Genomic DNA, 91,708 nt, shown 5'->3' with positions numbered 1-91,708 from the left:
TCGTCAGTAGCAAGCTAGGTCGGCTATATTACTCTCTATCTCTAGAAAGTCAACAAGTAATTCAAATTATTTTAAACTTTCTTTCTAAAACCTAATCTCAACACTTCGTGCTAAGTTGCTGTTTTATCAGAAGTTTTAATCTTCATCACCGCCGATGGATGTGCATTCTACAGCATTCCCATTCCAATACAACCCCCTTTTTCACTTTTTTTATTTTTCTTCTATCAAACGGGTATTATTCGATCAAAAATTACTTTTTTTTATCATATTTGCCTAATTAGAAAGCATTGCGAGCATCAAAAATACTGTTATTATTGATTTACTATTTTTCTTCATTTGCTTTTTGTATAAAAAGTACTGGGATTACTTATGCAAGATAAAAAAATTATTTGGTTGGCACTATGCTCAATTGGCTTATTCTCTAGCCTCAGCCATGCAGCGGATAGCAATACAAATGCAACCAATGAAGACCTTTCTATAAAGACAGATGAAACATTTTCAAATTCTAGTTCTATTAAAGATCTAAAAAACATTAAAGTTAAAAATTTTAAAGTGAATGCAAACGCAGCACAGCCAGATGATGTTAAAGATCCTTTACAACCATTAAACCGAAAAATATTTGCATTTAACGATGCCTTAGATAGAACAATTGTTCGACCTGTCGCAGTTCAGTATCAAACTAAAATTCCAGTTGATGTTCGTGAGTCTCATCACCAGTTTCGCACAAACTTAGGGGAGCCATGGAACGCGGTAAACCAAACTATTCAAGGACGCCCTTTACGTGCACTTAAAACATTAGGTCGTTTTACATTTAACACCCTAACTACATTAGGTCTTGCTGATCCTGCTCGTAGAGTTGGTTTAGATAGTGAAAAAGAAACCTTTGGTACAACGCTTGGTTATTATGGTGTGCCATCTGGTCCTTATTTAGTCTTACCTGTTTTTGGACCAAGTACTGTGCGTGATGGTTTTGGTTTAGCTGTTGATACTTTTGGCCGCCCACAAAACTATTTAAATCACAACAGCATATATTGGACTGATCAAGCACTGCGCGGTATCAGTGCTCGAGCACAACTACTTGACCTTGAAGGTGTTTTACAAGGTGATAAATACGCAGCAATACGTGATATCTATTTACAGCGTCAAAGCTTTATTATTGCTGAGAAGAAGGGTTTAGATGCAGATGGTATCAACTTTATTGATGACGTTTCTGATGATGATCAAGATGATTCATTAAACAGTCAATAACGGATTTAACAATGATGGAGAGTATTAACTTTTTCTAGTATTTCTCCATCTTATTGTTATAGTACTTTTATATTCTTTTACTGGCTCATACACACTTTAATATGTATTTCATTCAACCCACACGTGACATCCCTCAATTAGATTATGTACTTGAGACGCTTCCTAGTGTGCAAATGATTCGTATAGAAGATATCTCTTTGTATGATCCAACTATTATTGCAATTGCTGATATTCAAGATTATTTAACCTATCAATGGTCTTTACCTACAATTGTTCTAGCATTTGATTCTGAAGGAATTGCTTTAGCACAAGCTTGGGAAATGGGTGCTTTAGCAGGTTGGCTATGGAATAATTTACCTAGCAATCCTCAAAATGCACTTTCAAAAATTGATGCGCAATATAAACGAAATCAAGATAGTCGCGACCTACCTTCAGCTGCAGAATTACAAAAACGCTTACTTCCCAACCCTATTGAACTCACGAATTATAAAGTTGAAACCTTATTTCAACCTTCAGCTTATTTATCTGGCGATTGGTTCGATTATTGGAAAATTAGTGATAAAGAATTAATGTTCTATTTAGCTGATGTTTCAGGACATGGTGTCACAAGTAGCCTACTCACTTCATGGATGGCAGCTTTTCATGGTCGCTCAAAATCACCTAGAGAGTTAATCAAAAAATTAAACGGCATGCTTGTTCAAGAGAACATTGAAAAGCATATTACGATGATCAGCGGTATTTTAAACCTAGAAACACATCAACTTCGTTGGTCTAGTGCAGGTCACTATCCTCCCGCCATTATTTTTGAACCCAATCAAACACCAATTGTTTTAAATACAAGTAGCTTTCCATTGGGACTTACTGAAGACCTTGAAGTTGAAGAGTTTGAATGCACACTAAATAAACAAGCACGCTTTATTATTTGTTCTGATGGCGCACTTGAACCTTTCGATGGTGGTTTAAGCGAACAATTTGAACAATTAGTCTTCCATTTAAAAAATCAGTCATTTCAAGCACCTGAACATGTGGCAGATGATATTGCCATCCTCAGCTTAAAGCGAATAAATTAACTTTATTTTCAATAACTTAAAAACATAGCATAGCAGATAAGACCGTTTAATACTTGAGTCTATAGATTGGCTATGGGATAATTTTCTATCCTTCTCTGCAAATGGCATTTATATGTCAACAGGTCATGTTGAATACGTAAGCTTGGATGGAACGCATATATTTAAGCTTATTGGCGAAGTGCGTGCCCAATCTTGCATCAGTTTAGACAAACTTCTTAGTAAAATTGAACAGCAACAAAATGTAGTCGGCGCTATCGTAGATATGACGCAAACAACATTTATTGATAGTACAGTTTTAGGAATTTTAGCGAAATTAGGCTTAAAGCTTAAACAAGCTCATAATATTCAAGCTGTAATGCTCTCTACAAATCCAGATATTACAACCTTAGCCAACAGTATGGGCTTGGGTCAGGTTTTTGTGATTTTAAATTACTGTGGTGATCCTTCTGTATGCACTCTTGCATTAATGGAAGAACATATTACGCATAGCGCAATGCTCACTACAGTTTTAGATGCTCACAAAACATTAATGAAGTTAAATCAAAGTAACGAAAATATGTTCGAACCTTTGGTTAAACAGCTTCAAAAAGAACAAGACAATCTAGAGCAAACGTCTAACCAAAACGTTTAATCTAATTTTTGGTATCTCCCCCATGACTTTACTTTCCGTTGCACAAATGAACTCCCAAAATGACATTGAAGCAAACTTCACTGTTATTGAATCATTAATTCAACAAAGTAAAGCAGATGGTGCTGAACTCATTGTATTTCCTGAAAACTTCATTTGTTTTGCTGCAGGTAAACAACGTGATACGGCTGAACGATTCTTAAGTATTCAAGCACGTCTTGAGAACTTAGCGCATCAATATCAAATTTGGATTATTGCAGGCACTCTCCCATGCCCATTTCGTCCAAATGGTAGCGTTATTTCAGATGGTCGTGTAAGAACGTCGAGCTTATGTATAAGCCCTGAAAGAACTGAAGCTCGCTATGACAAAATTCATTTATTTGATGTACAAGTAAGTGATGCTGTTGGTGGATATCAAGAATCTAAAAACTTTGAACCAGGAACAGAAGTTGTTGTTGCAAAAACACCGTTTGGCAACATCGGCTTAATGGTTTGCTATGACTTACGCTTTCCTGAGCTAGCGCTCATGCTTCGGAACCAAGGTGCAAATATTTTAACTGCACCAGCTGCTTTTACCTACACAACAGGTGAAATGCACTGGCAACTGTTATTACAAGCACGTGCAATGGATAGTCAATGTCAAGTTTTAGGTGCCGCTCAACAAGGTTGGCACGGTGAGAAACGTCAAACTTGGGGGCATACAGCTGCAACCAATTCTCGCGGGAAAATTCTAGCGAGTGTTGAAAATGAAGGAGCTCAGCTTATTACCGTTCCCTTCGACTTAGCTGAACAACAAGTGATTCGTGACTCTATGCCACTCATGAATCATCGCGTTTTAATCAATTACTAATATATCGTCTTTCAGAACAATATCATTTTAAATACAAGCAAGCTTATATTATAATAATGATTCTTATTTACATCCATCTCCTATTATTATGCTAAAAAACGCCATCGTTAGTACATTCCTTATTTGTATGTCATCAACAGTATTTGCAGAACTCACTATTTCAAAAAATGTTCGCCCACAAATACAGTCTTTAGTGAATCCAAATATTCCACGTTTAGAAATACCACCTACACCAAATAACATGAGTCTTCCTTCATTCGGACAAGGGGTTATTGGTTGGGGAACAGGACCTGATGGTGCTGAAAAGAGATTAAACAACATCACCAAAGAAGACGTTCAAAAACTTAAAAGCCAAGATGTTTCATTAGAAATGATACAAACATGGCAGAAATTTTATGAAAATGAAACTCGTCGTAACGCAGGCAACCCGACAGCACCATTTCGTGCACAATTAATGAGTAAAATTATCGAACTTTGGTAAAGTAAAGCTAGTGCATTCAAAATCAGTAGCACGTACTACTGATTTTTTATTTGCGTGCTTTAAATAAGCACTCTTTTCAAATTGTGTTATAAATTTATATTTACTAATTTGTAACTATTTAAACATCTTATGCTTGTTTCCATAATAATATTGAAATAATTCAATTTACATATACGTTAAGATATATAGTAACAATACGTCTGTTTAGTACCTAGGAAGAAGAAGGATATTGAATTGTCAGAAAATAATACTTTTTTAAAATCTAATCCTCATGACATTCAGTGGTGGGGAGAAAAAGAATTCGAACTCAATATTCCTCAAGCATGGCAATTTGGCTCTCTACTTTTTCGTATTACTCGTGGCATGCAAGAGTGGCGCTTGGAATACCATCGCCCTCAAGTTCAATATGACTATGAACAAGTGTGGCATAAAATTGAAGATCCAAATTTTGGATTTCCTCAACCGCTTGAAATTGAACGCTACATGTTCAGGAAAACTGAAAGTAAATTACAATTACTACCACGCCTTGCAAATCGATCAGTCGTAATTAAACCTATTGACCCGATTTACATTCCTGCTGGTCAACGTGGAACCTTATATATTAGTACACCTTTATGGCTATCAGGCTTTATTGAAGGTCACAAAGAGCCAATATTCGACTTACCTATTATTTTACCTAAAGATACTTGGTTTGGCCCTAACCCTCGTACTGGGGAAATTTGTTATGCCACAGCCGTCGATGGTAGAACAGAGTTAAAACAACTTACACGTCGTGCATTTCGTGCCGTTACACCTATTGAATTTCATAACACAAGTAATCAGCAACTTCGTTTTGATCGAATGAGCGTCCCTGTTCCTGCTTTACCTTTATTTTATAGTGAAACAACAGATCGCTTATGGACTTCTCAAATTAAAGTCATTCATGAAGGTTTAGATAGACCTCCCCGAATTCGCTTAGAAAATAGAACACCACCACTTGCTGGCGAAGTTACCTATCTTCATCCACCACGTGAGCCTGCTGGTATGTTGTTTAATATGTTTGAATCATTTTTCTAAGGGGGTAACATGGCAGATAATCAAATTACAAAAGATGTTACCCAAACGATCACAGGTATATTTACCAATATTAATACAGATCGTTTAACTGAAATTTTAGTCGCAATTATTTTATGTTTTATTGGCTTTCTAATTGCACGTTTTATTTCAAACACCTTTATTCGTACTATCGGATCTCGTTTTAACGCACATCAACGTCTTATTTGGCGTCGAGGGATTTTCTACTTCATTTTCTTGTTATTCTTTATGACAAGTCTAAAGGAAGCTGGATTTAAACTTAGTGTGTTCTTGGGTGCAGCAGGTATTTTAACGGTTGCACTGGGTTTTGCGTCACAAACATCTGCATCTAACTTAATTAGTGGTATTTTCTTGATTGGCGAAGGCTCCTTTGAAATTGGAGATACCATTCAAATTACACTTATCCGTGGACATACCATTGAAGGTGAAGTGATTTCGATTGATTTACTATCAGTGAAACTTCTTACACAAGATAATATTTATGTCCGTTTGCCAAACGAGCAACTTATTCGAGCCCCCGTACAAAACTTATCTAAGTTTCCCATACGGCGAATCCCGATTACGCTTGCTATTAATTTCCACGAAGACATCATTAAAGTACGTGAAGTTTTATTGGATGTTGCAAATAGATATCACTTGGTACTTACCGATCCAAAGCCTGCGGTTACCGTAACGGCTTTCCGTGAATCATCAATTGAGTTACTTTTTGCCGTTTGGTGCCAGCAAGAAAACTTCTTAAAAGTTCGTGATGAAATGCAAGAACGTATTCGAAATGGTTTCCTTTCAAATCAAATTGAAATTCCTGTACCCAAAATGGGCTTTGTCGATCATCCTCTTCGACCATTAACACAGGAAGATATCGATCAATATGCAAATGAGAAAGAAGTTAAACGTGAACCTGACTTAAAATAATTTTTTCAAAAATAAAATCCCTCCAATTTGAGGGATTTTTTATCTATTTATATTATTAACTCCACACACTCACATATTTTATCTTGTATAGATCTTCGATAATCTAGCGTTAAAATCATGTTTCTGCGATAACTTCAAAAATCACGTACAATAACACCGTTATTTGGATAAGGACTTTATCAATGCCACCATTTGTCTTGGTCGATGGCTCATACTTTTTATTTCGTGCATTTCACGCTGTGCCCCCATTAACCACGTCAACAGGATTGCAAACAAATGCCGTCCGTGGTGCAATTGCCGCTATTCAAAAGTTAATGCGTCGAATTCAGCCTACACATATGGCTGTTATTTTCGATACTCCCGAACCAACTTTCAGACATGAGCTTTCACCTATTTATAAGGGTGATCGTCCGAGTATGCCTGATGAGCTTTCACAACAAATTCCATATCTACATGCGCTTATTCGTGCTTTAGGTATTCCGCTACATACCCTTCCTGGTGCTGAAGCTGATGATGTCATTGGTACTTTAGCAAAACGTGCCGAAGCTTTAGGTCATCAAGTTCTTATCTCTACAGGAGATAAAGACATGGCGCAGCTTGTGACTGATAAAGTGACCCTAGAAGACAGTTTTAAAGAACGTCCACTTGATGTAAATGGTGTATTTGAAAAATTTGGCGTTTGGCCAAATCAAATTATCGACTACTTGACTCTTATGGGTGATGCTTCTGACGGCATTATGGGTGTTCCTGGTGTTGGTGCGAAAACTGCTGCCAAACTACTTACAGAATACGGTTCTATCGGCGGTATTTTAGAAAATGTCGATAAAATTAAAGGCAAAGTTGGTCAAAACATTAAAGACAGCGCAGAAGGCATTGCCTTAGACCATCAACTTGCAAGTATTGTGATCGATCTAGATTTAAACTTTGGCTATGATGACTTAAAACTACAAGATCCAAATGTCGATGCACTTCGTAACTTATATACTGAGCTAGAATTCCGTACTCAATTACAGTCATTGGATCATCCAAACAACCCCAATAATGCAACCTACAAGCAAGCAACTAAAGCGATTGTAAAAGATACAACTGTAGCAGCATCAACAGAAAATGAAGATCATGCATCTGTAACAAGTGTAGATGATCAACTCGGTGAAGCAACTTATCATACCGTTTTAACTCAAGCAGATTGGGACAAATTATTCCAACGCTTAAACACAGAAAAGCGTTTTGCTTTTGATACAGAAACAACAAGCTTGGATTATCGTATTGCACAAATTGTCGGTTTTTCTGTTGCCTTCGATGCGAAAGATGCGTATTACGTTCCGCTCGCACACGATTATGAAGGTGCTCCAGAACAATTAAATCGTGAAACCGTTTTAGCTCAAATTAAACCAATATTAGAAAACCCTGAAATTCAAAAAATTGGACATCATTTAAAATATGATGCACACGTTTTAGAAAATCACGGCATTGCGTTACAAGGTTGGTATTTCGATACCATGCTTGCATCTTATGTATTAAATTCTGTTGCAACACGCCATGGTATGGATGATGTTTCACGTTTATATTTGAGTCACTTCACCACAACTTACGAACAAGTTGCAGGCAAAGGTGTTAAACAAAAAACCTTTAATCAAATTGAAATTGAAACAGCAGCACATTATGCCGCTGAAGATGCACATGTGACTTATCGTCTTTATGAAGTTTTAGATGAAAAATTACGTAAGCACCCTGAACTTTTAAATCTTCTTCATAATATTGAAATGCCTGTTGCTCACGTTTTAACAATGATGGAAGAAAACGGTATTGAGCTAGATTTAAACTTCTTAGATGAGTTAGGCGTAGATTTTGCTAATACCATTCAAAATTTAGAAAATCAAATTATTGAAATTGCAGGCGAAAGCTTCAATGTCAGCTCACCAAAGCAAGTTGGTGAGGTTTTGTTTGATAAGTTAGGTCTGAAAGGTGGAAAGAAAACGTCTACAGGTCAATACAGTACAAGTGAAAGTGTTTTAGAAAAAATTGATCACCCGATTACAGATTTAATTTTAGAATATCGTGGTTTATCGAAGCTCAAAAGCACCTATACAGATGGCTTATTAAAACAAGCCAATGATGAATCACATCGTGTACATACAAGCTATCATCAAGCTTTAACGGCAACAGGTCGTTTATCATCTACTGACCCAAATTTACAAAATATTCCTGTACGTGAAAAAATTGGGCGTCAAATTCGTAAAGCATTTATTGCACCGAAAGGTCGTATTTTACTTGCTGCCGATTACTCACAAATTGAACTTCGCTTAATGGCACATTTTTCACAAGATGCTGCTTTAGTTGATGCATTTAATAATGGGCAAGACGTTCACCGTCGTACAGCTTCAGAAGTTTTAGGCATTGCACTTGAAGATGTGACCAATGATCAACGCCGCCAAGCCAAAGCTGTAAACTTCGGTCTACTTTACGGCATGTCTGAATTTGGTCTTATTCGTCAACTTGGTTTTACTCGCCAAGAGTCGCAAGATTATATTAAGCAATACTTCCATCGCTACCCTGGCATTTATGAGTATATGCAACGCACTCGCCAAGTTGCTTTAGAACAAGGCTTTGTTGAAACAATCTTAGGTCGTCGTTTATATACACCAGATATCGATGCCCGAAATATGATGGTACGTAAAGCCGCTGAACGTGCAGCGATTAATGCGCCACTTCAAGGTTCAGCAGCAGATATCATTAAAATGGCAATGATTGAGGTTGAAAAAATGCTTCCAAAAGATCAAGCCAAAATGCTTTTACAAGTACACGATGAATTGGTATTTGAAGTTGATGAAAACATTGCAGATGAGCTTGCACCAAAACTTGCTGAAGTCATGCAATCTGTTTTACAAATTTCAGTACCACTTATTGTAGAAGTAGGTAAAGGTAAAAACTGGGATGAAGCGCATTAATGTAAAGCTTCTTTCTCCTTGTAGGAGGAAGGTTGGGAATACCTCTCCCTACCCCTCTCCTAAAAAGAGAGGAAATTTCGCTTTAACATAAAAAAGGACGCATTAGCGTCCTTTTTATTGCTGAAATTTTATAGCCCGATCAATAATGCTTTTGCGACTTCATTCATAATAATTTCTGCAACAAACAATGCTAAGAAAGCAACAATTGGAGAAAGATCAATCATTCCCATATTCGGTAAAATACGACGAAATGGCGCAAGTAAAGGCTCAGCTAACTCTTGAATGACTTCAATATAAGGTGAGCGCGATTGTGTAAACATCACAACCCAGCTCAAAATAATAGTGGCAAAAATTAAGTAACGACAAAAGCGAATTAAATCTTGAATCATCGTCACAAAAGTTAAAATAACCAAGTGAATAGGACTATTTGGCATTGCACCTGCTAAGTACATCATGCCAAAAATTTTCAACAAATACAGCACAACAACTAAAGCTAATGCTGCTAAATTTACTCGTCCATTTGCAACAGTTGGAAAAATTCGGCTAAAAACATCCACAATTTTGGTTGCTTTTACCGTAGAAAGTACAACTGGGTTATAAGGGCTTACTGCTGCCAATTGCATTAAAAAGCGGAAGAATACGAGCAAAATCGCTACGTTAATGATGATGCCAAAAATTAGCGCAGAATTTGCACCCATATCGAAACTTTCCTAATTAATTCAAATTTATTTAACGCTATCACTCAAGTCTTGTGCAAGCACCTGACTACGCTTTTGCGCAGCAGCTAATGCAGCTTGAATGGTTTGTGAAACTTGACCATGATCAAAAACTTCAATCGCAGCTTGTGTTGTACCATTGGGTGACGTTACATTCTTACGCAATTCTGCTGGTGTATTTGAACTGGTAATTGCCATTTGTGCAGCACCCAAGGCTGTTTGCAAAGTCAATTCTGTTGCAACTTTTTCATCTAAACCTAGGTTTTTACCTGCACGAATCATACTCTCCATTAAATAGAAGAAATATGCAGGACCAGAACCAGAAACTGCGGTTACAGCATCAATCTGAGCTTCTGTATTTACCCAAATAGCCAACCCTGTTGCTGCTAAAACTTGACTTGCCAAATTACGGTCTTTTTCAGAGACAGCTTCTGTTGCATATAAACCATGCGCGCCTGTTTGAACAAGTGCAGGTGTATTTGGCATAACACGGACAACTTGGTTAGTTCCAAGCAACTCTGAAATTGTTGAAATTTCAGCACCCGCAACAATTGAAATCACCAATTTATTCGTAAATAGCCCATTTAACGGCTTTAAAACTTGTGCCAAAACTTGTGGTTTTACTGCAAAAACAACTACATCTGCTGTTTGAATTGCTGCCACATTATCTTCAGTAACTTGCACATCCTTTTCTTGCAACAACTGACGTACTTGTTCTACTGGATCTGAAACTGTAATACGTGTTGCAGGTAAACCACGTGCAATCAAGCCACCTATTAAGGCTTGGGCCATGTTACCGCCACCAATAAAACTAATATTACAATCTAAAACTGCCGTCATTTTTTCACGCTCATCTATGAGTTTGATCTTTGTTCATTAACTTTGGTTGCCAACCACCTGTTTCACAATACACAGATTGTGCCAACCAAAAACCTTTCGGTGTAAACGCACCTAGCATAACATTATCTATGCTTAATATTTGTATTGTATGACGTTGCCATGGAAAAATTTGTGCTTCTTGTATGGCTTTTTTTAACGGCCAAGCCCCTATTCGACCATACAAATGAATTTTTTCACCACCTTGTCTAATCGTTAAACACAATGGTTTTTCAAGCAACTCAAAAGACAAGCCTATATCTTGAGTGGAAATTTGAAATTGCCCCGAAGGTAAATAAATACATTCATTTAACTTAAACTGTTGAGCTATGGGTGTTAAATCAATTGATTTTTCCGCCAGAAATACATCTTTTGAAATTCGATATAACACTTGCTGATAGCGAGCATAATAAAATCCACTCCAATGTACCGCAGCTTGTGAATCTAATTTTGAATCAATTACTTCATTTTGAATACGTTCAACCATATCAAATGATGGTCGATACTGATTCTGACCTTTCATCCAATACGATAAAAGCTGACGTTTTCTTGCACAAGTAAGTTTATTGAATTCATTTAAATTTAATTTTATATCATCACCACAACACTCTAAATCTTGTAATAGCACCTCATGCAAAATTTCTTCAGCATCTTGCATTAAATAACTGGTTCGAACTAAAGCTTGCTGCATTTTTGGAAAGCGTGACTGCAAAATAGGCCACAACTCTTCACGACACCATGCTCGATCATAATGCGTATCACTATTTGTCGGATCTTGAATATTTTGCACATTCAATTGATCCGCCCATTGGCAAATTTGATCATGTGACGTATTAAGTAGTGGTCGCCAAATAGTTAAACTTTCACGGCAATCTATTTCACGCATAGCAGATAAACCATGAATACCTGCACCCGAAAGTAAGCGAAGTATTAAGGTTTCAGCTTGATCTTGTTGGTGATGTGCGAGGACTAAAATTTCATTAGACTGGATATGTTGTTCGTATGCTTGATATCGAGCTGATCTTGCTTGGCTTTCTAAATTGCCATCAGCAACATTTACAGCCTGCACAATACATGGAACATTCAGTTGTTGGCATTGCGCCAAAACAAACTCGCCCCATTGTTCGCTTGAAGACTGCAATTGATGATCAACATAAATTGCACGAACTTTTTCTGGGTATAACAGTGACATCAGATGCAGAAGCAACATGGAATCCATGCCACCGCTACACCCTATTAAAAACGAAGAATTTTCTGGAAAATTCTGAAGTTGTTTTAAGCAGTTAGACCTAAATTGTCGCTGCCAAACTTCATTAAACGCTGGTAACGCGCTTCGCATCGTTCATTCGCATCCATTGGTTGCAATTCTTCAAGCGCTTGTTTTAACACAGTCTTCAAGTTTTGCATAACTTGTTCTGGATGTAAGTGAGCACCCTCACCTTCATCTACAACATATTCCACAATGCCCATTTTTTTCAATTTTTCAGCTGTAAGCGCCAATGCATCACTTGCTTGTTCAGCCTTTTCAGCTGTTTTCCACAAAATTGAAGCACAGCCTTCAGGTGAAATCACTGAATAAATACTGTGAGAAAGCATAATCACACGGTCTGCAACACCAATACCTAAAGCACCACCAGAACCACCTTCACCAAGTACAGTAGCAATTACAGGTACTTTTAAGTTAGACAATTGTGCAAGACTTGTTGCAATAGCTTCAGCTTGACCACGCTCTTCAGCACCAACACCTGGGTATGCGCCCATTGTGTCAATAAAAGTCAATACAGGAAGATTAAAACGCTCAGCCATATCTAAAAGACGCTGAGATTTACGATAACCTTCTGGGTTACTCATACCAAAATTGTGCTGTAATTTTTCACGTGTGCTACGACCGCGATGTTGACCAACAATCATCACTGGTTGACCATCAAAACGAGCTAAACCACCTACCATTGCACCATCATCACCAAATAAGCGATCACCATGCAAAGCATCAAATTCTGTAAAAATTTCACCAACGTAATCTAGGAACTGCGGACGTTCAGGATGACGTGCAATTTGAACTGTTGCCCATGCTTTAGATTGGACTGTTTTATTTTTCATAGGTCGACCTTATCCTTAAATTAACCGTACGTTAATGAATGAATTGTTCCGCCTGAATATTCAATTCAATGTCACAATGCTTAAATTGCGCTTGCTCATCATGCAAGTCTGCAACAAGTAAAGGCCATTGTTTTGCATCGCCAGAAACACTTAGTTGCCATTGTTGCTCATTATGTACCACCAATTCAATGGCAGGAAGCATCTCATCGCTACGACTGTGATTTAATAAAACAGATAATCGAAGCAATAGACATAAGTGCAGTAATTTGCTACCACCTACTTTCATAATGTCAAATTTAGCATCACTTCGTAACTTTCTACGGTGATGAGCAACTAAATGAGAAAGATGATTTTGGTCAATTTGTGAGAAACCAGCAATATCAGAATGTTGCAATAAGTATGCACCATGACGATGATAACCAGCGTGACTAATCGCTAAGCCAATTTCATGTAAATAAGCGGCACGACGCAGTAAATCACTATCATCACTAGTTAAATGTAGTTTTTCAGCAACACAATCAAACAAATGCTGCGCTGTTTTAACGACACGTTCTGCTTGTTTAGGATCTGAGTTGTAACGCCCCATAAGTGCTTGAACACTTCGATCACGAATATCTTCATGCTGGAAACGACCTAAAAGGTCATACATTACACCTTCACGTAATGCCCCATCAGAATATAAAAGTGAATCTATCTCTAAAACATCAAAAACGGCATATAAAATGGCAATGCCTGCTGGCAAAACTGCTCGACGATCTTCTTTGAGACCATCAAATTCCATATCTGAAATATGTTTATATTTAAATAGCTTATCTTTTAACTTATCTAGACCTTCACGAGTGAGACTTTCTTTTTCATCACTCCAGCCCATATTTACAATAATTTGACGACACGCCTTAATAGTTCCGCTCGAACCAACAACAGTATCCCAACCTTCTTTTTTATATGTATTGGCAATACCTGATAATTCTTTTCGTGCTGCAACAAATGCTTTATCAAACGCTTTTACTGTAATTTCTCCATCTTGGAAAAACTTTTTAGTGAAAGCGACGCAGCCCATTTGCAATGATTCTGTATGAATTGGCTCAAACTCTTCACCAATAATCAACTCTGTTGAACCACCACCAATATCAACAACTAAACGACGCCCACTATTTTCCATGGTGTGAGATACACCTAAATAAATAAGACGAGCTTCTTCACGACCAGCAATAATTTCAATTGGTTTTGGTAAAATTTCAGCCGCTTTTTGAATAAATTCATGTCCATTTTTCGCTTGGCGTAAAGCATTTGTGGCTACAATACGCAAACGGTTTGGCTGAACTGATCCTAAACGCCCTACAAAACGAGCCAAGCAAGCTAAACCTCGTTGTTGAGCTGCTTCTGTTAAGTTCTTATTTTCATCTAAGCCTGCTGCCAATTGCACTTTTTCTGACATTGACGCAACTTTTTTTACTTCTCCGTGATCTACACGAGCAATAGCTAAATGAAAGCTATTTGATCCCATATCAATAGCAGCAAGTAACTCTTCATCAATTAAAAAATCAGACATTCTATAAATAAACCTATTCAGAACTGTGACTAGAGTAATTCACCTACATGCAATTTAAAAGCCATTTATAATGTGTTTTTTGGGCATCCATCACTTTTTCTTATTTATGACAATAGTGTTACACGATTATCATCATCGTGAGCATCAATTAGACAAAAAATACAGAAAGGTTGAAAATTTAACTATACCCCTACATTGTTAAAGATGGCTATGTAATACTAAGAACATTAATACCATCTTTAAAAAGATTATATCGGAGCAAAACCCATGTCTGGCAACATCGTAAACACAACAGATGCTAACTTCTCTGCAGACGTATTAGAATCTGACACACCTGTACTTGTTGACTTTTGGGCGGGCTGGTGCGCGCCATGTAAAGCAATTGCACCTGTACTAGAAGTATTAGCTACAGAATACGAAGGTAAAGTTAAAATTGTTAAAGTTGATGTAACTTCATGCGAACAAACAGCTGTGAACTACAACATCCGCAACATTCCTGCTTTGTTAATGTTCAAAAATGGTGAGGTTGTAGCACAACAAGTTGGCGCTGCTCCAAAATCTAAATTAACTGCTTTCATTGATGAAAATATCTAAGAATTTAGACAGAATCATCAAGATTAAAAAATACGCTATGAAATATAGCGTATTTTTTTCGGCTAGAAATTGACAAATCCCTTATTCTCTCTTATATTGCATATTCAAGAAATATTGGGTTTCTAGTCCCTTAGTTCTTACAAGACACAACACATAAGATGCCGCTCGGCAACAGAAATTGTTTTTCACACTTCTTTTTTAATAAAATTTCAGTTCTCTGAATTGTTATTGTGCGAATCAATTACTTTCGTTTTTTGCATGTCTGCGGCCTATTTGTGCTTTCTATCCAACCGTACCTTAGAATTTCACTTTCTATCTGACCACATATGAATTTAACAGAACTCAAGAAAAAACCGATTGGCGAACTCATCAAAATTGCAGAGTTTATGGGTCTCGAAGGAATGGCTCGTAACCGTAAGCAAGACATCATTTTTGCCATCTTAAAGCGTCATGCTATGAATGGTGAAGAGATCTTTGGTGATGGCGTTCTCGAAATTCTAGCAGATGGCTTTGGTTTCTTACGCACAGCAGCAGGTTCGTATTTAGCTGGTCCTGATGATATCTATATCAGCCCATCTCAAATTCGTCGTTTTAACCTTCGCACTGGCGATACCATTAACGGTACTATTCGTCCTCCTAAAGAAGGTGAACGTTATTTTGCTTTATTAAAAGTAAATCAAATTAACTACGACACACCAGAAAATGCGCGTAACAAAATCTTATTTGAAAACTTAACACCTTTATTCCCAACTGAACAATTGGTAATGGAACTAGGTAACGGTACAACTGAAGATTTAACAGCACGTGTTGTCGATTTAGTTGCCCCTATCGGTAAAGGTCAGCGTTCTATTATTGTTGCTCCGCCAAAAGCGGGTAAAACAATGTTACTTCAAAACATTGCGCAATCAATCGTACGTAATAACCCAGAAGTTTTCTTAATCGTTCTTCTTATTGATGAACGTCCTGAAGAAGTAACTGAAATGGAACGTACAGTTCGTGGTGAAGTGATTGCATCTACATTTGATGAATCACCTGCTCGTCACGTACAAGTTGCTGAAATGGTTATTGAGAAAGCAAAACGTCTTGTTGAGCATAAGAAAGACGTTGTTATCTTACTTGACTCTATTACGCGTTTAGCGCGTGCTTATAACACTGTAATCCCTTCTTCAGGCAAGGTATTAACAGGCGGTGTTGATGCACACGCATTAGAACGTCCAAAACGCTTCTTCGGTGCTGCACGTAATATTGAAGAAGGTGGTTCTCTTACAATCATCTCTACTGCCTTAATTGAAACAGGTAGTAAAATGGATGAAGTTATTTACGAAGAGTTCAAAGGTACTGGTAACCAAGAGATTACACTTGATCGTCGTATTGCAGAAAAACGTGTATTCCCTGCAATGAATATCAAAAAATCTGGTACTCGTCGTGAAGAGCGTTTAATGAGTGAAGATAATCTACGTAAAGTCTGGATTTTACGTAAGTTACTTCATACTCAAGATGAGTTAGCCGCAATGGAATTCCTACTTGATCGCATGAAAGAAACGAAAACTAATGATGATTTCTTTGATCAAATGAAACGTAAAGCTTCAAACTAATATTCACTTATATTTCAATAAAAGGGCTATCTAAACGATAGCCCTTTTTATTTGGTTGACATCAATTACATAAATAAACATTTGCTCTTTTTTTATGTAACTTTATTTTTAAGTTTATGATTATTATAATTTATTTAACAAAAACCATAGTAAATTTAAGGGTTTATATTGCACTTATCCTATTTATATTTAATTTTTTATAGTTATTTCCTGTTAATAAACCTAAAAATTAGTCATTTTTTAAACATTTTTCTTTAATCTTTAGTAGCAATTCCCCATGCTCAGTGATAGGATAGCCGCAGACCAGTTAGACTGCTCATGCATTGTTACTGCCTAACAAATTTAGGATAATAAAAGCAAACTACAGGCTAACGTAGGTTATTTTTAATCTAATTCTTTTAGAGAGTGATGCCATGTTATTCAAAAAAATCGCTATTGCTGCTGCAGTTGCTACTACTTTAGCTTTCGTTGGTTGTGCTAAAAAAACTGAAGAAGCTCCTGCTGCTGCATCTGAAGCTGTTGCTTCTGAAGTTGTTGCTGCATCTGACGCTGCTGTTCAAGCTGAAGCTGCTGCTTCTGAAGCTACTGTTGCTGCTTCTGAAGCTATCGATGCTGCTTCTGAAGTTGCTGCTTCTGAAGCTAAATAATCTAACGATTATTTACTCAAAAAAAAGAGAACCTTTCGGTTCTCTTTTTTTATGCCTAAAATTTATAAAAAATCTATTCACTATGCTTTAAGTCACATGTATAACAAAGCCCTTAATAACAATACCGATATTTCATTCAATTAAAGGCATAAAAAAGCAGATCAATCGATCTGCTCATTTCCAACGCGTTGACGGAATTTTTGTCCCGCACGGAAGGTTACAACACGGCGAGCGGAAATCGGAATTTCCTCACCTGTTTTAGGGTTTCGACCTGGACGTTGACGTTTGTCACGTAGTTCGAAATTCCCAAAACCTGAAAGTTTAACTTGTTCCCCAGAGATTAGCGCTTGGCTAATCTCATCGAAGAATAACTCGACCATTTGTTTTGCTTCACGTCGATTTAAACTCGTGAGCTCACTTAAATGATCAGCCATTTCTGCTTTTGTTAGTGCTGTCATGAGGCCCTCAATGTAGCTTGGTAAGTTTGTTCTAAAACTTGAAGTATGTTATCCATACCAGATTTAATTTCAGCATCTTCAAGTGTACGTGATGGATGTTGCCATAACAAAGCAAATGCGAGTGAACGCTTGCCTTCTTCAACACCTTGACCAGTATACACATCGAATAACCAAGTAGAGTCTAATAACTCTCCGCCTGTTTTTTCGATAAGTTGCTGAATTTCGCTAACATTAATCTTATCATTAATTAAAAGCGCAATATCACGTCTAACCGATGGAAATCGTGATAATTCTGTAAAATTAGATACATAAGTTTGCAAAACAGCCTGCTGATCAAGTTCAGCAACCCAAGTTGTGCCCAAATCTAGTGCATTTTCTAAAGATGGGTGTAAACGACCTAAATAACCAATCGATTTTCCATCTACTAAAATTTCAGCAGATTGGCCAGGATGTAACCACGATTTTTCTGAACGTACATATTCAACATTTAAGCGTGCCGCTGCTAAAACTTCCTCTACCTCACCTTTGAAGTCAAAGAAATCCATTGCTTGTACTTTACCATGCCAAGATTCAACACTCTTTGAACCAACAGCAATTAACGCTAAAGTTGGAATCTGCTTAAGATCATGAATACTTGCTGCATCTTGATAATCAAAGCGTAAACCTAATTCAAAGAAGCGAACACGACTTTGCTGGCGATTAATGTTGTATTGTACACATGGAATCAAACTTGATAACAATGTAGAACGCATTACTGCTAAGTCGCTTGAAATTGGGTTTGCCAATGCCAATGGATTCACAGCAGGGTTTAATTGCTTTTCAAGTTTCAAATCCGCAAAACTAAAACTAATTGCTTCTTGATAACCTAGCGCAACAACTGTTTGACGCAATTGTGCAAGTTCAAATTGATCTTTGTATTTTGCAAGTTTTACATCAATAACAGGTAGACTGATTTGAATGTTGTCATAACCATGGATACGTGCAACTTCTTCAATCAAGTCTTGGTAAATAACCATATCGAAACGATGTGATGGTGGTACTACAGTCCACTCACCTTCAGCGTTAACAGTAACAGTGCAACCTAAACGAGTTAAAGCATCTGTAATAAAATCAGATTCAACTTTATAACCAAGTAATTGATCAACTTGAGCTTGCTTCAATTCAATCGCATCGCGTTTTGGCAATAATTCTGTTTTTTCTGCAACAGTAATAGGGCCGAATTCACCACCAGCAAGTTCGCTAATTAATTGTGATGCACGATGCATTGCAATCATTGGCAATTCAAAATCTACACCACGTTCATAACGCTGAGATGCATCGGTATGTAGACCAAAGCTACGCGCACGACCTGCAATATGAAGTTGATCAAAGAATGCAGATTCTAAGAAAATTTCAGTTGTTGTATCTGACACAGCAGATGACAAACCACCCATGATCCCTGCAATTGCAAGTGCTTTATTATCATCTGCAATGACCATTACATTTTCAGAAAGCTCAACCTCTTGCTCATTAAGCAAAGTTAACTTTTCAGCTGCCGTTGCTTGACGAACATGTACCGCACCTTCAACTTTACCGCCATCAAAAGCATGTAAAGGTTGACCTAACTCCATTAATACATAGTTAGTAATATCAACAAGAATACTATGTTGACGGATCCCCGAACGAGCAAGTGCACGCTCCATCCATTCAGGAGTTGGAGCTTTAGTATTTACATTTTTAATCACACGACCTAAATAACGTGGACAACCATCAGTTTCAACAACAACTTTCTTTTCGTCAGTAATTGTTGCAGTAACTTCTTTAATTTCAGGTGCCGTTACAGGAAGTTGGTTAATCACACCAATTTCACGTGCAATACCACGGATACTAAAACAATCACCGCGGTTAGGTGTGATACTAATATCAATCACATTGTCATCAAGGTTTAAATATTCACGAACATTTACACCTACAGGTGCATCAGCAGGAAGTTCTAAAAGACCATCAATTTTGTCTTCTAAATCAATTTCAGATGCACCACAAAGCATACCTTGCGATTCAACACCACGAAGTTTGCCTTTTTTAATTTTGAAATCGCCTGGTAAAACAGCACCAACAGTTGCAACAGGAGCTTTCATACCTACACGTACGTTTGGCGCACCACATACAATTTGAAGTGGCTCACCTGAACCAATATTTACTGTTGTTACACGTAAACGATCAGCATCAGGGTGTTGTACTACTGTTAAAACTTCACCAACCACAACACCTGTAAATGGTTTTGCTGCTGGAGATAAATCATCCACTTCTAAACCAAGCATAGTCAGTTGGTCTGATAGTGTATCGCTATCAATTGCAGGGTTTACCCATGTGCGCAACCAATTTTCGCTAATTTTCATTTATAAAAACCTATATATCTAAATTCTTAATCCCTCCCTAACTCCCTTCAACTAAGAGGAAGAACCTCTCTACTTTTAATTTATTTCGAGAAGTTTCTCTCCTTTTATAAAGGAGAGGTTAGGAGAGAATTTACAAAAAATCTGTTTAAGCAAATTGGCGTAAGAAACGCACATCATTTTGGTAGAACATACGTAAATCGTTAATGCCATAACGAAGCATTGCAAAACGCTCTACACCAAGACCAAATGCAAAGCCTTTATATTTATCTGGATCAATACCTGCAGAACGTAAAACATTCGGATGCACCATACCGCAACCCAATACTTCCAGCCATTTACCGCGCTCATCCATAATATCTACTTCTGCACTTGGTTCAGTGAACGGAAAATAAGATGGACGGAAGCGTACTTTAAGGTCTTTTTCAAAAAATTCGTTCAGCAAGTTCACCAACAAACCTTTTAACTCAGCAAAGCTTGTGTTCTCTGCTACGTATAAACCTTCAATTTGATGAAACATTGGCGAATGTGTTTGGTCTGAGTCGCAACGATATACACGACCTGGACACACAATACGAATTGGCGGTTGCTGAGTTTCCATCGTACGGATTTGCACACCCGATGTATGCGTACGTAAAAGATGGTTTACATCGAAATAGAAAGTATCATGCATTGCACGTGCAGGGTGATGACCCGGAATATTCAATGCTTCAAAGTTGTGATAATCATCCTCAACTTCAGGACCAGTCGCAACAGTAAAACCTGCTTTAGTAAAGAACTGACAAATACGCTCTTGTACTTGCGTAACAGGATGAATACTACCAACAGTTTGACCGCGACCCGGCAATGTAATATCTACAGTTTCGCTTGCAAGCTTTTGTTCTAGTACTGCTTTTTGCAATTCTGCTTGACGCTCCGTTAACGCACCCGTAATTGCTTCACGCACAGCATGAATTTGGGCACCAAAAACTTTACGTTCTTCAGGATCCATTTTACCAAGCGACTTCGATTGTTCAGCAAGCTGGCTTTTTTTCCCTGTAAATTGCACTCGTACTTGATCGAGTGTAGCAAGGTCCTCTGCTGCTGCAATCGCAGCAAGCGCTTCAGTGGTCAGGGCTTCCAGTGACATAGTAACTCTCAAAGCAACAATTTAAAAAATATAATAAAACCACATATTCTAACAGTTTTTAGTCGCTTTTATGAAGTTATGCTGTAAGTAAAATTTGATTAGCATATAGATTTATAAAAAGTATAAGATATTCATAATAACGACGAGATCATTCACGATGGCACTAGATCAAATTTGGAAACAACAATTAACCTTAGTTACTTACGGAAATGAGTTTTTAAATCAAGATTTAAACTTCAATCGTTGGATTAACCACGCTATATTCGATCAACATAGTTTTTTATTCCGTGACTTAATGTCACAACATTTACTTGCACAGCATTTTCATATTTGGCTTGAAGGTCTAAAAAAACAAGGCGTTCAGCGCTTAAGCCTACACAATTCAAACTTACTAAGTGATGAAAAAAATCCAAATACCAATGTAGAACTTCTAGCCTTTCCTCATTTCATTGTGAGCCATGTGGCAAACAAAAAAACAGCATGGATTTTTGGTAAAGAATTACCTGAGTGGTATTTATCTGAAGATGAATACCAAGCACCTCAAAAACAATCAAGCCATTTTCGTCAGGAAGTACTATGGCGCTATGAGCTCAACTCAAAACTTGCAAAGCAACTTGATGTAGATTTTAAACAACCCAATTGGGATGATATTCAAGCTTATATGGCAAATGAATTATTTAATCATCCATATACTCTTGGTTTTCAACGTCCACTCAATGCCAATATGCCTTATACAGGACTTATATTACCAAATAGTGCTGTAGAGGAAATTAAACTTCCTACTGAAAATCACTTATCTTTACTACCAACCGACTATCAAGCTGATTACGCTCACAACACTCTTCACACCATTGAAGCACTTTCAACTTTTATTCAGCAAAAAATACAACATCCATACCAAGATGATGGCAGCGTTATTAGCCCCGATGAACAGCTAAACATACGTAATTTTTCACAGCATATTGACGATTTACATGCAAAATTCATTACGAAAGTTGCCAACCACTATAAAACAGCACAACTTACACCAGTTTTAATCAAAGAGAGCCCATTAGAAGAACCCACTCCATCTAATATCTTAAACCTCAAAAAAGAAAATAAACCTAACCCAAAAACAACCGCCGAAAAATCAGGTGTTTTCACACTTATTTGTATTACCGTTATTATTTGCTTAATTGGTTATTATTTTGGTTTGTAAATATTTTTCAGAATGTTCTTTTAACGCTTTAAGACGCATTTCAAGATTCAAATTAAACAGCAAAGTCACAACTTAATCTGCAATGAAAATTTTAATATTTCAATTGCAATGACAATATTCATATAAAGCTCTATCTACAATAAATTCTAGGCAATAAAAAAGACCGCTAAAAGCGGTCTTTTTTAAATCATCTAAGATGATTAAGCAGCTAATGCGCTTTTCGCTTTTTCAGCGATAGCAGCAAATGCAACTGAATCATGCATAGCGATGTCAGCAAGTACGCGACGGTCGATGATAACTTGAGCTTTTTTCAAGCCAGAAATCATACGGCTGTACGACAAACCATTTTGACGAGCACCAGCATTGATACGCGCAATCCATAAAGCACGGAATTGACGTTTCTTTTGACGGCGGTCACGGTAAGCGTATTGACCTGCTTTGATTACTGCTTGGAACGCTACACGATAAACACGTGAACGCGCGCCATAGTAACCTTTAGCACGAGCAAGAATTTTTTTGTGACGACGATGCGCCTGAACACCACGTTTTACACGAGCCATTTATAATCTCCTTAGATGTATGGGCACATACGACGAACTGAAGCAACGTCACTTACGTGAACCATTACACAGCCGCGCAATTGACGGATACGTTTAGCAGATTTTTTGGTCAAAATGTGGCGTTTGAACGCTTGTTTACGCTTGAAACCGTTTGCAGTCGCTTTGAAACGTTTAGCTGCACCACGGCGAGTTTTTAACTTAGCCATAACAACCTCTTTAAACACCTGTTCGGAACGTTCTGCACCATTGCAACAACGACCTGCAGGTAAGGGAGCACATATTCTAATGCATCCCTGCTCAAAACAAAAGCAATTCTTTTATTTCAGTCAAATAACAGCATATTTATTTTTAGCAAGAATTAACTTAGTGCATATAAATCTATCTTTCATCTAAACAAATTAGCGCATAGTTATAACAATAGTATTTAGTAGATGCTAACAGTAGTCGTTGCTATAAATCACCTAAAAGACAAAGATCTATTTTCTATTAATATAAATAAGGGCAATGAAACTTAAGAAATACGACTTAAATTCATTTAATACTTGCGAGTATTTTTAATTCAGGAAATACTTGCAAAGTTTAATTTATATTTTCGACATATAACTCGATTAAGACCCTCAAATTATGAAAAATGTCCTGTGCGCTACTTTATTGCTTGTATTACCTTTTTCTACAGCATATAGCAAAGAAAATGATGCAACTAAAAAACTAAATGTTCAAAAAAGTGCAGCATTACCAGCGCACTTAACCACTCGTATTCAATGGGAGAAATTTCCTCAACCACAATATAAAAATGAAGATTTAAAAGAAAAAAATCGTGCTGCTATTTTACGCGTTTATGCCGATGAAACAGGTTCGGTAACAAATGCAACAATTCAAGAAAGCACCGGTTTAAAAAATTTAGATGATATTTTAGTTCAAGCTGTTCGTTCATCTAAAGTAAAACCACATCTTGAAGAAGATAATGCTGTTGCTACTATTGGTTTTCAAACATTCAATTTAAGATTTATTGAAGAAGATGAAGTTCAATGCTCATACGCATTCAACTCTAAAAACTGGCTTGCACAAAAATCGGGAGATAAAACATCTTTCCACTATCGCACTCAGCCACAAATTTCACTTGATACAGCAGACTTAAAAGGTCATAACCGTAGCGTAACCTTTAGCTTTAAAGTCAATAAACATGGTGATGTGAAAAAAGTAAAAATTAAAAAAGGTTCGGGTATTTACGACTTAGACCAAAAAGTAATTCAAGCAATTTCCACAGTTCAAGTTGATGTACCACGTAAATTTTGGATTTATAAAAAATCACACTTAAAAGATGAAATTCAGTTTAAACAAGATGGTTGTGTTTAAAGTATTAAAAATGGGTGGCTAAAAAATTAGTCACCCATCACTACCATTAAAATAAACCCTTATAAATCCAATAAATACATAAATATCGACCAACTTTAGCAATTGTGACCACCACTAAGAATCGAACAAAATTTTCTTTTAAAAGTCCTGCTATTAAGGTAATTGGATCGCCAATAATAGGTACCCAACTCAGCAATAAAGACCAAAAACCATATTTTTGATAAATCTTTTGTGCATGAAGCATTTTAGCCTCAGAAACAGGAAACCACTTTTTATTTTTATATTGTTCTATCTTTAAACCTAAATACCAATTCACACACGAACCTAAAACATTCCCTAAACTCGCAACAGTAATCAATAAAGCAATAGACTTACTTCCTTCTGCAAACAATGCCAAAAGTACGGCTTCAGACTGCAAAGGTAATAATGTTGCAGCCCCAAAAGCAGATATAAAAAGTAAAAAATAAGCCCACATTTGGCTTTATTTCAAACCAAGCATTTTCTTAGTTTTCATATACTCTACATTCGACCAAACAATCATTACTACAAGAACAGTGATTCGAGCCCAAAAATACAGATTAGCGACAGGATCAATTGTTGTTTTCATTAAAGCTTGATCTTTTGTATTGAGTTCAACCAAGATATTTTGAACATGAATAGCCTCTACCACAAACAAAGCTAAGCACCCAACAATACCAATAATAATGCTCCAATATATCTTTGGGTTACTTTCTAAAATTCGAGTAAAATTTAAAACAAAGTCTTTCATGCAATACATCCAATAAAAAACCACCGCATTGGGTGGTCTTATATCTTATCATAAATCAAAATTTAAACTTGTATCGCTAGTGCTTTCTGTACAGCAGGACGAGCTTCTATTCGTTCCATATATGCTTTTACATTTGGATAATCATCCAAATTAATTTTTTGCCACTCACAACGACGAATCCAAGGAAAAATAGCAATATCAGCAATTGAATATTCCCCTGCTACAAATTGCTGTCCTAAAAGTTGCTTTTCTAAAACTGAATATAAACGCTTGGTTTCTTTCATAAAACGCTCAATCGCATAAGGAACGTCTTCTGCAGCAAACTTATTAAAATGATGATTCTGCCCTAACATTGGACCAAATCCACCTATTTGCCACATCAACCATTGTTCTACCTCAACACGAGATTGCTCATCTTGAGGATAAAACAACCCCGTTTTACGTCCTAAGTACTGTAAAATTGCACCCGATTCAAACACAGAAATAGCTTGATGATTTGGACCATCCTGATCAACAATTGCTGGAATTTTATTATTTGGAGAAATTCTCAAGAAGTCAGGTTGAAATTGATCATCCTCTAGAATATTGATTGGGGTAATATCATAATCCAAACCCATTTCTTCCAAAGCAATCGCTATTTTCAGACCATTAGGCGTTCCCCAATAATATAGATCTATCATTTTTATCCCTTCTATTCTTTCTATTTCTGTAATATTAAGATCGTTATAGCACAATTTCTAAACTTTATTTGTTACTAAAATTTTATATTTCACACAAAGATTAGAAATAAATTTTTATTCTATTTAATCTAAAAATATCTTAGAAGAATCATATATTTTTACTGATAAGTAATTTTTGATTTATAGGCATATATAAAGTTTAAAACCTAAAAATTTAATATTTTATTCAAAAAAAAAGCACTGCAATTGCAGTGCTTTTTTTATTGAGATGCTTACTTTTTCTTTTTAGGACCAAGAAGCATACCCATTTGACGACCTTCCATTTTCGGTGTTTGTTCTACAACACCTACTTCAACAACATCTGCTTCAATTTTTTGCAATTGAGCAAGACCAAGCTGTTGGTGAGCCATCTCACGACCACGGAAACGTAACGTGATTTTTACCTTGTTACCTTCTTCAAGGAACTTGATAATTGAACGTAATTTTACGTTGTAATCACCAACATCAGTACCAGGGCGTAGCTTGATTTCTTTCACCTGTACTTGATGTTGTTTTTTCTTCGCTTCTTTCTGCTTTTGCTTAAGATCAAACAAATGCTTGTTAAAGTCCATGATTTTGCATACAGGTGGCTCTGCATTCGCCACAATCTCAACTAGGTCAAGATCAACTGCTTCTGCAGCACGAACTGCTTCTGCAAGGCTTACAATACCTTTTTGCTCACCATTTTCGTCTACAAGACGGACTTCTTTTGCACGAATTTCATCATTCAAAGCAGGACGGTTTGATTTTCCGCCCTGTTGATTACGGTCAGGCTGTTTAATCGCTGTTACTCCACAATGTACCGGCCGCGTTCGGCTACGGCTGCTTTTACTAAGTCAACGAAAGCATCGATAGACATAGTACCCAAATTTGTTCCTGAGCGAGTACGGACATTTACAGTACCTTCCTCTACTTCACGGTCACCTAAAACCAATAAGTAAGGAATACGCTCTAATGTACGTTCACGAATCTTAAAGCCGATCTTCTCATTTCTCAAGTCTGAAATAGCTCGAATACCATTTTCTTTAAGTTTTGCGACGACTGACTCACTCGCTTCTGCTTGTGAATCTGTAATGTTCATTACGCATGCTTGAACTGGCGACAACCATGGTGGCATAAAACCAGCATAGTGTTCAATAAGTATACCAATAAATCGTTCAAAACTACCAAGAATTGCACGATGTAACATTACAGGTTGATCACGATCGTTATCTTCTGTAACAAAAGAGGCATCTAGACGCTCAGGCAAGTTAAAGTCACATTGAATTGTACCGCACTGCCATACACGACCTAAACAGTCTTTCAATGAAAATTCAATTTTCGGACCGTAGAATGCGCCTTCACCTGGTTGAAGTTCCCATTCAAGACCTGCTGCATCTAAAGCATCTGCTAAAGATTTTTCAGCTACATCCCAAAGTGCTTCATCACCCACACGTTTTTCAGGACGTGTAGACAGTTTCATTTGAACTTCTTCGAAACCAAAGTCTTTATATACATCTAAAGTTAATTTGATAAAGTCTGCAACTTCTTGACCAATTTGTTCTTTAGTACAGAAAATATGTGCATCATCTTGTGTAAAACCACGAACACGCATAATACCGTGTAATGAACCAGATGGCTCGTTACGGTGACATGAACCAAATTCAGCTAAACGAATTGGAAGATCACGGTAAGATTTCAAACCTTGGTTAAACACCTGTACGTGGCATGGGCAGTTCATTGGTTTTACTGCATAGTTACGGCTTTCTGAATGAGTCGTAAACATGTTGTCTGCATAGTTTGCAGCATGACCTGATTTTTCCCAAAGTGAAAAGTCCACAATTTGCGGAGTTTTAATCTCTAGGTAGCCATTCGCTTGTTGAACTTTACGCATGTATTGTTCAAGAACTTGATAAATTGTCCAACCATTCGGATGCCAGAACACCATACCAGGTGCTTCTTCTTGCATGTGGAATAAGTCTAAAGCTTTACCAATTTTACGGTGATCACGTTTTTCCGCTTCTTCAATACGCTTGATATATGCAGCAAGTTGTTTCTTATCTGCCCAAGCTGTACCGTAAATACGTTGTAGCTGTTCATTTTTCGCATCACCACGCCAGTAAGCGCCCGACATTTTTGTCAGTTTAAATGCTTTTAAGAATTTTGTGTTTGGTACGTGCGGACCACGGCACATATCCAAATAATCTTGATGGTAGTACAAGCCCATTTCTGTTTCTTCAGGCATGTCATCAATTAAACGTAATTTATAATCTTCACCACGCTTCGTAAATTCTGCAATCACTTCATCACGTGGTGTCATTTTTTTGATGACATCATAATCTTGATCGATGAGCTTTTTCATGCGCTCTTCGATTGCTGCCATATCTTCTGGTGTAAATGGTTTTTCGCTAAAAATATCGTAATAGAAACCATCTTCAATGACAGGACCAATTACCATTTTTGCTTCTGGGAATAACTGCTTAACTGCATGACCCACAAGGTGTGCACAAGAGTGACGAATGATGTGAACACCATCTTCATCTTTAGGCGTAATAATTTGTAAGGTTGCGTCTTCTGTAATTAAGTCAGATGCATCAACCAAACGGTCGTTTACACGACCCGCAACTGTATTTTTTGCAAGACCAGGACCGATGCTTTGAGCAACTTCCATCACAGATACGGCATGATCAAATTCTTTTTGATCGCCATTTGGCAAAGTGATAATTGGCATAAAAAATCCTTAAGGAGTGATGCCCCGTACAATAGAGCATGTCACCGCGAGATTATGATCGAGGGAAACCCTCAAAAGATAAAAACGGTGGATAAATAAAAATCAGCTAGAATTTTACACGTCTTAGCCATTTTAATAAACCGTTAATGCCTTTTAAAGCATACGAATTCCTCTTTGAGGACTTAATCATTGCTGTATTTATTGAAGTTTCACCTTAAAACTTTATTCACTAAAAGATTTCCATGACTGTGCTTGGCAGTGATATCTATTCCAAAGGACTAAAAATTCATCACTCATTAGCCATTCATATTCTACACAGCGCGCAGCATATATTTCATCTGTCCAATTTGGATCTTTTTGTGCTGGATGACACATAATCACACTATCATTCGGTGCATTTTTAATCCAATTTTCCCAAAGTAGCTTTAATCCGAACAAATCCGTATTAAAACCATAAATTCCAGAAAATTCAGGATTATGAGGCCACTGTTGCTGAATAAGATTTCGTCTTAATGTATAACCGCCTAAAAAATAGATAATTTTTGCCTTTAAATCTGTTTGATAGGTTTTCGTATTTCGAATAGGAATTTTTTGCTTATAACGCTGTTCTATGCAAGCAAGTAAAGTTTCTCTTACTTGAGGAAATTGATGCACATGTTGATGACCATCAATAAAGTCGGGTCGTTGTCCTATTTTTTGCTCAAAGCTATCTAATTGTTGATGAATAATGCTTTGTAATTCATTTATCTTAAACTTTCTCAAATAAGCTTTTAACAAGACATCTTTTAAAGTACCAACACCAGCAAGCCCTGTTAAGTCAAAATGCAAACCGATGTCTATACAATGACCTTGCAACGCCTTAACTTCATCTTGATGAATTTTACCTAAACTCATAAAACTTGTTGCTTGGATTCTTTTCTTTTCTGCAAGATCAATAACTGCTTGATTTACCGCATGTGAAAAACCCAAGTCATCCACATTGATAATAAGATTTTTCATGAATGAATTTTTCCCTTAAATGCCCAAAATTTAGCAAGAAGAAATGTACAAACAGTAACTAAGAACGTCGCAATAATCCAAATTAAAATGTAGTAAGGTGCACCAAAAATATAAATTCCTGTAGCAAATATAGTTTGATTTAATGCAAAACCAAAAACCGAGCTAACAAACCATTTCGCACACTTAGATTTCCACTCATTTTTTTGCCCATTTGAGTTAAAGGTAAAATTAAAATGACCTGTAAAACCAAAAACAAATGCAATAAGAAAAGCAAAAAAATTTGCCAAATTAGGATGAATAGCAAGAACTTGAACAAAAAATATGAGCGATAAAAAATGTACTAAAGCCGTCAAGCTACCCACAATCAAAAAGAATAATCCTTGCTTTTGAAGACTTACTGATTCTGTTTTTTGCTGTTCCATTTTTTATCCACAATATATAACGGTCTTTGTTTTACTTCATCATAAATACGACCGATATATTCACCAATCACACCTAAACAAATCAGTTGTAACCCTGCCGAGAACATTATACCTACAGCAAGCGTTGGCCATCCTTTTAAATCACGACCAAAAAACAACGTATCACCAATAATGAACAGACCATATAAAATTGCAATAACCGAAACTAAAAAGCCCATCCGTGAAATCCAACGCAATGGCTTTAATGAAAAGGATGTTACGCCTATTAAGGCAAGTTCGAATAAGCTACTAAAGTTAAATGAACTTTTCCCTTCAATTCGTTCTTGTGCTTGGAAAGGTACATAAAGTGTTTTAAACCCAACCCAAGAGTACAAACCCTTCATAAACCTCTGACGCTCAGGTAAAGCCAATACAGCCTCTACCACCTTCCGTTTCATAACACGGAAATCCCCTGCATGTGGCTCTAACTTATAACGTTGAGAATCTTGCATAAAACGATAAAAAATATGCTTATACAACTTTAAAGCAATATGTTCATGGTCTCGTGTTTCTTGTACCGCAGCCACCATATCGATATTTGAGCTTTGAATTGCTTCTAGCATTTCATCCAGCACAGATAATGGATGTTGACCATCTGAATCCATCATAGCAACAAGTTGACCTTGTGCTTCTTTTAACCCTGCACTTAATGCAGCTTCTTTTCCAAAATTTCGAGAAAACTGTATCAACTGAAGATCTACATTCAGCGGCGTAACATCAAGTTTCCTTTGATAGACCTCATGTAAATTATCACGACCACCGTCATCCACAAGGATAACTTCATACTGTCCTGATTTTTGAACAAGCATGTTAAAAAGATCATCCAAAAGAATATCTACATTTTTTGCATCATTGTATGCAGGTAAAATGATCGAAAGTTCAATTGACCGATCCTCTAAAACTTCATGATTTGTTATCAGCATAATATCTATCTATTTTGAACACATGATTTAGGTATAAAAGCTTGCCATTCAACAACTAGCGGCTTTTTATTCGGTACTTTATTCCAGTTAATTTGCCATTCCCCACGATAAAGTACAAGCTGACTATTTTTTTCCAAATCATCAACATAAGGAAGGATTGGTTTTTTGTCTTGCTCCCAAAGCATAAAGCTACCTTTTTGCTCCAAACGTGACAAATTCATCCATGGTGAATATGCGGCTGATGTATCCATCATTACTGAAGGCATTTTATCCATGTCTGTTGCAGCAAGAATTGCAAGCCAATTATCGCCACCAATATTATCTAGCTCACAACGGCTTATTTGCTTCCACTCTTGTTGTGTTCTAAGACTCAACTCTTGTTGAGGCCAATCCATTCGAGATGGTTTTTTGCGAATTTCACCACCAAACTGAACATAACACGCCATTAAAGTTGTAATGATAATGAGCCAAATTATTAAGCCTTTTGCTAAGCCCGATTTGTGCTTTTGAAAAGTCTGATCTGGAATCATTGAAACTAAAATTAAACCTACTAGGCTCCACATGGGCGATGCCCACATATCTCGGATATTTGCACCTGTAACTAAACCAAGTAAAAATAAAAATAAACCAGGAAAAAGCCCCATAAAAAATAAGAAACTTCGATGACTCGTTGGAATATTTTTAATTTTTAATACTAAACTTTTATTACAAAGCAAAATGATTAATAGCGGTAAAAAATTAACAATTTGAGAAGCTAAATATTTAAATGCGGCTAAATGATTTGCACCACCACCATCTTCATGCGAACGAGACTGAATATAAGTAAAAGTTAACCAATCATGTTGATATAACCACCAAATATGTGGACTAAAAATAATGAGTGCTAGAACCACTGCAACCCAAGGTTTTAGGCTTAACCATAAACGACGATAAGACGTTAACAATGAAAATAAAACAATTGAAAACACTAAAATTGCAACAGAGTATTTGGTTAACATACCAATGCCCGTCACAACCCCGAATAACAACCATGTCGTCCATGTATTTTTATTGAGTGCCAAATAGAATAGATAAATCAATCCGGCCCAAATCGGCATTTGGGCAATATTATGATTGAATTCAATTGATGGCCAAGTGTAATAAAAAATAGCGAGAATAAAAATTCCTGAATAAAAAGCTTTCTCTTCAGAAACGATATTTTTACCCAATAAAAATACAAATAATGCTGTGAGCGCTATACAAATTTGACTTAAAATATAAGGCCCAAATGAACCAAAAACACTATAAAAACCGTATAACACCCATGAAGAAAATGGCGGATGCTTATAATAACCAAGCTGTAACTCTTTCCCCCAATAAATACCTTCTGGAACATCCAAAGGAAAACTTGATGAAAGTATCGGTGGCGTTACAGTCCAAAATATAAAATAACCCAATAAAATCAAGATGAACTTTTTTTCAAAACTCATTGCTTTTAACATATAGTATTGCTGCTAATTTTTACCACACATTATACAAACTCACTCACATATAAAACAGCAAAACGCTAAATAATTTTTTACACCCCCTTCAAAACATCAATAATCACTTAAATTATTAATTTTTTACTAAATACTCGACCAAAGCATGAATGCAAATTGATTAAAAAATGCATATCTTCAAGAAAAGGAAAAACATATAAATTACATGAAGGAATAATAATGATTAGCGCATACGATCAACTACCTCGAACACCTGCAAACTTTGTAGCACTCTCACCTTTACGCTATTTAGAACGTGCTGCCTATATTTACCCTCACCAAGATGCCATCATTCATGGTGACAGACATATCTCATGGCGTGAAACATATACGCGTTGTCGTCAGTTTGCACACCAATTGCAAAAATTAGGTGTTGGAAAAAATGATACTGTTTCTGTATTACTTCCCAATATTCCAGCCATGATAGAAGCGCATTTTGCTGTTCCTATGGCTGGTGCTGTTTTAAATACACTGAATACACGTTTAGATGCAAAAACCTTAGCCTTTATGCTTGAGCATGCAGAGTCTAAAGTATTGTTAGTTGACCCCGAATTTGTGAATATTGCCAAAGAGGCTTTAGCACTTGTATCACAAGAAATTTATATTATTGATGTTGCCGATGTTGAATATGAGGGGGACAGCCAAAGAATTGGACAAGTTGAATATGAAAGTTGGCTTGCAGAAGGTGATGCCAATTTTGAGTGGCATTTACCACAAGATGAATGGGATGCCATCAGCCTAAATTACACATCAGGCACAACAGGCAATCCTAAAGGTGTGGTTTATCACCATCGTGGTGCTTATATTAATGCGGCCAGTAATATTATTGCCTGTGGTATGACACCACGTGCAACTTACCTTTGGACTCTCCCTCTATTTCATTGTAATGGTTGGTGTTTTGCTTGGACTATTGCAGCCAATGGTGGAACAAATATTTGTCTACGTAAAATAGACCCTGAACTCATCTACAAGTTAATTCACTCACATAAAGTTGACTATTTCTGTGGGGCACCAATTGTCTTATCTATGCTAATTAATGCGCCAGAAGAACATAAAATTAAAGTAGAGCACCGAGTAGAAGTTATGGTTGCTGGAGCAGCACCTCCTGCGGCAATTATTGAAGGTATGCGAAATATTGGCATAAATGTTACTCACGTTTATGGCTTAACTGAAACCTATGGTCCATCTGCACTTTGTGCATCACAAGCAGGTTGGTCTGAGCTTTCTATCCAAGAACAAGCTCAATTACACTCGCGCCAAGGTGTTCCTTATCCATTACAAGACGGTATGAAAGTACTTGATCCTGAAACAATGCAACCTGTACCAAACGATGGACAAACCATGGGCGAAATTATGTTCCGTGGCAATATTGTCATGAAAGGCTATTTAAAAAATGCCGAAGCAACAGCAGAAGCCTTTGCTGGTGGATGGTTCCATACAGGTGATTTAGCTGTTTGCCAACCCGATGGCTATGCCAAAATTACAGATCGCTCTAAAGATGTGATTATTTCAGGTGGTGAAAATATTTCATCTTTAGAGGTCGAAGAAGTATTGTATCAACATCCTGCTATTTTAACGGCAGCAGTTGTAGCAAAACCCGATCCTGTTTGGCAGGAAGTTCCTTGTGCTTTTATCGAATTAAAAGTTGGAAAAACAGCAACACCAGAAGAAATCATTGCCTATTGTAAAGAACATCTTGCCCGTTTTAAGGTGCCAAAAGATGTCGTAATTACTGAAATTCCAAAAACATCGACAGGTAAACTACAAAAATTTGTATTACGCGAATGGGCAAAAGAGCGTTCAGTTGGCGAATTTAGTTAATTTGAAATTTCCATCCGTAATGAGCAAAAAAAAAGAGCGACCCGATAAGGTCGCTCTTTTTTACACAATAATTCACTAAAACTTAGTTATCTGAAATTAATGCCACTTGTTGAATATAGTTAAACAATTTCAACTTAGACGCTGCAATTTCCTCTTCAGATACTTTTTTTGTCATATCACGATGAATACGCAAAAGATGCTGACGAATTGGATGATGCTCTGCTGCATTATGCGCTTTCATGAATTCTTTAATCACAGGTTCACCCTGAGCAATCATACGATCTACCCAGCGATTTAATTGTGCAGTTTTCTTAGCACCTTGTTTCGGTGTTAAGTAAGAAAGAATCATCGTTTCATCTTCATTACGCAATAATTTACCAATGCGTTGAAATTGACGACGACGTGCTTCATGTGATGTGATTGACTGAACATCTAATAATGCATCAACTAAGCGTTCTTCCACTGGAAGATTCTTAATTTGTTTAGTGCTCAATTCTGCCAATTGCTCACCCAAAGCAGCCATACGCTGAACTGCTTTCTTTTGTTCGGTTTTACTTGCACGCCCTTCTAAAGATTCATAATCATCTTCAGTAAAACGTTGCGGTCGACGTGCCACGATTAATCTGCCTCGTAAAATTTTGCTGCGAATAATGCTTGAATATCAGATAAAGCTTTTTCTTCATCTGCACCTTCAATCACCAAGCGTAGAGTTGTGCCCTTACCAGCACCAAGCATAAGCAAGGACATAATATTTTTTGCGTCTACTAGTTTATCACCTTTCCCTATTTGGATAGATGAACGGAATTTTGTAGTAACTTCGATGAGTTTTCCAGACGCACGCGCATGTAACCCTAGTTTATTAATTACGTCAACAGTTGTGTCAATCATGACCAGTGCTTCATTTCTCTATGTAAAACCTGAATAGCCCATTTTGCCTCAAGGGCTTTTTTGAGTCTATCCACAATATAAACTGAACGATGCTGCCCACCCGTACAACCTATTGAAATCGTTATATAATGACGATGACCTTCAGCAAATGCAGGCAACCATTTTTCTAAAAAATTATAAACATCTTGAAACATTTCAGTCGTTTGACTGTTCGATTCTAAGAATTTTTGTACTGGCTCATCTAAACCAGAAAATTGACGCAACCCCAAATCCCAATGTGGATTTGGTAAATGACGTACATCAAAAACATAATCGGCATCTAAAGGAATGCCATGTTTATAACCAAAAGATTGTAAAATTACAATTAAGTTATCAGTTTGTCCCAATCTAGACAACAGCATATGTTTTAAATCGTGTACGCTTTTGTCAGTTGTGTCAATTTTAATAGTTGCTTGGAACTGAATTGGAATAAGTAATGTTTTTTCTTCTTCAATACATTGCGTTAAACTTTTAAAACGATTCGCCAGTGGATGTGGGCGACGTGATGCACTAAATCTAGTAATAAGTTCTTGATCTTGTGTAGATAAAAATATAATTTCAACTGAACCATGTTTTTTTAATTGTTCAAATACAAAATCGAATTCTTGTAAATCTGCACGTGTGCTTCGAACATCCACTCCTAAAGCAAGCTGTTCTAAATTATTTTCTTTATCGAGTTTACCAACAATTTCTGGAAGTAATGCCAGAGGTAAATTATCGATACAGTAATAACCCAAATCTTCAAGCACCTGCAAAGCAGATGATTTTCCCGATCCCGATTGTCCAGTAACGATCAATATACGCTTCATGGCATTATCCTCTTCACAAGTTTAAGCGCGATGCTTTACCTGCCAATTATCAATTAAACGAGTTGAACCAATTTTAGCTGCAACAAAAAGTACAACATCTTGACTAAAATCTTCAATTTTTTGAAGTTCAGTTGTACGTGCTTCTACATAATCCACAACAAAACCAACTTCTGTCAATGCTGTTTTAATTTGATCTAAAACATCATTTAAACTTTGACCTTGCTGTAAATTGTGCTCTGCTTTTACTAAACTTTGATGAATTACTGGTGCAATTGCACGGTGTTCTTCAGATAAATAACCATTACGTGAACTTAGTGCCAAACCATCTTCAGCTCGAGCAATAGGCACACCTACAACACGAATTGGCATATTCAAATCACGTACAAACTGACGAATAACCGCAAGCTGTTGGTAATCTTTTTCACCAAAGAATGCAATTTCAGGGCGTACAATATTGAATAATTTAGTTACAACTACAGCCACGCCATCAAAATGACCTGGACGTTGTAAACCACACAAATCTGCCGTGATACCACTAACAGAAATATTCGTTAAACGTGGTTGATTACCATACATTTGCTCAACAGTTGGTGCAAAAATATAATCACAACCCACCTCTTCCAAAAGCTTACTATCTTGTTCTAATGTACGTGGATAGCTGTCGTAATCTTCATTTGGACCAAACTGAATTGGATTGACAAAAATACTCACAACAACAATATCACAATGCTTACGCGCTTCACGAACAAGATTTAAGTGACCTTGATGTAAATTCCCCATTGTAGGAACTAAACCAATCACCTTCTGATTCGTTCGAGCTGTTTTAAGCGATTCAGATAAACCTTGGATGGTAGATTCAATTTTCATATTTTACAGCTCTACTTGGAAAGTTTGCTCAGGTGCTGGAAATGAGCCATCTTGAACAGCGGCATGATATGCTTTGAATGCATCCAAAATTGCAGTTTCACCTGATTGTTCTTTCATAAAATTACGAACAAATTTAGCAACGCGACCAAATGTTAGACCTAACATGTCTTGTACAACTAAAACTTGTCCATCGGTTTCATGACCTGCCCCAATACCAATAACAGGCGTTTCTGGGAACAGTTCAGTAATTTCTTTACCTAATTGTGCAGGAACACATTCAAGCAACAATAAGGCAGCACCAGCTTCTACAACCGCACGACAATCGGCAATAAGTTTATCTGCTGCTTCTCGTGTACGTGCTTGAAGCTTATAACCACCAAACACATGCACAGATTGTGGTGTTAAGCCTAAATGTACACATACAGGAATACCATTTCGCGTAAGCACTTCAACCGTTTCGCTTAGCCACTCACCACCTTCAACCTTAACCATTTGAGCGCCAGCTTGCATCACTGTTTTAGCATTAACCAAAGCATCATTTAAAGTCGCATACGACATAAAAGGCAAATCAGTCATAATGAATGAGTGATTATTCCCACGGCGCACAGCAGCAGTGTGATATGCCATATCTTCAACAGTAACAGGCAAAGTTGAATCACGGCCTTGAACCGTCATCCCAAGAGAATCACCAATTAAAATACTATCAATTTCAGCAATTTCCATGGCTTTTGCCATGCTTGCATCGTAGCAAGTTAAACAAGAAAATTTACGGCCTTCGGCTTTAATTTTTTTTAAGTCGCTGAGACTAATCATGAAGATATTCCTCTAAAAAATGCATAGAACATAGGTTAAATAATCAACTTGCCCAATTTTCATCATCCAAAACCGTAACCGTTGGATGTTCTAAAATAGGTAGTTTTTTTAACACAAGTCCCTTTAGTTGCATTTCTGCATCTAAATCTAACAATGGTATTACTACAAAGTCACGCTCAAGTATGCCAACATGTGGCACAGTCAATCGCTCATTTTGAATATTTTCTTGACCATAAATCAGTAAATCTAAATCGAGTGTACGCTCGCCCCAACGACGTAATCGTACACGCCCCGATTCATTTTCAATACGTTGTAGCTCATCCAATAAAACTAAAGGCTCTAAAGCCGTCTCTAAACGTACAACCGCATTTAAATAATTTGGCTGATCTTGTGGTCCCATTGGTGGGCTTTCATATAACTTGGATGTTGTTATCTGACCTAACACTACAAGATTTTGTACGGCTTCTACTAAAATTTGACGAGAATCACCCAAATTACTTCCCAAACCAATATACGTCACAACACTCATTGAGTTGGTCCAAATACAACTTGTGTTAAATCACGCTTCACACGACGGCGCTTTAAGATTGGATGATCCGCACCAATTTCACCTTTAACTGTAGATGCAACAGATGTTCTATTTTCCTGATGCTGTTTCGGCTTACGTGTTCTACGGCTACGTGATTCTGGTTCATCGACTAAAGGTTCTATTTCAACTTGAGCTTGAACACGTGTATCTACAGTATCTTCTTGGATGCTCGCTTTGTTACGACGGCTTTTCACACGTTGACGATTATATTGACCAATAGCACGTTCTTTTTCATCAGACGTCATGTTTTGGTAGCTATCCCACCACATGCCCATACCTTGAGTATTAGCATCACCTGATTTTTCACGTAACAGTAAAAAGTCAAAACCTGCACGAAAACGCGCATGATTCGATAATGCTGCAATTTGCTGTGGTTTTGGACTTAATAACCGTGTTTGCATTTCCCAAACTTCACGAATAAAAGTTTCCGCAAAACGAGGGATAATAGTCCGTGTAGCTTGGCGCTTTAATACATCTAAACCAGCTTGTGCTCGTGCTTCTGCAGGCATTATGCCTTTAGCCAAATATACGTCACTACGTTTTAAGAATAGCTCCCACAACAATACGGCATAAAAAAATGCAGGATTGATGGTTTTACCAATCTGAATACGTTGATCTGTATTTTTAGCGGCTCTTTCCACAAAATTCGTAACTTTGGGATCAATTTCCGCAAATAACTGTTTCCAAATGCCAAAATCAATCAACATTGGCAGCACACGATTTAAGTGCCCCATGGTGAATAGTTTTTGAGATTCATCATACAAACGATGTGGAGAAACATCACGTAACAAGTTTGTTAACTCAGGTGTGAATACTTCTAAAATTTCATCGGCAATGCTGAAATTCAATTTGGCTGCAAAACGCAACGTACGTAACATACGTACTGGATCTTCTTCAAATCGAGTTTTTGGATCACCCAATAAACGCAGTGTTTTATTTTTAATATCATCAACTGCATTACAAAAATCGAGAACAATGCCTTTACGTGGTTGATAGTACATGGCGTTAATTGAAAAATCTCGACGAGCAAAATCCTCTTCGATGGTTCCCCAGTTATTATCACGTAAAATCATACCTGCCGCAGAAGTTACTTCTTTTTTAGGTGGAGCACGGAAAGTCGCAACTTCCACAAGCTCACGCCCCGAATACACATGGGCAAGCTCAAAGCGTCGACCAATAATACGGCAACGACGACCAAAAACTTCTTTAACTTGTGCTGGTGTAGCGTTGGTAACGGCATCAAAATCTTTTGGATTTAGCCCTAACATTAAGTCACGTACACCACCACCTACGATATAGGCTTCATAACCTGCTTTTGTTAAAGCATCAATAACATCTAAAATGTAAGCAGGTAATTGAGCGGTTGATAAACCACATTTTGACGCGCGCAAAGTTTGCAAAAGACGCTGTCTCCTACGTCTGAACGTAAAATATATAAGATGTCGCTAATGATATCTCTTACACCATCAAAGGGCAATTTGATTATCAATTTCTTGATATACCATTCAGACATTATTTCGTATCTTTTCACTCACCTACAAAGCTAATTTATCTTTGTTTTTATTGAATAATGCAGGACCAATCCCTTTAATTTTCATAAAATCATCTACAGAATTGAATTTTCCATTTGTATTTCGATACTCAATAATTGCCTCTGCTTTCTTTTTACCTACGCCATTTAACTGCATAAGTTCCTCAATATTTGCCGAATTTAATCTAACTTTTGAACGAGTACCCACCATATTTGATGTTGATGAGTTTGCTTGTGACAAACTAGGTCTCGATAAGTAATGGTCAGAATTCACTTCAGCTCTGTTCTTTAAACGCTGATCTTGTTGCTGTTGTTGTACTTTCCATTGTGCATATTTTTGTTCATAGGCACTTTGTGCAAGTGCCAAATTTGAAACTGAACCGAAAAATAAAGCCATAAATAAAGTTTTAAAAATTTTACTCTTTTTTCTTATTGTCATTTTGAACCTGTTGTTTTAAATAAATTTTTGCTTGCTCCCAAAGCTCATCCATTTCTTCTAAAGACATATTTTCTACGTTCTTATTTTGAGTAACAGCTTGATCTTCAATAAAAGCAAAGCGAGATCTAAATTTATGAATGGTACTCAATAGCGCCATTTCACTCGAAACACCAAGTTTACGTCCAACATTAATCAATGAAAATAAACAATCACCAAATTCATCGAGTATTTCATCGGAACTATTATTCTGCATGGCTTGTTTAAATTCCTCAAGTTCTTCATCTAACTTCCCATAGGCATCTTGAACATTTGGGAAATCAAACCCAATTTGAGCAACATTTTTTTGAATTTCATGCGCTTGATGTAATGCTGGACCATGCTTTATATCATCTAACCGATGTTTAGGCTGATCTTGTTTTTCTTCTTGTTTAATCTGCTTCCATAATTCAGCAACATCTTCTGTACTTAGATTTTCAAATTGTTCTTTTTGAAATATATGCGGATGTCTACGAATAAGCTTTTGACTAATGGCTTCTACAACATCATAAAAATCAAACAATCCCTGCTCACTATACATTTGAGACTGAAACACGACTTGAAGTAATAAATCGCCTAACTCTTCTTTTATATGATTCACATCTTTAGAACGTACTGCAGCCTCCACTTCATACGCTTCTTCAATGGCATATTTTGTAAGTGTTTCAGGTGTTTGTGCTTGATCCCAAGGACATTCTGCACGTAACTGCTGCATAATTTTTAATAATTGTTCCATTTCACACTCATCTAACTAATTTGATTTTTTAAAGTAAATTTAAATTTTCACTCAATCATTTTTTCATAAAAAAGCCTGCTTTCGCAGGCTTTTTTTACTATGAAGAATTAAAACAAATTAACGCTTAAACTTCTTCTCAGCTTTCTTAAACTTCTGAACATAACGACGTTTACGTGCCGCAATTCGCTCATCCATAACAGTCTTACGACCTTCAAATGGGTTTTCTGAAGTTTTGAATTCAATACGAACAGGCGTACCTTCAAGCTTATAAACTTTACGGAATACATTCTCTAAGTAACGACGATAATCTGCAGGTGTTTTATCAACCTTGTTACCGTGTACAACAATTGTAGGTGGATTTTGTCCACCCATATGCGCATAACGCATTTTAATTCGACGCCCTTGAACCATTGGTGGCGCATGAGCTTCTGTTGCATCACTCAAAATTTGCGTGATTTTTGCAGGAGATACTTTCAAATGTGAAGAATCGAATGCACGGTGAATTGATGGATATAAATCACCAACACCTGTGCCATGCAAAGCAGAAATTAAATGAATTTTTGCCCATGGAATGAAGTCAAAACGACGATCAACATCCAATTTACATTGTTTACGATCATAATCAGACATGTTGTCCCATTTATTAATCGCAATAACCATTGCACGACCAGCTTCTAAAGCATAACCAATCAAATGTAAATCTTGCTCAACAATACCATCACGAGCATCTACAACAACAACAACAACATGTGCATCTTTCATCGCTTGAAGTGTTTTTACAATTGAGAACTTCTCAATCATCTCATCCACTTTACCTTTACGACGTACGCCTGCTGTGTCAATTAATGTGTATTTACGACCATCACGCTCAAAAGGAATATAGATTGAATCACGTGTTGTACCAGGTTGGTCAAATGCAACTACACGTTCTTCACCTAGCAAGCGGTTAACCAATGTAGATTTACCTACGTTAGGACGTCCAATAATTGCTAAACGTAAACCTGTATTTTTATCATGCTCTTCTACAGATTCATCTTCAGGAACGCTTTCAAGAACTTCTTCAAGCATTTGCTGAACACCACGCCCGTGACTCGCTGCCACTTGCATTGGTTCGCCCATACCCAATTTAAAAAATTCTACGAGTGCTGCTTCGGCATGTACACCGTCTACTTTGTTCGCAACTAAGTAAACTTTTTTACCTAATGTACGTAGCTCACGTGCAATTTGTTCATCAGATGCAAGTAAGCCTGCGCGTGCATCTACAACAAAAACAATGATATCAGCTTCATTGATTGCAGTTTTAGACTGCTCTGCCATATATGAATCAATACCACCTTCACTCTCGCCAATACCCCCTGTATCAACAACAATGAAAGATTTATTTTGGAATACAGCATCGCCATATTTACGGTCGCGCGTAAGACCAGCAAAGTCAGCAACTAAAGCATCACGGCTTTTTGTAATCTGATTAAATAACGTTGATTTTCCGACGTTCGGACGACCAATGAGCGCAATTACGGGTTTCATAGATTACCTTTATACAAGATCAGCCAACGGATTGGCCTGAACATCAGAAACTTGGAAGAAAAAATAGATGAATAATCTAAATAAAAACACGGGGCATTGAATTTTCAATCACCCCGCGTTAAAAAATACGGATATTCGCTTAGTTTAACATAAGCGAAGAAAAAATTAACGAGTCTGCCAAACAGTCAACGCACCCTTTTGTGTTGATGCATAAAGTTGATTATCGATAACTCGCAATGAACGTACTTCACCGCTTGTTTTTGAGCGACCAATTAACTGTCCAGATTGTGGATCGACAATATGTAAATAACCATCTAAGTCACCCACAATCAATTGCGAACCCAACATTACAGGATTGCTTAATTTACGGTTAAGTAAACTATCATTTTCCCATAATTTATGACCTGTCGTAATTTCGTATGCAGTCAACTTGCCATCTGTAGATGCAACAAATACACCATTACCTACAACTTCAGGACGTTTCGTACTACTTGAATCTTCGCTCCAAACTACTTGTTGTGATGCTAAATCCAATACTGTTACTTGACCTTGATAGCTTGTTGTAACAACAAACTGACCCGCTACAACAGGATCACCATCAATATCATTCAGCTTTTGAATATCTGAACGACCATCACTTACAGCAACACGGCGTTGTAAACGTGGTGTACCTGTTAAAACATCAAGTGCATAGACATAAGCATTTGAAGATGCGATTAAAACTGTACGTGGATCAATTGCAACGGGAGATGCTGTACCACGTAAACTTAACTGTACGCTTGGTAAATCATATGTCCAAAGTTGTTGACCATTTTCTACGTTATGTGCATAAACAGTACCATCATTCGCTACTGTAATCACATGATTAGAAATAACCAAAGATGGCGCTAAAATAGCACTAGAAATATTTACAGCCCACTTTTGCTCACCAGTAGCCTGATCTAAAGCAAAAAGTTCACCTTTTTCATTCCCAACAACAACAATACCTTCCGCAGCTTCAACACCCGCAGTTAAGCCTTGTTTTGTCACCTGCTTTTGCCAAACTTTTTGTTTCCCATTATAAGCAGTGACACTGCCTTTAGGGTCAACGGCAAAAATCACACTATCAGATACATCTAACTGCAAACGTAAAGGATCTTTTACAGAGGTCGCAGAAACATTTTGCGAAAACACTGGAACAAGACTGGTTGTTTGTGTAATTTTTGGTAGCGGATTAGGCTTTACTTTTTCAACTTTAACTTTATTACTAGAACATCCAGCCAATGCAAGTGCTAAAACTGTCAGTACTAAAGGTATTTTATTATTTCTGCTCATTAAGTCTCATCCACTTGAGTATCTAATATTGGGCGTTCTACATCTGCATCTTCTACTAAAACGCCAACGCTTTCGAGTTTAATTTGTAAAATTTGACGATCTTGTTTCTGTTCTAACAATTCGTTCCATGCACTTTGATATGATTTTTTCGCATTTTCAATATCTTTTTTAGCAACGTACACATCGCCACGAGCTTCATCTACAACAGCTTTAAAGGTTGGCTCTGTTACCAAATTAAATGTTTTTAGTGCTTCATCATATTTGTTTTGTGCAAGTTGAGCATAACCCAAACGTAATTTTAAAATTGAAACTAAGCCTGCATCTTTAACTTTTGAATTTTCAACTTTTTTTAATGCTTTTTCTGCACCTGCATAGTCAGACTTATCGTATGCAAGTTTAGCCATAAGCAACTGCACTTGAATTGCTTGTGCTGAATCTGGTGCATCTTTCACAATTTTGTCAGCCGTAGCGACTAAATCATTATATGCATTTGGATTAGATTCAGCATTTGCAGCATCATCCATCAATTGCTGAACTTTGGCTGTATTCATCTGATTTTCAGCCAAAGTCTTTTTTTGCCACCATTGCCAACCGAAAAAGGCAATCAACGCAATTAAAACCCCACTAATCATGGCAGAGCCATATTTCTTAGTGAAAGACTTTAAACTATCAAGTTGTTCTGCTTCACTTAATGCGCTCATGTGATTACCTTATCCTCGTATTTTTTTGTTGGCTTATTTTGAAGAAAGTTTTTCAATAATGAAAGGGACAATCTTTGAAATAGCAACAGACGTTTGTTCAGCAGTTGCTAACTCTTTTACATTCACTTCTTGAGCTTCCCATTCACGCTCACCCAAGATTAATGCAAAAATTGCACCCGATTGATCGGCTTTCTTCATTTGGCTCTTCATTGAACCTTGTGAACCCACCTTGAAACGGATAGAACTTGAAGCATCTTCTAGTTGGTTACGAATTTGTTCTGCAAGAACAAGTGCTTTGCCCTGAGATGCAGGATCTGCCAACAAGAATACTTCACAATCACGCACAGGTGTATTGTCTTCTACTTGCTCTAGAAGTAACAACAAGCGTTCCATACCCATTGCAAAACCAACTGCAGGAACAGTTTGATCCGCTTTACCTTTCAATTGACCAACTAGACCATCATAACGACCACCTGCACATACTGTTCCCTGAGAACCTAAGTGCGTTGTAGTCCATTCAAATACAGTTTTGTTGTAGTAGTCTAAGCCACGTACCAATTTTTGATTGATCACAAAGCTTACGCCTGCATCTGTCAAATATTGTTGTAATTGATTGAAATGCGCTAATGTTTCTTCACCCATAAAATCGTGAAGTTTTGGCGCATTTTCTAAAATTTCTTGAGTTTTTGCATCTTTAGAATCAAGAATACGTAATGGATTAGTCAGCAAACGACGCTGTGAGTCGTCATCTAAATCTGTTTTATGAGATTCCAAGAATGCAACCAATGCAGCACGATATGCCGAGCGTTCGTCAGATTCACCCAAAGTATTCAGCTCAAGTTGAACTTTATCGGCAACGCCCATGCGTTTCCACAAACGCGCAGTCATTAAAATAAGTTCAGCATCTTGATCTGGCGTTGCAACACCAAAAGTTTCTACACCAAATTGGTGGAACTGACGGTAACGACCTTTTTGCGGCTTTTCATAACGGAACATAGGTCCAACATACCAAATACGCGGTGTAGCACCACGAAGTAAGTTATGTTCAAGCATTGCACGTACACAACCTGCCGTACCTTCAGGACGTAATGTCAAAGATTCAGGCGGATTACCTTTATCAAAAAAGGTGTACATTTCTTTTTCTACGATATCTGTCGCATCACCAATTGAACGCTTAAACAAATTTGTTTGCTCAACAATAGGCAAACGGATTTGTTGATAACCGTAAGCATCCATCAATGCTGATAGATGTTGCTCTAGACGTCTCCAAGCAGGTGTTTGCGTAGGGAGAATGTCATTAAAACCTTTAATTGCTACAATTGAACTCATGATCTACTCAGAAAAACTTGTGCGAATAATCTCTTTCGATTTAGCTTCTTCAAGCTCGCTAACACGTTGACGAACCATATCTTCAATTTCGTCAACCAATTGATTGGTATCGATTAAATGGCTTTTTTCACCATTACGATAAACTAATGAACGTGGTGCAGCACCAACTACACCAATATCAGCTTCTTTTGCTTCACCCGGACCATTCACTTTACAGCCAATGACTGAAACATCCATTGGTGTACGTATATCTTCCAAACGCTCTTCAAGCGCTTGCATTACTTTAATAACATTAAACTCTTGGCGTGAACAACTTGGACAAGCAATAAAGTTAATCCCGTTTGAGCGCAGCCCTAATGATTTTAAAATATCAAAGCCAATTTTAATTTCTTCTTCAGGTTCAGCAGCTAAAGAAATACGCATCGTATCGCCAATACCATCCATCAACAAACCACCTAAGGCTATTGCTGATTTCACCGAACCTGTACGATAAACCCCTGCCTCAGTTACACCTAAGTGCATAGGATTATCAATTTGTGCTGACAATAAACGATAAGCATCCATTGTTAAGAATACATTCGATGCTTTTACCGATACTTTAAACTCTTGAAAATCTAAACGGTCTAAAATATCAATATGGCGCATTGCCGACTCAAGTAATGCTTGACCTGTTGGCTCACCATATTTCTTTTGAATATCTTTTTCGAGTGAACCTGCATTTACACCAATTCGCATTGAAATATCGTTATGGCGTGCAGCCGCAACAACTTCACGAATCTTCGCTTCAGACCCAATATTGCCTGGGTTAATACGCAAGCAATCTGCACCAAAATCTGCAACAGCAAGTGCAATTTTATAATCGAAGTGAATATCTGCAACCAAAGGTACATTTACACGCTTACGAATTTCACCAAATGCTTCGGCTGCTTCCATAGATGGTACAGAAACACGCATGATGTCTGCACCTACATCTACACAACGTTGAATTTGTGCAACTGTTGCATCTACATCACATGTTTCTGTATTGGTCATACTTTGGATGCTAATTGGCGCATCACCACCAACATAAACAGAACCAACTCGAATTTTGCGAGTGGGACGGCGTTTAATTGGATTTACAATCATTATTTCGCTCTACTCTCAACCCATTAACGCGATAAACGGAATTCAGCTTTTCCGTTCACTGTATATGGCGACAATGAAATATCTTCATTATTCAAACTTAATGATACGGCTGCTGCATCATCCAAACGAATTTGAAATGGTGTTTCGCCCTGAAGTGCAAGTTCAGATGATTGACGACCTGTTGCAAGAACTTTATTTGTAGAGTCAACAATATGTACTGATGTCGGGCGACTAAATTTCAAAACTAATTGATCACCAGACATAACAGCTGAATCATTCATTGTTAATACTTGAACATCAGATTGTTCTACTGTGTTAAGTTCCTGCTGATTTGTCGTGTCCGATTTCGAGAAGTTTTGAACAACTGCAACCAAGCCCCAAATAACAACAATAACCAGCACAAGCAATGCAAAGCGTTTTAACCATTTACGATTACGTTCGCTATTTGAGCCAGGCAATTTACCCATAAATTTAATAGGTGAATTATTTAATGCGTGATTTGGAAGTAAGCCCGTATCATTGGTATAAATTTCATCAAAACGTTGAATGACTGCTGTTGCATCAACATTTAAATATTTTGCATAAGTACGATAATAACCTTTAATAAACGTTGCTTCAGGTAAAGATGTATATTCATCTTTTTCTAAAGCGGTAAGGGTTTTTACTGAGATCTTAAGTTCAGCCGCAACATCTGAAAGCTCTTTTTTTTGATTCAGACGAATTTGACGAAGGTACTCACCCGGACGCTGTACATTTCCTAATGCATTTGGTGTGGCAATTGAACCTGTTGGTTGCTGTGAATTAGGATTTACTTCCATACGACCTCAGTACTGTACTGTAATTGCAAATAGCGTTGGTATTCAGGACTATCCGGATACAAAGCGCGTAATTGATTCACAAGAATCTGCGTTTGCATAGGATTACCATTTGCGCGCGCAAGTCGAATACCCACCCACAATGCACGTGCATTTTGATTATTTTGCCCAACTAAGTTTACAGAATCATCATAAAATTTAGTTGCGGCAGGAATATCTTGCCTTAAATAGTAGATCTCTGCGAGCTCAACCATTGAAACATATGACTTACGATTAATCTTTAAAGCCTGATTAAAGCTTTTTTCAGCATTTTCGATATCATTGAGCTTTAAATAAATACGCCCAGCACTTTCTAATGCAGTATAACGCTGATCGTAACCAAGTGTTGCACCTGCAATATGAAATTGCGTTAAAGCCTCATTATAACGCCCAATTTGGTACAAATAAGTACCATAGTTGTTACGCGCTTGTGCATTTTTAGAATCAGCAGAAATCGCTGCTTTAAAATAGCGGTCTGCCTTTTCTACATTCTGGGGACTGCCTTCACGCTGCAACAACACTCCCATCATCATATTTGCGAGAGGGTCACGCGAATCAAGTTCCATTGCTTGGTCTAATTCACGTTTAGCTGCATCATAATCACTAGTTCGAATATATTCAGCAGCCAACTGTGTTCTTGCTTGTACCGCTTTTTTAGGGTCAACTTTGCGATCAGATACTGTCTGACAACCGACAACCAAAAAAGTCGAACCCATAAGTAAAGATGAGATAAAGATTTTCAGACTCGGTTTACGCAATTGTTTTCCCCTATGTATTTATCCTTGCGAGCGTATAATTTCGTTTTGCGCTGCAACTTTCTTTTTCCACTGCTCTGCACGGCGTGTTCTGTCTGCAACTTGCCCCACCAACTGACCACAAGCAGCATCAATATCATCACCACGCGTCTGACGAATCGTACACACAAATCCTGCATCAGACAAAGCTTTTTGGAAAGAAATAATTTTATTTCTACTTGAGCGATCATAAGGTGCATGTGGAAATGGATTAAATGGAATCAAGTTAATTTTGCTTGGTAAATTTTTCAATAACTTAATCATTTCATGAGCATGAGCCAAACTATCGTTCACGCCATCCAACATAACATATTCGATGGTAACGTGCTTACGAGAACTTTCGTTCCCATCTTTAGTAATATAACGCTGACATGCAGCGATCAATTGCTCTAATGGATATTTTTTATTAATTGGTACAAGTTCGTTACGCAATTCGTCATTTGGTGCATGTAATGAAATTGCTAGCGCAACATCAATATCTTTTGCAAGTTGATCAATTTTAGGCACAACACCTGAAGTTGATAAAGTTACACGACGTTTAGACATTCCATACGCAAAGTCATCAAGCATAATACGCATTGAATTAAGTACAGCATCGTAATTAAGAAGCGGCTCACCCATTCCCATCATTACAACATTTGTCACCGAACGCTCACGCTCAAGAACAGGCACATCTTCCATATATGAATAGTTTGCCATCCAAAGCTGACCAATAATTTCAGCTTGGCTTAAGTCGCGTTGAAAACCTTGTTTACCTGTAGAACAGAATGAACAATCTAGTGCACACCCTACTTGAGATGAAATACACAAAGTTTTACGTGCGCCTGTTTTATCTTCCGCTGGAATAAGTACAGTTTCAACCAATGAACCCGCACCATCACCTACACGGAACACCCATTTACGCGTACCATCTTTAGAATAATTTTTATGTACAACTTCTGGTGCTTCAATAAAACAAATTTTTTCTAATTTTTCACGTAACTTCCCAGAAATATTAGTCATTTCTGCAAAATCTGTAACAAAAAATTGATGAATCCACTTCATCACCTGTCCTGCACGGAATTTTTTCTCGCCAATTTCTTCGAAAAACTTTTCCATTTGTGGACGTGACATGCCAAGTAGGTTCACTTTTTCCTGCGCCGGAGCGGATGGAGATTGTTGCTGTGCATCAGAAATTGCTGATGTAGCGACGACTTCAGTACTCATGTGTGTATTACCTAAGCTATATCTAAAGATGAAAGGAGAAGCTCAATAAGTGAGCAAAGCTTTATTCAGAGAATAAAAAAACCAGATAAGTATAATAACACTTATCTGGTTTGAATACTGCGAATTAACGAGTACGTGGAGCAATCTCAGTTTGAGCGAAGAAGTAGTTAACTTCACGATCAGCAGATGCTACAGAGTCAGAACCGTGAGCAGCATTTTCGTCGATGCTTACAGCGAAATCTGCACGGATAGTACCAGCAGCAGCTTCTTTAGGGTTAGTCGCGCCAAGGATGTCACGGTGAGCAAGAACAGCGTTTTCGCCTTCAAGAACTGAAACAACAACTGGACCAGAAGTCATGAAAGCAACTAAGTCAGCAAAGAAACCACGTTCTTTGTGCTCAGCGTAGAAGCCTTCAGCTTCAGCTTGAGTCAAGTGTTTCATTTTAGTTGCAACAATTTGAAGACCAGCTTTCTCGAAACGAGCAAAGATGTCACCAATGTTGTTTTTAGCAACTGCATCTGGTTTAACGATAGATAATGTACGTTCAATAGCCATGATAGGCTCCTTAAGTCGATGTAGACACGAAATTTTGGCGCATTATACCGAATAATGTGCTTTTTTCCGATTTTGATATGTAAATAATTTGATTTTTACTGTGAAAATCAACTTGCTTCGTCAATCCAAGCCATTTGAATCGCTTCTAACAAACCTTCAGTCGATTTTGTTGGGTCATCGCTAAATTGCGGCAATGCACATACCCAAGCATGTAAATCAGTAAAACGAATCCACTGTGGATCAACATCTGGATGTGCTTCATAAAGCTCAATCGCGATGTCTATAGTATCTGTCCAACGTAAACCCATGGATGTTCCTAAAGCGCAAAATATTTTTTTATTTTATCAAAGTTTCTAAACATCAGTACGTGCTTTCATCATTTTTATTCATCTTCATGCAAACAAAATTCACGCACACTTTACATCAATAGAAACGAACTTTGACTCGCTCTGATCAAAGCATCACACCAACTATTGGCGCCACAGCAACAACCGCACTCGCAACACCTGCGCCAATGAATGCCCCCACAATAACATCTGTAGGGTAATGCAATCCTAAAATCATACGAGATAAAGCAACTAAGATAGTAAATGGCAACATTAAAATTAAGAGGATTGGCTGGATATATCCCAACAAAGTCGTTGCCATAACAGCATGCAGAGTATGACCAGATGGAAAGCTAAAATGATCAAGAGGTCGCTCACCCAAGCGAATGACTTGATGCACTTGATAGGGTCTAGGACGTACTGTTTTATTTTTAAGTCCTTTATAAATTAGCGTTCCAACTGAAGCACCCAATACTAAATAAAGCACTTGTAAACTATATTGAAGACCTTGCAATATCCACATCGCAAAAACCATAACATACCAAAATACACCATCCCCTAACTTACTAATAATTTTAAAAAACAATGCAATATTTTGTGTGTGGGAAAATTGATTTAAATACAAACAGCCTTTTAAATCTAAATCTAACATTCTTATTTTTACATATTTAAAATTCATTTTATTTCTCCTTTAAGCCTTGGCTTAAAAATTAGGACGTCATTTGCGTCTCCTTCACCACAGCATATAAAGCCTGCTCAAACTGCTGAACAGGATGATTCCAACCTATATTTTGAACAACTTTTCTTGCATATACTCCCATCTCCTCTAGCTCTTGGCGTGATGGAAGATTTTGCACATATTTGAATAAATCGACAGACTTCCCTAACGCAGACAACCACCCGCTTGCTCCATGTGAAACATGCAAGTGAGCACAAGCATAATCGTATGCAATTACGGGTAGACCACTTGCAAGTGCCTCAAGCACTACATTGCCAAATGTTTCCACTTGGCTTGGAAAAATAAAGACATCTGCACTTGCATAAGCTTCTGAAAGCTGTCTTCCACTTAAACTTCCTGTGAAAATCACATCATCACAGCTACATAGTGATTCAAGCCTCAACCTGTCGGGTCCATCTCCCACCACAATCAATTTTGATGGATATTTTTCTGACTTTTTCATATTTTGAAATGCATGAATTGCGACTTCTGTTTCTTTTTCGGGAGATAAGCGCCCCACAGAAAGTAGAACTCTTGTTTTATCATCTGCACCCCATTTTTTACGAAGCTGCGCAGATCGAAACTCTGGTGAGAAGCGAATTGTGTCCACTCCCCGTCCTACAACAACCAGCGGACATTTCACACCAAATTCTTTTAGTGCTTTTTCTGTGTCTACACTAGGTACGCAAGTCACATTGGTATTGTTATGAAACCAGCGTAAATAGTGTTGAATCGGCTTGAGTAAGAATGCTAAATCGAAGAATCGACTGAAGTCTTGAAAGGAGGAATGAAAGCCACTTGATATTGGAAGTTTCTTGGCTTTTGCTACGCGTAATGCAGTAAAACCCAAAGGACCCTCTGTCACAATATGAACCACATTTGGCGCAAAGCTATCTATTGCTTTCGATACTTTGTTGAGTTGTGGCCAACCAAATTGTAGATGTGGATATTTAGGAATACTTTGTGCTTTTACCACGCATTCTTTATTTGGCTGAAAGTCTTCACATGATTTTTTTTGTTCAGGTCTTATGAGTAGTATTTTGTGACCTTGTTTTTGTAAGCCCTTACAGAGTTGTAAAAGTGATAGTGCTACACCGTTTATTTCTGGTGGCCAAGTTTCTGTGACAATTACGATTCTTAAGCGTGGACGAACTAAGTCTTCTAAAAATGGATGCGTAATAGAAATGCGTTCTTTCTTTTTAAAGTAAAAATGATTTTTTTCGAAAATTATGGGTTGTTTTAATAAGGCTGTGTCTATTGTTGTCATTGCCACACCTATCTATGCTTTATTTAGTTTTAGTTAGCATAGATAGAATGTATGACAGTTTGATGATAGCTTAAATGCGAATATTATAAAGCACATAGAAAGTCTAATTTATTTAAATAAACTAAAGCTCTCTAATTTTAGAAATATAAATAGGTTTATTTTTCTCACAATATACTTCGATCCCGAACTTAGTAATTAATGCAACCAATGAAGCAATTATCATCGTTGCACCAAAACCTATTGCAGTAAGTGAGCTCAAAACTGTTGCAACAATATATTTTTTACTGAGAAACATTTGTAAACCATTAGAATACCAAGCTTTATATATTTCACTTTCTGGATTACACATAGAATTATACAAAACCCTTTTTACTGCCTCATAAACAGTAATTCCTACCTCTTTATCTTTAATTTTCTGGTCAGGACTAGGTAACATCGCTCGCTGAGTAAATGGTAGCTGCTTTAATGAGTAATCATGTACAATATAAATTAAGTCTTTTGTTGATTGTGGTGAAAACTTACCTATCTCCTCATAAATCTCATCATTTGTTAAAGTCTGAATAATACGTATAGCCTCTTTTTCAACCTCATCTTGATCAACAGTAAAATCGTGAAACCCTGTCAATGTTGCAATTGCAACTTCTTGATTAAATCGATCAATAATTTCACTTTGAAAAACCTTTCTAGTTCTTTCTGTTTTAATTACAGTATGATTTTCTAGTACTTCTTTTATATATTTTTTAGCTTTTTCTACATCTTTCAATCTTAGATAGTAAATAGCCAACAAAGAAATAGTTTCTATATAAATTCTTGTTTTGGGTTTTAATACTTGAATATTAGATTCCAATATTTTTAAAACCGAATCAAACTCACCCAACTCAATGGCGAGTTCGCATAATTTATTCTTTGACTGTACTAATCTTACAAAATGTTTTGTTGGTCTTAAAACGGACTGTAGATCTAACACAATTTCTTTAGCAAACTTTAAATTTTGCTCAGATATAGCCCTATCCAATTTAGGCTCAAGAATCTTCAACCTATTTTTCTGTATCTCAGTTAATGGCTGTACCATATCCACTCCAAAAAACCTCTAGTGCAGGGCTTTTTATAGCATAAAAATCAGCTAAATAAAGAACTTAGTTCTTTTCTTTATCAACAATTTTGTTTGTTTGAGTCCAATGTATGAGCAAGCTCAGAACACTGTTCTGAGTGAAGCGCAAGGAGAACAAAACGCTGTTTTGAATGAAGCGTAAAGCACGTAACGCTTCATGTAAAAAACCCACTCAAGTTGAGTGGGTTTTCGCATTCAAATCAATTGATTCAAGAAATTAGTTTTTCTCTTTATCAACGATTTTGTTCGCTTGAATCCAAGGCATCATCGCACGTAACTTATTACCAGTTACTTCAATACCATGAGCAGCATTTTGACGACGACGAGCAGTCATAGAAGGATAGTTTAAAGCACCTTCGCTAATGAACATTTTCGCGTATTCGCCAGATTGAATACGTTTAAGTGCATTACGCATAGCTTCACGAGATTGTTCGTTAATTACTTCAGTACCCGTTACATATTCGCCATATTCAGCATTGTTAGATACTGAGTAGTTCATGTCCGCGATACCACCTTCGAACATTAAGTCAACGATCAATTTAAGTTCGTGTAGACATTCGAAGTAAGCCATTTCAGGCGCATAACCAGCTTCAACTAAAGTTTCGAAGCCCATTTTAACTAATTCTACAGCACCACCACAAAGAACTGCTTGCTCACCAAAAAGGTCAGTTTCAGTTTCTTCACGGAATGAAGTTTCGATGATACCAGTACGACCACCACCAACGCCTGAAGCATAAGAAAGTGCTACGTTACGTGCATTACCAGAAGCATCTTGGTGAATAGCGATTAAGTCAGGAACACCTGAACCACGTTGGTATTCAGAACGTACTGTGTGACCAGGAGCTTTTGGAGCAACCATGATTACGTCTAAGTCAGCGCGTGGAACAACTTGGTTGTAAAGAATAGAGAAACCATGAGCAAATGCTAAAGTAGCGCCTTGCTTGATGTTTGGTTCAATTTCGTCACGGTAAAGTTGAGATTGGAATTCATCCGGAGTTAAGATCATAACTACGTCAGCTTGCGCTACAGCAGCAGCAACTTCAGCAACTTTAAGACCAGAATTTTCAGCTTTTTTCCAAGAAGTAGAGTTAGCACGTAAGCCTACAGTTACGTCTACACCAGAATCTTTAAGGTTAAGCGCGTGAGCGTGACCTTGTGAACCGTAACCAATAATTGCTACTTTTTTACCTTGGATGATAGATAAGTCTGTGTCTTTATCATAAAAAATTTGCATTGCTGTCTCCGCTTAAATGCTTTTTGCTTCCTTTAACAGAACCTTGAGATATTTGTATTCACTTGGTTCAGTTCTCTCCCTTTCAGGAGAGAGAATTTGTTAATTAAAAATTAAATACTTAAAACTTTTTCGCCACGTGCGATACCCGATACACCTGAACGCACAACTTCTAAAATGGTGTTTTCTGCTAACGCATCAATAAAACCATCTACTTTTTCAGTTGTACCCGCAATTTGAATGGTGTACGTGGTTGGTGTTACATCTACTACTTGTGCACGGAAAATATCTGCTGTGCGTTTAATTTCATCACGTGCAGCACCCAAAGCTTTTACTTTAATGAGCATAAGTTCACGCTCAATGTGTGCACCTTCAGATAAATCTACAACCTTTACAACTTCAACAAGTTTGTTCAATTGCTTAGTGATTTGTTCGATCTTATGATCATCACCATAGGTTGTGAGTGTTAAACGCGAAAGTGTTGGGTCTTCTGTTGGTGCTACGTTTAAAGTCTCAATGTTATAACCACGTTGAGAAAACAAACCAACCAAACGAGAAAGCGCACCAGATTCGTTTTCAACGAGTACAGAAATTATATGTCTCATTTCGTACGCTCCCCTTTAGCTAACCACATATCTTCCAAAGATTGACCCGCAATTAACATTGGATATACATGTTCAGTACGGTTAACCATTACATTAATGAACACACATTTGTCGTTAATTGCCATCGCTTCAGCAAGTTTAGATTCAAGTTCATCTGCATGATCAATTTGAATACCCACATGACCATAAGCTTCCATAAGCTTTGAAAAGTCAGGTAACGATTCAACATAAGAACTTGAATGACGACCTTCGTAGTTCATGTCTTGCCATTGTTTAACCATACCCAATGCACGGTTATTCAAGCATAAGATTTTTACATTTAAGCCATATTGCTTACATGTAGAAAGTTCTTGGATACACATCTGAATAGATGCTTCACCCGTAATACAAACCACTTGTTGATCTGGGAATGCAAGTTTTGCAGCCATTGCATACGGCAAACCAACACCCATTGTGCCTAAGCCACCAGAGTTGATCCATTGACGTGGACGTTTGTAACGGTAGTAAAGCGCGCCAAACATTTGGTGTTGACCAACATCAGAAGTAATAATGGCTTCACCATTTGTTACTTTATCGAGTGCAGCTACAACTTGCTGTGGACGCATTTCACCATTCGGAAGATCTGTATATCTTAAGCCGTGAACTTTGCGCCATTCATTAATTTGTGACCACCAAGCTGCAATTGCCTCTGGGTTTGGTTTTGAAACATTCAATTGTTTCAACTGAGCCAACATTTCAGTAAGAACTGGCTCTACCGCACCTACAATAGGAATGTGCGCCATAATGGTTTTTGAAATCGCAGCTGGGTCGATATCAATGTGAATAATTTTGGCATTAGGACAGAACTTAGCAGGATTGTTTGTTACGCGGTCATCGAAACGCGCGCCAATTGCTAAAATTACGTCTGCATTATGCATGGTCATATTGGCTTCATAAGTACCATGCATACCCAACATACCCACAAACTGAGGGTCATCACCTGGGAATGCACCCAAGCCCATTAAGGTATTTGTTACTGGAAAACCAAGTACATGAGCAAGCTCTGTCAATTGTTCAGAAGCATTGCCTTGTACAACACCACCACCTGAATAAATTACAGGTCGTTTAGCATGTAAAAGCTCATCAATTGCCTTACGGATTTGACCTGAGTGACCACGATGTGGTGGTTGATACGAACGCATCTTCACTTTTTCAGGGTATTCGTAAGCAAATTTTTCAGCAGGATTTGTCACATCTTTTGGAATATCAACAACTACAGGACCTGGACGACCTGAAGATGCGATATAAAATGCTTTTTTAATAATTGCAGGAATTTCACTTGCGTGACGCACTTGGAAACTATGTTTTACGATTGGGCGTGAAATACCCACCATATCTGTTTCTTGGAATGCATCTTCGCCAATAAGATGTGATGCAACTTGACCAGACAAAATCACCATTGGGATTGAGTCCATGTAAGCTGTTGCAATTGGGGTTACTGTATTTGTTGCGCCTGGGCCTGAAGTTACAAGAACCACACCAGTTTTACCTGTAACACGCGAGTATGCATCTGCCATATGACCAGCAGCTTGCTCGTGGCGTACTAAGTAATGATTGATTTTTTCTTGTTGAAAGAACGCGTCATAAATATGTAAAACCGCGCCGCCTGGGTACCCAAATACATGCTCAACGCCTTCGTCCGCCAAAGCGCGAACGAGCATTTCACCACCAGATAAAAGTTCCAACGTAATTCACCCTAATCTTTTTTCATTGCAGAATGGGAGGCATTTGCAATGTTTAATTCATTAATTGTCTGCACTGTTATAGCACACATATTTCATAGTTTTCATGGCAATAGGAAAAATTTCTGATCTGATTATTGTTTGTGCAATACGAGATCTAAAACATGTTGGGATAAACACATTTTTTTCATTTTGTTCAGCTTCTCGGCTAGAGAAGTTGTCCATTGCATGAAATGACACTTATTCGAAGGGTGATCGATTTAAGGCATGTAAAACTAGACTGCATTTTTGTTGTTTAAACTAGTCTTGTCAAGTTTTAAAATTAGCTTTTTCTGCAATATAGATAAAGAGTTCTATCTTTCGACTTTATAATTTTAATTACACTACAAAAAACACCATCAAAATAAATATAAAACACTGATATTTAAAAATTTAAATATTTTCACTTATAATTTTTTCATATTTAAAATATAAAAATAAAGAATGAATTAATTTATTTAAAAGAAAGTTTTTTATGCAATTTGTGTAAATACAAAGCAAATCTTTATATTTACCAATCCTATAAACCAGCTTCAAACAACTTAAAATTACACTTAAACTTAAATTTTAGTGAATAATAAACAATCAAAAATATATTATTTTTTTTAGCTTTGTTAGAATACAGAATTAAGTTAATTTCTGTTTTTTTGGGGAAATACACCGTGAAAAAAGCAACAATCCATATTTGCTTATTAAGCTCAACATTACTGTTCACTTTTAGTTCAACATCGACCATGGCACGTGAATATTATAAATGGGTAGATGCTAAAGGTTCTACACACTACACAGCAACGCCGCCTCCTAAAAATGCAAAAAAACAAGGTCGAATAGAAACCTTTGGAACAAAAACTTCTACTGTAGCAACAACACCAACACAAGCCGAACCTGCTGCTCCCGATACAACTCACAACCAAGAGCAAGCACCAACAAATACACCATCTGAAGTACCAGCAGCACCAGAAACAGCACAACCTTTAAAATAAATTAATGACTTAACATCAAGTGAATATCTCCACATTCATTTGCATTCTACCTGTTAAGTAAATTTTTCCTAAAGAATCACATAGCCAAAATTCACTTTTAGGTGCATTTTGCGCTATGCTGTGCAACAAACTTTTTTAACCGTTGTTTTTATAGTATACGTTTATGACTACTCACATTGACCCAGAATATCAAGCCAGTGCGATTGAACCTACTGTCCAACAGGACTGGGAAACTCGCAAAGCCTTTAAAGTTGCCGACTCAGTAGAAGGTCCACGTCGTTATATCCTCTCGATGTTCCCTTACCCAAGTGGCAAACTGCACATGGGTCACGTGCGTAATTATACGATTGGTGACGTAATTAGCCGTTTCCACCGTTTAAAAGGTGAAACAGTTCTTCAACCAATGGGTTGGGATGCTTTCGGTCTTCCTGCTGAAAATGCAGCAATTGCACATCAAGTTGCTCCTGCAAAATGGACTTTTGAAAATATTGATTACATGCGTAATCAGCTTAAAAAATTAGGTTTAGCAGTCGATTGGGATCGTGAATTTGCGACCTGTACGCCTGAATATTACCGCTGGGAACAATGGTTATTCGTTCAACTTTATAAAAAAGGCTTAATTTACCGTAAGCTTTCAACAGTAAACTGGGACCCAGTTGACCAAACTGTTCTTGCAAACGAACAAGTTGAAAATGGTCGCGGTTGGCGTTCAGGTGCCTTGGTTGAAAAACGTGATATTCCAATGTACTACTTCCGTATTACAGACTATGCACAAGAATTATTAGACGATTTAGACACGCTTAAAGACGGTTGGCCTCAACAAGTACTGACCATGCAGCGCAACTGGATTGGTCGCTCACAAGGGATGGATGTCACCTTCCCTTCTGCAAGCCCTAAAGTGTATGCAGATGCGTTAACGGTTTATACCACTCGTCCTGATACATTAATGGGTGTGAGTTATGTTGCAGTTGCAGCAGAACATCCAATCGCACTTAAAGCGGCAGAAAATAATACTGAACTCAAAGCATTTATTGAAGAATGTCGTATGGGTTCTGTGGCAGAAGCAGATCTTGCAACTGCCGAGAAAAAAGGCATGGCAACTGGTCTTTCTGTTAAGCATCCAATTACGGGTGAAGAAGTTCCTGTTTGGATCGCAAACTATGTACTTATGTCATACGGTTCAGGCGCTGTAATGGGTGTTCCTGCACACGATGACCGTGACTTTGAATTTGCCAATAAGTTTGGTCTTCAAATTACGCAAGTCATCGACAATGCTAAAGAAGGCGACGGTGAGTACGATGCGACAAACTGGCAAGATTGGTACGGTGCTAAAGAAGGTAAACTGATGAATTCAGGCGAATTCGACGGTTTATCTATTTCTGAGGCTTACGATGCTATGCTTGCGAAATTAGAGCCTCAAGAATTAGCAAATCCAAAAGTTCAATTCCGTTTACGTGACTGGGGTGTTTCTCGTCAGCGTTATTGGGGTTGTCCAATTCCAATGATTAACTGTCCAACATGTGGTCAAGTGCCAGTACCTGAAGATCAACTTCCTGTTGTACTTCCAACTGACGTGGTTCCAGATGGTTCAGGTAATCCGCTGAACAAAATGCCTGAGTTCTATGAAACGAAATGTCCAAGCTGTAACGGCGATGCTCGTCGTGAAACAGATACTTTGGATACCTTTGTAGAATCTTCTTGGTACTATGCACGTTATGCATCTCCAGACTTTACTGGCGGTATGGTGAAACCTGAAGCGGGTCAAACTTGGCTTCCTGTAAACCAATACATCGGTGGTGTTGAACACGCGATTCTGCACTTGTTATACGCGCGCTTCTTCCACAAATTGATGCGTGATGAAGGTGTAGTTCAAGGCAACGAACCATTCACTAACTTGTTAACACAAGGTATGGTGCTTGCTGATACTTACTACCGTGAAGCAGACTCAGGCAAGAAAACATGGTTCAACCCTGCCGATATCGAACTTGAAAAAGACGAAAAAGGTCGTATCACTTCTGCGAAATACAAAGAAGATGGTCAAGATGTTGTAGTTGGCGGTCAAGAGAAAATGTCGAAATCGAAAAACAACGGTATCGACCCACAATCTATTATTGACCAATACGGCGCAGATACTGCACGCGTATTCATGATGTTTGCTGCACCACCTGATCAATCACTTGAATGGTCTGATGCTGGTGTGGAAGGTGCAAACCGCTTCTTGAAACGTGTATGGCGTTTAGCAACAGGTTTCCTTGAACAAGCCAACCAAGCTGCAACCATCGACAAAGCTGCACTTTCAACTGCTGCACAAGACTTACGTCGTAAAACACATGAAACCATCCAAAAAGTGGGTGATGACATCGAACGTCGTCACGCATTTAACACTGCCATTGCAGCGATGATGGAATTGCTTAATGCAAACAACAAGTTTGAAGCAAAAGATGATAATGACGTTGCCGTTGCACGTGAATCTATCACTACACTTTTAACTTTACTTGCTCCATTTGCACCTCATTTAAGCCAAACATTATTGGCTGAGTTTGGTATCGAGTTAAATACCGCTTTATTCCCTACTGTGGATGAATCTGCATTAACACGTAATACGCAAACGATCGTGGTTCAAGTGAACGGTAAGCTTCGTGGCAAATTAGAAGTATCTGTTGATGCATCTAAAGATGACATTTTGGCTCAAGCAAAAGCTTTACCTGAAGTTCAACAATTCTTGACAGGTCCAACGAAGAAAGAAATTGTTGTTCCAAATAAATTAGTAAACTTGGTGGTTTAATATCCTTTAAGCCTCCCTGAGCGAGAGCTAAAGCAGTGCTTTAGCCCGAAGTGCAAGAAAGGGAGATCTGGAGGGATTCAAGAAAAAGAATCTCCCCCAACCCCTCTTTACAAAAGAGGGGGAACTAAAAGGATTTCACAATTCCCAAACAAAGCCCGTTGCCAGCCAACGGGCTTTGACTTTACAATCAACAAAACTTAGAAAAACTCTTCCATATATTTGGAATATAAATTAGAGGATAAGGCATGTATTTAGGACAACGTGTTGCAGCAATTGTACTAACTTTGGGTCTAAGTGCAGGCTTAGTCGGTTGTGGCTTTCATTTAAAAGGCACAAGCCCATCAAGTGTCCCTGTTGCTTATTCAAAAATGAATATTGTTTTACCACCAAACTCAGGAAATTTAGAAGAAAAATTATCACTTTACCTGACATCTGCTGGTATAAAACTCAGTCATGCTAGTGATGCATATTCATTACATATACTTGAATACTCTCCTCGTAAACTAGATCTTGCTGGTAAGTTACGTGAAAATATTATTCGTTTAAGCGTAACTTTCCGTATTGATGATGCCCAAGGAAATCCACTCACAGAACCCCGTACAGTGATGGCAACACGTAGTTACCAATATAACGATGAAACAGTGAATACTGGCGATCAAGAATTTGACTACTTATCTGACGTACTTGTAGACGATGTGGCGCAACAGATTGCTCGTCAAATTTCATCAAACCGCTTACAAAAACTTGTAGTTCAACCTAAAACTGCTGAATAATTTTTGAGATTTAAGTAATGAAACTTGACTATTTACAAGCACTAAAACGCGTAGATGAAGCTCGAGGTGCTTGGGTACTACATGGTCAGGAACCACTACTTGAACAAAACTTAATAGATGCTTTTAGAGCGAGTTGGCAAAAACAAGAAATTGAACGCCAACGCTACGATATTAGTAGTGTTAGTGATTGGAAAACTGTATTTAATGCATTAAATAGCTTATCTCTTTTTTCCAATCAACTTGCCATAGAAGTTCATGGCAACATTAAACCCGATGCAAGTGGTATTAAAGAACTCAAAAGCTATTTACAACATAATGAGCAAAACCTACTGTTAGTGGTCATGCCCAAACAAGATAGCAGTAGCTTAAAAACAAGTTTTTTTCAGCTTATTGATGCCAATGGTGTGAATGTCGCATTAACTGCAAACTACCCTAAAGATCGCCAACAAATTTTAGCTGTTGAGGCACAAAAACTAGGAATAAAACTTGCAAATGATGCCTGGCAATGGCTTGAACAGCATCATGAACATAACTTACTTGCTGCCAAAAATAGCTTAATGCGTGTGCGAGATACTTTTGCAGATGCTGAAGTTATTCAAATTGATCATTTATATGCATGTTTACAAGATCAATCTAGATACAGCACATTCGATTTAAGTGATGCTCTACTTGCAGGCGACCTTGCTCAATCTATTAAAATTTTTCAATATTTAATTGCTTCAGGTGAGCCAAACAGTCTGATTTTATGGAGCTTGAGCAAAGAAATGCGGTTATTGATGCAACTTTTTGAACAGCCTCATAATGCATTACAATTGGGCATCTGGAAAACTAAAGTCAGTGCTTATCAGCAAGCTTTACGTCGTTTAAACCCACAAGATTTTTTAACTTGGCCATCACTTTTATTAAGAATTGATTCTTCAATTAAAGGCTTGGGACATGAAAACCCTGAACATCTTATTCAACAAGCCATTGCAAGCTTATGCGGTAAAAAACTATTTCTATCTTAAGTTATGAAATTTATTAAATATAAATAAGAATCAGTTCTGTTTACTAAATAAAGTTCACTATTTATCCTTAATTCGCTCTTATAATTAAAAATAATTTTCTGTAACTTCATTTTATGACCATGCCAAAAATAAAACCGACTAAAGTCATTATTGTTGCTGTTTGTTTCCTTGCACTAGCCTTTAGTGCTTGGTATTTCTTAAAACCTAAACAAGAAACACCACAATTTATTACTGCTGATGTTTCACGTGGTGATATTGAAGATTCTGTACTCGCCACTGGCGTATTAGAAGCAACAAAAATGGTAAGTGTTGGGGCTCAGGTTTCAGGTCAAGTTAAAAAAATGTACGTTAAACTTGGAGATCAAGTTAAACAAGGGCAACTTATTGCACAAATTGACTCTGTACGCCAAGAAAACGATTTAAAAACTGCAGAAGCGAATATTAAAAATCAACAAGCACAACTTGCAGTAAAACAGGCAAATTTAGCAAAAGTTGAATCAGAGTATAATCGTCAAAAAGCAATGTATGCTCAAGATGCAACCTCTCGCGCAGAGCTTGAAAGTGCTTTAGCAAGCTATAAAACTGCACAAGCAGACATTACGGCAATTAGTGCTCAAATTGAACAATCACGTTTAACTCTGGCTACAGCTAAGGAAGATTTAGGTTATACGCAAATTATTGCGCCTATGGATGGCACCATTGTTGCGATTGTAACGGAAGAAGGTCAAACCGTGAATGCTAACCAAAGTGCACCTACTATTGTGAAACTTGCAAAGCTCGACACCATGACCATTAAAGCTGAAATTTCCGAAGCAGATGTGATGAAAGTTGAAGAAGGTCAAGCGGTTTATTTTACCACTTTAGGGAATAGCGATAAGAAAATTTACGCAAAACTACGTCAAGTGGAACCTGCTCCAAAATCAATTAACTCTGATAGCAACACGTCATCGTCATCTACAAGTTCGGCTGTTTATTACAATGCGCTCTTTGATGTACCCAATGAAGATGGCAAATTACGTATTGATATGACCGCTCAGGTATATATCATTTTAGCTGATGCAAAAAATGCGCTCACTATTCCTGCCGCAGCCATTCAAGCATCAAACCGCCCACAACGTAAAGTTTCAGGTAGTCAAAGTACTACAAATACTGAAAAGCCTACAAATAAAGAAAATGCAGATCGACCAAAACGCTTAGAACTTACCGAGGCAGAAAAACAATTAGTTCAAAATGGTAAAGCATCTATTGCGATGGTACGTGTTATACAAGCCGATGGGACTGCAAAACCACAACCTGTTTTAATTGGTTTAAACAACCGAGTGACTGCGCAAGTTTTACGAGGTTTGAAGCTCGGTGAAAAAGTTGTTATTGCAGATGGTTCTGATACATCGAATAACGCTGCTAAACGTAGCGGTGGCCCTGGAATGAGAATGTAATGATGAGTCAAAATTTAAAGCCTCTACTTGAGGTCAAAAATCTGACTCGTGAATTCCCTGCTGGTGAAACAACAGTTCAGATTCTTAAAGGGGTAAATTTAGAAATTTACCCTGGAGAATTGGTTGCCATTGTAGGTCAGTCTGGTTCTGGTAAATCTACACTCATGAATATTTTAGGGTGTTTAGATCAGCCAACCGAAGGCAGCTATAAAGTTGGCGGACGAGAAACTCGCGAACTAGAACCCGATGAACTTGCTCAATTACGTCGTGAATATTTTGGTTTTATTTTCCAGCGCTATCATTTGCTGGGGGATTTAAATGCAGCAGGCAATGTCGAAGTTCCATCTATTTATGCAGGTGCCGATGCAACTGAACGTCAAGCACGTGCCAAACAACTATTATCAGATTTAGGCCTAGCCGATAAAACTCAAAATAGACCAAGTCAACTTTCAGGTGGTCAGCAACAACGTGTATCAATTGCTCGTGCCTTAATGAATGGTGGAGATGTTATTCTTGCCGATGAACCAACAGGTGCTCTAGATAAGAATAGCGGTATTGAAGTGATGCGTATTTTGCGTGAACTTAATGCCAAAGGTCATACCATCATATTGGTAACCCACGATCATAACGTTGCTAAAAATGCCACACGTATTATTGAAATTAGTGATGGAAATATTATTTCCGATCAACCTAATACGCCTGAAATTTCAGAAGATGAAGTTCTAGAAAAACAAACGTTAGTTCGTACACCTCAAAAGAAAACACCCTCTTGGCGCTCTGTTGCAGATCGTTTAGGTGAAGCATTCCGAATGGCTCTGTTAGCCATGAATGCACACCGTATGCGAACATTTCTTACCATGCTCGGGATTATTATTGGTATTGCTTCTGTAGTATCTGTAGTTGCCTTAGGAAATGGTTCACAAAAGCAAATTTTAGAAAATATTAGTAGCTTAGGTACAAACACCATCACCGTTTATCAAGGTCGAGGTTTTGGTGATAATTCACGTACCTCCCAAGTAAAAACCCTTATTCCTGCCGATGGTGATGCCCTCGCAAATCAACCTTATGTAGATGGCGTAAGTCCATCCGTAAATTCAAGTGTAACTGCCCGCTTCAAAGATATCGAAGCAGCGGCGACCGTAAATGGAGTTAGTGCAGACTATTTCTACGTAAAAGGTTTGACGTTTAAATCTGGTCAAGCATTCGATAAGAGTAGCGTTACAGAACAAGCTCAAGATGTCGTGATTGATACCAATACAGAAAAAACATTCTTTAGTGATGGCACAAATCCTCTTGGACAAGTTCTCTTGTTAGGTAGCGTACCGAGTCGCATTATTGGCGTGGTCGATGCTCAACAAGGCATGATGGGTAATTCTGACAATCTCAATGTATATTTACCCTATTCAACTGTCATGAGTCGTATGCTTGGACAATCTAACGTGCGTAGTATTATTGTGCGTATTAAAGATGAATACCCAAGCTCAGCTGCTGAAAATGCCATTTTAAGCCTACTTGAACAACGTCACGACGCTCAAGATGTCTTTACCCAAAACTCAGACAGTATTCGTGAAACTATTCAGCAAACCACACAAACCATGACTTTACTTGTGTCAGCAATTGCTGTGATTTCACTTGTTGTAGGGGGAATTGGTGTAATGAATATCATGCTTGTTTCAGTTACAGAACGAACTCAAGAAATTGGGGTACGTATGGCTGTTGGTGCACGTCAAAGTGACATTTTACAACAGTTCCTTATTGAAGCAGTTTTGGTCTGTATTTTGGGTGGTATTTTAGGTGTGCTTTTATCTTTAGGGATCGGTCAGCTTATTACGCATTTTGCTGGTGGAAGCTTCCAAATGGCATATTCAACAACATCAATTGTTGCAGCCTTTGTATGTTCAAGCTTAATTGGTATTGTGTTTGGTTTTATTCCTGCACGAAATGCTGCGCAATTAAACCCTGTCGATGCACTCTCTAGAGAATAAGGAAACAATCATGCAAACACATTTAACAAAGCTTGCAAGTGCTTTGGTTCTGAGTAGTTCATTGGTAGGCTGTACGGCTTTAGTAAAATCACCATATCAACAACCTTCTGTTTCAACACCTGCTCATTTTCAAAATGCAAAAGATTCAAGCAAACAAATTCATGCAGATGTTTATGCAGACCAATGGTGGACATTGTTTGGTGATGCTCAGTTAAATCAACTAGTAGATAAAGTACTTAACGCAAATAGTGATTTAGCTGTTGCAGGTTTAAATCTACAAAAAGCTTACTTACAAGCAGGTTTAGCTAAAGATAAACAAGGTATTCGTGTTAGTTCTAGTGCATCTACAGGACACAATTTTGATCTAAAATCGGGTACCGATTCGGCCAAAGCATTGTCTTTAAGTGCTGGCGTAAGTTATGAGTTGGATTTATTTGGAAAACTTGCCAATCAAACCGAAGCATCTCGTTGGGAAGCTTTAGCATCTGAACAAGACTTACAAGCGACAGCTCAAAGCTTAATTGCGACAACAGCAGAACTATATTGGCAATTGGGCTACTTAAATGAGCGCTTTTCTGTTGCAAGCCAAAATTTAGAAAGTACGCAAAGAACCTATGAATTAGTTCAAACACAATATCGTGCAGGTGCTGTTTCTGGTTTAGATTTAACAACTGCAGAACAAGCCGTTCAAAGTCAAAAAGCAAGCCTAAGCCAAATTGAACAGCAAAAAGTAGAAACGCGCACCGCTTTGGCTGTACTTTTAAATATACCTGTTCAGCAATTAAATATTAATGAACCTAAGAAATTACCGCAGTCTAACTTACCACAAATTTCTGCAGGTTTACCCGCTGAGCTGTTATCACGTCGTCCTGATTTAAAAGCAACTGAACTTCGTTTACGTAAAGCTTTAGCAAATAAAGATGCAACAAAAGCCAGCTATTATCCTTCAATTAGCTTAACGGGTAATTTAGGGAGTTCTAGTACATCTTTAACGCAACTTCTACAAAACCCAACTTTGGCACTTGGCGCAAACTTGAGTCTGCCATTTTTACAATATAACGATATGAAAAAGGACTTGGCGATTAGCAATATTGATTATGAAACAAGTATCACTCAATATCGTCAAACCATGTATAAGGCATTTGCAGATGTTGAAAATGCGTTATCTGCACGTAATGAATTAGATAAGCAAGTTAGCTTACAAGAGCGTAATGCTCAGCTGGCTGAAAAAGCAGAATATCTAACTCAAGTTCGTTATAAAAATGGTGCTATTGCATTGAAAAATTTAATTGATGCTCAGAAAACCACACGTGAGGCACGTTTATCTTTGGTGCAAACCAAACAAAACCAATACAACGCTTATGTGACTTTAATGCAAGCTTTAGGCGGTAGCCCAATTAAGCAATTGCCATAAATTTAAAGTAATAAAAAACGGTGCATAAGCACCGTTTTTTATAGCTGAAGAATAAAAAATTATTCTGCATCCATAATAGATGCGCTCATACCTACAGTGTTGTAGCCAGCATCTACATAAAGGATTTCACCTGTAATACCATTTGCCCAAGGTGAACATAAGAACAATGCTGCATTACCAACATCTTCAATAGTGACGTTACGTTTAAGCGGTGCAACTTTCTCGTTAATATCTAACATTTTACGGAAAGATTTAATACCAGAAGCAGCAAGTGTACGGATAGGACCTGCTGAAATTGCATTTACACGAATACCTTCAGCACCTAAGCTTGAAGCCAAATAACGTACGCCTGCTTCTAAAGATGCTTTTGCCATACCCATAACATTATAGTTAGGCATAACACGCTCAGAACCTTGATAAGTGAGCGTTAACAAGCAACCTTGACGAGCCGCTAATAAAGGCTTCGCAGCACGTGCCATCGCAATAAAGCTATATGCACTAATATCATGAGCAACTTTAAAACCATCACGGTCAGTTACGTCTGTGAAGTCACCATCTAAAGTATGAGCTGGTGCAAAGCCAATTGAATGCACAAGGCCATCTAAACCATCCCAATGTTTTGCAAGCTCTGCAAAAGCATTGTCAATTTCAGCATCAACGCCTACATCACAAGGAAATACCAAAGTTGAACCGAATTGTGCAGCAAAATCATCTACACGTTTTTTTAGTTTTTCATTTGGATAAGTAAATGCTAACTCTGCGCCTTCACGATGAAGCGCTTCAGCAATACCAAATGCAATTGATAATTTGCTTGCAATACCTGCAATAAGGAAGCGTTTACCTGCTAATAATCCTTGTGCCATGAGATTCTCACTTAATATAATCTGTTCACATAATGCCTAAAATTTTTAAATTACTAAATTGCATAATGCATCTTTTTTCAATTCTATAAATTTTAAATACAAAAAACGCCCCTTATAAGGAGCGTTTTACTTTTATAGTCAAATTAATCATCACTATTGAGCATGCCTAACAAACGTAAGAATGAGTAGTACATCCAAACCAATGTTGCCAATAATGCAATTGCAGATAACCATTCCATTGCTTTTGGTGCACCTTGTGCCGCACCATTTTCAATTAAGTCAAAATCTAGAATTAAATTCAAAGATGCAATTACTGCAACAAATGCAGCAAAACCAATACCTAATGGGCTTGTTTCAAATAAGAATGGAATACTTGAACCAAAAGCCATACGCATAACAAATTGCACAACAAACACAATGGCAATCGCAATAGATGCAGACATCACCACAGATTTAAATTTTTCAGTCGCGCGAACAATTCTGTATTTATACAGCCCAAACATCACCAAAGTAGTCACAAATGTTGCCAATAATGCTTGTAAAGGTACACCTGGATATTTCAATTGAAAAACAACAGAAATACCACCTAAGAAAGCACCTTCAAATAAAGCATAAGGAATAGCTAAAGTACGTGCAGTATTGGGTTTAAATGTTGCAATTAAAGCCAAAATTAAACCACCAATTGCACCAACCATTGCCCCTGTATATGCAAGTGAAAAATTAGCTGTCATAAAAACATAAAAGAAAAATGACACACCCACAACTGCCGAAACTACAGTAAGCAGTGTTGCCTTTTGAATTGTGCCTTGAATGGTCATCGGCTGAGAATAATCGTGTTGGATTTCAACACGAGATAAAATAGGGTTATTACTTTGCATAGTAAAACTCGTTGTTATAATTCATCATTCAATTTTATACGTTATCACCTTCATCAGAATGAATAACGTAAACAATTTTTGTAACTCGCTTAAATCATACTCAATTTTTAACCATCAGCCAATAAAAAAGAGGCATAGGCCTCTTTTCTACAACAATGATAAATCATTAGTCTTTATTCATAATAAAGAAATATTCACGGTAATATTTAAGTTCTGCAATAGAGTCACGAATATCATCCATGGCTAAGTGTGATGCATTCTTTTTCAACCCACCCATAATTTCTGGGCGCCAGCGCTTTGCTAACTCTTTTACAGAAGATACATCTAAATTTCGGTAATGGAAAAATTGTTCTAATTCAGGCATTAAACGATGCATGAATCGACGATCTTGGCAAATTGAGTTACCACACATTGGCGATGTTTTAGGATTTACCCATTTTTTCAAAAACTCTAAAGTTTGCTGTTCAGCATCTTGAGCCGTTAACTTACTACGGCGTACACGTTCAATTAAACCAGACTGACCATGTTGGCGTGTATTCCATTCATCCATTGCATTTAACAGAATTGGCGACTGGTGAATTGCTAGAACAGGACCTTCTGCCAAAATATTTAAATTATCATCTGTTACAATAGTCGCAATTTCAATAATTTGGTCGTTATCTGTATCTAGACCTGTCATTTCAAGGTCGATCCAAATTAATCGGCTATCAGGTGTGCTGCTCATAAATGTGCAATCTTATTAGGCTTAAAAACAACATAGTAGCAAATTTCTCGAATGATAGCTGTAATTGTCCCCCTTCTTCGTGGTATTTTGCCATCTTAGATTCATGGTTTTTTAGGATATGAATGGCTTTAATTCGTAAACGACGCTTAACCGAGCAACAACAACGTCGTATTGAGAAACAACATAAAACACGTCAAGAAGATTTAGATACTTCAAATGATTTAGAAGGTCTTGTTGTTCAACATTATGGTCGACAGCTTGAAGTCCAAACGCTCTCGACCCCTGACGTACATCCTGAAAAACCAACAGTGAAAGATGGCGAACCTGAACCATTTTGGAAACCGATTGAATTAGGTAGTATCTGGCGCTGTCATACACGTACCAACTTAGAATTATTGGTTACAGGTGACCGTGTAAAATGGCAAGCCGATCCGATTACAGGTTTGGGTATTATTACGGCTATCCATCCTCGCCAATCGTTGCTAACACGTCCAGATCGTTACCATAAAGTGAAGCCAGTTGCGGCAAATATTAGTTTAATTGTTATTGTATTTGCACCACTTCCCGAACCTGCGCCAGGTTTAATCGACCGTTATTTAGTAGCCTGTGCAGATGCAAAAATTCCTGCATTATTGGTACTCAATAAAACCGATTTACTTAAAGAAAATGACCCTATTCTAGACTTGGTGAAAGAATATCAAGATTTAGGCTATGAAGTCATGCTTACACAATCTATGGATAATGTGTCTAAACTTGCTGAACGCTTAGCAGGTGAAACAGTTGCTTTTGTAGGTCAATCGGGTGTTGGTAAAAGTTCGATTATTAACACGATTGTTCCCGATGCAACGCAAAAAACCAATATCATTTCTGAAAACTCCGCTTTAGGTCAACATACAACAACATCTACCCGCCTCATTGGCTTTGGTGATGGTGCTGCGCTCATTGACTCACCAGGAATTCGTGAATTTGGTTTATGGCATTTAGACTCAGATAAAGTTCAAGAAGGCTTTCCTGAAATTGATAAACTTTTAGGTTATTGCCAATTTAGAAACTGTACACATAAGCATGAAAAACAATGTGCGCTTCGTTTAGCTGCACAAAATGGTGAAATTTTACCTCGTCGTTTAGACAGTTTTTTACGTCTAATTGATGAAATTGCTGAAGCTCAGCAAAAAAATTAACTTTTATTCAACGATAGCCCTTGAAGATGCGATTTTGATCGCCATATTTATAGGCTATACTCTTCGGCAATATTAAATTGTAATTAGGTGATTTGTGGAACGTTGGTTCGAGTTTATGGGGAATCATCCCTTCTTATTTGGAACACTTGCTGTACTTGTAGTGTTGTTCTTCATTTTGGAAGGTCAACGTAATGGTCGTAAGATCTCTCCGCAATCGTTAGGTATTTTAGTGAAAGCTAAAAATGCGATGTTGGTAGATTTACGTGACGCTAAAGATTTCCGTGAAGGTCATATCAGCGGTAGCCGCAATATTCCTTACAGCAAAATTACAAGTCATGTTGAAGAGCTAAAAACAGCTGAACGCCCTATCGTGTTTATCTGTAATTTAGGTCAAGTAGCAGGTACTGCACTACAACAAGTAGGTCATGCAGATGCTTACCGCTTAGATGGTGGAATTAGCAATTGGAAAGCTCAAGGCTTACCATTGATTAAAGCAAAATAATTTACGACTCAGGAGAGAAATAGCATGGCTAAAGTGACTATTTATTCAACAAACTCATGTCCTTATTGCGTTCGTGCAAAACAACTTCTTGAGCGTAAAGGTATCGAATACAACGAAATTAATTTATCGCAAGAACCTGCTGAAGCACGTATTGAGTTGATGCAACGTACGAATCACCGTACTGTTCCACAAATTTTTATTGAAGATGAATTTATTGGTGGTTTTGACCAACTTTACGCACTAGACCGTGAAGCTAAATTAGACCATTTAATCGCGTAATTTTATAACTAACTTTGAAATATCAAGGATCCAATAATGAGTGAACAAGAAACTCAACCACAATTAGCATTAGAACGTATTTACACTAAAGATATTTCTTTTGAAGTTCCAGGCGCTCAAGTTTTTACGAAAGCGTGGGAACCTGAATTAAGCATCAACCTTTCATCTTCTGCTGAAAAAATTGATGACACACATTTTGAAGTTGGTTTGAAAGTCATTGTACAAGCAACAAATGCTGGTGAAACTGCTTTTATTGTTGACGTAACTCAATCTGGTATTTTCTTAGTTGATGCCGTTGAAGAAGAACGTCTTCCATATATTCTTGGTGCATACTGCCCAAATATTTTGTTCCCATTCTTACGCGAAGCTGTAAATGACATGGTTACAAAAGGCAGTTTCCCTCAATTACTTCTTACTCCAATCAACTTCGATGCAGAGTTTGAAGAAAATATGAAACGTGCTCAAGCTGCTGCTGCCGAAGGCAAAGCATAAGCTTAAAGCTAAAAAAAGACCGCTATATGCGGTCTTTTTTATTTCTAAATAATTTTAAAATTAAAATCTCAGATTAAAAATCTTCTTCAGGTTCATGATTCAATGCATCGTGAATTGCATCAACCAATTGCTGTGAAATTTCCTGTTTAGATGCTTTTTCTAAATCACGCTTTTGCATTTGATAATGTTCTGCAAAAAACACCGTCATCGCATTTTGATCCGAAGCAAAACCAATATCTGCACGAGAAACATCATTGCATGCAATCATATCGAGTTTTTTAGCAACTAATTTTCCAGCTGCATATTCTTCAACATTTCGTGTTTCTGCTGCAAACCCAACCATAAATGGACGCTTAGCTTGCTGAGCAATAGTTGCAACAATATCAGGGTTTTTTACCAATGAAACATTCAGTTCATCACCTGATTTTTTAATTTTATGTTCTGCAACTTCTGCTACGCGATAATCTGCAACGGCTGCTGTTGCAATAAAAATATCACAACCTTCTTCGAGCATTTGCATACTAGTATCTAACATTTGTACCGCAGACTGCACATTAATACGGCGCACACCATTTGGTGTATCTAAACTGACAGGTCCAGCAATAAGCGTGACTTTCGCACCTGCTGCATAACATGCTGCAGCCAAAGAAAAACCCATTTTCCCTGTACTATGGTTTGAAATATAGCGAACAGGATCTATAGACTCTCGAGTTGGTCCTGCGGTAATCACAACATGTTTGCCTGCCAACTGACCAAACTTTTCAGCAATGGTGCGCTGTGCTTTATGGAAATATTGAATTACTTGATATGCAAGATCTTCTGGTTCAGGCATTCGTCCCAAACCCACATCACCGCAAGCTTGAGCACCAGCATCAGGCATAATCACGTGTACGCCATCTTCCACCAGTGTATTTAAGTTTCTTTGTGTCGCTTTTGCTGCCCACATTTGTTGATTCATAGCAGGAGCAACCCAAACAGGCGCTTTAGTTGCTAAATACAATGTAGAAAGTAAGTCATCTGCCAAACCTGCAGCAAATTTTGTCAAAGTGTCACAAGATGCAGGGGCAACAAGAATAAGATCTGCCCAACGCGCTAATTCAATATGCCCCATTCCCGCTTCGGCTTCAGGATTTAACAATTCAGTGTGAACAGAATTTCCTGACAGCGCTTGGAATGTTAAAGGCGTAATGAAAGCTTGTGCACCTTTAGTCATCACAACACGAATGTTAAAACCCGCATCTTTTAAACGACGAACTAAAATAGCGCTTTTATACGCAGCAATACCGCCCGTTACAGCGACAATAATATTTTTATTTGGAATTACACTGAGGTCAAAACTCACGAACAGTTTACCTTTCCTGTTGCAGTGGCGCTCACAATATCATTAAATATTATCTTCCCCAAGTATATGACTTGGAAAAATTTCTTAAATTTATAATAAATAAGTCTTAAAACAATGAATTTTTCTATTAAAAATTGGCCTGAACAAGAACGACCACGTGAGCGTCTAATCCAACAAGGTGCTGCAAGCTTATCTGATGCGGAGTTACTTGCCATCTTTTTACGTTCAGGTTCACAGCAACATTCTGCCGTTGAATTAGCGAGAATATTAATTCAACATTTTGGAGATATCACCTCTTTATTAGATGCATCCTTAGATGATGTTAAGTGCTTCCATGGCATAGGAAATACAAAGTATGCACAATTAATGGCAGTTAAAGAATTAGGACGTCGTTATATTTCTCAACACTTAAAGCAAGAAAAATTGGAACTCAGTAATTCGAAATTATTACTCGATTTTCTAAAGTTTGAACTTTTAGGTGAGGTACAAGAAGTCTTTGCCGTTTTATGCCTAGATGCCAATTTACGTAAAATCGCCTTTAAAAAATTATTTTATGGCTCTGTTAATTCTTGTGAAATATCAATTAATCAATTACTGCGTTTTTCTATTAGCCATAACACAACATCTATTGTCATAGCGCATAATCATCCTTTTGGTTTAGCACAACCCTCTACAGCCGATTTAATACTGACACAAAAAATTAAGAAAGCTTGTGAAATGGTCGAAATACAGCTAATTGACCATTGCATTATTTCCCCTCATGGTACATTTTCTTTTGCTGAACAAAATCTTCTAACATCGGGTTAAGCTTTGTTAATCGTATTGACAAATCATGCCTAAGCCATGAAGATCAACCCAAAATAGTGATGATTCTAATAAATGATTATTCGAGAACAGGCTAACGTATTTAAACTTCTATTTTCATGGAAAGGTACTATTCTGCCTAAGGTATTGCCTCCTTTAGGTGTTGTTGTTTTACTTTCTACGATCGTGGGTGGTTTATCTTATATCGGTTTCTTTAATTTTCCAGAATTACCACTTGTAGGTTTTACGCTCATTGGTGTTGTTCTCTCTATTTTTTTAGGTTTTAAAAACTCTGCTTGTTATGACCGTTGGTGGGAAGCTCGTAAACTTTGGGGCTTACTCATTGCCAATGCGCGCCATTTTGACCGTGATTGTCGTATGCTTAGCCAAGGTCGTCGTGAGCGTGTAATTCAACATGTTATTGTCTTTGCAAATGTCCTGCGAGATCGACTTCGTCATCAAACAGCAAATCCAACTGAACTTGTAGAAACCAGTGGGATGAGCCAACAAGCACTGACGCAGCTATATCAGCAAGTCAATGCACCGCAATACACCTTAAGCCTTATTCAATGGGAATTGATGCAAGCTCAAAAAGACGGTGAAATTTCCGATATTATTTACACACAAATGAATAACCATGTAACAGAATTAAGTTTAGTTCAAACAGGTTGTGATCGTATTGCAACGACACCATTGCCTTTTGCCTACTCTGTTTTGCTCAATCGAACCGTTTATTTCTTCTGTTTTATGCTGCCGTTTAGCTTGGGTTCTACATTAGGTTTAGCTACACCACTTTTAGTGGGTATTTTGGCGTATACATTTTTAGGGCTAGATGCGCTCAGTTCTGAAATTGAAGAACCATTTGGTACGCAAAGTAATGACTTACCGTTAGATGCGATGGTGCGAACAATTGAAATTGAACTTTTAGGAACTTTAGGAAAACCGACTCCGCCACCTATTCAAGCGCAAGATCATAATTTACTGTAATCTTTTAACTTCCCCCTAACTCAAGCAATATTTGTTGACCACTACAACTCCTCCCCCTTAAAAAGAGAGGGAGTGCCTGCTCTGCGCTATATGTAGCTCAGGGAGAATGCTTAAATAAGGGAAATTAAATAAAACTTTCCCAAATTCCAATTTGCCCTTCTTTTAAGCGTGGAATATTACCAAGTTTAATCCATGGCATATTGTCACCATGAAAATCACTTCCAACCGAAACTTTCAAATTATATTCGGCAATCATGCGATCTACCATTTGACGAGTAGATGCAGGTTCTATTGCTGGTGGTAGCTCAACAGCATCTCCACCAAATTTGGCAAATATTTCGATTAAATAACGAATATTGGTTGCAGATAAATCGTAACGCGTAGGATGGGCAAGTACAGCAAAACCACCACTTTGATGAATCACATCAATGGTTTCTTCTAAGCCTAAACCATCAAATTTTACGTAGGCTTTTTTACCCTCTTTAATGTATTTATCGAAAGCTTGCTGCGGACGGCTTACATAACCTTTTTCAACTAATGTTTTTGCAATGTGAGTTCGTGTAACACGATCAGGAATATTATCGACCTTAGCAACAACATCTAAATAAATATCTTCCCCAATTAAAGGAATGAGTAAATCACAAATCTTTTTAGCACGTTCGGCACGAATTATTTTTTGTTGTTCGAGTAATGCATGCAAAGGTGCAAGGTTTTGCATATTTAGCGCAACCACATGAACACCATAGCTTTTTTTTGTTGTAGGTCGTGACCATTGGCTTGAAATTTCTACCCCTGAAATAATTTTAAGCGCATTACCTTCTATAGCTTGCTCAGCAAGGCTTAAGCCATCCATAGTGTCATGGTCAGTTAACGCTAAAGTATGAATCCCTTTCTCTATTGCTGCATGCACAAGTTGCTCTGGAGACAAAGTTCCATCAGAAATATTACTATGTGTATGTAAATCTATGCCTTGCATCACTTATACTATGTCAATTATTTAATCAGATTCAGATACTCTAACATGAAAGCACTTTTAGACTTTGTGCCACTCATTATTTTCTTTTATTTATATAAAACGGTAGACCCGAAAAATACTGAGCATCCACTCTTACAATTTATTGGTTCAGCTGGTGGTGTAGATAATAATAATATTCTTGTTGCAACAACAGGTTTAATGTTTTCAATGCTCGTTGTATATGGCGCAATGTTTTTTATTCAGAAATTCCGTTTAGACAAACAGCAATGGATTGTCTTATTTATGACGGTTATTTTTGGTGGCATTACACTTATGCTTTCAGATGATTTTTACATCAAACTTAAAGCAGCATTACTCAATTTAGTTTTCTCTGGTGCTTTTTTACTTTCACCATTTTTTATGAAAGACAAAAAGCCTCTTATTCAGCGTTTATTTGGCCCTGTTTTTAATTTAACAGAAAAAGGTTGGAAAAATTTAAACTACGCATGGGCTGCAATGTTTGCTGTGATGTCATTTTTGCATGTGTTTTTTGCTTTTATTTTCGCAAATGGAAAATATTGGGGTGAATTCACTGCATTTGGTGACATGATTGTGATGTTTTCCTTTATTATTATTCAGTTTATTGTATTACGAAAATACTTTAAGTCTTCTGAATAACAATTTTGCTAGAAGAATCGGATTAAATCATGCCATTATTCGTCGTAAGCTGTACAGATAATGAAGGTACAGTAGAAAAACGCTTAGCCACTCGCCCTCAACATTTAGAGCGATTACAAAAATTAGATGATGAAGGTCGTTTAATTGTTGCTGGGGCTATGCCTAAAGATCCAAGTAATCCTCAAGCGGGCTTTTACGGTAGTACTATTATTGTCGATTTTGACAGCCGTGAAGCGCTTGATGCATGGTTGGCTGAAGAACCATTTTTAAAAGAAGGTGTTTATAGTCATATTGACGTTAAACCTTTCAATAAAGCATTTCCTAAAGGGTAAGGTATATGCGTATCGTTGTTTCTAGTGCATTAAGTTTCTTTTTCCTTTGTTCAACTGCTTGGGCAGTTGAACCACCTACCCAAACTGCTCCTGCTCCAACGCCTGCGGTTACGGTGGCACAGAATCCTTTACAACCGATTCCTGCGAATAAACCAACGACTACGCGTAATCCTATTATAGGAAATACTCCGCAAGATATTGAGAACAAAAAGCTTACTGCCGAGCAAATTGCAAAAAATAAAGTGTTACATGAAGCGAAAGTCAAAGCATTAGTGAATGACCAAGCAACACGTTTACAGCAGTTAGAAAAAGCAAACTTAGATGCTTTAACCCAAAACCAAGAATTACAGTTAAAAAATGATAATTTAGGTGTTCAGGTTCAAGTACTTCAAAGCGAACGTAGTGCCCAAATGTTTTTATATGGCGCAACAACACTAGCTGTTGGCGTGCTATTAGGCTTCTTAATTGCAAGTTATGTATATGCGAAGCGTCGTCGTCAGTGGTAAGCTAACTTTTTATTTTCAATGAAAGGTTGTGTGAGTTTTGTCTAACGCAATTCAAACTGCTGATCTCGATTGGCAACTTGTAGATGGCATTGATATTCCTGTCTCTAAACAATTTGGTGATGTTTATTTCTCAAAAGATAATGGTCTTTTAGAAACTCGCCATGTGTTCTTAAACGGCAATGATTTGCCAGAGCGTTTAGCACAATTACAAGATTTTGAATATTTTAGCGTAGGTGAAACAGGCTTTGGTACTGGGCTAAATATTTTAGCTTTATGGCAACTTTGGCAACAAGTTCGTCCAAATAATAATAGCCATCTTCATGCAATTTCAGTCGAAAAATTTCCACTTACAAAAGATGATTTAATTCGTGCCTTAAATGTATGGCCTGAGTTAAGCCATCTTGCAAAATCACTGATTGAGCAATACCCACTTCCAATTGCAGGCTGTCACCGTTTGTCATTTCCTGAAGAACGCTTTTCTTTAGATTTATGGCTAGGTGATGCACATGATGTTTTCCCTGCTATGGAAAAAACTCATCATGTGAATGCTTGGTTTTTAGATGGTTTCGCACCGTCGTGTAATCCAGATCTGTGGGAAGAAAATGTTTTAAATAACATTGTTCGCCTTTCAACAATCGGAACAACTCTTTCTTCATTTAGTGTTGCAGGCGTTTTGAAACGTGGTTTAAAACAACATGGTATTTCAATTTCTCGCCCACGCGGTTTCCGTCATAAACGTGAAATGCTAAAAGCAATTTGGGCAGCACCTGAATCACTCGAAAATGTATGTGTTTCAGAACAAAAGTTCGAAAACTTAGAATTAAATCAAAAAAAATTTACATCTAAGTTAAAGACACCATTTCAACAACGTCAAATCGCCATAATTGGCGCAGGAATAGCAGGTTTAAGCACAGCATGGGGATTTGCTCAGCGCGGACATAAAGTTGCTATTTACGACAAATCAGCGCCTTTAGCTGGCGGTTCAGGCAACCCTCTTGCCCTCCTCAACCCAAAGCTATGTCCAATTGAACAAAGCTCGGAACATTTAATGACTTTGGCTTGGCAACACGCCATTCGCCACTATAAGCAATTTACAGCTTTTCGTCCTATTCAAGTCAATCAATTAGCGCTTAAAAATGCTGAAGATTTATTCGCATTATCTAATGAATATCCATCTAATATTTTAAAAGCACAATCTGCAACGGATCATCCACTTAAAACTACGTTTCCAAGTTTAAACTTATTGGAAGCAGGTGCCGTTTCACCGCATCAACTACGTGACGCGATATTGCAACACCCACTTATTGAATTTCAACAAGCGCAAATCAGCCAAATCAAACCCTCTGAAAATTTCGTTACGTTATTTGAAGAAGATAAAACCCTCATCCAGGCTGATCATGTGATTGTTTGTACTGCGCGTGAAACACAAAACTTCTTTGAAAATTACCCTGTTTTAAAACCTATTCGGGGGCAAGTCAGTTGGGTAAACAATTGCAACCAACCTTTGGCCTTAACTCAAGCACATAGTTATGGTGGTTATTGCATGCAGTTAAATGCAGATCATCTCATTTTAGGGGCTTCTTTTTATCCGAATCGTGATGATGATAAGGTGCTACTTGAAGATCATGTTCATAACTATGAACTTATCCACAGCGTATTTCCTGAATATGCAGAAAACTTAGCAGATATTTCAAGTTGGCAAGGAAGAGCTTCTGTACGTGCTCAAAGTCAGGATTATTTTCCTGTGCTTGGAAAAATGAAAAATGAAGATGAAATCTATAGTTTTGCAGGATTAGGTTCTAAAGGTTTTCTATTTGCACCTCTCTGCACTGAAATTTTAATCTCTCAAATTTTAAGTGAAGCTTGTCCAGTTCCTTCAAGTCTAATCAAAAAATTGAGTCCTACTCGTTTTCAAAAGAAAGTAAAAGCAAAGAAACCTTATTTTAAGGCAAATGATCAAGCTCAGAACCTAACTAAATAATTGCTCTTCTAAATCAATAAAAAAGCGCCTTTCGGCGCTTTTTTTAAGTTAAGGGATTAAGCCCCCTCAACCAAAGGTAAACCTGCATCACGAGCTGCACGTGTACCCCCCATAAGAACAATGTATTCACGCTGACTATCAAAACCATCAAGTAGTTCAGCAGCGCGAGGGGCTTTACTACCACCACCACATAAAATATAAATCGGTTGATCCGTTGCTACCTGAGTAAGGCTTTCAGCTGATAAATCGTTAATTGGTTTATTTACAGCACCGTTAACGTGTGCTTCAGCGTATGCCTTAGCATCGCGAACATCCCAAATAATTGCGTTTTTTGGGAACTCAAATGTAGTAATTTCTATTTTACGGATCATTGTGCACTCCTTTGTTGTAAAGAACACTTGGCAAATGAAGAAAACATCCCTAGCATCTCAGATATTCTTTCCATTTGTAAAGGTCTAAACTATGCCATCTTTTGATATTGTTTCAGAATTAGAAATTTTTGAAGTAAATCATGCAGTTCAAAATACTCAAAAGGAAATCGGAACACGTTTCGACTTCCGTGGTCAAGATGTTTCTATTGAACTAAGCGAAAAAAATAAAGAAATCAAAATTTCAACAGAAAGTGATTTCCAATGCGAGCAAGTTTATAGCATGCTTGAAAACCATTTCTTTAAACGTAAAGTTGATATTCAAGCACTTGATCCACAAAAAATGACAGCATCAGGTAAAAACATCATTCAAGTGATTAAACTGAAAGATGGTCTTGACTCTGATACTGCAAAAAAAATTAATAAAGCCATTAAAGAAAGCGGCATTAAAGCGCAATCTTCTATTCAAGGCGATAAAATTCGTGTGACAGATAAAAAACGCGATACCTTACAGCAAATTATGGCGTTCCTAAAAGAACAGCAATTTGGTGTGCCTTTGCAGTTCAATAATTTTAAAGACTAAGGCGAGTTTGCCCAAAGAGAACACTATGACTCAGACCAATCGTTTATCTAAACTTGTAAAAACAACGTCTAAATTCCCCAAAAGAATTCGTAATACGTTGTGGAGTCGAGCTTTTGGTCGAGTCGTTCCCATGGTGGGTACGGCAAAAATTCAATATTTAGAAATGCACGCCAACAAAGTGGTCGTTAAAATTGAAAACCACAAAGGTATGCAAAATCATATTGGACAAATTCATGCATGTGCAATGGCACTTATTGCTGAAACAGCCACAGGATTTGTGACTGCAATGAATGTTCCTGACACAGCAATTGTACTCATTAAAAGCTTTAAAGTTGACTTTAAACGCCCAACTAAAGGTGCTATGACGGCTGTCGCAACATTAACGGCTGATCAGCAACAACTTATGCAAACCTCAACTAAAGGTGAAACTTTAGTGGCTGTGTCTGTAACAGACGAAAGTAATGAAGAGCCTATTCTATGTGAAATGCTTTGGGCATGGATCTCTAAAGATCAGCTGAAAAAGAACTAGTCTTTAAAATAAAAAATCCCAGATATGAATCTGGGATTTTTTTTAATTATTCTGAGTTTCAGCATGTTTAAGCTTAACTTCTTCAGGAATTTGACGCTTATTGCCTTTTACATCTACAGCAACAAAAGTGAATACACCTTCCGTGACACGTTTTGCTTCACGTGAACTATCGTGGCTATCCCAAACTTCAATTTGCATTTGAATTGAGGTATTACCTACTTTTAAAATTTTGGTGTAACAACTAATCACATCCCCTACTTTTACAGGTACAAGGAATGTCATCTGATTAATTGAAATTGTTGCACAACGTCCTTTACTAAAACGCTCTGCATGAATCGCACCAGCCAAATCCATTTGCGACACAATCCAACCACCAAATACATCGCCACTCCAGTTAGTATCTGCTGGCATTGCGATTGTTTGAAGGGATAGAGTACCTTCAGGCTTTACATGAGAATCTGACACGTTCACTCCAAATTGAGTTTATTTATGGGCATCTAACTGCTGATCTAACCATTGTTGTAGCTCAGTAGATCGAAGTGCTCCACTTATTCTAGCAATTTCGTTGGTTTTATTCATTAAAACTAAGGTTGGAATGCTACGAATATTAAATGCAGCACTTAATCTTGGATTTGCTTCAGTATCAATTTTAGCAAAAACTACATTCGGATACTGCTTTGCAACTTGTGCAAAGTGCGGAGCCATCATTTTACAAGGACCACACCATTCTGCCCATAAATCAATAAATACAGGCAAATCACTATTGCTAATAAAATGACTAAAATTTTGCTCATTTAATTCTATAGGTGCTAGTGTAATTAATGCATTATGACACTGACCACAAGAAGGGTTTTTGAAAAAATTTTCTTCAGCCACTCTATTTTTTGCACCACATTCAGGGCATACAATAATCATTTAACGAACTCCTAAATGCTGTTGTAGAAATTGTAATTGAGTTGAAATTGCTTTTTCAAACCATTCTCCATGAAAAATATCATAATGTTTCATCTTCCATTCATGATATTCAACATAAGGTGCAATATTTGTAACCGTTTCACGGCTAGACTCTATAGGAACAACACTATCTTGCAATGCTGCAATAAATAAAACTGGTATCTTAATTTGCCGTACAACTTGTATGGGTCTATAGCGCATCAAGCTGAATAAGGCTCTTGCCGGAATCTCGCCACTCCAAAAATAGTCGAGATCTAAAATAGATAAAAAACCTTCATAACTATCATTTGACGGCATAAAACTAAATTCTGTTGTATCTATTACTGGCAGTGTTTTAGGTAACATTCCGACTTTAGCCCCCATATAATCTTGAGTCGAAATTTTCAAAGCAGCGGGTAATTGATGTAGTGGATATTGCTTAACGCTTGTCGCACCATCCACATAAGGTACTTGAGCAATGATCGCTTTAATATTTGGTAAAGATGCAGCTAAAGATAAAACATAGCCACCACTTAATCCTACACCCCACAAAACCATTCGTTCTGCATCAATAGACTGACGTTCACTTAAATGGGAAATCATCGTGCGCCAATCATCTAGCTGAGCTTTTAAAGAAACTAATTCACGTGGGCGTCCTGTACTTCCCCCCCAATATCGATAATCAAATAAAACAACTGCGTAGCCTGATCGAGCAAATTTTTTAGCAAATTGAACCAATTTAAAGTGACGTAAAGCAGCCAAACCATGTGCCATAACAATAACAGGAGGTTTTTCTATATTTTTAGGATGATAAAAGTCCGCAGCAATGACATCTTGCCCACTTTTCACATATAAGGGATCTACGGTATAAGCGAACATATACGCTCCATTGCAATGTTTTAATTATCTATATGCATAAAAACTTATCTTAAAAATAAAAGAACAATACGTTCCTTTTTCATCATAATGCTATCATAAAGTATAAAATGTATTGATGAACTTATGGAGTAATGAAATGAGTGAAAATGTAGGATTTGCAGGTCAAATTGCACCAGAACACATATCTCAAGTTGTTGAAAAAGGCTTTAAATCGATTGTTAATAATCGTCCAGATATGGAAGGCGGTCCAGATCAACCAACAAGTGCTCAAATTGAAGAAGCTGCTCGCACTGCTGGCTTAGATTATGTTCATCAGCCTGTTGTAGCAGGTCAAATCACCGAGCTAGATGTACGTACATTTGCTAATCATTATAATGAATTACCAAAACCGATCCTAATGTTCTGTCGTACTGGCAACCGTTCAAATAATCTGTTTCAACTTGCAAAACAAATGGATTTATTGGATGACTAATCAGGTCTTCAAAAGACTCCTTTGTTGTTTACTTTTTTGCTTTTCAACCACAATTTTTGCTGAAAATGATTTAAGTAAATCACTAACCAATAAAGTTAGTGTTACGGGACAAATGACCTCCGAAAAATTTAGTCAACTTATGCAACAAGGTTTTAAATCTGTTGTTGTAAATAGACCAGATGAGGAAGAGGGAAACAACATTAAAGTTAGTGAATTAAGAGAAATTGCGGAACGTCAGCATGTTAGCGTAATTTACCAACCTGTCACGAGCGGTAAAATTACTCAAACAGACATTCAGGAATTTGCCAAATATTATAATGAACTACCAAAACCAATTTTAATGGTTTGCCGTAGCGGAACTCGCTCTAGTACATTATTCAATCAAGCAAATTCACAAGGCTTACTTCATGAATAAACTTCTTATCGTACTTATTTGCTCTGTATCTCTCTTTGGGTGTAGCTCTATGGAGCTTAAACCTACCGTTGGAATTACAATGGGTACAACAATATAGTCAGCAATAAAAACGGCAATTCATTGCCGTTTTTATTTACAAATAAGCATAATTCTAGCTGCCAAATATGATATGAATAAGATCAGCCTATTCAAAACATTTTATTCATTATGTATGACATCATTATTATCGGTGCTGGAACGGCAGGTATTGCAGCATATAAAGAAGCTATCAAATTCACACAAAATATTCTAATTATTAACGATGGAGCATGGGATACGACATGTGCCCGAGTCGGTTGCATGCCAAGTAAAGTCCTTATTTCGACAGCAAATCGAATATATGATATTCAACATGCTGAAGAAGTATCCTTACAAGTCAATGCAAATATTGACACTTCAAATGTAATGAATCATGTCCGAAAACTACGAGATCGTTTTACAACAGCAACCATTAAAGATGTAGACAATTGGCCCAATGAACACAAAGTTTCAGGCAAAGCATCTTTTAAAAATACCAATACAGTTCTAGTGAATGAAAAAGAATATCAAGCAAAGTCATTTATTATTGCTGTTGGTTCTACACCAAGTTATGACCAAAACTGGAAAGATGAACTAGGTGAGCGCTTAATTACATCCGATCAGATTTTCGAATTAGAAACTCTTCCAAAATCGATAGCAGTTATTGGTAGTGGAGTCATTGCGATTGAACTTGCTCAAGCAATGCATCGTTTAGGTGTAGAAACCACCATTTTTGCAAGAAGTCTTAGAGTTGGCTCATTAACAAGTCCAAACTTACAAAAATTAGCACAAAAAGTCTTAAGTGAAGAGCTTAATATTAAATTTGAAGTTTTACCCGACTTAGTGAAAAAAACTAAAGATGGCATTAATATTCAATTTAGCGAACTCGGTGAATCTAAAAATATAAGTGTAGATTATTTACTTATCGCAACAGGGCGTAGAAGTTATTTAAGTACATTAAACCTCAGTAATATTTCAGAAAAATTTAAAGATATTAAGAATCTAGAAGTCGACTCAAAAACTAAACAACTTACTGATTTACCTATATTTATTACAGGTGATGCATTAACTACTACACCTCTACAGCACGAAGCAGCAAATGAAGCTCGAGGTGCTGTTCATAATTGTTTAAATTATCCACAGGTTAAAAATATTAAAACACTAACACCTCTCGGAATTGTATTTAGTTCACCTGAAATGGCGACAGCAGGCCAAAGCTATAAGCTATTAAAAACTCAAAATATCGACTTTATTACTGGCTTTGTTTCTTATGAAAAGCAAGGACGTGCAATTGTTTTAGGTAAAAATAAAGGTGCTATTGAGATCTATGTTGATAAAGCAACAAAAAAACTTTTAGGCGCTGAGTTATTTGTAGACTCAGCCGAACATATGGCACATCTACTTTCATGGATGATACATCAAGGTGTAACTCTAGATGATGTACTTGATCAAGCTTACTATCACCCAACACTAGAAGAAGGATTAAGAACTGCATTCAAACATGCGAAAAGGCAACTAAATACCTAAATGATATTTTTCGCATAAATCCCGATCTACTCGGGATTTATTACTTTCCCTTTAGTACTTCTTCTGTTTCCCCTGATAAAAAAACACCCCCTTAGGCATTAAGCTAAGGGGGTGTTTTGAATTAATGAGCTGGCGATGACTTACTCTCACATGGGTAACCCCACACTACCATCAGCGCTAAGAGGTTTCACTTCTGAGTTCGGGAAGGGATCAGGTGGTTCACTCTTGCTATTGTCGCCAGCACAACTGTTTATGGACTTATTCGGGTCTTATTTACATCAAATGATGTATGCCTTACTTCGTACCAAATAGAATTCATTAACAGATTATTTGAGTTAAAGTATAAGTTCTAGCGTATTCTGAATCAAGATCAGTCAGTGTTGACTGTTTGGTTTTGAATCGATTTCAGCTTTATACAACAACTGTTTGGGTGTTGTATAGTCAAGCCTCACGAGCAATTAGTATTGGTCAGCTTCACATATCACTATGCTTCCACATCCAACCTATCAACGTCGTAGTCTTCAACGGCTCTTTAGAGGAATAAATTCCTAGGGAAATCTTATCTTGAGGTAGGCTTCCCGCTTAGATGCTTTCAGCGGTTATCCCTTCCGAACATAGCTACCCGGCGATGCGACTGGCGTCACAACCGGTACACCAGAGGTTCGTCCACTCTGGTCCTCTCGTACTAGGAGCAGATCCTCTCAAATTTCCAACGCCCACGGTAGATAGGGACCGAACTGTCTCACGACGTTCTAAACCCAGCTCGCGTACCTCTTTAAATGGCGAACAGCCATACCCTTGGGACCTGCTTCAGCCCCAGGATGAGATGAGCCGACATCGAGGTGCCAAACACCGCCGTCGATATGAACTCTTGGGCGGTATCAGCCTGTTATCCCCAGAGTACCTTTTATCCGTTGAGCGATGGCCCTTCCATACAGAACCACCGGATCACTAAGACCTACTTTCGTACCTGCTCGACTTGTGGGTCTCGCAGTTAAGCGCGCTTTTGCCTTTATACTCTACGCGTGATTTCCGACCACGCTGAGCGCACCTTCGTACTCCTCCGTTACTCTTTAGGAGGAGACCGCCCCAGTCAAACTACCCACCAGACATGGTCCTCGCTCCAGATTATGGAGCAGAGTTAGAACCTCAATATTACCAGGGTGGTATTTCAAGATTGGCTCCACCGAAACTAGCGTCTCGGTTTCAAAGCCTCCCACCTATCCTACACAAGTAAGATCAAAGTTCAATGTCAAGCTGCAGTAAAGGTTCACGGGGTCTTTCCGTCTAGCCGCGGGTACACCGCATCTTCACGGCGAATTCGATTTCACTGAGTCTCTGCTGGAGACAGCGCCCCCATCATTATGCCATTCGTGCAGGTCGGAACTTACCCGACAAGGAATTTCGCTACCTTAGGACCGTTATAGTTACGGCCGCCGTTTACTGGGGCTTCGATCAAGAGCTTCGCTTACGCTAACCCCATCAATTAACCTTCCAGCACCGGGCAGGCATCACACCCTATACGTCCACTTTCGTGTTTGCAGAGTGCTATGTTTTTAATAAACAGTTGCAGGGGCCTGGTTTCTGTGGCTGTCAATAGCTCAGGAAGCAAGTTCCATCACCGTCAACAGCGTACCTTCTCCCGAAGTTACGGTACCATTTTGCCTAGTTCCTTCAGCAGAGTTCTCTCAAGCGCTTTGGTCTACTCGACCTGACCACCTGTGTCGGTTTCGGGTACGATTCCAGTGTAACTGAAGCTTAGAGACTTTTCCTGGAAGTATGGTATCAGCCACTTCGCTAGTAAACTAGCTTGCTATCAGATCTCAGCATAGAGCACCCCGGATTTGCCTAAGATGCATGCCTACTTCCTTCCACCTGGACAACCAACGCCAGGCTGACTTAACCTTCTCCGTCCTCTCATCGCATTACACTGAAGTATTGGAATATTAACCAATTTCCCATCGACTACGCCTCTCGGCCTCGCCTTAGGGGTCGACTCACCCAGCCCCGATTAACGTTGGACTGGAACCCTTGGTCTTTCAGCGTGCGAGTTTTTCACTCGCATTGTCGTTACTCACGTCAGCATTCGCACTTCTGATACCTCCAGCATGCTTCTCAACACACCTTCATCGGCTTACAGAACGCTCCCCTACCACTTGCAATAAATTGCAAATCCGCAGCTTCGGCATATAGTTTTAGCCCCGTTACATCTTCCGCGCAGGCCGACTCGACTAGTGAGCTATTACGCTTTCTTTAAAGGGTGGCTGCTTCTAAGCCAACCTCCTAGCTGTCTATGCCTTCCCACATCGTTTCCCACTTAACTATAATTTTGGGGCCTTAGCTGGCGGTCTGGATTGTTTTCCTCTTGACTACGGACGTTAGCACCCGCAGTCTGTCTCCCGGATAGTACTCATTGGTATTCGGAGTTTGCATCGGTTTGGTAAGTCGGGATGACCCCCTAGCCGAAACAGTGCTCTACCCCCAATGGTATTCGTCCGAGGCGCTACCTAAATAGCTTTCGGGGAGAACCAGCTATCACCGAGTTTGATTAGCCTTTCACCCCTATCCACAAGTCATCCCCTGGCTTTTCAACGACAGTGGGTTCGGTCCTCCAGTTAGTGTTACCCAACCTTCAACCTGCTCATGGATAGATCACCCGGTTTCGGGTCTATACCCAGCAACTAAACGCCCTATTAAGACTCGATTTCTCTACGGCTCCCCTATACGGTTAACCTCGCTACTGAATATAAGTCGCTGACCCATTATACAAAAGGTACGCAGTCACCGAACAAGTCGGCTCCCACTGCTTGTATGCATGCGGTTTCAGGATCTATTTCACTCCCCTCACAGGGGTTCTTTTCGCCTTTCCCTCACGGTACTGGTTCACTATCGGTCAGTCAGGAGTATTTAGCCTTGGAGGATGGTCCCCCCATATTCAGACAAGGTTTCACGTGCCTCGCCCTACTCGACATCATCATATAAGCCCTTTCGTGTACAGGACTATCACCCACTATGGTTGCACTTCCCAGAGCATTCCACTAGAACTTATATGACTTAATGGGCTGTTCCCCGTTCGCTCGCCGCTACTGAGGGAATCTCAATTGATTTCTTTTCCTAAGGGTACTGAGATGTTTCACTTCCCCTCGTTCGCCTCATAAACCTATGTATTCAGTTTATGATACCTACCTTATGGTAAGTGGGTTTCCCCATTCAGAAATCTCCGGATCACAGGATATTTGCCGCCTCCCCGGAGCTTATCGCAGGCTATTACGTCTTTCATCGCCTCTGACTGCCAAGGCATCCACCACATGCACTTAATTACTTGACTATACAACCCCAAACAGTCGTTAACCCTTACAAGTTAGGTTAGCAACAGAGCTTGTCTTACGACTTGCTCATACAGTTGGCGTCTTGTGCATTTAAGCACCGTACAGCTTCAATTAGATTCATATACCAAAACGCTTGATTCAGTTAATTTCGCTAGTACTCATTCTTTCTTTCGATTGAATGAGCATGAACAAATTATTTCAACTCAAATATATTCTGTTAATGATTAATCTAGCCTTCGTCAGGTCTAGACGCTGTGATAAATCACAGAACTTAATAAACAAGATCTTCGATCTCTTTTACTAAATTCTATAATCTAGCAACTTATCTTAATGTATGGTGGAGACTAGGAGAGTCGAACTCCTGACCTCCTGCGTGCAAAGCAGGCGCTCTACCAACTAAGCTAAGTCCCCAGCTTATCATATAGATTCGATGTCTCTGTGTTCTGTACTAATTGCTTAGGTAATCAGATTTGGTGGGTCTGACAAGACTTGAACTTGTGACCCCACGCTTATCAAGCGTGTGCTCTAACCAACTGAGCTACAGACCCTCAGATACATCTTCATGAAGAACAACTTGTTGTGGATTCTTACCAATCGTCAATCTTTCGTTAAGGAGGTGATCCAGCCGCAGGTTCCCCTACGGCTACCTTGTTACGACTTCACCCCAGTCGTCGGCCACACCGTGGTAAGCGTCCTCCTTGCGGTTAGACTACCTACTTCTGGTGCAACAAACTCCCATGGTGTGACGGGCGGTGTGTACAAGGCCCGGGAACGTATTCACCGCGGCATTCTGATCCGCGATTACTAGCGATTCCGACTTCACGCAGTCGAGTTGCAGACTGCGATCCGGACTACGATCGGCTTTTTGAGATTAGCATCCTCTCGCGAGGTAGCAACCCTTTGTACCGACCATTGTAGCACGTGTGTAGCCCTGGTCGTAAGGGCCATGATGACTTGACGTCGTCCCCGCCTTCCTCCAGTTTGTCACTGGCAGTATCCTTAAAGTTCCCACCCGAAGTGCTGGCAAATAAGGAAAAGGGTTGCGCTCGTTGCGGGACTTAACCCAACATCTCACGACACGAGCTGACGACAGCCATGCAGCACCTGTATGTAAGCTCCCGAAGGCACCAATCCATCTCTGGAAAGTTCTTACTATGTCAAGACCAGGTAAGGTTCTTCGCGTTGCATCGAATTAAACCACATGCTCCACCGCTTGTGCGGGCCCCCGTCAATTCATTTGAGTTTTAGTCTTGCGACCGTACTCCCCAGGCGGTCTACTTATCGCGTTAGCTGCGCCACTAAAGCCTCAAAGGCCCCAACGGCTAGTAGACATCGTTTACGGCATGGACTACCAGGGTATCTAATCCTGTTTGCTCCCCATGCTTTCGTACCTCAGCGTCAGTATTAGGCCAGATGGCTGCCTTCGCCATCGGTATTCCTCCAGATCTCTACGCATTTCACCGCTACACCTGGAATTCTACCATCCTCTCCCATACTCTAGCTTCCCAGTATCGAATGCAATTCCTAAGTTAAGCTCAGGGATTTCACATCCGACTTAAAAAGCCGCCTACGTACGCTTTACGCCCAGTAAATCCGATTAACGCTCGCACCCTCTGTATTACCGCGGCTGCTGGCACAGAGTTAGCCGGTGCTTATTCTGCGAGTAACGTCCAAGCATCTAGAGTATTAATCTAGAGCTCCTCCTCCTCGCTTAAAGTGCTTTACAACCAAAAGGCCTTCTTCACACACGCGGCATGGCTGGATCAGGGTTCCCCCCATTGTCCAATATTCCCCACTGCTGCCTCCCGTAGGAGTCTGGGCCGTGTCTCAGTCCCAGTGTGGCGGATCATCCTCTCAGACCCGCTACAGATCGTCGCCTTGGTAGGCCTTTACCCCACCAACTAGCTAATCTGACTTAGGCTCATCTATTAGCGCAAGGTCCGAAGATCCCCTGCTTTCCCCCGTAGGGCGTATGCGGTATTAGCAGCCGTTTCCAACTGTTGTCCCCCACTAATAGGCAGATTCCTAAGCATTACTCACCCGTCCGCCGCTAGAAATCAGTAGCAAGCTACCTATTCCCGCTCGACTTGCATGTGTTAAGCCTGCCGCCAGCGTTCAATCTGAGCCATGATCAAACTCTTCAGTTTAAAATCAGTAGTACCTTTAAAGGGTACCAATCTTGGCTCATCAATTTTCTGACAAATATTTCTCAAATAAACTTCGAGTAATTTCTACCATTAAATCAATGAAAATAATTTCGATTGATCAA

At 38.1% G+C, this 91,708-nt stretch carries 89 protein-coding genes, 2 tRNA genes and 3 rRNA genes; 36 read left to right on the top strand and 58 right to left on the bottom strand.

Features of this window, described 5'->3' with window-relative positions; genetic code table 11:
- Positions 1-369 precede the first annotated feature (369 nt).
- From AC5YC8_RS11680 to polA, 8 genes are all read left to right on the top strand, one after another.
- Complete coding sequence (locus AC5YC8_RS11680) at positions 370-1,248, top strand: MlaA family lipoprotein (RefSeq protein ID WP_496164644.1); 879 nt, start codon at positions 370-372, stop codon at positions 1,246-1,248.
- 101 nt (positions 1,249-1,349) lie between these two features.
- Entirely contained in the window at positions 1,350-2,318 is a 969-nt protein-coding gene (gene gigA, locus AC5YC8_RS11675; RefSeq protein WP_496164643.1) for an RsbU family protein phosphatase GigA, read from the top strand.
- Between the two features lie 112 nt (positions 2,319-2,430).
- Positions 2,431-2,949, top strand: coding sequence for an anti-anti-sigma factor GigB (gigB, locus tag AC5YC8_RS11670; protein ID WP_496164642.1), 519 nt, complete (start codon positions 2,431-2,433; stop codon positions 2,947-2,949).
- Positions 2,950-2,971: 22 nt separating this feature from the next.
- A complete protein-coding gene (locus tag AC5YC8_RS11665) occupies positions 2,972-3,796 on the top strand; it encodes a carbon-nitrogen hydrolase family protein (RefSeq protein ID WP_496164641.1) in 825 nt (274 codons plus the stop codon).
- Between the two features lie 88 nt (positions 3,797-3,884).
- Positions 3,885-4,277, top strand: coding sequence for a DUF4951 domain-containing protein (locus AC5YC8_RS11660; protein ID WP_496119165.1), 393 nt, complete (start codon positions 3,885-3,887; stop codon positions 4,275-4,277).
- Between the two features lie 234 nt (positions 4,278-4,511).
- Positions 4,512-5,333 carry a DUF432 domain-containing protein gene (locus AC5YC8_RS11655; protein WP_496119163.1) on the top strand — a complete coding sequence of 274 codons (822 nt, stop codon included), beginning with the start codon at positions 4,512-4,514 and terminating at the stop codon, positions 5,331-5,333.
- A gap of 9 nt (positions 5,334-5,342) precedes the next feature.
- Positions 5,343-6,263 carry a mechanosensitive ion channel family protein gene (locus AC5YC8_RS11650; protein ID WP_496164640.1) on the top strand — a complete coding sequence of 307 codons (921 nt, stop codon included), beginning with the start codon at positions 5,343-5,345 and terminating at the stop codon, positions 6,261-6,263.
- A 182-nt stretch (positions 6,264-6,445) separates the two neighbouring features.
- Positions 6,446-9,211, top strand: a complete 2,766-nt coding sequence (gene polA / locus AC5YC8_RS11645; protein ID WP_496164639.1) for a DNA polymerase I — start codon at positions 6,446-6,448, stop codon at positions 9,209-9,211.
- A 128-nt stretch (positions 9,212-9,339) separates the two neighbouring features.
- Here polA and AC5YC8_RS11640 read toward each other — a convergent pair whose 3' ends face one another.
- From AC5YC8_RS11640 to ppx, 5 genes are read right to left on the bottom strand one after another with little or no spacing between them, the layout of a single operon-like run.
- Positions 9,340-9,909: a YggT family protein gene (locus tag AC5YC8_RS11640; RefSeq protein WP_496119157.1), complete on the bottom strand. Its 570-nt coding sequence runs from the start codon at positions 9,907-9,909 to the stop codon at positions 9,340-9,342.
- 27 nt (positions 9,910-9,936) lie between these two features.
- Entirely contained in the window at positions 9,937-10,767 is an 831-nt protein-coding gene (gene proC / locus AC5YC8_RS11635) for a pyrroline-5-carboxylate reductase (protein ID WP_496164638.1), read from the bottom strand.
- A gap of 10 nt (positions 10,768-10,777) precedes the next feature.
- Positions 10,778-12,142, bottom strand: coding sequence for a tRNA lysidine(34) synthetase TilS (gene tilS, locus AC5YC8_RS11630; protein WP_496164637.1), 1,365 nt, complete (start codon positions 12,140-12,142; stop codon positions 10,778-10,780).
- A complete protein-coding gene (locus AC5YC8_RS11625; RefSeq protein ID WP_496164636.1) occupies positions 12,079-12,903 on the bottom strand; it encodes an acetyl-CoA carboxylase carboxyltransferase subunit alpha in 825 nt (274 codons plus the stop codon). The genes tilS and AC5YC8_RS11625 overlap by 64 nt, the downstream gene beginning before the upstream one ends.
- A gap of 31 nt (positions 12,904-12,934) precedes the next feature.
- A complete protein-coding gene (ppx, locus tag AC5YC8_RS11620) occupies positions 12,935-14,455 on the bottom strand; it encodes an exopolyphosphatase (RefSeq protein WP_496164635.1) in 1,521 nt (506 codons plus the stop codon).
- A gap of 267 nt (positions 14,456-14,722) precedes the next feature.
- Here ppx and trxA point away from each other — a divergent pair, with 267 nt between their 5' ends.
- The 3 genes from trxA to AC5YC8_RS11605 all read left to right on the top strand — a co-directional run bounded on the left by trxA (position 14,723) and on the right by AC5YC8_RS11605 (position 17,291).
- On the top strand, positions 14,723-15,049 hold the full coding sequence (trxA, locus tag AC5YC8_RS11615; RefSeq protein WP_496119152.1) for a thioredoxin: 327 nt from the start codon (positions 14,723-14,725) through the stop codon (positions 15,047-15,049).
- Between the two features lie 326 nt (positions 15,050-15,375).
- Entirely contained in the window at positions 15,376-16,644 is a 1,269-nt protein-coding gene (rho, locus tag AC5YC8_RS11610) for a transcription termination factor Rho (protein WP_496119151.1), read from the top strand.
- Between the two features lie 413 nt (positions 16,645-17,057).
- Positions 17,058-17,291 carry a hypothetical protein gene (locus AC5YC8_RS11605; protein ID WP_496119149.1) on the top strand — a complete coding sequence of 78 codons (234 nt, stop codon included), beginning with the start codon at positions 17,058-17,060 and terminating at the stop codon, positions 17,289-17,291.
- A gap of 161 nt (positions 17,292-17,452) precedes the next feature.
- Here AC5YC8_RS11605 and AC5YC8_RS11600 read toward each other — a convergent pair whose 3' ends face one another.
- The 3 genes from AC5YC8_RS11600 to pheS form a co-directional block, all read right to left on the bottom strand.
- On the bottom strand, positions 17,453-17,749 hold the full coding sequence (locus AC5YC8_RS11600) for an integration host factor subunit alpha (protein ID WP_004649746.1): 297 nt from the start codon (positions 17,747-17,749) through the stop codon (positions 17,453-17,455).
- The gene (gene pheT / locus AC5YC8_RS11595; RefSeq protein WP_496164634.1) at positions 17,746-20,127 is read right to left on the bottom strand and encodes a phenylalanine--tRNA ligase subunit beta; all 2,382 of its coding nucleotides are present in this window, start codon (positions 20,125-20,127) and stop codon (positions 17,746-17,748) included. Before pheT ends, AC5YC8_RS11600 begins: the two co-directional genes overlap by 4 nt.
- A 145-nt stretch (positions 20,128-20,272) precedes the next feature.
- On the bottom strand, positions 20,273-21,253 hold the full coding sequence (pheS, locus tag AC5YC8_RS11590; protein WP_496119146.1) for a phenylalanine--tRNA ligase subunit alpha: 981 nt from the start codon (positions 21,251-21,253) through the stop codon (positions 20,273-20,275).
- Positions 21,254-21,410: 157 nt separating this feature from the next.
- Between pheS and AC5YC8_RS11585 the strand changes: the two genes are divergently transcribed.
- On the top strand, positions 21,411-22,451 hold the full coding sequence (locus AC5YC8_RS11585) for a hypothetical protein (protein WP_496164633.1): 1,041 nt from the start codon (positions 21,411-21,413) through the stop codon (positions 22,449-22,451).
- Between the two features lie 200 nt (positions 22,452-22,651).
- Here the strand turns inward: AC5YC8_RS11585 and rplT are convergent, their stop codons facing one another.
- On the bottom strand, positions 22,652-23,011 hold the full coding sequence (gene rplT, locus AC5YC8_RS11580; RefSeq protein ID WP_496119140.1) for a 50S ribosomal protein L20: 360 nt from the start codon (positions 23,009-23,011) through the stop codon (positions 22,652-22,654).
- Positions 23,012-23,022: 11 nt separating this feature from the next.
- Positions 23,023-23,217, bottom strand: coding sequence for a 50S ribosomal protein L35 (rpmI, locus tag AC5YC8_RS11575; protein ID WP_001096359.1), 195 nt, complete (start codon positions 23,215-23,217; stop codon positions 23,023-23,025).
- 418 nt (positions 23,218-23,635) lie between these two features.
- On the opposite strand from rpmI, the gene AC5YC8_RS11570 reads away from it, so the two are divergent.
- Positions 23,636-24,367, top strand: a complete 732-nt coding sequence (locus tag AC5YC8_RS11570) for a TonB family protein (protein WP_496164632.1) — start codon at positions 23,636-23,638, stop codon at positions 24,365-24,367.
- A 46-nt stretch (positions 24,368-24,413) separates the two neighbouring features.
- Here AC5YC8_RS11570 and AC5YC8_RS11565 read toward each other — a convergent pair whose 3' ends face one another.
- From AC5YC8_RS11565 to AC5YC8_RS11525, 9 genes are all read right to left on the bottom strand, one after another.
- A complete protein-coding gene (locus tag AC5YC8_RS11565; protein ID WP_496164631.1) occupies positions 24,414-24,842 on the bottom strand; it encodes a YqaA family protein in 429 nt (142 codons plus the stop codon).
- Between the two features lie 6 nt (positions 24,843-24,848).
- On the bottom strand, positions 24,849-25,136 hold the full coding sequence (locus tag AC5YC8_RS11560) for a hypothetical protein (protein WP_496164630.1): 288 nt from the start codon (positions 25,134-25,136) through the stop codon (positions 24,849-24,851).
- A 62-nt stretch (positions 25,137-25,198) separates the two neighbouring features.
- Positions 25,199-25,816 (bottom strand): glutathione S-transferase family protein, encoded by a 618-nt coding sequence (locus AC5YC8_RS11555; protein ID WP_496164629.1) that lies wholly within the window; start codon positions 25,814-25,816, stop codon positions 25,199-25,201.
- Between the two features lie 272 nt (positions 25,817-26,088).
- Positions 26,089-26,637 carry a translation initiation factor IF-3 gene (infC, locus tag AC5YC8_RS11550; RefSeq protein WP_496119174.1) on the bottom strand — a complete coding sequence of 183 codons (549 nt, stop codon included), beginning with the start codon at positions 26,635-26,637 and terminating at the stop codon, positions 26,089-26,091.
- A 5-nt stretch (positions 26,638-26,642) separates the two neighbouring features.
- On the bottom strand, positions 26,643-28,565 hold the full coding sequence (thrS, locus tag AC5YC8_RS11545) for a threonine--tRNA ligase (RefSeq protein ID WP_496164628.1): 1,923 nt from the start codon (positions 28,563-28,565) through the stop codon (positions 26,643-26,645).
- Between the two features lie 222 nt (positions 28,566-28,787).
- Positions 28,788-29,564, bottom strand: a complete 777-nt coding sequence (locus AC5YC8_RS11540; protein ID WP_496164627.1) for a ChbG/HpnK family deacetylase — start codon at positions 29,562-29,564, stop codon at positions 28,788-28,790.
- Complete coding sequence (locus tag AC5YC8_RS11535) at positions 29,561-29,986, bottom strand: GtrA family protein (protein ID WP_496164626.1); 426 nt, start codon at positions 29,984-29,986, stop codon at positions 29,561-29,563. The genes AC5YC8_RS11540 and AC5YC8_RS11535 overlap by 4 nt, the downstream gene beginning before the upstream one ends.
- Positions 29,959-30,948, bottom strand: a complete 990-nt coding sequence (locus AC5YC8_RS11530) for a glycosyltransferase family 2 protein (protein ID WP_496164625.1) — start codon at positions 30,946-30,948, stop codon at positions 29,959-29,961. The genes AC5YC8_RS11535 and AC5YC8_RS11530 overlap by 28 nt, the downstream gene beginning before the upstream one ends.
- 5 nt (positions 30,949-30,953) lie before the next feature.
- A complete protein-coding gene (locus tag AC5YC8_RS11525) occupies positions 30,954-32,417 on the bottom strand; it encodes a glycosyltransferase family 39 protein (RefSeq protein ID WP_496164624.1) in 1,464 nt (487 codons plus the stop codon).
- 231 nt (positions 32,418-32,648) lie between these two features.
- Between AC5YC8_RS11525 and AC5YC8_RS11520 the strand changes: the two genes are divergently transcribed.
- On the top strand, positions 32,649-34,289 hold the full coding sequence (locus AC5YC8_RS11520) for an acyl-CoA synthetase (protein ID WP_496164623.1): 1,641 nt from the start codon (positions 32,649-32,651) through the stop codon (positions 34,287-34,289).
- An 82-nt stretch (positions 34,290-34,371) separates the two neighbouring features.
- Here the strand turns inward: AC5YC8_RS11520 and yjgA are convergent, their stop codons facing one another.
- The 25 genes from yjgA to AC5YC8_RS11395 all read right to left on the bottom strand — a co-directional run bounded on the left by yjgA (position 34,372) and on the right by AC5YC8_RS11395 (position 57,424).
- Entirely contained in the window at positions 34,372-34,905 is a 534-nt protein-coding gene (gene yjgA / locus AC5YC8_RS11515; protein ID WP_496119101.1) for a ribosome biogenesis factor YjgA, read from the bottom strand.
- A 2-nt stretch (positions 34,906-34,907) separates the two neighbouring features.
- On the bottom strand, positions 34,908-35,177 hold the full coding sequence (locus tag AC5YC8_RS11510; protein ID WP_496119099.1) for an HPr family phosphocarrier protein: 270 nt from the start codon (positions 35,175-35,177) through the stop codon (positions 34,908-34,910).
- A complete protein-coding gene (rapZ, locus tag AC5YC8_RS11505; RefSeq protein ID WP_496119097.1) occupies positions 35,174-36,025 on the bottom strand; it encodes an RNase adapter RapZ in 852 nt (283 codons plus the stop codon). The genes AC5YC8_RS11510 and rapZ overlap by 4 nt, the downstream gene beginning before the upstream one ends.
- 21 nt (positions 36,026-36,046) lie before the next feature.
- Positions 36,047-36,892, bottom strand: coding sequence for a pantoate--beta-alanine ligase (gene panC / locus AC5YC8_RS11500; RefSeq protein ID WP_496119095.1), 846 nt, complete (start codon positions 36,890-36,892; stop codon positions 36,047-36,049).
- A 3-nt stretch (positions 36,893-36,895) separates the two neighbouring features.
- On the bottom strand, positions 36,896-37,705 hold the full coding sequence (panB, locus tag AC5YC8_RS11495; RefSeq protein WP_496119093.1) for a 3-methyl-2-oxobutanoate hydroxymethyltransferase: 810 nt from the start codon (positions 37,703-37,705) through the stop codon (positions 36,896-36,898).
- Positions 37,706-37,748: 43 nt separating this feature from the next.
- Positions 37,749-38,234 carry a 2-amino-4-hydroxy-6-hydroxymethyldihydropteridine diphosphokinase gene (folK, locus tag AC5YC8_RS11490; protein ID WP_496164622.1) on the bottom strand — a complete coding sequence of 162 codons (486 nt, stop codon included), beginning with the start codon at positions 38,232-38,234 and terminating at the stop codon, positions 37,749-37,751.
- Positions 38,231-39,694, bottom strand: coding sequence for a polynucleotide adenylyltransferase PcnB (gene pcnB, locus AC5YC8_RS11485; protein ID WP_496164621.1), 1,464 nt, complete (start codon positions 39,692-39,694; stop codon positions 38,231-38,233). The genes folK and pcnB overlap by 4 nt, the downstream gene beginning before the upstream one ends.
- A 135-nt stretch (positions 39,695-39,829) precedes the next feature.
- Positions 39,830-40,264, bottom strand: coding sequence for a ComEA family DNA-binding protein (locus AC5YC8_RS11480; RefSeq protein ID WP_496164620.1), 435 nt, complete (start codon positions 40,262-40,264; stop codon positions 39,830-39,832).
- Positions 40,242-41,036, bottom strand: coding sequence for a nucleoside triphosphate pyrophosphohydrolase (gene mazG, locus AC5YC8_RS11475; protein ID WP_496164618.1), 795 nt, complete (start codon positions 41,034-41,036; stop codon positions 40,242-40,244). The genes AC5YC8_RS11480 and mazG overlap by 23 nt, the downstream gene beginning before the upstream one ends.
- Before the next feature lie 117 nt (positions 41,037-41,153).
- The gene (der, locus tag AC5YC8_RS11470; RefSeq protein WP_496119084.1) at positions 41,154-42,563 is read right to left on the bottom strand and encodes a ribosome biogenesis GTPase Der; all 1,410 of its coding nucleotides are present in this window, start codon (positions 42,561-42,563) and stop codon (positions 41,154-41,156) included.
- Between the two features lie 165 nt (positions 42,564-42,728).
- Positions 42,729-43,877 carry an outer membrane protein assembly factor BamB gene (bamB, locus tag AC5YC8_RS11465; protein ID WP_496119082.1) on the bottom strand — a complete coding sequence of 383 codons (1,149 nt, stop codon included), beginning with the start codon at positions 43,875-43,877 and terminating at the stop codon, positions 42,729-42,731.
- Entirely contained in the window at positions 43,877-44,578 is a 702-nt protein-coding gene (locus tag AC5YC8_RS11460; protein WP_496119080.1) for a YfgM family protein, read from the bottom strand. The genes bamB and AC5YC8_RS11460 overlap by 1 nt, the downstream gene beginning before the upstream one ends.
- A 33-nt stretch (positions 44,579-44,611) precedes the next feature.
- Entirely contained in the window at positions 44,612-45,907 is a 1,296-nt protein-coding gene (hisS, locus tag AC5YC8_RS11455; RefSeq protein ID WP_496164616.1) for a histidine--tRNA ligase, read from the bottom strand.
- Between the two features lie 3 nt (positions 45,908-45,910).
- Positions 45,911-47,032: a flavodoxin-dependent (E)-4-hydroxy-3-methylbut-2-enyl-diphosphate synthase gene (gene ispG / locus AC5YC8_RS11450; protein WP_496164615.1), complete on the bottom strand. Its 1,122-nt coding sequence runs from the start codon at positions 47,030-47,032 to the stop codon at positions 45,911-45,913.
- A gap of 23 nt (positions 47,033-47,055) precedes the next feature.
- Entirely contained in the window at positions 47,056-47,850 is a 795-nt protein-coding gene (locus AC5YC8_RS11445) for a helix-turn-helix domain-containing protein (RefSeq protein WP_496164613.1), read from the bottom strand.
- On the bottom strand, positions 47,841-48,644 hold the full coding sequence (gene pilW / locus AC5YC8_RS11440) for a type IV pilus biogenesis/stability protein PilW (RefSeq protein ID WP_496164612.1): 804 nt from the start codon (positions 48,642-48,644) through the stop codon (positions 47,841-47,843). The genes AC5YC8_RS11445 and pilW overlap by 10 nt, the downstream gene beginning before the upstream one ends.
- A gap of 18 nt (positions 48,645-48,662) precedes the next feature.
- On the bottom strand, positions 48,663-49,886 hold the full coding sequence (gene rlmN, locus AC5YC8_RS11435; protein ID WP_496119070.1) for a dual-specificity RNA methyltransferase RlmN: 1,224 nt from the start codon (positions 49,884-49,886) through the stop codon (positions 48,663-48,665).
- 124 nt (positions 49,887-50,010) lie between these two features.
- Positions 50,011-50,442, bottom strand: coding sequence for a nucleoside-diphosphate kinase (ndk, locus tag AC5YC8_RS11430; RefSeq protein WP_496119068.1), 432 nt, complete (start codon positions 50,440-50,442; stop codon positions 50,011-50,013).
- Between the two features lie 107 nt (positions 50,443-50,549).
- Entirely contained in the window at positions 50,550-50,750 is a 201-nt protein-coding gene (gene iscX, locus AC5YC8_RS11425; RefSeq protein WP_154772101.1) for a Fe-S cluster assembly protein IscX, read from the bottom strand.
- A gap of 145 nt (positions 50,751-50,895) precedes the next feature.
- A complete protein-coding gene (locus AC5YC8_RS11420) occupies positions 50,896-51,447 on the bottom strand; it encodes a phosphatase PAP2 family protein (RefSeq protein ID WP_496164610.1) in 552 nt (183 codons plus the stop codon).
- Positions 51,448-51,478: 31 nt separating this feature from the next.
- Positions 51,479-52,753 (bottom strand): glycosyltransferase family 4 protein, encoded by a 1,275-nt coding sequence (locus AC5YC8_RS11415; protein WP_496164608.1) that lies wholly within the window; start codon positions 52,751-52,753, stop codon positions 51,479-51,481.
- A gap of 121 nt (positions 52,754-52,874) precedes the next feature.
- A complete protein-coding gene (locus tag AC5YC8_RS11410) occupies positions 52,875-53,825 on the bottom strand; it encodes a hypothetical protein (RefSeq protein WP_496164607.1) in 951 nt (316 codons plus the stop codon).
- Positions 53,826-54,081: 256 nt separating this feature from the next.
- On the bottom strand, positions 54,082-55,098 hold the full coding sequence (gene ilvC, locus AC5YC8_RS11405) for a ketol-acid reductoisomerase (RefSeq protein WP_086212845.1): 1,017 nt from the start codon (positions 55,096-55,098) through the stop codon (positions 54,082-54,084).
- A 110-nt stretch (positions 55,099-55,208) separates the two neighbouring features.
- Positions 55,209-55,700 carry an acetolactate synthase small subunit gene (ilvN, locus tag AC5YC8_RS11400; RefSeq protein ID WP_496119059.1) on the bottom strand — a complete coding sequence of 164 codons (492 nt, stop codon included), beginning with the start codon at positions 55,698-55,700 and terminating at the stop codon, positions 55,209-55,211.
- Complete coding sequence (locus AC5YC8_RS11395; protein WP_496119057.1) at positions 55,697-57,424, bottom strand: acetolactate synthase 3 large subunit; 1,728 nt, start codon at positions 57,422-57,424, stop codon at positions 55,697-55,699. Before AC5YC8_RS11395 ends, ilvN begins: the two co-directional genes overlap by 4 nt.
- 698 nt (positions 57,425-58,122) lie before the next feature.
- Here AC5YC8_RS11395 and AC5YC8_RS11390 point away from each other — a divergent pair.
- The 7 genes from AC5YC8_RS11390 (at position 58,123) to AC5YC8_RS11360 (ending at position 67,843) form a co-directional block, all read left to right on the top strand.
- On the top strand, positions 58,123-58,443 hold the full coding sequence (locus tag AC5YC8_RS11390; RefSeq protein WP_496164605.1) for a DUF4124 domain-containing protein: 321 nt from the start codon (positions 58,123-58,125) through the stop codon (positions 58,441-58,443).
- A 163-nt stretch (positions 58,444-58,606) separates the two neighbouring features.
- Positions 58,607-61,228: a leucine--tRNA ligase gene (gene leuS, locus AC5YC8_RS11385; protein WP_496164603.1), complete on the top strand. Its 2,622-nt coding sequence runs from the start codon at positions 58,607-58,609 to the stop codon at positions 61,226-61,228.
- 245 nt (positions 61,229-61,473) lie between these two features.
- On the top strand, positions 61,474-62,001 hold the full coding sequence (locus tag AC5YC8_RS11380; RefSeq protein WP_496119986.1) for an LPS-assembly lipoprotein LptE: 528 nt from the start codon (positions 61,474-61,476) through the stop codon (positions 61,999-62,001).
- A 17-nt stretch (positions 62,002-62,018) separates the two neighbouring features.
- Positions 62,019-63,008: a DNA polymerase III subunit delta gene (gene holA / locus AC5YC8_RS11375; RefSeq protein ID WP_496164601.1), complete on the top strand. Its 990-nt coding sequence runs from the start codon at positions 62,019-62,021 to the stop codon at positions 63,006-63,008.
- Positions 63,009-63,127: 119 nt separating this feature from the next.
- Positions 63,128-64,444 (top strand): MacA family efflux pump subunit, encoded by a 1,317-nt coding sequence (locus tag AC5YC8_RS11370; protein WP_496164647.1) that lies wholly within the window; start codon positions 63,128-63,130, stop codon positions 64,442-64,444.
- Positions 64,445-64,446: 2 nt separating this feature from the next.
- Positions 64,447-66,429: a MacB family efflux pump subunit gene (locus AC5YC8_RS11365; RefSeq protein ID WP_496164646.1), complete on the top strand. Its 1,983-nt coding sequence runs from the start codon at positions 64,447-64,449 to the stop codon at positions 66,427-66,429.
- 10 nt (positions 66,430-66,439) lie between these two features.
- Positions 66,440-67,843, top strand: a complete 1,404-nt coding sequence (locus tag AC5YC8_RS11360; protein WP_496164599.1) for an efflux transporter outer membrane subunit — start codon at positions 66,440-66,442, stop codon at positions 67,841-67,843.
- A gap of 59 nt (positions 67,844-67,902) precedes the next feature.
- Here AC5YC8_RS11360 and AC5YC8_RS11355 read toward each other — a convergent pair whose 3' ends face one another.
- The 3 genes from AC5YC8_RS11355 to orn all read right to left on the bottom strand — a co-directional run bounded on the left by AC5YC8_RS11355 (position 67,903) and on the right by orn (position 70,308).
- The gene (locus tag AC5YC8_RS11355) at positions 67,903-68,706 is read right to left on the bottom strand and encodes an enoyl-ACP reductase FabI (protein WP_496119991.1); all 804 of its coding nucleotides are present in this window, start codon (positions 68,704-68,706) and stop codon (positions 67,903-67,905) included.
- A gap of 143 nt (positions 68,707-68,849) precedes the next feature.
- On the bottom strand, positions 68,850-69,584 hold the full coding sequence (locus AC5YC8_RS11350) for a Bax inhibitor-1/YccA family protein (protein WP_496164598.1): 735 nt from the start codon (positions 69,582-69,584) through the stop codon (positions 68,850-68,852).
- Between the two features lie 166 nt (positions 69,585-69,750).
- Positions 69,751-70,308, bottom strand: coding sequence for an oligoribonuclease (gene orn, locus AC5YC8_RS11345; RefSeq protein WP_496119995.1), 558 nt, complete (start codon positions 70,306-70,308; stop codon positions 69,751-69,753).
- 122 nt (positions 70,309-70,430) lie between these two features.
- Between orn and rsgA the strand changes: the two genes are divergently transcribed.
- From rsgA to secB, 4 genes are all read left to right on the top strand, one after another.
- A complete protein-coding gene (gene rsgA / locus AC5YC8_RS11340) occupies positions 70,431-71,489 on the top strand; it encodes a ribosome small subunit-dependent GTPase A (protein WP_496119997.1) in 1,059 nt (352 codons plus the stop codon).
- Between the two features lie 94 nt (positions 71,490-71,583).
- A complete protein-coding gene (locus AC5YC8_RS11335) occupies positions 71,584-71,991 on the top strand; it encodes a rhodanese-like domain-containing protein (RefSeq protein ID WP_496119999.1) in 408 nt (135 codons plus the stop codon).
- 24 nt (positions 71,992-72,015) lie between these two features.
- Positions 72,016-72,270: a glutaredoxin 3 gene (grxC, locus tag AC5YC8_RS11330; protein ID WP_496120001.1), complete on the top strand. Its 255-nt coding sequence runs from the start codon at positions 72,016-72,018 to the stop codon at positions 72,268-72,270.
- A 36-nt stretch (positions 72,271-72,306) separates the two neighbouring features.
- On the top strand, positions 72,307-72,762 hold the full coding sequence (gene secB, locus AC5YC8_RS11325; RefSeq protein ID WP_496120003.1) for a protein-export chaperone SecB: 456 nt from the start codon (positions 72,307-72,309) through the stop codon (positions 72,760-72,762).
- 73 nt (positions 72,763-72,835) lie between these two features.
- Here the strand turns inward: secB and coaBC are convergent, their stop codons facing one another.
- On the bottom strand, positions 72,836-74,104 hold the full coding sequence (gene coaBC, locus AC5YC8_RS11320; RefSeq protein WP_496164597.1) for a bifunctional phosphopantothenoylcysteine decarboxylase/phosphopantothenate--cysteine ligase CoaBC: 1,269 nt from the start codon (positions 74,102-74,104) through the stop codon (positions 72,836-72,838).
- 114 nt (positions 74,105-74,218) lie between these two features.
- Between coaBC and radC the strand changes: the two genes are divergently transcribed.
- Together radC and AC5YC8_RS11310 are read left to right on the top strand one after the other, a co-directional pair.
- Positions 74,219-74,911: a RadC family protein gene (radC, locus tag AC5YC8_RS11315; RefSeq protein ID WP_496164596.1), complete on the top strand. Its 693-nt coding sequence runs from the start codon at positions 74,219-74,221 to the stop codon at positions 74,909-74,911.
- 72 nt (positions 74,912-74,983) lie between these two features.
- On the top strand, positions 74,984-75,895 hold the full coding sequence (locus tag AC5YC8_RS11310) for a bestrophin family protein (protein ID WP_496120009.1): 912 nt from the start codon (positions 74,984-74,986) through the stop codon (positions 75,893-75,895).
- A gap of 124 nt (positions 75,896-76,019) precedes the next feature.
- Here the strand turns inward: AC5YC8_RS11310 and AC5YC8_RS11305 are convergent, their stop codons facing one another.
- Positions 76,020-76,871 (bottom strand): PHP domain-containing protein, encoded by an 852-nt coding sequence (locus AC5YC8_RS11305; RefSeq protein WP_496164645.1) that lies wholly within the window; start codon positions 76,869-76,871, stop codon positions 76,020-76,022.
- A gap of 45 nt (positions 76,872-76,916) precedes the next feature.
- Here AC5YC8_RS11305 and AC5YC8_RS11300 point away from each other — a divergent pair, with 45 nt between their 5' ends.
- Genes AC5YC8_RS11300 through mnmC form a run of 4 tightly spaced genes read left to right on the top strand, consistent with a single transcriptional unit; the run spans position 76,917 to position 80,347 of the window.
- Positions 76,917-77,528 carry a septation protein IspZ gene (locus AC5YC8_RS11300; protein ID WP_496164595.1) on the top strand — a complete coding sequence of 204 codons (612 nt, stop codon included), beginning with the start codon at positions 76,917-76,919 and terminating at the stop codon, positions 77,526-77,528.
- 29 nt (positions 77,529-77,557) lie between these two features.
- Positions 77,558-77,860 carry a YciI family protein gene (locus tag AC5YC8_RS11295; RefSeq protein ID WP_496120013.1) on the top strand — a complete coding sequence of 101 codons (303 nt, stop codon included), beginning with the start codon at positions 77,558-77,560 and terminating at the stop codon, positions 77,858-77,860.
- Positions 77,861-77,865: 5 nt separating this feature from the next.
- Positions 77,866-78,366 carry an SH3 domain-containing protein gene (locus AC5YC8_RS11290; RefSeq protein ID WP_496120014.1) on the top strand — a complete coding sequence of 167 codons (501 nt, stop codon included), beginning with the start codon at positions 77,866-77,868 and terminating at the stop codon, positions 78,364-78,366.
- A gap of 37 nt (positions 78,367-78,403) precedes the next feature.
- On the top strand, positions 78,404-80,347 hold the full coding sequence (gene mnmC, locus AC5YC8_RS11285; protein WP_496164594.1) for a bifunctional tRNA (5-methylaminomethyl-2-thiouridine)(34)-methyltransferase MnmC2/FAD-dependent 5-carboxymethylaminomethyl-2-thiouridine(34) oxidoreductase MnmC1: 1,944 nt from the start codon (positions 78,404-78,406) through the stop codon (positions 80,345-80,347).
- A gap of 56 nt (positions 80,348-80,403) precedes the next feature.
- Here mnmC and AC5YC8_RS11280 read toward each other — a convergent pair whose 3' ends face one another.
- On the bottom strand, positions 80,404-80,718 hold the full coding sequence (locus AC5YC8_RS11280) for a rhodanese-like domain-containing protein (RefSeq protein ID WP_496120017.1): 315 nt from the start codon (positions 80,716-80,718) through the stop codon (positions 80,404-80,406).
- A 91-nt stretch (positions 80,719-80,809) separates the two neighbouring features.
- On the opposite strand from AC5YC8_RS11280, the gene AC5YC8_RS11275 reads away from it, so the two are divergent.
- Positions 80,810-81,298, top strand: a complete 489-nt coding sequence (locus tag AC5YC8_RS11275; RefSeq protein WP_496120019.1) for a YajQ family cyclic di-GMP-binding protein — start codon at positions 80,810-80,812, stop codon at positions 81,296-81,298.
- Between the two features lie 25 nt (positions 81,299-81,323).
- Complete coding sequence (locus AC5YC8_RS11270; protein ID WP_496164593.1) at positions 81,324-81,827, top strand: DUF4442 domain-containing protein; 504 nt, start codon at positions 81,324-81,326, stop codon at positions 81,825-81,827.
- Positions 81,828-81,869: 42 nt separating this feature from the next.
- Here the strand turns inward: AC5YC8_RS11270 and AC5YC8_RS11265 are convergent, their stop codons facing one another.
- From AC5YC8_RS11265 to AC5YC8_RS11255, 3 genes are all read right to left on the bottom strand, one after another.
- Positions 81,870-82,238, bottom strand: coding sequence for an acyl-CoA thioesterase (locus AC5YC8_RS11265; RefSeq protein ID WP_496120036.1), 369 nt, complete (start codon positions 82,236-82,238; stop codon positions 81,870-81,872).
- 72 nt (positions 82,239-82,310) lie between these two features.
- The gene (gene trxC, locus AC5YC8_RS11260; protein WP_496164592.1) at positions 82,311-82,742 is read right to left on the bottom strand and encodes a thioredoxin TrxC; all 432 of its coding nucleotides are present in this window, start codon (positions 82,740-82,742) and stop codon (positions 82,311-82,313) included.
- Positions 82,743-83,639, bottom strand: a complete 897-nt coding sequence (locus AC5YC8_RS11255; RefSeq protein WP_496164591.1) for an alpha/beta hydrolase — start codon at positions 83,637-83,639, stop codon at positions 82,743-82,745.
- Between the two features lie 136 nt (positions 83,640-83,775).
- Between AC5YC8_RS11255 and AC5YC8_RS11250 the strand changes: the two genes are divergently transcribed.
- The 3 genes from AC5YC8_RS11250 (at position 83,776) to AC5YC8_RS11240 (ending at position 86,110) form a co-directional block, all read left to right on the top strand.
- A complete protein-coding gene (locus AC5YC8_RS11250) occupies positions 83,776-84,111 on the top strand; it encodes a protein tyrosine phosphatase family protein (protein ID WP_496164590.1) in 336 nt (111 codons plus the stop codon).
- Entirely contained in the window at positions 84,104-84,526 is a 423-nt protein-coding gene (locus AC5YC8_RS11245; protein WP_496120028.1) for a protein tyrosine phosphatase family protein, read from the top strand. Before AC5YC8_RS11250 ends, AC5YC8_RS11245 begins: the two co-directional genes overlap by 8 nt.
- A 207-nt stretch (positions 84,527-84,733) precedes the next feature.
- The gene (locus AC5YC8_RS11240; RefSeq protein ID WP_496164589.1) at positions 84,734-86,110 is read left to right on the top strand and encodes a dihydrolipoyl dehydrogenase; all 1,377 of its coding nucleotides are present in this window, start codon (positions 84,734-84,736) and stop codon (positions 86,108-86,110) included.
- A gap of 127 nt (positions 86,111-86,237) precedes the next feature.
- On the opposite strand, the gene rrf is transcribed toward AC5YC8_RS11240, so the two are convergent.
- The 5 genes from rrf to AC5YC8_RS11215 all read right to left on the bottom strand — a co-directional run bounded on the left by rrf (position 86,238) and on the right by AC5YC8_RS11215 (position 91,586).
- Positions 86,238-86,352: ribosomal RNA gene (rrf, locus tag AC5YC8_RS11235) — 5S ribosomal RNA — on the bottom strand.
- 195 nt (positions 86,353-86,547) lie between these two features.
- A 23S ribosomal RNA gene (locus AC5YC8_RS11230) occupies positions 86,548-89,438 on the bottom strand.
- 336 nt (positions 89,439-89,774) lie between these two features.
- Positions 89,775-89,850: transfer RNA gene (locus tag AC5YC8_RS11225), tRNA-Ala, on the bottom strand.
- Between the two features lie 60 nt (positions 89,851-89,910).
- Positions 89,911-89,987 (bottom strand) — tRNA-Ile (locus AC5YC8_RS11220).
- A 61-nt stretch (positions 89,988-90,048) separates the two neighbouring features.
- Positions 90,049-91,586: ribosomal RNA gene (locus AC5YC8_RS11215) — 16S ribosomal RNA — on the bottom strand.
- The 16S, 23S and 5S rRNA genes sit together here with 2 tRNA genes alongside, the layout of an rRNA operon.
- Positions 91,587-91,708 lie beyond the last annotated feature (122 nt).

This window comes from Acinetobacter sp. FY731 (assembly GCF_059515905.1).
Note: the sequence above shows the minus strand (reverse complement) of the source record. Positions and strands in the feature narration are given on the sequence as shown.

What these genes read in the sequence shown, in the direction of transcription:
- AC5YC8_RS11680 (WP_496164644.1), top strand. Translation starts at nt 370, where the DNA reads ATGCAAGATAAAAAAATTATTTGGTTGGCACTATGCTCAATTGGCTTA.
- gigA (WP_496164643.1), top strand. Translation starts at nt 1,350, where the DNA reads ATGTATTTCATTCAACCCACACGTGACATCCCTCAATTAGATTATGTA.
- gigB (WP_496164642.1), top strand. Translation starts at nt 2,431, where the DNA reads ATGTCAACAGGTCATGTTGAATACGTAAGCTTGGATGGAACGCATATA.
- AC5YC8_RS11665 (WP_496164641.1), top strand. Translation starts at nt 2,972, where the DNA reads ATGACTTTACTTTCCGTTGCACAAATGAACTCCCAAAATGACATTGAA.
- AC5YC8_RS11660 (WP_496119165.1), top strand. Translation starts at nt 3,885, where the DNA reads ATGCTAAAAAACGCCATCGTTAGTACATTCCTTATTTGTATGTCATCA.
- AC5YC8_RS11650 (WP_496164640.1), top strand. Translation starts at nt 5,343, where the DNA reads ATGGCAGATAATCAAATTACAAAAGATGTTACCCAAACGATCACAGGT.
- polA (WP_496164639.1), top strand. Translation starts at nt 6,446, where the DNA reads ATGCCACCATTTGTCTTGGTCGATGGCTCATACTTTTTATTTCGTGCA.
- AC5YC8_RS11640 (WP_496119157.1), bottom strand. Translation starts at nt 9,909, where the DNA reads ATGGGTGCAAATTCTGCGCTAATTTTTGGCATCATCATTAACGTAGCG.
- proC (WP_496164638.1), bottom strand. Translation starts at nt 10,767, where the DNA reads ATGACGGCAGTTTTAGATTGTAATATTAGTTTTATTGGTGGCGGTAAC.
- tilS (WP_496164637.1), bottom strand. Translation starts at nt 12,142, where the DNA reads ATGCGAAGCGCGTTACCAGCGTTTAATGAAGTTTGGCAGCGACAATTT.
- AC5YC8_RS11625 (WP_496164636.1), bottom strand. Translation starts at nt 12,903, where the DNA reads ATGAAAAATAAAACAGTCCAATCTAAAGCATGGGCAACAGTTCAAATT.
- ppx (WP_496164635.1), bottom strand. Translation starts at nt 14,455, where the DNA reads ATGTCTGATTTTTTAATTGATGAAGAGTTACTTGCTGCTATTGATATG.
- trxA (WP_496119152.1), top strand. Translation starts at nt 14,723, where the DNA reads ATGTCTGGCAACATCGTAAACACAACAGATGCTAACTTCTCTGCAGAC.
- rho (WP_496119151.1), top strand. Translation starts at nt 15,376, where the DNA reads ATGAATTTAACAGAACTCAAGAAAAAACCGATTGGCGAACTCATCAAA.
- AC5YC8_RS11605 (WP_496119149.1), top strand. Translation starts at nt 17,058, where the DNA reads ATGTTATTCAAAAAAATCGCTATTGCTGCTGCAGTTGCTACTACTTTA.
- AC5YC8_RS11600 (WP_004649746.1), bottom strand. Translation starts at nt 17,749, where the DNA reads ATGACAGCACTAACAAAAGCAGAAATGGCTGATCATTTAAGTGAGCTC.
- pheT (WP_496164634.1), bottom strand. Translation starts at nt 20,127, where the DNA reads ATGAAAATTAGCGAAAATTGGTTGCGCACATGGGTAAACCCTGCAATT.
- pheS (WP_496119146.1), bottom strand. Translation starts at nt 21,253, where the DNA reads ATGTCACTGGAAGCCCTGACCACTGAAGCGCTTGCTGCGATTGCAGCA.
- AC5YC8_RS11585 (WP_496164633.1), top strand. Translation starts at nt 21,411, where the DNA reads ATGGCACTAGATCAAATTTGGAAACAACAATTAACCTTAGTTACTTAC.
- rplT (WP_496119140.1), bottom strand. Translation starts at nt 23,011, where the DNA reads ATGGCTCGTGTAAAACGTGGTGTTCAGGCGCATCGTCGTCACAAAAAA.
- rpmI (WP_001096359.1), bottom strand. Translation starts at nt 23,217, where the DNA reads ATGGCTAAGTTAAAAACTCGCCGTGGTGCAGCTAAACGTTTCAAAGCG.
- AC5YC8_RS11570 (WP_496164632.1), top strand. Translation starts at nt 23,636, where the DNA reads ATGAAAAATGTCCTGTGCGCTACTTTATTGCTTGTATTACCTTTTTCT.
- AC5YC8_RS11565 (WP_496164631.1), bottom strand. Translation starts at nt 24,842, where the DNA reads ATGTGGGCTTATTTTTTACTTTTTATATCTGCTTTTGGGGCTGCAACA.
- AC5YC8_RS11560 (WP_496164630.1), bottom strand. Translation starts at nt 25,136, where the DNA reads ATGAAAGACTTTGTTTTAAATTTTACTCGAATTTTAGAAAGTAACCCA.
- AC5YC8_RS11555 (WP_496164629.1), bottom strand. Translation starts at nt 25,816, where the DNA reads ATGATAGATCTATATTATTGGGGAACGCCTAATGGTCTGAAAATAGCG.
- thrS (WP_496164628.1), bottom strand. Translation starts at nt 28,565, where the DNA reads ATGCCAATTATCACTTTGCCAAATGGCGATCAAAAAGAATTTGATCAT.
- AC5YC8_RS11540 (WP_496164627.1), bottom strand. Translation starts at nt 29,564, where the DNA reads ATGAAAAATCTTATTATCAATGTGGATGACTTGGGTTTTTCACATGCG.
- AC5YC8_RS11535 (WP_496164626.1), bottom strand. Translation starts at nt 29,986, where the DNA reads ATGGAACAGCAAAAAACAGAATCAGTAAGTCTTCAAAAGCAAGGATTA.
- AC5YC8_RS11530 (WP_496164625.1), bottom strand. Translation starts at nt 30,948, where the DNA reads ATGCTGATAACAAATCATGAAGTTTTAGAGGATCGGTCAATTGAACTT.
- AC5YC8_RS11525 (WP_496164624.1), bottom strand. Translation starts at nt 32,417, where the DNA reads ATGAGTTTTGAAAAAAAGTTCATCTTGATTTTATTGGGTTATTTTATA.
- AC5YC8_RS11520 (WP_496164623.1), top strand. Translation starts at nt 32,649, where the DNA reads ATGATTAGCGCATACGATCAACTACCTCGAACACCTGCAAACTTTGTA.
- AC5YC8_RS11510 (WP_496119099.1), bottom strand. Translation starts at nt 35,177, where the DNA reads ATGATTGACACAACTGTTGACGTAATTAATAAACTAGGGTTACATGCG.
- rapZ (WP_496119097.1), bottom strand. Translation starts at nt 36,025, where the DNA reads ATGAAGCGTATATTGATCGTTACTGGACAATCGGGATCGGGAAAATCA.
- panC (WP_496119095.1), bottom strand. Translation starts at nt 36,892, where the DNA reads ATGAAAATTGAATCTACCATCCAAGGTTTATCTGAATCGCTTAAAACA.
- panB (WP_496119093.1), bottom strand. Translation starts at nt 37,705, where the DNA reads ATGATTAGTCTCAGCGACTTAAAAAAAATTAAAGCCGAAGGCCGTAAA.
- folK (WP_496164622.1), bottom strand. Translation starts at nt 38,234, where the DNA reads ATGAGTGTTGTGACGTATATTGGTTTGGGAAGTAATTTGGGTGATTCT.
- AC5YC8_RS11480 (WP_496164620.1), bottom strand. Translation starts at nt 40,264, where the DNA reads ATGACAATAAGAAAAAAGAGTAAAATTTTTAAAACTTTATTTATGGCT.
- mazG (WP_496164618.1), bottom strand. Translation starts at nt 41,036, where the DNA reads ATGGAACAATTATTAAAAATTATGCAGCAGTTACGTGCAGAATGTCCT.
- der (WP_496119084.1), bottom strand. Translation starts at nt 42,563, where the DNA reads ATGAAACCCGTAATTGCGCTCATTGGTCGTCCGAACGTCGGAAAATCA.
- bamB (WP_496119082.1), bottom strand. Translation starts at nt 43,877, where the DNA reads ATGAGCAGAAATAATAAAATACCTTTAGTACTGACAGTTTTAGCACTT.
- AC5YC8_RS11460 (WP_496119080.1), bottom strand. Translation starts at nt 44,578, where the DNA reads ATGAGCGCATTAAGTGAAGCAGAACAACTTGATAGTTTAAAGTCTTTC.
- hisS (WP_496164616.1), bottom strand. Translation starts at nt 45,907, where the DNA reads ATGAGTTCAATTGTAGCAATTAAAGGTTTTAATGACATTCTCCCTACG.
- ispG (WP_496164615.1), bottom strand. Translation starts at nt 47,032, where the DNA reads ATGATTGTAAATCCAATTAAACGCCGTCCCACTCGCAAAATTCGAGTT.
- AC5YC8_RS11445 (WP_496164613.1), bottom strand. Translation starts at nt 47,850, where the DNA reads ATGGAAGTAAATCCTAATTCACAGCAACCAACAGGTTCAATTGCCACA.
- rlmN (WP_496119070.1), bottom strand. Translation starts at nt 49,886, where the DNA reads ATGAGTACTGAAGTCGTCGCTACATCAGCAATTTCTGATGCACAGCAA.
- ndk (WP_496119068.1), bottom strand. Translation starts at nt 50,442, where the DNA reads ATGGCTATTGAACGTACATTATCTATCGTTAAACCAGATGCAGTTGCT.
- iscX (WP_154772101.1), bottom strand. Translation starts at nt 50,750, where the DNA reads ATGGGTTTACGTTGGACAGATACTATAGACATCGCGATTGAGCTTTAT.
- AC5YC8_RS11420 (WP_496164610.1), bottom strand. Translation starts at nt 51,447, where the DNA reads ATGAATTTTAAATATGTAAAAATAAGAATGTTAGATTTAGATTTAAAA.
- AC5YC8_RS11415 (WP_496164608.1), bottom strand. Translation starts at nt 52,753, where the DNA reads ATGACAACAATAGACACAGCCTTATTAAAACAACCCATAATTTTCGAA.
- AC5YC8_RS11410 (WP_496164607.1), bottom strand. Translation starts at nt 53,825, where the DNA reads ATGGTACAGCCATTAACTGAGATACAGAAAAATAGGTTGAAGATTCTT.
- ilvC (WP_086212845.1), bottom strand. Translation starts at nt 55,098, where the DNA reads ATGCAAATTTTTTATGATAAAGACACAGACTTATCTATCATCCAAGGT.
- ilvN (WP_496119059.1), bottom strand. Translation starts at nt 55,700, where the DNA reads ATGAGACATATAATTTCTGTACTCGTTGAAAACGAATCTGGTGCGCTT.
- leuS (WP_496164603.1), top strand. Translation starts at nt 58,607, where the DNA reads ATGACTACTCACATTGACCCAGAATATCAAGCCAGTGCGATTGAACCT.
- AC5YC8_RS11380 (WP_496119986.1), top strand. Translation starts at nt 61,474, where the DNA reads ATGTATTTAGGACAACGTGTTGCAGCAATTGTACTAACTTTGGGTCTA.
- holA (WP_496164601.1), top strand. Translation starts at nt 62,019, where the DNA reads ATGAAACTTGACTATTTACAAGCACTAAAACGCGTAGATGAAGCTCGA.
- AC5YC8_RS11370 (WP_496164647.1), top strand. Translation starts at nt 63,128, where the DNA reads ATGCCAAAAATAAAACCGACTAAAGTCATTATTGTTGCTGTTTGTTTC.
- AC5YC8_RS11365 (WP_496164646.1), top strand. Translation starts at nt 64,447, where the DNA reads ATGAGTCAAAATTTAAAGCCTCTACTTGAGGTCAAAAATCTGACTCGT.
- AC5YC8_RS11360 (WP_496164599.1), top strand. Translation starts at nt 66,440, where the DNA reads ATGCAAACACATTTAACAAAGCTTGCAAGTGCTTTGGTTCTGAGTAGT.
- AC5YC8_RS11355 (WP_496119991.1), bottom strand. Translation starts at nt 68,706, where the DNA reads ATGGCACAAGGATTATTAGCAGGTAAACGCTTCCTTATTGCAGGTATT.
- AC5YC8_RS11350 (WP_496164598.1), bottom strand. Translation starts at nt 69,584, where the DNA reads ATGCAAAGTAATAACCCTATTTTATCTCGTGTTGAAATCCAACACGAT.
- orn (WP_496119995.1), bottom strand. Translation starts at nt 70,308, where the DNA reads ATGAGCAGCACACCTGATAGCCGATTAATTTGGATCGACCTTGAAATG.
- rsgA (WP_496119997.1), top strand. Translation starts at nt 70,431, where the DNA reads ATGGCTTTAATTCGTAAACGACGCTTAACCGAGCAACAACAACGTCGT.
- grxC (WP_496120001.1), top strand. Translation starts at nt 72,016, where the DNA reads ATGGCTAAAGTGACTATTTATTCAACAAACTCATGTCCTTATTGCGTT.
- secB (WP_496120003.1), top strand. Translation starts at nt 72,307, where the DNA reads ATGAGTGAACAAGAAACTCAACCACAATTAGCATTAGAACGTATTTAC.
- radC (WP_496164596.1), top strand. Translation starts at nt 74,219, where the DNA reads ATGAATTTTTCTATTAAAAATTGGCCTGAACAAGAACGACCACGTGAG.
- AC5YC8_RS11310 (WP_496120009.1), top strand. Translation starts at nt 74,984, where the DNA reads ATGATTATTCGAGAACAGGCTAACGTATTTAAACTTCTATTTTCATGG.
- AC5YC8_RS11305 (WP_496164645.1), bottom strand. Translation starts at nt 76,871, where the DNA reads ATGCAAGGCATAGATTTACATACACATAGTAATATTTCTGATGGAACT.
- AC5YC8_RS11300 (WP_496164595.1), top strand. Translation starts at nt 76,917, where the DNA reads ATGAAAGCACTTTTAGACTTTGTGCCACTCATTATTTTCTTTTATTTA.
- AC5YC8_RS11295 (WP_496120013.1), top strand. Translation starts at nt 77,558, where the DNA reads ATGCCATTATTCGTCGTAAGCTGTACAGATAATGAAGGTACAGTAGAA.
- AC5YC8_RS11290 (WP_496120014.1), top strand. Translation starts at nt 77,866, where the DNA reads ATGCGTATCGTTGTTTCTAGTGCATTAAGTTTCTTTTTCCTTTGTTCA.
- AC5YC8_RS11280 (WP_496120017.1), bottom strand. Translation starts at nt 80,718, where the DNA reads ATGATCCGTAAAATAGAAATTACTACATTTGAGTTCCCAAAAAACGCA.
- AC5YC8_RS11275 (WP_496120019.1), top strand. Translation starts at nt 80,810, where the DNA reads ATGCCATCTTTTGATATTGTTTCAGAATTAGAAATTTTTGAAGTAAAT.
- AC5YC8_RS11270 (WP_496164593.1), top strand. Translation starts at nt 81,324, where the DNA reads ATGACTCAGACCAATCGTTTATCTAAACTTGTAAAAACAACGTCTAAA.
- AC5YC8_RS11265 (WP_496120036.1), bottom strand. Translation starts at nt 82,238, where the DNA reads ATGCCAGCAGATACTAACTGGAGTGGCGATGTATTTGGTGGTTGGATT.
- trxC (WP_496164592.1), bottom strand. Translation starts at nt 82,742, where the DNA reads ATGATTATTGTATGCCCTGAATGTGGTGCAAAAAATAGAGTGGCTGAA.
- AC5YC8_RS11255 (WP_496164591.1), bottom strand. Translation starts at nt 83,639, where the DNA reads ATGTTCGCTTATACCGTAGATCCCTTATATGTGAAAAGTGGGCAAGAT.
- AC5YC8_RS11250 (WP_496164590.1), top strand. Translation starts at nt 83,776, where the DNA reads ATGAGTGAAAATGTAGGATTTGCAGGTCAAATTGCACCAGAACACATA.
- AC5YC8_RS11245 (WP_496120028.1), top strand. Translation starts at nt 84,104, where the DNA reads ATGACTAATCAGGTCTTCAAAAGACTCCTTTGTTGTTTACTTTTTTGC.
- AC5YC8_RS11240 (WP_496164589.1), top strand. Translation starts at nt 84,734, where the DNA reads ATGTATGACATCATTATTATCGGTGCTGGAACGGCAGGTATTGCAGCA.